The sequence below is a fragment of the Amycolatopsis cynarae genome (genome assembly GCF_026802195.1).
In the GTDB taxonomy this organism is placed as follows: Bacteria; Actinomycetota; Actinomycetes; order Mycobacteriales; family Pseudonocardiaceae; genus Amycolatopsis_E; species Amycolatopsis_E rhizosphaerae.
Genome location: NZ_CP113836.1, coordinates 4180466 through 4293749 on the forward strand (window position 1 = coordinate 4180466; position 113284 = coordinate 4293749).

General features: G+C 71.2%; 109 protein-coding genes, 1 pseudogene and 1 riboswitch (2 of these 111 cut by a window edge). Of the genes and pseudogenes, 39 read left to right on the forward strand and 71 right to left on the reverse strand.

Translation table 11 applies throughout. The annotated features are described in order from the left end of the window. On the forward strand, positions 1-100 hold the end of the coding sequence (locus ORV05_RS19975; protein ID WP_268441155.1) for an ABC transporter permease. The gene continues 1100 nt to the left of window position 1, outside the view; 100 of the gene's 1200 nt are visible here — the last part of the coding sequence; its start codon lies off the left edge, out of view; the stop codon is at positions 98-100. 28 nt (positions 101-128) lie between these two features. On the opposite strand, the gene ORV05_RS19980 is transcribed toward ORV05_RS19975, so the two are convergent. The 12 genes from ORV05_RS19980 to pafA form a co-directional block, all read right to left on the reverse strand. Beyond that, positions 129-1337 (reverse strand): GNAT family N-acetyltransferase, encoded by a 1209-nt coding sequence (locus ORV05_RS19980; protein WP_268441157.1) that lies wholly within the window; start codon positions 1335-1337, stop codon positions 129-131. 58 nt (positions 1338-1395) lie between these two features. Beyond that, positions 1396-1743, reverse strand: coding sequence for a DUF4333 domain-containing protein (locus ORV05_RS19985; protein WP_268441159.1), 348 nt, complete (start codon positions 1741-1743; stop codon positions 1396-1398). A 31-nt stretch (positions 1744-1774) separates the two neighbouring features. Further along, the gene (locus ORV05_RS19990) at positions 1775-2974 is read right to left on the reverse strand and encodes a GNAT family N-acetyltransferase (RefSeq protein WP_268441161.1); all 1200 of its coding nucleotides are present in this window, start codon (positions 2972-2974) and stop codon (positions 1775-1777) included. Positions 2975-3014: 40 nt separating this feature from the next. Continuing rightward, positions 3015-3575, reverse strand: coding sequence for a DUF4333 domain-containing protein (locus tag ORV05_RS19995; protein WP_268441163.1), 561 nt, complete (start codon positions 3573-3575; stop codon positions 3015-3017). A gap of 59 nt (positions 3576-3634) precedes the next feature. After that, on the reverse strand, positions 3635-6388 hold the full coding sequence (locus ORV05_RS20000) for a DEAD/DEAH box helicase (RefSeq protein WP_268441164.1): 2754 nt from the start codon (positions 6386-6388) through the stop codon (positions 3635-3637). A gap of 54 nt (positions 6389-6442) precedes the next feature. After that, positions 6443-7288 carry a diacylglycerol/lipid kinase family protein gene (locus ORV05_RS20005; RefSeq protein ID WP_268441165.1) on the reverse strand — a complete coding sequence of 282 codons (846 nt, stop codon included), beginning with the start codon at positions 7286-7288 and terminating at the stop codon, positions 6443-6445. 39 nt (positions 7289-7327) lie between these two features. Next, complete coding sequence (gene tatC, locus ORV05_RS20010) at positions 7328-8284, reverse strand: twin-arginine translocase subunit TatC (protein ID WP_268441167.1); 957 nt, start codon at positions 8282-8284, stop codon at positions 7328-7330. A 19-nt stretch (positions 8285-8303) separates the two neighbouring features. Further along, on the reverse strand, positions 8304-8597 hold the full coding sequence (tatA, locus tag ORV05_RS20015; RefSeq protein ID WP_268441169.1) for a Sec-independent protein translocase subunit TatA: 294 nt from the start codon (positions 8595-8597) through the stop codon (positions 8304-8306). A gap of 31 nt (positions 8598-8628) precedes the next feature. Then, positions 8629-8841 carry a bacteriophage holin gene (locus ORV05_RS20020; protein WP_268441171.1) on the reverse strand — a complete coding sequence of 71 codons (213 nt, stop codon included), beginning with the start codon at positions 8839-8841 and terminating at the stop codon, positions 8629-8631. Between the two features lie 9 nt (positions 8842-8850). After that, on the reverse strand, positions 8851-9828 hold the full coding sequence (locus tag ORV05_RS20025; RefSeq protein WP_268441173.1) for a helix-turn-helix transcriptional regulator: 978 nt from the start codon (positions 9826-9828) through the stop codon (positions 8851-8853). Next, entirely contained in the window at positions 9825-10811 is a 987-nt protein-coding gene (locus tag ORV05_RS20030) for a helix-turn-helix transcriptional regulator (RefSeq protein ID WP_268441175.1), read from the reverse strand. Before ORV05_RS20030 ends, ORV05_RS20025 begins: the two co-directional genes overlap by 4 nt. Positions 10812-10969: 158 nt before the next feature. Continuing rightward, positions 10970-12328 carry a Pup--protein ligase gene (gene pafA, locus ORV05_RS20035; protein WP_268441176.1) on the reverse strand — a complete coding sequence of 453 codons (1359 nt, stop codon included), beginning with the start codon at positions 12326-12328 and terminating at the stop codon, positions 10970-10972. Positions 12329-12459: 131 nt separating this feature from the next. Here pafA and ORV05_RS20040 point away from each other — a divergent pair, with 131 nt between their 5' ends. After that, positions 12460-13839 (forward strand): alpha/beta hydrolase, encoded by a 1380-nt coding sequence (locus ORV05_RS20040; RefSeq protein ID WP_268441178.1) that lies wholly within the window; start codon positions 12460-12462, stop codon positions 13837-13839. 99 nt (positions 13840-13938) lie between these two features. Here the strand turns inward: ORV05_RS20040 and prcA are convergent, their stop codons facing one another. From prcA to arc, 8 genes are all read right to left on the reverse strand, one after another. After that, positions 13939-14700 (reverse strand): proteasome subunit alpha, encoded by a 762-nt coding sequence (gene prcA / locus ORV05_RS20045; RefSeq protein WP_268441180.1) that lies wholly within the window; start codon positions 14698-14700, stop codon positions 13939-13941. A gap of 61 nt (positions 14701-14761) precedes the next feature. Further along, positions 14762-15619: a proteasome subunit beta gene (prcB, locus tag ORV05_RS20050; protein ID WP_268441182.1), complete on the reverse strand. Its 858-nt coding sequence runs from the start codon at positions 15617-15619 to the stop codon at positions 14762-14764. 80 nt (positions 15620-15699) lie between these two features. After that, a complete protein-coding gene (locus ORV05_RS20055; protein WP_144592203.1) occupies positions 15700-15894 on the reverse strand; it encodes a ubiquitin-like protein Pup in 195 nt (64 codons plus the stop codon). 71 nt (positions 15895-15965) lie between these two features. Beyond that, positions 15966-17468 carry a depupylase/deamidase Dop gene (gene dop, locus ORV05_RS20060; RefSeq protein WP_268441184.1) on the reverse strand — a complete coding sequence of 501 codons (1503 nt, stop codon included), beginning with the start codon at positions 17466-17468 and terminating at the stop codon, positions 15966-15968. A gap of 272 nt (positions 17469-17740) precedes the next feature. Beyond that, positions 17741-18349: a hypothetical protein gene (locus ORV05_RS20065; protein ID WP_268441186.1), complete on the reverse strand. Its 609-nt coding sequence runs from the start codon at positions 18347-18349 to the stop codon at positions 17741-17743. Positions 18350-18419: 70 nt separating this feature from the next. Next, the gene (locus ORV05_RS20070; RefSeq protein WP_268759827.1) at positions 18420-19319 is read right to left on the reverse strand and encodes an aldo/keto reductase; all 900 of its coding nucleotides are present in this window, start codon (positions 19317-19319) and stop codon (positions 18420-18422) included. Between the two features lie 96 nt (positions 19320-19415). Then, positions 19416-19754, reverse strand: a complete 339-nt coding sequence (locus ORV05_RS20075; RefSeq protein ID WP_268759828.1) for a hypothetical protein — start codon at positions 19752-19754, stop codon at positions 19416-19418. A gap of 122 nt (positions 19755-19876) precedes the next feature. Next, complete coding sequence (gene arc / locus ORV05_RS20080) at positions 19877-21685, reverse strand: proteasome ATPase (protein ID WP_268441188.1); 1809 nt, start codon at positions 21683-21685, stop codon at positions 19877-19879. 509 nt (positions 21686-22194) lie between these two features. Here arc and ORV05_RS20085 point away from each other — a divergent pair. Then, complete coding sequence (locus ORV05_RS20085) at positions 22195-22989, forward strand: flagellar basal body-associated FliL family protein (RefSeq protein ID WP_268441190.1); 795 nt, start codon at positions 22195-22197, stop codon at positions 22987-22989. A gap of 28 nt (positions 22990-23017) precedes the next feature. After that, positions 23018-23611, forward strand: coding sequence for a hypothetical protein (locus tag ORV05_RS20090; RefSeq protein WP_268441192.1), 594 nt, complete (start codon positions 23018-23020; stop codon positions 23609-23611). A 36-nt stretch (positions 23612-23647) separates the two neighbouring features. Here ORV05_RS20090 and ORV05_RS20095 read toward each other — a convergent pair whose 3' ends face one another. Both ORV05_RS20095 and ORV05_RS20100 read right to left on the reverse strand, forming a co-directional pair. Then, positions 23648-24472: a tRNA (adenine-N1)-methyltransferase gene (locus tag ORV05_RS20095; RefSeq protein ID WP_268441194.1), complete on the reverse strand. Its 825-nt coding sequence runs from the start codon at positions 24470-24472 to the stop codon at positions 23648-23650. Positions 24473-24535: 63 nt separating this feature from the next. Further along, complete coding sequence (locus tag ORV05_RS20100; RefSeq protein ID WP_268441196.1) at positions 24536-25690, reverse strand: site-2 protease family protein; 1155 nt, start codon at positions 25688-25690, stop codon at positions 24536-24538. A 93-nt stretch (positions 25691-25783) separates the two neighbouring features. On the opposite strand from ORV05_RS20100, the gene ORV05_RS20105 reads away from it, so the two are divergent. The 3 genes from ORV05_RS20105 to ORV05_RS20115 all read left to right on the forward strand — a co-directional run bounded on the left by ORV05_RS20105 (position 25784) and on the right by ORV05_RS20115 (position 28489). Then, complete coding sequence (locus tag ORV05_RS20105) at positions 25784-26671, forward strand: RecB family exonuclease (protein ID WP_268441198.1); 888 nt, start codon at positions 25784-25786, stop codon at positions 26669-26671. Position 26672: 1 nt separating this feature from the next. Further along, complete coding sequence (locus ORV05_RS20110; protein WP_268441200.1) at positions 26673-27452, forward strand: thioesterase family protein; 780 nt, start codon at positions 26673-26675, stop codon at positions 27450-27452. Positions 27453-27559: 107 nt separating this feature from the next. Further along, positions 27560-28489, forward strand: coding sequence for a ParA family protein (locus ORV05_RS20115; RefSeq protein ID WP_268441202.1), 930 nt, complete (start codon positions 27560-27562; stop codon positions 28487-28489). Positions 28490-28495: 6 nt separating this feature from the next. Here ORV05_RS20115 and hisG read toward each other — a convergent pair whose 3' ends face one another. From hisG to metH, 4 genes are all read right to left on the reverse strand, one after another. Continuing rightward, positions 28496-29338 (reverse strand): ATP phosphoribosyltransferase, encoded by an 843-nt coding sequence (hisG, locus tag ORV05_RS20120; protein WP_268441204.1) that lies wholly within the window; start codon positions 29336-29338, stop codon positions 28496-28498. A 17-nt stretch (positions 29339-29355) separates the two neighbouring features. After that, positions 29356-29619: a phosphoribosyl-ATP diphosphatase gene (locus tag ORV05_RS20125; RefSeq protein ID WP_144590259.1), complete on the reverse strand. Its 264-nt coding sequence runs from the start codon at positions 29617-29619 to the stop codon at positions 29356-29358. A 109-nt stretch (positions 29620-29728) separates the two neighbouring features. Continuing rightward, positions 29729-30364 (reverse strand): HAD family hydrolase, encoded by a 636-nt coding sequence (locus ORV05_RS20130; RefSeq protein WP_268759829.1) that lies wholly within the window; start codon positions 30362-30364, stop codon positions 29729-29731. Positions 30365-30426: 62 nt separating this feature from the next. Then, a complete protein-coding gene (gene metH, locus ORV05_RS20135) occupies positions 30427-33978 on the reverse strand; it encodes a methionine synthase (protein WP_268441206.1) in 3552 nt (1183 codons plus the stop codon). A 126-nt stretch (positions 33979-34104) separates the two neighbouring features. On the opposite strand from metH, the gene ORV05_RS20140 reads away from it, so the two are divergent. Both ORV05_RS20140 and ORV05_RS20145 read left to right on the forward strand, forming a co-directional pair. Next, entirely contained in the window at positions 34105-34944 is an 840-nt protein-coding gene (locus ORV05_RS20140; RefSeq protein WP_268759830.1) for a PAC2 family protein, read from the forward strand. Further along, positions 34941-36068, forward strand: coding sequence for an MFS transporter (locus tag ORV05_RS20145; RefSeq protein WP_326938071.1), 1128 nt, complete (start codon positions 34941-34943; stop codon positions 36066-36068). The genes ORV05_RS20140 and ORV05_RS20145 overlap by 4 nt, the downstream gene beginning before the upstream one ends. Here the strand turns inward: ORV05_RS20145 and ORV05_RS20150 are convergent. Continuing rightward, the gene (locus tag ORV05_RS20150; protein ID WP_268441208.1) at positions 36051-36875 is read right to left on the reverse strand and encodes a metallophosphoesterase family protein; all 825 of its coding nucleotides are present in this window, start codon (positions 36873-36875) and stop codon (positions 36051-36053) included. The two genes, ORV05_RS20145 and ORV05_RS20150, sit on opposite strands and share 18 nt — an antisense overlap. A 160-nt stretch (positions 36876-37035) precedes the next feature. Here ORV05_RS20150 and ORV05_RS20155 point away from each other — a divergent pair, with 160 nt between their 5' ends. After that, the gene (locus tag ORV05_RS20155) at positions 37036-38649 is read left to right on the forward strand and encodes an ABC-F family ATP-binding cassette domain-containing protein (RefSeq protein WP_268441210.1); all 1614 of its coding nucleotides are present in this window, start codon (positions 37036-37038) and stop codon (positions 38647-38649) included. Between the two features lie 44 nt (positions 38650-38693). On the opposite strand, the gene mshC is transcribed toward ORV05_RS20155, so the two are convergent. Further along, entirely contained in the window at positions 38694-39932 is a 1239-nt protein-coding gene (gene mshC, locus ORV05_RS20160; protein WP_268441212.1) for a cysteine--1-D-myo-inosityl 2-amino-2-deoxy-alpha-D-glucopyranoside ligase, read from the reverse strand. Between the two features lie 57 nt (positions 39933-39989). Then, positions 39990-40583, reverse strand: coding sequence for a TetR/AcrR family transcriptional regulator (locus tag ORV05_RS20165; RefSeq protein ID WP_268441214.1), 594 nt, complete (start codon positions 40581-40583; stop codon positions 39990-39992). Positions 40584-40703: 120 nt separating this feature from the next. Here ORV05_RS20165 and ORV05_RS20170 point away from each other — a divergent pair, with 120 nt between their 5' ends. Then, positions 40704-42032, forward strand: a complete 1329-nt coding sequence (locus ORV05_RS20170) for a cytochrome P450 (RefSeq protein ID WP_268441216.1) — start codon at positions 40704-40706, stop codon at positions 42030-42032. 22 nt (positions 42033-42054) lie between these two features. Here ORV05_RS20170 and ORV05_RS20175 read toward each other — a convergent pair whose 3' ends face one another. Together ORV05_RS20175 and ORV05_RS20180 are read right to left on the reverse strand one after the other, a co-directional pair. After that, positions 42055-44013 (reverse strand): vWA domain-containing protein, encoded by a 1959-nt coding sequence (locus tag ORV05_RS20175; RefSeq protein WP_268441218.1) that lies wholly within the window; start codon positions 44011-44013, stop codon positions 42055-42057. Continuing rightward, positions 44010-45407, reverse strand: coding sequence for a sigma 54-interacting transcriptional regulator (locus ORV05_RS20180; RefSeq protein ID WP_268441220.1), 1398 nt, complete (start codon positions 45405-45407; stop codon positions 44010-44012). Before ORV05_RS20180 ends, ORV05_RS20175 begins: the two co-directional genes overlap by 4 nt. A gap of 80 nt (positions 45408-45487) precedes the next feature. Here ORV05_RS20180 and ORV05_RS20185 point away from each other — a divergent pair, with 80 nt between their 5' ends. Beyond that, positions 45488-46285: a hypothetical protein gene (locus ORV05_RS20185; RefSeq protein WP_268441222.1), complete on the forward strand. Its 798-nt coding sequence runs from the start codon at positions 45488-45490 to the stop codon at positions 46283-46285. On the opposite strand, the gene ORV05_RS20190 is transcribed toward ORV05_RS20185, so the two are convergent. The 3 genes from ORV05_RS20190 to fabG all read right to left on the reverse strand — a co-directional run bounded on the left by ORV05_RS20190 (position 46257) and on the right by fabG (position 49001). Further along, positions 46257-47309, reverse strand: a complete 1053-nt coding sequence (locus ORV05_RS20190) for a ferrochelatase (protein ID WP_268441224.1) — start codon at positions 47307-47309, stop codon at positions 46257-46259. The genes ORV05_RS20185 and ORV05_RS20190 overlap by 29 nt on opposite strands. 147 nt (positions 47310-47456) lie before the next feature. Next, positions 47457-48224 (reverse strand): enoyl-ACP reductase FabI, encoded by a 768-nt coding sequence (gene fabI, locus ORV05_RS20195; protein WP_268441226.1) that lies wholly within the window; start codon positions 48222-48224, stop codon positions 47457-47459. A 72-nt stretch (positions 48225-48296) separates the two neighbouring features. Next, positions 48297-49001 (reverse strand): beta-ketoacyl-ACP reductase, encoded by a 705-nt coding sequence (fabG, locus tag ORV05_RS20200; protein ID WP_268441227.1) that lies wholly within the window; start codon positions 48999-49001, stop codon positions 48297-48299. A 194-nt stretch (positions 49002-49195) separates the two neighbouring features. Between fabG and ORV05_RS20205 the strand changes: the two genes are divergently transcribed. Genes ORV05_RS20205 through ORV05_RS20225 form a run of 5 tightly spaced genes read left to right on the forward strand, consistent with a single transcriptional unit; the run spans position 49196 to position 54050 of the window. Next, positions 49196-50509, forward strand: a complete 1314-nt coding sequence (locus ORV05_RS20205; protein WP_268441229.1) for an MFS transporter — start codon at positions 49196-49198, stop codon at positions 50507-50509. A 27-nt stretch (positions 50510-50536) separates the two neighbouring features. After that, positions 50537-51196, forward strand: coding sequence for a response regulator transcription factor (locus ORV05_RS20210; protein ID WP_268441230.1), 660 nt, complete (start codon positions 50537-50539; stop codon positions 51194-51196). After that, positions 51197-52588: a sensor histidine kinase gene (locus tag ORV05_RS20215; protein ID WP_268441232.1), complete on the forward strand. Its 1392-nt coding sequence runs from the start codon at positions 51197-51199 to the stop codon at positions 52586-52588. After that, positions 52585-53535: a TAXI family TRAP transporter solute-binding subunit gene (locus ORV05_RS20220; protein ID WP_268441233.1), complete on the forward strand. Its 951-nt coding sequence runs from the start codon at positions 52585-52587 to the stop codon at positions 53533-53535. The genes ORV05_RS20215 and ORV05_RS20220 overlap by 4 nt, the downstream gene beginning before the upstream one ends. 50 nt (positions 53536-53585) lie before the next feature. Next, positions 53586-54050 (forward strand): tRNA (cytidine(34)-2'-O)-methyltransferase, encoded by a 465-nt coding sequence (locus tag ORV05_RS20225; protein ID WP_268441234.1) that lies wholly within the window; start codon positions 53586-53588, stop codon positions 54048-54050. Between the two features lie 94 nt (positions 54051-54144). On the opposite strand, the gene ORV05_RS20230 is transcribed toward ORV05_RS20225, so the two are convergent. The 5 genes from ORV05_RS20230 to ORV05_RS20250 all read right to left on the reverse strand — a co-directional run bounded on the left by ORV05_RS20230 (position 54145) and on the right by ORV05_RS20250 (position 59221). Continuing rightward, positions 54145-55125 (reverse strand): VWA domain-containing protein, encoded by a 981-nt coding sequence (locus tag ORV05_RS20230; protein ID WP_268441236.1) that lies wholly within the window; start codon positions 55123-55125, stop codon positions 54145-54147. After that, entirely contained in the window at positions 55122-56063 is a 942-nt protein-coding gene (locus ORV05_RS20235) for a DUF58 domain-containing protein (RefSeq protein ID WP_268441238.1), read from the reverse strand. The genes ORV05_RS20230 and ORV05_RS20235 overlap by 4 nt, the downstream gene beginning before the upstream one ends. Continuing rightward, positions 56063-57130 (reverse strand): AAA family ATPase, encoded by a 1068-nt coding sequence (locus tag ORV05_RS20240; RefSeq protein ID WP_268441239.1) that lies wholly within the window; start codon positions 57128-57130, stop codon positions 56063-56065. The genes ORV05_RS20235 and ORV05_RS20240 overlap by 1 nt, the downstream gene beginning before the upstream one ends. A gap of 111 nt (positions 57131-57241) precedes the next feature. Further along, entirely contained in the window at positions 57242-57799 is a 558-nt protein-coding gene (mobA, locus tag ORV05_RS20245; RefSeq protein WP_268441241.1) for a molybdenum cofactor guanylyltransferase, read from the reverse strand. Positions 57800-57916: 117 nt separating this feature from the next. Continuing rightward, a complete protein-coding gene (locus ORV05_RS20250) occupies positions 57917-59221 on the reverse strand; it encodes an NlpC/P60 family protein (RefSeq protein WP_268759832.1) in 1305 nt (434 codons plus the stop codon). A 549-nt stretch (positions 59222-59770) separates the two neighbouring features. Between ORV05_RS20250 and acnA the strand changes: the two genes are divergently transcribed. Beyond that, positions 59771-62593, forward strand: coding sequence for an aconitate hydratase AcnA (gene acnA, locus ORV05_RS20255; RefSeq protein WP_268441243.1), 2823 nt, complete (start codon positions 59771-59773; stop codon positions 62591-62593). 120 nt (positions 62594-62713) lie between these two features. Here acnA and ORV05_RS20260 read toward each other — a convergent pair whose 3' ends face one another. Next, positions 62714-63622 carry a helix-turn-helix transcriptional regulator gene (locus tag ORV05_RS20260; RefSeq protein ID WP_268441244.1) on the reverse strand — a complete coding sequence of 303 codons (909 nt, stop codon included), beginning with the start codon at positions 63620-63622 and terminating at the stop codon, positions 62714-62716. Positions 63623-63722: 100 nt separating this feature from the next. Between ORV05_RS20260 and ORV05_RS20265 the strand changes: the two genes are divergently transcribed. Beyond that, complete coding sequence (locus ORV05_RS20265) at positions 63723-64487, forward strand: SDR family oxidoreductase (RefSeq protein ID WP_268441246.1); 765 nt, start codon at positions 63723-63725, stop codon at positions 64485-64487. Positions 64488-64549: 62 nt separating this feature from the next. On the opposite strand, the gene ORV05_RS20270 is transcribed toward ORV05_RS20265, so the two are convergent. The 6 genes from ORV05_RS20270 to egtA all read right to left on the reverse strand — a co-directional run bounded on the left by ORV05_RS20270 (position 64550) and on the right by egtA (position 71344). Next, positions 64550-66193, reverse strand: a complete 1644-nt coding sequence (locus ORV05_RS20270) for a phospholipase C (RefSeq protein WP_268441247.1) — start codon at positions 66191-66193, stop codon at positions 64550-64552. A gap of 277 nt (positions 66194-66470) precedes the next feature. Next, positions 66471-66941, reverse strand: a complete 471-nt coding sequence (locus ORV05_RS20275) for a nitroreductase family deazaflavin-dependent oxidoreductase (RefSeq protein WP_268759833.1) — start codon at positions 66939-66941, stop codon at positions 66471-66473. A 17-nt stretch (positions 66942-66958) separates the two neighbouring features. Next, positions 66959-67933 (reverse strand): L-histidine N(alpha)-methyltransferase, encoded by a 975-nt coding sequence (gene egtD, locus ORV05_RS20280; RefSeq protein WP_268441249.1) that lies wholly within the window; start codon positions 67931-67933, stop codon positions 66959-66961. A gap of 4 nt (positions 67934-67937) precedes the next feature. After that, a complete protein-coding gene (egtC, locus tag ORV05_RS20285) occupies positions 67938-68702 on the reverse strand; it encodes an ergothioneine biosynthesis protein EgtC (protein WP_268441252.1) in 765 nt (254 codons plus the stop codon). A gap of 30 nt (positions 68703-68732) precedes the next feature. Next, entirely contained in the window at positions 68733-70079 is a 1347-nt protein-coding gene (egtB, locus tag ORV05_RS20290) for an ergothioneine biosynthesis protein EgtB (RefSeq protein WP_268441254.1), read from the reverse strand. Further along, on the reverse strand, positions 70076-71344 hold the full coding sequence (gene egtA, locus ORV05_RS20295) for an ergothioneine biosynthesis glutamate--cysteine ligase EgtA (RefSeq protein WP_268441256.1): 1269 nt from the start codon (positions 71342-71344) through the stop codon (positions 70076-70078). The genes egtB and egtA overlap by 4 nt, the downstream gene beginning before the upstream one ends. Before the next feature lie 146 nt (positions 71345-71490). On the opposite strand from egtA, the gene ORV05_RS20300 reads away from it, so the two are divergent. Together ORV05_RS20300 and ORV05_RS20305 are read left to right on the forward strand one after the other, a co-directional pair. After that, a complete protein-coding gene (locus tag ORV05_RS20300; RefSeq protein ID WP_144587207.1) occupies positions 71491-72084 on the forward strand; it encodes a TetR/AcrR family transcriptional regulator in 594 nt (197 codons plus the stop codon). Beyond that, positions 72081-72647, forward strand: coding sequence for a TIGR03086 family metal-binding protein (locus ORV05_RS20305; RefSeq protein WP_268441258.1), 567 nt, complete (start codon positions 72081-72083; stop codon positions 72645-72647). The genes ORV05_RS20300 and ORV05_RS20305 overlap by 4 nt, the downstream gene beginning before the upstream one ends. Positions 72648-72746: 99 nt before the next feature. Here ORV05_RS20305 and ORV05_RS20310 read toward each other — a convergent pair whose 3' ends face one another. Next, entirely contained in the window at positions 72747-73334 is a 588-nt protein-coding gene (locus ORV05_RS20310; protein WP_268441260.1) for a TetR/AcrR family transcriptional regulator, read from the reverse strand. Positions 73335-73601: 267 nt separating this feature from the next. Here ORV05_RS20310 and ORV05_RS20315 point away from each other — a divergent pair, with 267 nt between their 5' ends. From ORV05_RS20315 to ORV05_RS20330, 4 genes are all read left to right on the forward strand, one after another. Next, positions 73602-74972, forward strand: coding sequence for a hemolysin family protein (locus tag ORV05_RS20315; RefSeq protein WP_268441262.1), 1371 nt, complete (start codon positions 73602-73604; stop codon positions 74970-74972). Further along, positions 74969-76012, forward strand: coding sequence for a hemolysin family protein (locus ORV05_RS20320; protein ID WP_268441264.1), 1044 nt, complete (start codon positions 74969-74971; stop codon positions 76010-76012). The genes ORV05_RS20315 and ORV05_RS20320 overlap by 4 nt, the downstream gene beginning before the upstream one ends. A gap of 25 nt (positions 76013-76037) precedes the next feature. Next, positions 76038-76910, forward strand: a complete 873-nt coding sequence (locus ORV05_RS20325) for a 3-methyladenine DNA glycosylase (protein WP_268441266.1) — start codon at positions 76038-76040, stop codon at positions 76908-76910. Between the two features lie 279 nt (positions 76911-77189). Beyond that, positions 77190-78380: a substrate-binding domain-containing protein gene (locus tag ORV05_RS20330; protein ID WP_268441268.1), complete on the forward strand. Its 1191-nt coding sequence runs from the start codon at positions 77190-77192 to the stop codon at positions 78378-78380. A gap of 41 nt (positions 78381-78421) precedes the next feature. On the opposite strand, the gene ORV05_RS20335 is transcribed toward ORV05_RS20330, so the two are convergent. Both ORV05_RS20335 and ORV05_RS20340 read right to left on the reverse strand, forming a co-directional pair. Beyond that, positions 78422-79252, reverse strand: coding sequence for an aldo/keto reductase (locus tag ORV05_RS20335; protein ID WP_268441270.1), 831 nt, complete (start codon positions 79250-79252; stop codon positions 78422-78424). Between the two features lie 348 nt (positions 79253-79600). After that, a riboswitch (glycine riboswitch) is annotated at positions 79601-79697 on the reverse strand. Between the two features lie 34 nt (positions 79698-79731). Then, on the reverse strand, positions 79732-80298 hold the full coding sequence (locus ORV05_RS20340) for a MerR family transcriptional regulator (RefSeq protein WP_268441272.1): 567 nt from the start codon (positions 80296-80298) through the stop codon (positions 79732-79734). 245 nt (positions 80299-80543) lie between these two features. Between ORV05_RS20340 and ORV05_RS20345 the strand changes: the two genes are divergently transcribed. Then, on the forward strand, positions 80544-81188 hold the full coding sequence (locus ORV05_RS20345) for a TetR/AcrR family transcriptional regulator (RefSeq protein ID WP_268441274.1): 645 nt from the start codon (positions 80544-80546) through the stop codon (positions 81186-81188). 98 nt (positions 81189-81286) lie between these two features. Here the strand turns inward: ORV05_RS20345 and ORV05_RS20350 are convergent, their stop codons facing one another. The 6 genes from ORV05_RS20350 to ORV05_RS20375 form a co-directional block, all read right to left on the reverse strand. Beyond that, positions 81287-81760, reverse strand: a complete 474-nt coding sequence (locus ORV05_RS20350; RefSeq protein ID WP_144592605.1) for a bifunctional nuclease family protein — start codon at positions 81758-81760, stop codon at positions 81287-81289. A gap of 230 nt (positions 81761-81990) precedes the next feature. Next, complete coding sequence (gene ftsR / locus ORV05_RS20355; protein ID WP_268441277.1) at positions 81991-82749, reverse strand: transcriptional regulator FtsR; 759 nt, start codon at positions 82747-82749, stop codon at positions 81991-81993. Continuing rightward, positions 82746-83210, reverse strand: a complete 465-nt coding sequence (gene garA, locus ORV05_RS20360; protein ID WP_144593396.1) for a glycogen accumulation regulator GarA — start codon at positions 83208-83210, stop codon at positions 82746-82748. The genes ftsR and garA overlap by 4 nt, the downstream gene beginning before the upstream one ends. A 137-nt stretch (positions 83211-83347) precedes the next feature. Then, the gene (gcvH, locus tag ORV05_RS20365) at positions 83348-83731 is read right to left on the reverse strand and encodes a glycine cleavage system protein GcvH (protein WP_268441279.1); all 384 of its coding nucleotides are present in this window, start codon (positions 83729-83731) and stop codon (positions 83348-83350) included. A gap of 60 nt (positions 83732-83791) precedes the next feature. Continuing rightward, entirely contained in the window at positions 83792-84400 is a 609-nt protein-coding gene (locus ORV05_RS20370; RefSeq protein ID WP_268759834.1) for a CDP-alcohol phosphatidyltransferase family protein, read from the reverse strand. A 135-nt stretch (positions 84401-84535) separates the two neighbouring features. Then, the gene (locus ORV05_RS20375) at positions 84536-84751 is read right to left on the reverse strand and encodes a hypothetical protein (protein WP_268441281.1); all 216 of its coding nucleotides are present in this window, start codon (positions 84749-84751) and stop codon (positions 84536-84538) included. 224 nt (positions 84752-84975) lie between these two features. Between ORV05_RS20375 and ORV05_RS20380 the strand changes: the two genes are divergently transcribed. After that, positions 84976-85449 (forward strand): hypothetical protein, encoded by a 474-nt coding sequence (locus ORV05_RS20380; protein ID WP_268441284.1) that lies wholly within the window; start codon positions 84976-84978, stop codon positions 85447-85449. Between the two features lie 204 nt (positions 85450-85653). Here the strand turns inward: ORV05_RS20380 and ORV05_RS20385 are convergent, their stop codons facing one another. Both ORV05_RS20385 and ORV05_RS20390 read right to left on the reverse strand, forming a co-directional pair. After that, the gene (locus ORV05_RS20385) at positions 85654-87348 is read right to left on the reverse strand and encodes an AMP-binding protein (RefSeq protein WP_268441286.1); all 1695 of its coding nucleotides are present in this window, start codon (positions 87346-87348) and stop codon (positions 85654-85656) included. 9 nt (positions 87349-87357) lie between these two features. After that, complete coding sequence (locus tag ORV05_RS20390) at positions 87358-88197, reverse strand: crotonase/enoyl-CoA hydratase family protein (RefSeq protein WP_268441289.1); 840 nt, start codon at positions 88195-88197, stop codon at positions 87358-87360. Positions 88198-88227: 30 nt separating this feature from the next. Between ORV05_RS20390 and ORV05_RS20395 the strand changes: the two genes are divergently transcribed. Beyond that, a complete protein-coding gene (locus tag ORV05_RS20395; protein ID WP_268441292.1) occupies positions 88228-89175 on the forward strand; it encodes an alpha/beta fold hydrolase in 948 nt (315 codons plus the stop codon). Here the strand turns inward: ORV05_RS20395 and cobA are convergent. The 8 genes from cobA to ORV05_RS20435 all read right to left on the reverse strand — a co-directional run bounded on the left by cobA (position 89126) and on the right by ORV05_RS20435 (position 98273). Beyond that, the gene (cobA, locus tag ORV05_RS20400; protein ID WP_268441294.1) at positions 89126-90352 is read right to left on the reverse strand and encodes a uroporphyrinogen-III C-methyltransferase; all 1227 of its coding nucleotides are present in this window, start codon (positions 90350-90352) and stop codon (positions 89126-89128) included. The genes ORV05_RS20395 and cobA overlap by 50 nt on opposite strands. A gap of 38 nt (positions 90353-90390) precedes the next feature. Beyond that, complete coding sequence (locus ORV05_RS20405; RefSeq protein ID WP_268441297.1) at positions 90391-90783, reverse strand: ankyrin repeat domain-containing protein; 393 nt, start codon at positions 90781-90783, stop codon at positions 90391-90393. A gap of 195 nt (positions 90784-90978) precedes the next feature. Continuing rightward, positions 90979-91185, reverse strand: a complete 207-nt coding sequence (locus ORV05_RS20410; RefSeq protein ID WP_268441299.1) for a TetR/AcrR family transcriptional regulator C-terminal ligand-binding domain-containing protein — start codon at positions 91183-91185, stop codon at positions 90979-90981. Between the two features lie 121 nt (positions 91186-91306). Beyond that, positions 91307-92707, reverse strand: coding sequence for a pyridoxal phosphate-dependent decarboxylase family protein (locus ORV05_RS20415; protein WP_268441302.1), 1401 nt, complete (start codon positions 92705-92707; stop codon positions 91307-91309). Next, positions 92704-94008, reverse strand: a complete 1305-nt coding sequence (locus ORV05_RS20420; RefSeq protein WP_268441304.1) for an MFS transporter — start codon at positions 94006-94008, stop codon at positions 92704-92706. Before ORV05_RS20420 ends, ORV05_RS20415 begins: the two co-directional genes overlap by 4 nt. A 90-nt stretch (positions 94009-94098) precedes the next feature. After that, a complete protein-coding gene (locus ORV05_RS20425; protein WP_268441306.1) occupies positions 94099-96141 on the reverse strand; it encodes a neutral/alkaline ceramidase in 2043 nt (680 codons plus the stop codon). Positions 96142-96336: 195 nt separating this feature from the next. Then, positions 96337-97362, reverse strand: coding sequence for an LLM class F420-dependent oxidoreductase (locus tag ORV05_RS20430; RefSeq protein WP_268441308.1), 1026 nt, complete (start codon positions 97360-97362; stop codon positions 96337-96339). Then, positions 97359-98273: an oxygenase MpaB family protein gene (locus tag ORV05_RS20435; protein WP_268441309.1), complete on the reverse strand. Its 915-nt coding sequence runs from the start codon at positions 98271-98273 to the stop codon at positions 97359-97361. Before ORV05_RS20435 ends, ORV05_RS20430 begins: the two co-directional genes overlap by 4 nt. A gap of 51 nt (positions 98274-98324) precedes the next feature. On the opposite strand from ORV05_RS20435, the gene ORV05_RS20440 reads away from it, so the two are divergent. Further along, positions 98325-98918 (forward strand): TetR/AcrR family transcriptional regulator, encoded by a 594-nt coding sequence (locus tag ORV05_RS20440; protein ID WP_268441311.1) that lies wholly within the window; start codon positions 98325-98327, stop codon positions 98916-98918. 5 nt (positions 98919-98923) lie between these two features. On the opposite strand, the gene dmpG is transcribed toward ORV05_RS20440, so the two are convergent. Further along, positions 98924-99958 carry a 4-hydroxy-2-oxovalerate aldolase gene (gene dmpG, locus ORV05_RS20445; RefSeq protein WP_268441314.1) on the reverse strand — a complete coding sequence of 345 codons (1035 nt, stop codon included), beginning with the start codon at positions 99956-99958 and terminating at the stop codon, positions 98924-98926. Next, entirely contained in the window at positions 99955-100872 is a 918-nt protein-coding gene (locus ORV05_RS20450) for an acetaldehyde dehydrogenase (acetylating) (RefSeq protein WP_268441316.1), read from the reverse strand. The genes dmpG and ORV05_RS20450 overlap by 4 nt, the downstream gene beginning before the upstream one ends. 40 nt (positions 100873-100912) lie before the next feature. Between ORV05_RS20450 and ORV05_RS20455 the strand changes: the two genes are divergently transcribed. After that, positions 100913-101662 (forward strand): IclR family transcriptional regulator, encoded by a 750-nt coding sequence (locus tag ORV05_RS20455; protein ID WP_268441318.1) that lies wholly within the window; start codon positions 100913-100915, stop codon positions 101660-101662. Positions 101663-101746: 84 nt separating this feature from the next. After that, positions 101747-102289: a hypothetical protein gene (locus ORV05_RS20460; protein ID WP_268441320.1), complete on the forward strand. Its 543-nt coding sequence runs from the start codon at positions 101747-101749 to the stop codon at positions 102287-102289. Between the two features lie 46 nt (positions 102290-102335). Here the strand turns inward: ORV05_RS20460 and folP are convergent, their stop codons facing one another. After that, positions 102336-103202, reverse strand: coding sequence for a dihydropteroate synthase (gene folP, locus ORV05_RS20465; protein ID WP_268759836.1), 867 nt, complete (start codon positions 103200-103202; stop codon positions 102336-102338). A gap of 110 nt (positions 103203-103312) precedes the next feature. Between folP and ORV05_RS20470 the strand changes: the two are divergent. Together ORV05_RS20470 and ORV05_RS20475 are read left to right on the forward strand one after the other, a co-directional pair. Beyond that, positions 103313-103447: pseudogene (locus ORV05_RS20470) on the forward strand (TetR/AcrR family transcriptional regulator); the annotation flags it as partial. Positions 103448-103619: 172 nt separating this feature from the next. Then, positions 103620-103937 (forward strand): TetR-like C-terminal domain-containing protein, encoded by a 318-nt coding sequence (locus ORV05_RS20475; protein WP_268759837.1) that lies wholly within the window; start codon positions 103620-103622, stop codon positions 103935-103937. A 247-nt stretch (positions 103938-104184) separates the two neighbouring features. Here ORV05_RS20475 and rpsA read toward each other — a convergent pair whose 3' ends face one another. Beyond that, positions 104185-105684, reverse strand: a complete 1500-nt coding sequence (gene rpsA / locus ORV05_RS20480; RefSeq protein ID WP_144587288.1) for a 30S ribosomal protein S1 — start codon at positions 105682-105684, stop codon at positions 104185-104187. A gap of 273 nt (positions 105685-105957) precedes the next feature. On the opposite strand from rpsA, the gene ORV05_RS20485 reads away from it, so the two are divergent. From ORV05_RS20485 to ORV05_RS20510, 6 genes are all read left to right on the forward strand, one after another. Beyond that, positions 105958-106824, forward strand: a complete 867-nt coding sequence (locus ORV05_RS20485) for a class I SAM-dependent methyltransferase (protein ID WP_268441323.1) — start codon at positions 105958-105960, stop codon at positions 106822-106824. Further along, a complete protein-coding gene (locus tag ORV05_RS20490; RefSeq protein WP_268441325.1) occupies positions 106821-107753 on the forward strand; it encodes a GNAT family N-acetyltransferase in 933 nt (310 codons plus the stop codon). Before ORV05_RS20485 ends, ORV05_RS20490 begins: the two co-directional genes overlap by 4 nt. 286 nt (positions 107754-108039) lie before the next feature. Next, complete coding sequence (locus tag ORV05_RS20495) at positions 108040-109263, forward strand: IS110 family RNA-guided transposase (RefSeq protein WP_268759824.1); 1224 nt, start codon at positions 108040-108042, stop codon at positions 109261-109263. A 137-nt stretch (positions 109264-109400) separates the two neighbouring features. Further along, entirely contained in the window at positions 109401-110027 is a 627-nt protein-coding gene (locus tag ORV05_RS20500; RefSeq protein ID WP_268441328.1) for a P-loop NTPase family protein, read from the forward strand. Further along, positions 110024-111904 (forward strand): YhgE/Pip family protein, encoded by a 1881-nt coding sequence (locus tag ORV05_RS20505; RefSeq protein ID WP_268441330.1) that lies wholly within the window; start codon positions 110024-110026, stop codon positions 111902-111904. The genes ORV05_RS20500 and ORV05_RS20505 overlap by 4 nt, the downstream gene beginning before the upstream one ends. Next, entirely contained in the window at positions 111901-112488 is a 588-nt protein-coding gene (locus ORV05_RS20510; protein ID WP_268441332.1) for a TetR/AcrR family transcriptional regulator, read from the forward strand. The genes ORV05_RS20505 and ORV05_RS20510 overlap by 4 nt, the downstream gene beginning before the upstream one ends. An 11-nt stretch (positions 112489-112499) precedes the next feature. Here ORV05_RS20510 and ORV05_RS20515 read toward each other — a convergent pair whose 3' ends face one another. Both ORV05_RS20515 and ORV05_RS20520 read right to left on the reverse strand, forming a co-directional pair. Beyond that, a complete protein-coding gene (locus tag ORV05_RS20515) occupies positions 112500-113114 on the reverse strand; it encodes a Rossmann-fold NAD(P)-binding domain-containing protein (protein WP_268441334.1) in 615 nt (204 codons plus the stop codon). A gap of 82 nt (positions 113115-113196) precedes the next feature. Next, a protein-coding gene (locus tag ORV05_RS20520) for a VOC family protein (RefSeq protein ID WP_268441336.1) crosses the window boundary here: on the reverse strand, positions 113197-113284 show its end. 356 nt of this gene lie beyond the right edge of the window; 88 of the gene's 444 nt are visible here — the last part of the coding sequence; the start codon falls outside the window, past its right edge; it ends in the stop codon at positions 113197-113199.

The following is a 113284-nucleotide window of genomic DNA, read 5'->3' on the forward strand; positions in this document are numbered from 1 at the left end:
CATCCCGGCACTGATCTGGCTGTCCGGCCGCGTCTACCGCAACGCGGTCCTGCGCACCGGCGCCAGGGTGAAGCTCCGCGAAGCCCTGTCCGCGGCGTAAGACCTGAAACCGTCCCTGGTGCGGCGCCTCAGAAGGGGGTGCCGCACCAGGGTGCGGTCGCGGTGGCGAAGAGGGCGTCGGCCTCGGGCAGGGCCGCGGGGTCGCGCACCTCGATCCGGTTCAGGGCGGCCAGCAGGCTCGGCGCCCGGTCCCCGAGGTAGATCATCGCCAGGGTGTCCACCCCGAGGGCCAGCCCGGCCGGCTCCTCGGTGCGGGTCGCGCCCTCCGGCGCGACCCGGTAGCGGCCGCTGTTGGCGGGCAGCAGCGGATCGGTCACCTCGAGCACCACCGGGGCGGCCGGACGGTAGGTGCGCGCGGCCAGCGCGGCGGGCACGTCCACCAGCCGAAGCCAGGTGCTGTCTTCCAGGCCGAGGACCTCGCAGGCGCGAGGATCGGTGAGCATCAGCCCGATGGGGTCGTCGAGCGGGCGGTCCGGCGCGCGGACCTCGCCGACCAGGTCGACCCGGCACAGGAACCGCCACAGCCCGGCCAGCGCCCCGGGGTTCGCGGCGTGCAGGTCGCGCACCACCAGCGCGGCACCGGCCTCCGGCTGCTCGAAACTCCGCCGGTCCTGCGGGTGGTAGAGCACAAAACCGTCGTCGCCGTCCGGTCCGGTGTGGACCGCCACGAAGTTCTCGCCGACGAGGCCGTCCCGTGCCCAGTTCCACCACACCGGCGGGCGGATCATCATGCCGGGCCGGTGCGGCGCGATGCGCTCGTAAAGCTCCGGAATCAGCTTCTTCGCGGCGTCGGTGCCGACGAGCCGCACCCGGCCGCCGGAGGGTGCGTCGTCCCGGAAACGGGCCCGTCCCTTGAGGATCCGCAGCGTCTTGCCGCGGGTGGCGACGGCATAGCCGAACCGGCCGTAGATCGTGGTTTCGCTCGCGTGCAGATGCGCCAGCACCTCCCCTCGGGCGGCGCAGTCGGCCAGTTGCTCGGCCATCAACGCGGTGAGCACGCCGCGCCGGGTGTGATCGGCCCGGACCCCGACCCCGTCCACAGCCGCCGACGGCAGGGTGGCTCCGCCGGGCACGGTGAGCCCGGTGGCGATCGAGCTGGTCACGCCGATCACCGTCCCGCCTTCGAAGGCACCGAACTTGCGCTCGGCGGGGAAGCCTTCGGCACGCTTGGCCCACCGCTCGTCGGTCGACACCGGGCCGTGCAGGGACTGGCTGAGGACGTCGAAGGCAGGCCGCTGTTCCCCCTCGGCCAGCGGGCGCACCGCGAATTCGCTCATGGCACCCGATACTGCCGTGCCCGCCCCGCCCGCCCAAGCGGTTTTCCGCCGGGCGGCTTCAGGGTTGCGGAGCCGAAACGGCGTAGGTCCCGTCCGCGTCCCGCACGGTCAGCGTGACGGTCCTGCGCGAGCCGTTCACCTCGACCACACAGGCGAACGAGATCCCGGCCTGCACCACCTGTCCCGAGGGGCAGCGCACCGTGCCGACCCCGGTGAGCCCGTAGGACTGGGTCAGCAGATGGCGGACCCCGGCCTGCACCGCGTCCGCGTCGAAGACGCGGACCGGCGGCGCGGCGGCCTCGGAGGAGCCGGACGAGAACCCCGGCGTGTGCCCGCCGTTCCCGCATCCGGTGAGCAACAGCGCGCCGGAAGCGAGCGCGACGCAGGTGCGGGCCCGCGGTAGCACCGCCTCACCCCCGGCAGTCCGTCCGATGTGGTCAGAAGTGTGTACCACACCAGGCCGGGGTTTCCGTGGCGAACAAGCGATCCGCCCGCGTGAGCGCGCTCTCGTCCGCGGCGCGGACGCGGCCCGCGGTGGCCAGCGCCGAGGCACGCCAGGCGCCCAGGTAGAGCATGGCCAGTGCGTCCACGTCCAGCCGCAGCTCGGCGGGCCGGTCGGTGCGCTCCACTCCGCCCGGCGAGATCCGGTAGCGGCCGGAGTTGTCCTCCAGTACCGGGTCGGCGACCTCGACCACCACCGGCTCGCCCTCGTAGGTGCGGGCCGCGAGCGCCGCGGGCACGTCGACGAGGCGGAGCCAGAGCCCGTCACCGCCCTCGGTCCGCGCGCACCGGCGCGGGTCGGTGAACAGCAGCGGCGCGAACTCGTCGAGGGGCCGTCCCGGCAGCTTGATCGTGTCGACCAGATCGACCCCCAGCAGGTACCGCCACAGGCCGCCGCAGGCCGCGTCACTCGCGGTCACCAGCTCCAGAACCTCCAAAGTGGACGGCTGGTTCCAGTGCTTGCGGTCCACCTGGTAGATCACGTACCCGTCCGGGCCGGACGGTCCATGGTGGACGACCATGACCACGGGGTTCTCGGTCCAGCGCCGGTGCAGTTCGGCCAGCGGCCACCAGTGGGACGGCCGGGTCATCATCCCCGGCCGTGACGGGGCGATCGCCGCGTACACCTGGGGCATCCGCTCGGCAAACGCGTCCGGCCCCACCAGCTCGAGCTCGCCACCGGCCGGTACTTCCGCCCGCAGCACCGCGCGGCGCCGGTCCACTTCGAAGCTCTGCTCGGTCGTGGCCGGGCCGTAGCCGAAGCGCCCGTAGATCACCGCCTCGCTGGCGTACAGGCCCGCCAGCGTCGTCCCCCGGTCGGCAAGATCGGTGAGCTGGGCCCGCATCAGCCTGCTGAGCACGCCGCGCCGCACCCGGTCGGACCGCACGCCCACGGCGGTCACCGCGCCCAGCGGCACCCGGCGCCCGCCCGGCACCACGAACTCGGCGTCGAACGAGCGGGCGGTGCCGATCAGCTCGGTGTCGAAGACCCCGAAGGTGCGCTCCGGCTGGTACAGCCGCTGCGCGACCGCCCAGTCCTCGTCCTTGATCGGCGGCAGGTGCATCGCGCCGCGGAAGACCAGGCTCGCCGCGCGGGTCTCTTCGGGCCGCAGGGTGCGTACGGTGTAGTCGCTCACGGCCCGATCGTGGCCGAGCCCCGCCCCGGAGTCGAACGCTTTATTGCCCGGCCATGCCGACCTGGTAGTTGCCGTCCTTGTCCTTGACGGTGACGAGCACCTTCTGCTGCTGGCCGCCGATGGTGGCGGTGCAGGTGAAGGTGGTGCCCGCCTTGACCGGCTGGTCCGGCGGGCAGGACACCGAGTCCGCGGGCGTCCCGTACTGGCTCAGCATGTCCTTGACGCCGTTCTGGACCGCGGTGGCGTCCAGGACGTGCGACACGAAGAAGGCGGGCGTGACGAACCCGGTGATCCCCAGTGTGGCGACCACCACCACGAGCGCCCCGATCACGATCCACAGCACGTTCCCGCCCTTGCGGGCGGGCTCCGGCTGCCCGAACGGGCCGGGCTGCTGCCCCGCGAACTGCTGCTGCGGATGCTGGCCGTACTGCTGCGGGTAGGGCTGCTGCTGAGTGGGCTGGCCGAATCCCGGCGGCTGCTGCCCGTATTGCTGGCCGTACTGCGGCGACGGCGGTGGCTGCTGCCCGTATCCCGGCGACTGCTGAGGCTGGGGCGCCTGCCCCCACTGGGGTGGCTCGTTACCGCCGTACGGCGTGCTCATGGCAATTCTCCTCCAGCCCGTCTCGCTGTGCGCGATCCAATCACAACCGCGCCGAAAGTTCACTCGACGCCGGCGGCCACCACCCCACGGCGCAGTGCCTGCACGGCCTTCGCGGCGGCCGCGCCCACCTGGTGCCCGCGGCCGAGCACGGTGCGGATCTGGTCCAGCAGGTCGATCACCTGCCGCGACCAGCGCACGAAGTCGCCCGCGGACAGTTCCTGCCCGTTGGCCTCCGCGGTGGTCAGCACCTGTTCCAGCGACTCGCCCCTGGCCCACCGGTACACCGGCCAGGCGAACCCGGCGTCGGGCTCGCGGGTGCGGTCGAGCCGGTGCCTGCGCTCGTCGTCGGCGAGGTCCGTCCACAGCCGGACGGTGTCCTGCCAGGCGCGCGGCACCGCGCCCGAGGGCAGCCTCGGCTCGCCCGCCGCGTCCCGGCGCGCCTCGAAGACCAGCGTCGACACGATCGCGGCGAGTTCGGCCGGGCTGAGCCCCTCCCAGACCCCGTGCCGGATGCATTCGGCCGCCAGCAGGTCCGACTCGCTGTAGATCCGCGAAAGCACCTCCCCGTGCTCGGTGACGCGGTTTTCACCCTTGCCGAGGTAACCGCGCTCGTCGAGCAGGTCCCGGATGCGGTCGAAGGCCCGGGCCAGCGAATGCGTCGTCGCCGCCACCTTGCGTTCCAGCTGGTCGGTCTCCGCCTTGAGCCGCTGGTACCGCTCCACCCAGCGCAGGTTCGCCTCCCGCTCGGCCAGGCCGTGGCACGGGTGCGCCCGCAACTCGCGCTGCAGCGCGATCAGCTCCGGATCGTCGTTGGCACCCGTGCGCCTGCGCTGCCGCGACGGCAGCGCGATCCCCGCGTTCCGCAGCGTGGACGCGATGTCGCGCCGGGTCTTCGGCGAGCGCAGCTCGACGTGCTTGGGCAGCCGGATGTGGCCCAGCGGCTCCACCGGGGCCGGGAAGTCCGACAGCGACAGCGGACCGGACCACCGGTCCTCGGTGACCACCACCGGCCGCGGTTCCCGGATCGGGTCGAGCCCGGGATCCACCACCACGGCCAGCCCCGCGCGGCGGCCCTGCGGCACCGCGATCACGTCGCCCTTGCGCAGCTTCTCCAGCGACTCGGCGGTGCTGGCCCGCCGCGAGGCGGTGTTCTGGCGCGCGAGCGCCTTCTCCCGGTCGGAGATCTGCCTGCGCAGCGCCACGTAGGACAGCATCTCGTCGAAGTCGCCGGTGATCGCCTCGGCGTAGCCCGCCAGCGCCTCCTTGTTCTTCTCGATCCGGCGGGCCAGGCCCACCACCGACCGGTCGGCCTGGAACTGCGCGAACGACTGCTCCAGCAGCTCGCGCGCCTGGTCCGGACCGAGCTGGGCGACGAGGTTGATGGCCATGTTGTAGCCGGGCCGGAAGGACGAGCGCAGCGGATAGGTCCGGGTCGAGGCCAGCCCGCCCACCTGCTTCGGGTCCACGCCCGGCTGCCAGACGACGACCGCGTGCCCCTCCACGTCGATCCCGCGCCGCCCGGCGCGCCCGGTCAGCTGGGTGTACTCCCCCGGGGTCAGGTCGACGTGCGCTTCGCCGTTGTACTTGACCAGCCGTTCCAGCACCACCGTGCGGGCAGGCATGTTGATCCCCAGCGCCAGTGTCTCGGTCGCGAACACGACCTTCACCAGACCGCGGACGAACAGGTCCTCGACCGTCTCCTTGAACGCGGGCAGCAGGCCCGCGTGGTGACTCGCGATGCCGCTTTCCAGTGCCTCCCGCCACTCCCAGTACCCGAGCACGCCGAGATCGCCCTCCGGGAGGTCGCCGGTGTGCTGGGCGATGATGCGCCGGACCTCCGCGCTCTCCTCGGGGGTGTTCAGACGCAGCCCCGCGCGGGTGCACTGGGAGACCGCCGCGTCGCATCCCGCGCGCGAGAAGATGAACACGATCGCGGGCAGCAGGCCGGCCGCGTCCAGCCGGGTGATCATGTCCACGCGGGACGGCGGCCGGAACCTCGGCCCCGAAGAACCCCGGTACTGGCTGCGGCTCCTCCCCCGCAGCCCGGCCGGTGCGTGCATCCGGCCGACCTCCTCGGCCCGCCGCAGCAGGCCCGGGTTGATCCGCGGCTCGGCATGACCGGGCTCGGTGGCGAACAGGTCGAGCAGCCGGTTGCCGACCAGCATGTGCTGCCACAACGGCACCGGGCGGTGCTCGTCCACCACCACGGTGGTGTCCCCGCGCACTTCGACCAGCCATTCGCCGAACTCTTCGGCGTTGCTCACGGTCGCGGACAGGCCCACCACGCGCACGTACTCCGGCAGGTGCAGGATGACCTCTTCCCACACCGCGCCCCGGAACCGGTCCGCCAGGTAGTGGATCTCGTCCATCACCACGTACCCGAGGTCGTTCAGCGCCGAAGACCCCGCGTAGAGCATGTTGCGCAGCACCTCGGTGGTCATCACCACGATCTGCGCGTTGCCGTTGATGGCGGTGTCGCCGGTGAGCAGACCGACGGCGGCGGGGCCGTAGCGGTCGATCAGGTCGTTGTACTTCTGGTTCGACAGCGCCTTGATCGGCGTGGTGTAGAAGCACTTGCGGCCCTCGGCGAGCGCCAGGTGCACGGCGAACTCGCCGACGACGGTCTTGCCCGCCCCGGTGGGGGCGCAGACCAGTACGCCGTGGCCGTCTTCCAGTGCCTCGCAGCCGCGCACCTGGAAGTCGTCGAACACGAACGACGCTTCCGCCGCGAACCGGGTCAGTTGTCGGTATTTCCCACGGCGCCGCGAAGCCTGGTAGGCCTCGGCCGGGGAGGGAGAAGGGCTAGCGGCCACCCCGCCAGGGTGTCACATCGCGGCCCGCCCGCGCATCGGGTGGGGTATCCCCGATCACAGCACGACCGTCAGCGCCCCGGGCACGCACCGCACGGACACCGGAACGGTCCCCGCGGGCTCCCCGTCGGCGACCACCGGCCAGTCGTTGCCCTCGATGAGGACCTCCCGCGCCCGGACGGTCCGGACGGCGGGATGCGCCAGGTGCGCCCCGGTGCGCAGCCTCGGCAGCAGGCGGATCAGGTCGGCCCGGCTCGCGCGGCCGACCACGGTGATGTCGAACAGGCCGTCACCGGGATTCGCCGCGGGGCAGACCGGGATCCCGCCACCGTAGTAGCCCGTGTTGCCCACCGCGACCAGCGTGGCCTCCAGTTCCCACCGGTCGCCGTCGAACGACAGGGCGACCGGCTTCGGCCGGAACCGCGCCAGCTCCCCCACCACCGCGACGTCGTAGCGGCGCGGCCCGGTGGGCCAGCGCAGCGCGGCCGCGAGACGGGCCACCGCGGCGTCGAACCCGGCACACAGCACGGTGGCGAACCAGCGCCCGTCGGCCCGGCCCAGGTCCAGCAGGCGGCGGCGCCCGGAGGCCAGCGCGTCGAGGAGCGTGTCGAGGGCACGCAGGGGATCCAGCGGAACGCCCAGCGCCCGGGCGAAGTCGTTGCCGCCCCCGGCAGGCAGCACCGCCAGCGCGGTGCCGGTGCCCGCACAGACCTGCACCGCCTGGTGGACGGCACCGTCACCGCCCAGCACGACCAGCAGATCCCCGCCCGCCGCACCGGCCGGGTCGCCGGTCCACAGCTCCAGCCGGTCCACCCGCTCACGCAGCCGGGCGGCCACCACGCCCTTGAGCCGCTCCGCGGCGCCCCCGCCGGAACCGTGGTGTACCGCCAACACCGCGCGCACGCTAACGCCTAAATGCTCCGCCGCTTCATGTCACGGTTTCTAGGTGATGTCGTCGGTGCTGGTCGTCGCGGCGGGCTGGTCGTCGACCCGGCTCGGCTCGTACTCGAACGGCGCGGGCTGGTCGTCGGGCAGGTCGGCCCAGCCCTCGTCCACCCGCTTCGCTTCCTTGCGCCGGTCGTGCACCCTGGCGATCTGGATGGCGATCTCGAACAGCACGGTGAGCGCCCCGGCCAGCCCGATCATCGAGAACGGGTCCGAGCCGGGCGTGGCGAACGCGGCGAAGACGAACAGCATGAAGATGATCCCGCGCCGCCACTTCTTCAGCTGCGCGTACTTCAGCACGCCCGCGAAGTTGAGCATCACCACCAGCAGCGGCAGTTCGAAGCTCACCCCGAAGATCACCAGCAGGGACAGCACGAACGAGATGTACTTGTCCGCCGTCAGTGCCGTGGTGAAGAAGTCGCCGCCGAAGTTCATCAGCATCTGGAACGCGTGCGGCACCAGCAGGTAGGCCAGCAGCGCGCCGGCCGCGAACAGGATGCTCGCGAACCCGACGAAGGTCAGCGCGTACCTGCGTTCCTTCGAGTACAGGCCGGGCGCGATGAAGGCCCAGATCTGGTACAGCCACAACGGCGAGGTGACCACGGCACCGGCGGCCAGCCCCACCTTGAGCTGGATCATGATGCCTTCGAACGGCGCCGTCTGCAGCAGGCGGCAGCTGCCGTCCGGGCCGATCGTGCCGGGCAGCAGCCGGTCCGCCGGGATACCGCAATACGGGCTGTTCATCAGCTGCCCGAGCGATTCGATCGGGCCCAGCCGCGTCTGGAACCAGATGAACCCGAAGATGCCCCCGGCGAGGAGCGCCAGGAGCGCATAGCCGAGACGCCGCCGGAACTCGTAGATGTGCTCGATCAGCGTCATCGTGCCGTCGGGATTGTGCCGACGGCTGCGCTTGCGCCGCCGGGTCCGGCGGTCTTGGGGGGCGGACTCCGCCACTAGTGGAATCCCGTCCGGCTCAGCTGGCGTGCTTCTGCGACTGCTCTTGCTGCTTCTTCAGCTCGTCCAGCTGACGCTGCAGCTCCGCGACCTGCTGGTCGGTGTTCTGCGGCTGGACGGTGGAGGCGGGCAGCTGCCTGGCGTCGTGGCTCTCGGCGGAGTCACCGTCCCGCAGATCCTTGGTCTCGGCCTTGAAGATCTTCATGGACTTGCCGATGGAGCGGGCGGCGTCGGGAAGCCGCTTGGCACCGAACAGCAGCACCACGATCAGCACCAAAACGATCAAGTGCCACGGCTGCAACCCGTTCAGCATGAGTGGCCTCCTATCTCTTTCCTGCCCAATACTACTGGTTCTCCGGCACTGGCCGGCGCTGCCGAACAGCCACGCGGACGGCCGCGCCGCGGGCCTTGAGCAGGCCCAGACGGTCGTTCGTCCCCGTTCTGACCATGCTTGCGGCCGAAAGGAATCGGCGCAAGCCCCTGACCGTCGCCAGAACCAGCGCGACCAGGATCACGATCGCGGCTACGACGAGCGCGATGCTCAGCGTGTACCACACGCCGTCACCCTACTGGCCCAAGGTGGACGGAAGGTGACGAGCCCGGGCCAGTGCGTCGGCCGCACGGCGACGAACGCTCTCCGCCAGGTGCGGCGGTGATTCCACCCTCGCGTCGCCGCCCAGGCTCAGCACCAGCCGCTCCATCCACCACTCGTCCCAGTAGCGCATCCGGATGCGCAGGCGGCCGCCCTCCAGCTCGTCGAGCTCCTCGCACGGGTAGTACTCGGCCACCCACCGCGCGTCCGGTTCGAGCACGAGTTCGGCCACGGACTGCCCCGGCCGGGCGGCGAACACGCCGTCGGACAGATCGGTGGGGCGTGCCGTGGGCGGCGGCGAGGCGGCCTCGTCGAGCACCCGTACGTCGTCGATGCGGTCGAGACGGAACAGCCGCACCCCTTCGGCGCGGCGGCACCACGCCTCCAGATAGCCCACGGCCTGCACGATGAGCAGCCGCATCGGGTCGACGGTGCGCTCGGTGATCTCGTCGCGGGACGCGGTGTAGTAGCGGATGCGCAGCGCTCGGCCGTCCCTCAGCGCCCGCTGCACCACCTCACGGGTGTGTGCGGTGGTCTTGCCCTCACGAACTCCGAGCCCCACCACCACGCCCGAGGGCTGGGCCTGCCCGGCGGCCGTCTCGATCTTGGCGATCGCGCGGCGCACGGCGTCGGTGTCGAGCACCCCGGGGGTTTCGGCCAGCGCCCGCAGCGCCACCAGCAGCGTGGTGGCCTCGGCACCGGTCAGCCGCAGCGGCCGGTTCATGCCCGCGTCGAAGGTCACCGTGACGGTCTCGCCCTCGAAGGACAGATCGATCAGATCGCCCGGCCCGTACCCCGGGAGGCCGCACATCCACAGCAGTTCCAGATCCCGGCGCAGCTGCTTGGGGGCCACGCCGAAGTCGCGAGCGGCGTCGTCGATCCTGATACCCGGCCGGGCCAGCAGATACGGCACCAGCGCCAGCAGGCGGGGCATGCGGTCCGCGGAGCTCATCGGCGGGCCTCCTCGCAGGCCACCGCCGACAGCCGTTCCCGGACCGCCTTGGCCAGCACGTCGGGCTCCAGCACCAGCACGTCGGGCCCGTGCCCGGCGATCCAGTCCGCCGCGCTCTCCGGGTAGTACAGCTCCAGTTCGGCGAGGTCCCCGGCCACGCCGTCGACGGTCAGCCTGCCGGTCAGGCGGGCGCGCCGCCGCACCCCGGCCGCGCGCCGGTCGGCGATCCACAGCTTCGCCGTGGCCACCGGTGACTGCTCCGCGTCCGACTGGCTGCTGCCCGCGACGAATTCCAGCAGATTGACCTCCTCGGGCCGCTCGACCTCGCCGGGACGGCCCACCGTGCGCACCTCCCCGACGATGCGCGAAAGCCGGAAGCAGCGGGTGGCCCGGCGGTCGCGGTCGTGCCCGACGACGTACCAGCGGGCCCGCCACGACACCACACCCCAGGGTTCGAGGATGCGGGTCAGCCGCTCCGCGGAACCGGAACGGCGGTAGTCGAACCGGACCGCCTGCCGTTGCTGGACCGCGGCCAGCAACGGGGAGAACGCCGGCTCGGTGCGGACGCGCGACTCGACCAGCGGCGGCGCTCCGTGATCAACCTCCACCCCGGCGGCCCGCAGTTTCACCAGTGCGCCCTGGGCCTGCCCGGTCAGTTCGGGCGAATCCCACAGCCGCACCGCCAGCCCGACCGCGGCCGCCTCGTCCGGCGCCAGCTCGATCTCGCCGAGTTCGTAGTCGCGCCGGGCGATGCGGTAGCCGTCGATGCCGTCGAAGACCGAATTGCGGCCGATTTCCAGCGGGATCCCCAGCTCCCGCAGTTCGGTCTTGTCCCGCTCGAACATCCGCGAGAACGCTTCGTCGCTGGCCGCGTCCGCATACCCGGGCACGATGCCGCGAATCCGGTCGGCGGTGAGGTACTGCCGGGTGGACAGCAGGGCGAGCACCAGGTTGACCAGGCGTTCGGCGCGGGCGGTGGACACGCGAACACCCTAGCCCGCCCCCGGCGCGCCGATGCGCGGGTGGCCGCAATACACGCCGGAAATTCGAACTCCTGACCGACTCCTCACCCGAAAGAGGTGAACCGGTGCCGGTCCGCGGACCGGGGCCGCACGCCGCCGGGCGGTGCGGCCCCGGCCCGTCACAGCGAACCGATCAGGCGGTCGACCCGCTCGTCGACGGCCCGGAACGGGTCCTTGCACAGCACGGTGCGCTGCGCCTGGTCGTTCAGCTTCAGGTGCACCCAGTCCACCGTGAAGTCACGGCCCGCGGCCTGGGCCGCCGCGATGAAGTCACCCCGCAGCTTCGCCCGGGTGGTCTGCGGCGGCGTGTCCTTGGCCAGCTCGATTTCGCCGTCGTCGGTGATCCGCCGGACCAGGCCCTTGCGCTGCAGCAGGTCGAAGATGCCTCGGCCCCGCCGGATGTCGTGGTAGGCGAGGTCGAGCTGGGCCACCCGAGGGCTGGACAGGTCGAGATTGTGCTTGGCCTTGTAGCGCTCGACCAGCCGGTGCTTGATCGCCCAGTCGATCTCGGTGTCGATCTTGCTGAAGTCCTGCTGCTCGACCGCGTCCAGGGCGCGGCCCCACAGCTCGATGACGCGCTGCGCGGTCGGGCCCGAATCGTTGGCCTTCACGTGCTGGACCGCCCGGCCGTAGTACTCGCGCTGGATGTCCAGCGCCGAGGCCTCGCGCCCGCCCGCCAGCCGCACCGGCCTGCGACCGGTCAGGTCGTGGCTGATCTCGCGGATCGCCCGGATCGGGTTGTCCAGGGTGAAGTCCCGGAACTGCACCCCCTGCTCGATCATCTCCAGCACCAGGTTCGCGGTGCCGATCTTGAGCAGGGTGGTGGGCTCGGCCATGTTCGAGTCCCCGACGATGACGTGCAGGCGCCGGTACCGCTCGGCGTCGGCGTGCGGCTCGTCCCGGGTGTTGATGATCGGCCGGGACCGGGTGGTCGCGCTGGAGACCCCTTCCCAGATGTGCTCGGCACGCTGCGACAGGCAGTACACCGCGCCGCGAGGGGTCTGCAGCACCTTGCCCGCGCCGCAGATCAGCTGACGGGTCACCAGGAACGGCAGCAGTACGTCGGCGATGCGGGAGAACTCGCCGGCGCGGGTCACCAGGTAGTTCTCGTGGCAGCCGTAGGAGTTGCCTGCCGAGTCGGTGTTGTTCTTGAACAGGAAGATATCGCCGCCTATGCCCTCGTCGGCCAGCCGGCGCTCCGCGTCCACGAGCAGGTCCTCGAGGATCCGCTCGCCCGCCTTGTCGTGCGTGACCAGCTGGACCAGGTCGTCGCACTCCGCGGTGGCGTACTCGGGATGGGAACCCACGTCCAGGTACAGGCGTGAGCCGTTGGAGAGGAACACGTTCGACGAGCGCCCCCACGACACCACCCGCCGGAACAGGTATCGGGCAACCTCGTCCGGGGAGAGCCGGCGCTGCCCGTGAAAGGTGCAGGTGACGCCGAACTCGGTCTCGATGCCAAAAATCCGCCGCTGCATCTCTCAATGCTAGGCGTTTTCGCGGGGTGTGCGGTGCGCCGTTCGGGCGGCGGCTCGACCCGGCTTCGCTCGCCCGGCGTGGTCAAAGCATCCTTGACCCGGCCATGGCGGTTTCTTGACGGTGTTGGATGATGACGGGAGTCCCTGCCACCTGGGGGTTCACGACGACAGGGGACGTGGTGTTCGAGGCTGCGCACAACTGCCTGCAGCAGGGCGCGTCGTGGTGCGGCGCGGCCCCTCTCGCACGTGTGGGTGACCCGGTCATCCCGGAAGACGTGGCCCGCCACGTGCGGGAACTCGGCCCGCTCGAGTCGCCGGTGATCTGGTGGACCTTCGCGGGCTGGTCGGTGGCGCTGCTGGCGGTGGCGGTGTTCTTCCGGCACCGGCGCAGGATCGGGCGCCGGGCCGGGATCGCCGCGCTCGTCTGCTTCCTGCTCGCCGCGGTGACCGGCGTCAACACCTACGTCGGCTACGTCCGCACGGCCCACGATCTGGGCCGCCTGCTCCAGCGGGCCTCCGGGCCGATCGCGGCGATGGGACGGCTGCTGGACGACGGGCGCAACGGGCCCGAGGAGGGCAGCGGGCCCCGGCAGGTCCACGACCGGGGCGGCGACCGTCCCGACGACCTGCACATCGAGCAGGTCGAACTGCCCGACCCGCCGCACGCCATCCCGTCCGGGCACACCTTCGTGCTGCTCCCGCCTGGCTACGCCCAGCCCGAGAACGCGCAACGGCGCTACCCCGTGGTGTATCTGATCCACGGCTACCCGTACGGCGGGCCGGAGGACTGGCTCACCTCGGGCGACGCGCCCACCACGCTGCGCATGCTCTACGCCGACCACGCCATCGCCCCGGCGATCGTGGTCAGCGTGGACATGACCGCGGGCCAGCCCAGCCGCGACTGGGAGTGCCTGAACGTGCCCGGCGGGCCACAGCTGGAGTCCTACCTCGCACAGACCGTGGTGCCCACGATCGACCAGCGCTACCGCACCGTGGCCGACCGCGGCGAGCGGGCGCTCGGCGGCATGTCCGGTGGCGGCTACTGCGCGCTCAACATCGGCCTGCACCACGTGGACCAGTTCGGTTCGCTGCTGATCGCCCTGCCCTACGACACGCTCGGCGACGACCAGGACCTGCTACACGGCGACCGGAACCTGATCGAGGCGAACACGCCGCACGACTACCTGCCGACCATGCCCTTCGCGCACCCGGTCGCGGTGATGCTGGCGGTGGGCACCGGTGCCCCGACCGACGTGGACACCGCCAAGACCATCGCGGCCGCCTTCGAGGCCCGCGGCCAGGAAGCCGTGGTACACATCGAGCACGGCTTCAACCACACCTGGCACACGGCCCGTGCCGCGCTGCCCTCCCTGCTGATGTTCGCCGACCAGCGCTTCACACCGCCCGCCGCCGGCCCCTCCGCCGGACCGCCCCCCACGGCGGGCCCCGGCGGCCCTGTCCCGCCGCCACCCGGCCGCCCTTCGCGCGGCCACCACCGCGACCGGCCGTGAGCGAGTCCGCAGTGCAGCCGTGAAGGGCCCCTTCACGGTCGTATCGACTGTGAAGGGGCCCTTCACGGCAAAGTCCGTCGCCGGGGCTGCGCGGGGCTGTCAGCTGTTCTGGGTGCCGGACCCTTCCTGGTCGGCCGGCTTCTCCCCGCCTTCGTCGGCGGGCTCCGGCTCGGGAGCGGGCAGCAACGCCTCCAGGGCTTCGCCGGTGATCCGGCGGAAGGCGCGACGCGGACGGGTGCGGTCCAGCACGGCGACTTCGAGCTTGACGGGCCCGCCGTCACCGTTGTGCGGCGAGGTCGAGCGCAGCGTCTTGACCGCCATCGGCAGCGCCTGCTCCAGCTCGAAATCCTCTTCGAACTCTTCCTTGAGCTTGTTCACGATCGGTTCGGTCTGGCCGCCCATCACCACGAACTGCGGCTCGTCGAAGATCGAACCGTCGTAGGTGAGCCGGTAGAGCTGGTCCTCGGCCGGGCTGGCCCCGACCTCGGCGACGCAGATCTCCACCTCGTAGGGCTTGAGCTGCTCGGTGAAGATGCTGCCCAGCGTGGCCGCGTAGGCGTTGGCCAGCGCCCGCGCGCTGACGTCGCGGCGGTCGTACTGGTAGCCCTTGAGGTCGGCGTGCCGGATACCGGCCACCCGCAGGTTTTCGAACTCGCTGTACCGGCCGACCGCGGCGAATCCGATCCGGTCGTAGATCTCGGAGAACTTGTGCAGCGTGGTCGACGGGTTCTCGGCGACGAACAGCACCCCGTTGCGGTACTTGAGCACGACCACACTGCGCCCGCGCGCGATGCCCTTGCGAGCGAGCTCCGAACGCTCGCGCATCAACTGCTCGGGTGAGGCGTACAGCGGCAACGTCACGGCTTGTGCTCCAAAGCGCTCGGTGGAACGTGGGACTGGGCGGTGGGATCGGTGGGGTCGGTCAGCTACGGCCCTGAGCGGCCCGCTCGGACCGGCCGGTCACCACGGCCTGGGCCACCGCGGAGGCCTGCTCCTCGGCCAGCGGCACCGCACCGTGCTCACCGGTGATGGTGATGACCGTCGGGAAGATCCGCCGGACCAGGTCGGGCCCGCCGGTGGCGGTGTCGTCGTCGGCCGCGTCGTAGAGCGCCTCGACGGCGGTGCGCACCGCGGCCTCGGCGTCCGCGTCGGGGTCGTACAGCTTCTTCAGCGAAGACTTGGCGAACAGCGAGCCGGAACCGATCGCGTGGTACCCCGCGCGCTCCTCGTACCGGCCCCCGGTGACGTCGTAGGACACGATCCGGCCCGCGCGCTTCGGGTCCTCCGCCTCGGTGTCGTAGCCGACGAACAGCGGCAGCACCGCCAGCCCCGCCATGGCCGCGTCGAGGTTGCCCTTGACCATGCCTGCGAGCTTGTTGGTCTTGCCGTCCAGCGAGAGCGGCACGCCCTCGATCTTCTCGTAGTGGGCCAGTTCGACGGTGTAGAGCCGGACGAGCTCGAGCGCGATGCCCGCGGTGCCGGCGATGCCCACCGCCGAATAGTCGTCGGTGACGTGGACCTTCTCCATGTCCCGCGACGCGATGAGGTTCCCCGAGGTCGCGCGGCGGTCGCCGGCGATCAGGACACCGCCGGCGAAGGTGACCGCGACGATCGTGGTGCCGTGCGGTGCGTCCACCTCACGGGATGGCGCACCGGCGGCAGAGCGGCCCGGAAGCAGGTCGGGGGCCTGCATCCGGAGGAACTCGGCGAAAGAGGAGGTCGTGGTCGAGAAATAGGCTGCGGGCAGCGAAGAACCCGAGGAGCCCGAGGTGCGTTCCATACGTGCTCGTGATTCCCATCAACGAAGGTGGGCGGGGGTCGGATTTCGGAGGTGGAGCCTAGTGGGCCGGACCCGCCGGGCTACTCGCCGCCCTTTTGCACGTACGCGCGGACGAAGTCCTCAGCGTTCTCCTCCAGCACGTCGTCGATTTCGTCCAGGATCGTGTCGACGTCCTCGCCGAGCTTCTCCCGGCGCTCCTGACCGGCTGGGGCCGCACCCTCGAGCTCTTCGTCGGAGTCGCCGCCGCCGTGCTTTTCGATCTTTTCCTGTGCCATCTCGCCTCCCGGTGAGCTGTTGGTTCTAGCCTACCCAGTGACCATGACAATCGGGATGGTCATGGACACGGTTAGTCGGCGGTGGTGAGCGCCTCCACCAGTTCCTCGGCCGTGTCCGCCTCGTCCAGCAGCTTGCCGACGTGGGCCTTCGTGCCGCGCAACGGCTCCAGGGTGGGGATGCGGACCAGCGATTCCTTGCCCACGTCGAAGATGACCGAATCCCAGGAGGCGGCGGCGATGGAGGTCGCGTACTTCTCCAGGGTGCGGCCGCGGAAGTAGGCCCTGGTGTCCAGCGGCGGGTTCGTGATGGCCGCCTGGACCTCCTCCTCGGTCACCAGGCGCTTCATCGACCCCCGGGTGACCAGGCGGTTGTAGAGGCCCTTGTCCAGCCGTACGTCGGAGTACTGCAGGTCGACCAGGTGCAGCCGGGGCGCCGCCCAGCCGAGCTGGTCACGGTTGCGGTAGCCCTCGAGCAGCCGCAGCTTGGCGGGCCAGTCGAGCCGGTCGGCGCATTCGGCGGGATCACGCGCCAGCGCGTCCAGGATCTCGCCCCACACCCGCAGGACCTCCTTGGACTGCGCGTCCCCGCCCTCGCGCTCGAGGAAGGCCGAGGCGAGTTCGTGGTAAGCGAACTGGAGGTCGAGGCCGGTGTACTTGCGCCCGTTGGCCAGCGCCACCTTGGTCTTCAGCGTCGGGTCGTGGCTGATCTGGTGCACCGCGCGCACCGGCTCGTCGAGCTTGAGGTCGTCGAACCGCTGCCCGGCCTCGATCATGTCGAGCACCAGCGCGGTGGAGCCGAGCTTGAGGTAGGTCGAGTACTCGGCGAGGTTCGCGTCCCCGACGATCACGTGCAGCCTGCGGTACTTGTCCGCGTCGGCGTGCGGCTCGTCGCGCGTGTTGATGATGCCGCGCTTGAGGGTGGTCTCCAGGCCGACCTCGACCTCGATGTAGTCGGCACGCTGGGACAGCTGGAAGCCGGCCTCCTCCCCCTGCGGGCCGATGCCCACCCGGCCCGAACCGGTGACCACCTGGCGGGAGACGAAGAACGGGGTGAGCCCGGCGATGACCGAGGTGAACGGGGTCGACCGGGACATCAGGTAGTTCTCGTGGGTGCCGTAGCTGGCACCCTTGCCGTCCACGTTGTTCTTGTACAGCTGCAGCTGCGGCTGCCCGGGCACGGTCGCGGCCTTGAGCGCGGCCTCCTCCATCACCCGCTCGCCCGCCTTGTCCCAGATCACCGCGTCGCGCGCGTTGGTGACCTCGGGCGCGGAGTACTCGGGGTGGGCGTGGTCGACGTAGAGCCGGGCGCCGTTGGTCAGGATGACGTTGGCCGCGCCGAGGTCCTCGACGTCGGGATCGTGGCCGGAGCCGCCGGGGCCCGCCAGGTCGAACCCGCGCGCGTCGCGCAGCGGCGATTCCACCTCGTAGTCCCATCTGGCGCGCCGTGCGCGCGGGATGTCGGCCGCAGCCGCGTAGGCCAGCACCACCTGTGTCGAGGTCAGCACCGGGTTCGCGGTCGCGTCGCCCGGCACCGCGATGCCGTACTCGACCTCGGTTCCCATGATCCGCCGCATACCCCAAGCCTACGGGTAGTCGGGCCGATTGCGCAGGAAGGGACCGGGGCAGGAAGATCACGGATGGGACACTCGAAGGAGCCATGAGAGGGCCGGGAACGACCGCGGAGACCACGTGACGCGCGTCACCACCAGAGATGACGAGGCGAGCACACGGCCACCGCGATCTGGTCCGTTCAGGTGACGGCGCCCGGGGCTACGGCGTCTCCCTTCCGGGAATGCGCTTACTCGGTCCGGGGCCGTGCCCTCAAGGTGGCCTTGAGGCTCCGGCTTCAGCCGGTGGGAAGTTTCTTCGCGGCCAGCGGGGTCACGCTCTTGACCGCGTCGGTGGCCCGGGCGGCGGTGCTCGCGGTGACCTGCAGCCCGGACAGCACATGCCCGGCGGCGAGCAACACAGTGCAGGTGGCGCCCTGGCACCAGGCGTGCACCGCGGTCGCCCCGGGGGGCAGCTGGATGTTCAGCTTCGTGCCGTCGCACTGCACCTGGGCGAGCACGTCGGTGGCGGGACGGTCGAGATAACCGGTGACCAGCTGGGTCAGGGAGGCGCCGCTGCCGTAGACCCAGGTCGACCCGCGCGGATCGCCGGCGGGCACCGCGTTGAAGCACGCGGCGTTGTCGGCGCGGCTGGCCGCCGCGTGCACGCCCTCCTTCGCGAGATCGTCCTTGGTCAGCACCGCGGAGGCGACCTCGTCGGCGATCGCCTCGCGGGCGGCGGCAGCGGGGTCCACGGCCGCCGCCGAGACCGGCGCGGACGACGAGGCGGCCGCCGAGGCATGCACCGAATCGGTGGCCGGCGCCGTACTGTCGTAGTAGGTCTCGAGGTTGTTGGGGCGATTGGCACAACCGGCGAGTCCGGTCAGCGCAACCGCAGCCAGGACCACGAACCTTCCCTGACGCACCGAATTTTCCCCTTCGTGATCCGACCTTGGGCGCCGAGACTAACCGAACCGTTCAGCGCCAATGCAATGAGGACCGCCGTCCCCAGTACTCGCCGGGCTGCTCGGCCAGCGTGGCCAGGGCGCGCAGTTCCCCTTCGAGGAGGTTCACCCTGGTCGCGGCCAGATTGGCGGCCAGTTGCGCGGGGCTGGCCGGGCCGGTGAGGACGCGGTCCGCCCAGGGGCGGGCCAGCACCGCGGCGATCGCCACCGCGTCGGGACCGACGCCGTGGCGGGCCGCGATGCGGGCCAGGATCGGGGGCGGGTTCACCACCAGCCTGCCATTGGCCAGCGTTTCCTTGACCAGCACCAGGTTCCCCGCGGCGTGGGCCTCGGCGAGCGCGCGGCCCGCCGAAGGTTCGAGCAGGTTCCAGGTGGACTGGACCGAGGTGAACACCGGTTTCCCGGCGACCTCCAGTTCGAACGCGCGGCGGATCACCGCCGCCTGGTGCGGGCCGGAGGTGGAGAAACCGACCCGCACGCCGTCGTCGGTCAGTGCGGCCAGCGCGCGCAGCAGCGGCTCGTCGGTGAACAGCGGGCTGTCCAGGGTCAGGGAATGCACCTGGTAGAGGTCGATCGCCGAACCCAGCAGCTGCCTGCTTTCCGACCACTGCCGGGAGAACCCGCCGGCGGAATGCTCCTTGACCTCGTGCATCGTGGCGTCGAGCCGCCAGCCGCCCACATAGGTGTAGCCCCACTTGCTGGAGATCACCAGGTCCCGGTGGCCGCGTTCGGCCAGCCACGCGGCGAGGAACTCCTCGGCCCGCCCGTAGGAACGCGCGACGTCGATCCAGCGGATCCCCGCCCGGTAGGCGGCGTCCAGCACGGCATGGGTGGCGCGCCGCATCGCGGCCACGTCGCGGTCCGCGGGCAGTTCCTCCACCCGGCCGAGGTTGATGTAGGCGGGCCGCCCCAGCGCGGCCAAGCCGAGTCCGATGCGCAGCGGAGTGGTCCCTTCTGTGCGGTGGCGTCTCCGTGAGACATAAGCATCGGCTATGTCTCACGGAGGACGTTATACGCCTTCCGCCCTCCGGCGCAGGATTTCCAGCCACTGCTGCGAGTCGAGCGCCTGGCGGTGCAGCTTTTCCAGCCGGGCCGCGGGCGCCCGGACATAGCCCTTGCCGAAGACGGGCGCGATCTGCCGCAGGCTCGCCCCCTGTTCACGGGCGGCCAGCAGGGCCCAGTCCGAGGCATCGGCACAGGCGGCGGAAGCCCGCCTCAGCTCACCCAGGACGGCGATGAGGCCGTCGGCGTCCACCCGGCCGGACTGCACGGCCCGCGCCGTCTCCTCCAGCCAGGCCAGGACGTCCGCTTCGGTGATCGGCGCCCGGGGGCGCAGCGGTTCGGGCATGAAGTCAGGCTCGCTCACACCGCGCAGTATAGGCCGTTATACACCTGCCGGTGACGGTTTTCCCGGCACACGAAAGGGCCGCCGGTCACCGCGGTGACCGGCGGCCCTGCTCCGCGGACGGCCTAGAGGTACTGGCCGGTGTTGGTCGCGGTGTCGATCACGCGGCCGGAATCCTGGTTCTTGCCGGTGACGAGCGTGCGGATGTAGACGATCCGTTCGCCCTTCTTGCCGGAGATCCGGGCCCAGTCGTCCGGGTTGGTGGTGTTGGGCAGGTCCTCGTTCTCCGCGAACTCGTCCACGATCGCGTCGAGCAGGTGCTGCACCCGCAGACCGGGCTGCTTGGTCTCCAGCACCGACTTGATCGCCGACTTCTTCGCCCGGTCCACGATGTTCTGGATCATCGCGCCCGAGTTGAAGTCCCGGAAGTAGAGGATCTCCTTGTCCCCGTTGGCGTAGGTGACCTCGAGGAAGCGGTTCTCGTCCGTCTCCTCGTACATGCGCTCGACGGTGTGCTGGATCATCGCGTCGATCGTGGCCTTGCTGTCCCCGCCGAACTCGGCGAGGTCGTCGGCGTGGATCGGCAGGCCGGAGGTGAGGTACTTGGAGAAGATGTCCTTGGCACCCTCGGCGTCCGGACGCTCGATCTTGATCTTCACGTCGAGCCGGCCCGGCCGCAGGATCGCCGGGTCGATCATGTCCTCCCGGTTGGAGGCACCGATCACGATGACGTTCTCGAGCCCCTCCACACCGTCGATCTCCGACAGCAACTGCGGCACGATCGTGGTTTCCACGTCCGAGGACACGCCGCTGCCCCGGGTGCGGAAGATCGACTCCATCTCGTCGAAGAAGACGATCACGGGCGTGCCGTCGGAGGCCTTCTCCCTGGCCCGCTGGAAGATCAGGCGGATGCTCCGCTCGGTCTCCCCGACGAACTTGTTCAGCAGCTCCGGGCCCTTGATGTTGAGGAAGTACGACTTCGCCTCGGCGGCGCCGGCGTCCCCGCGGGCCTCCGCCACCTTCTTGGCCAGCGAATTCGCCACCGCCTTGGCGATCAGCGTCTTCCCGCAGCCGGGCGGGCCGTAGAGCAGCACACCCTTCGGCGGCCGCAACTCGTACTCGCGGTAGAGGTCGGCGTGCAGGAACGGCAGTTCGACAGCGTCCCGGATCTGCTCGATCTGCCTGCTCAGGCCCCCGATGTCCTCGTAGCGGACGTCGGGCACCTCTTCCAGCACGAGATCCTCGACCTCGGCCTTGGGCACCCGCTCGTAGGCGTAGCCCGCCTTCGAGTCGACGAGCAGGGAGTCACCCGGCTTGAGGGGCTCCTCGGCCAGGGGATCCGACAGCCAGACCACCCGTTCCTCGTCGGCGTGCCCCACGACCAGCGCGCGGGCGGTGCCGCCCTCGGTGACCGGGGCGAGCACCTCGCGCAGGGCGCAGACCTCGCCCGTGCGCTCGAAGTCGCCGCCTTCCACCACGGTGAGGGCCTCGTTCAGCCGCAGCGCCTGGCCGCGCCGCAGCGACTCGATCTCCACCGCGGGGGACACCGAGACCCGCATCTTGCGGCCCGCGGTGAACACGTCGACCGTGTTGTCCTCGTAGGCCTGGACGAACACGCCGTACCCGCTGGGCGGCTGGGCGAGGCGGTCGACCTCCTCGCGGAGTGCGAGGAGCTGACCGCGGGCCTCCCGCAAGGTCTCGACCAGCTTGCTGTTCCGCTCGGTGAGCTGGGCAACCCGTTCGGACGCCTCCGCGAGACGCTGTTCCAGCACACGGTTCTGTCGGGGTGAATCGGTCAGTTTCCTCCGCAGCAGTGCGACTTCCTCCTCGAGGAAACGTAGCTGCCGCGCCTGCTCGTCGGACGTCGTTCCAGCTCCAGTCGTCTCTGAAGGGTCGGCTTCTTCATGCCGACCTCCGGGAAGGTCGTGTTGCATGTCGGCACCTCCTCGGAGTGCTTTTCATCCACGGTACCGGCGATCACCGACATGAAAAGGCCTATCCGCATCACAGGATTGGCGCGTCGCACCGGATGCACGAACGAACGCCGAACGCAAGCGCCCGTCACGGTGCCAGGTGAACCGGCGGGAAAGCTACGTTCCGTAAGTATCGGTGAACACAGCGCGGCCGAGCGGGTTGTGCGCTCTCCACCCATGTCACGACCACCCAACCGAGCCTTTACGGGACGTTCACGTACGGCTTCCCCCTCGGACCGTGCTCAAACCGGAGGGGAGCGGTGTCCGCCGGGAAGGTCGTATGGGTCTCTTCCCCGGACCGTGCCCGCGGGCACCGGAGATGCTGGACGATCAGCACCGGAGCGCGCCGCTACGATCCCTGGCGTCACCGCAACCGAAACAGGCCCTGAATTCTGCCTTCCCGCGAACCGGACTGCGTTCCCGTGCGTCAAAGGTGGGCATTTCACCGACCTCCGAGGGGGAACCCGCTCATGACGTACCCGCCGACCGGCCCGTACGGCCAGCCCGGACCGTACGGCCAACCTGGACAGCCCGGACAACCGGGACAACCCGGCCAGCCTGGACAACCCGGCCAGCCCTATCCCGGCGCGGGCTTTCCTCCCGGCGGCTCGCAGCCCCAGCCGGGCGCTTTCCCCGGCGGCCCCCAGCAGCAGGGTGGTTTCGGCCAGCAGCCCGGGCCGTACGGCCAGCCCGACCAGCAGTGGGGCGCCTACCCGGGCGGCACTCCCGACATGCCGCCGAAGAAGAAGAAAACCGGCCTGATCGTCGGGATCGCCATCGCCGCGGTGGTCCTGATCGGCGGCGGGGTCACCGCCCTGATCCTGCTGACCGGCAACTCGAAGAACAGCTCGGGCGGGACCGCCCAGGGCGCGCCCGGCGGCTCGACCTCCGCCCCCGCCGGCAGCACCCTGGCCGCCCCCGGCACCCCGGCCTCCTCCCCCAGGCGGAGCAGCACCCAGAGCTCCGGTGGCTCGGCCGCCGGCGCCAAGGGGGTCGCCCAGGCCTTCGCCGACGCGTTCAACGCGCGCGACATCGACAAGTTCGTGGGGCTGATGTGCACCCGTCCCACCGACGCGCAGATCGAAAACGGCAGGCAGAAGTGGAAGACCCTGCCGTCGGACTACCACGTCACCGTCACCGGAGACCCGACGATCACCGGCACGACGGCCACCGTCCCGATGACGGCGACCTCGAGCAAGGGGCCGGAAAACGACAACATCCAGCTCAAGCTGCAGAACTCGCAGTGGTGCCTCGACGTGTCGTGACCGTTTTGCGAGGGGAAGGGACGACCCCGTGAACCAGCCACCGCATCAGCCCGGGCCGTGGGGCGCGCCGGGTCCGTACGGCCACCCCGGGGGCGGGTTTCCCCCCGGGGGCGGATTTCCCCCCGGGGGCCCGGACGGCCCTGCACCCCAGCGGAAGAAGACTGGGCCGATCGCCGGGCTCGTCGTGGCCGGGGTGGTCCTGATCGGGGGTGGCGTCACCGCCACGGTGCTCCTCACCGGCGGCAAGGACGGCAACGGCACCCCGGTGACAGCCGCCTCGCAGGCCCCGCAGCCCGCACAGGGAGCATCGGCCACGCCGCCGTCCGGCGCACCGTCCTCGGCTGCGGCGGCGAGCGGCGCCCTCGACGTCGCCAAGGCCGTGGCCGATGCGTACAACAACGGCGACGCCTCCGCGTTGGAGACGCTGACCTGCCCGGAGGTGTCGCCCAAGCCGTCGCCCCACCAGGGGGTCACCATGGAGATCACCGGCTCGCCGCGGGCCCAGGGAGACCTGATGCTGGTCCCCGCGCGGGTCACCGGCCCCCGCGGCACCAAGGACTTCGCCTTCGCCCTCCGCCGCACGGCCGCTAGCTGGTGCTACGCCAGCGACGCCGAGAACTGACCCGGCCCCCACGGCCGGGCCGGGGCCGGGGGGTGGTCAGCCCTTGCTGGGGCGGCGTTGCGGGCGCGGCGGGGTCACGCCGTCGGCGAGCCTGCGGGTGGTCAGCAGGAAGGCCGTGTGCGCCACCATGCGGTGCTCCGGCCGCACCGCCAGGCCGACCACGTGCCAGGGCCGCATGAGCGTCTCCCACGACTCCGGCTCGGTCCACCCCTGCTGCTCCCGCAGCGCCTCGGTCACCCGGGACAGCTGGGTGACGGTCGCGACGTAGACCACCAGCACCCCGCCCGGCACCAGGTTCCGGTGCACGACGGGCAGCACGTCCCACGGGGCGAGCATGTCGAGGACCACCCGGTCGACCTCGCCGGTGTGCGTGGCGAGGTCGGCCACGGTCAGCGTCCAGTTCTCCGGCTTGCCGTGGAAGAACTTTTCGACGTTGCGCACCGCGTGCTCGGCGTGGTCCTCCCGGACCTCGTAGGAGGTGACCGTGCCCTGCGGCCCCACCGCGCGCAGCAGTGAGCAGGTGAGCGCACCCGAGCCCGCACCGGCCTCCAGCACCCGCGCCCCGGGGAAGATGTCGCCCCACATCACGATCTGGGCGGCGTCCTTCGGGTAGATCACCTGAGCGCCACGGGGCATCGACAGTACGTAGTCGGCCAGCAGCGGGCGCATCGCGAGGTACGAGGTCCCGCCCGCGGAAGCGATCACCGAGCCTTCGGGCCTGCCGATCAGGTCGTCGTGCTTGAGTGCCCCACGATGCGTGTGGTACTCCTCACCCTCGGTCAGCACGATGGTGTAGTGCCGGCCCTTCGGATCGGTCAACCGCACCCTGTCCCCGGGTCTGAACGGCCCGCTTACCGACACTGAACCTCCACGCTTTCGAAAAACCGGCAGCGACCGATCTTCGCAGATCACGAGCGGAGTCCTTCAGCGGGGACGGCGCGCGAGCGCGACGCGCAGGTCCTCCCGGCGCAGCACCCCCGAGGGGCGGCCCTCGTCGTCCACCACGAGGAACTGCCAGGCGGGTGTCTCGCGGACCCGTTCGGCGATGTCCTCGCCCGGCTCGGAGGCGATGAGCACGGTTTCGGCCCGGATCGGCTGGGCGGCCAGTTCCGCGGGCGCGTGCGGGGAGGTGGCCGCCAGCCGCTCGGCCTCGGTCTCGTCGAGCAGGCCCGCCGCCACCCCGTCGGCCCGGACCAGCACCACTCCGCGCCCGGCCGAAGCGGCCAGCGCGTCGGATACGGGGCTCTCCGCGGGAAGTTGCAGCACGGGCCGGACCAGATCGGCCAGGCGCAGCCCCTCCGGCCAGCTCCGGCTGGTTTCCGCGGCCAGTTCACCGCCCGCGCCCATCGCCACGAACCAGGCGGTGACCACGCACACGCCCAGCCGCAGCCACTTGTCCTGACTGCCGTCGGCCAGCCCGAAGATCGCCCAGACCAGCAGTCCCGCGGCGACCAGGCCGCCGCCGAACACCGCGGCCCTGGTACCCCCGGCCCGCCGTCCGGTCAGCGCCCACACGCCCGCGCGCAGCAGACGCCCGCCGTCGAGCGGCAGCCCCGGCAGGAGGTTGAACACGCCGACGGCGACGTTGGCCACCGCGCACTCGGCGACCAGCAGCCAGGCCGCGCTCTGCCCCGGCACGGCGAGCAGCAGCAGGCCGCACAGCGCGGCGAGCGCGAGCGAGACGACCGGTCCGGCGCCCGCGACCAGCCCCTCCTGGCGCGGCCGCTTCGGCGTTCTCGCCACTTCGGACAGTCCGCCGAGCAGGAACAGCCGCAGCCGCCGCACCGGGATGCCCAGCCGCAGCGCGACCACGCAGTGCCCGAGCTCGTGGGCCAGCACCGACAGGCCGAGCAGCACCGCGAAGGCCGCCGACAGCAGCCACGAGGTCAGCGTGCCCGCCTCGGGCAGCAGACGGCTGACCATCGGCTCGTAGAGCACGATCACCGCGAGCGAGCCGATCCACCACGAGGGCGCGAGCACGACCGGGACCTCCTGCACGCGGAACAGCAGGAGGCCGCCGTCGGCGGTGGTGACGTACCGCCTCGCCCGGCTGGGGTGGTGCTCGCTGGTCGCGGCCATACGAGCAAGGGTAGAGCGCGCGATGTGGGACGGACGTGACACCGGCGGCGCGGGGGCGGGGGAACTGTCGGTGCGCTGCCATAGGGTGCACGCATGGCAACCACGGCAGCGGCAGACGAGCAGGCCGGTAACCGGCGCGAGGTGCGGCGCCCGGCGCTGTCGCCGTCGCGGGCGAGCGATTTCAAGCAGTGCCCGCTGCTCTACCGCTTCCGCGCGGTGGACCGCTTGCCCGAAGTACCCACGAAGGCGCAGTTGCGCGGCACGCTGGTGCATTCCGTGCTGGAGCGGCTGTTCGCGCTTCCGGGGCCCGAACGGCTGCCCGCCCGTGCCAGGGAACTGCTTGCCCCGGCCTGGTCGCAGCTGTCGGACCAGCGCCCGGAATGGGCCGAGCTGTTCGCCGGGGAAGACGAGGAGCAGGTTCGGTCCTGGCTGTCCAGCGCGGAAAAACTGCTGGACAGCTACTTCGCGCTGGAAGACCCGCGGCGGCTGGAACCGGAGGCGTGCGAGCTGCACGTGGAAATCGAGCTCGGCTCCGGTGTGCTCCTGCGCGGCTACGTCGACCGGCTGGATGTCGCCCCCACCGGCGAAATCCGGGTGGTGGACTACAAGACCGGGGCCGCGCCGAGGGAGATCGGCGAGGCCAAGGCGATGTTCCAGATGAAGTTCTACGCGGTGGTGCTGTGGCGCCTGCGCGGCATCGTGCCCCGCCAGCTCAAGCTGATGTACCTCACCGACGGGCAGTCCCTGGCCTACACGCCGGACGAACCCGAACTGCGGCGCTTCGAGCGGACGCTGGAGGCGATCTGGGAAGCGATCCTGCGGGCCGGGCGGACGGGGGATTTCCGGCCCAATCCCGGCAGGTTGTGCGACTGGTGCGCCCACCAGGCGCTGTGCCCGTCCTTCGGCGGGACCCCGCCGCCCTACCCGGGCTGGCCGGAACCGGACGCAGGCGACGAAACCCCCTTGGACCGAGCGGACTGACATGACCGAAAGCGCTTTTTACCTTCCCCGCGGCGAGGACCGTTTCCTGGCCACGGAGCACACCGCCGGGCCGTGGTCGCCCAACGCCCAGCATTTCGGCCCGCCGTCGGCCCTGCTGGTCCGTGCACTGGAACGGCTTCCGCTCAGCTGGCCCGGCAGGCTGTCGCGGGTGACCGTGGAGATACTCGGACCGGCACCGCTGGCCGAGTTTTCCGTGCAGGCCAAGGTGGAACGACCGGGCCGGTCGGTCGAACTGGTCACCGCCGAACTCGTCACCGACGGGCGCGCGGTGGCCAGGGCCTCGGCGTGGCGGGTGATCGCCTCCGACACCGGCACACTGGCCACCCCCACCCCGGCGGACTGGCCTTCCCCACAGGAGTGCGGCCCCTCGGGATGGCCGGAAGGCTGGCATACCGGCTATCTGACCGCGATGGAGTGGCGCACCGTCTCCGGTTCGGTGACCGGTCCCGGCCCCGCCGCGGTGTGGGTGCGGCAGCGGGTACCACTGGTGGCCGGGGAGGAACCCAGTCCGCTGCAGCGGTTGTTCACCGTCGCCGATTCGGGCAGCGGGATCTCGAACTTCCTCGATCCGCGCCGGTGGTGGTTCATCAACAGCGAACTGACGGTGCACGTCCAGCGCGTGCCGGAGGGCGAGTGGATCGGGCTGGACGCCGCCACCGTGATCGGCCCTGACGGCGTCGGCGTGGCCACGAGTACCCTTCGCGATCTCGGCGGAGCGGTGGCGCGGGGTGCGCAGGCGCTGATGGTGCGGGAGCGCTGAAGCGCCGCCTGCCGTCCGGGTAGGGAAAACACGCAGGGGACCTCTCCCGCAGCCTGCCCGAGATCCACTAACCTTGGCCAGAACGACGGACACCTGGGAGCGCTCGAGTGCAGATCACCTCGGTGGTCAACCAGAAAGGCGGCGTCGGCAAGACCGCGCTGAGTGTGGGCACGGCGGCCGCGCTCGCCGAGCGCGGGCGCCGGGTGCTGCTCATCGATCTCGATCCACAGGGGCATGCCACGACCGAGATGCTCGGCCTCCCCGAACTGCCCGCGGAGGCGCCGAGCCTGGCCAAGGCGCTGACCAAGGCGTGGAAGGGGCCGGTCGAGGAGCTGGTCGTCCCCCATCCCCGCAGCAACATCGGGCCGGGCGGGGCGTTCGACGTGATCCCCACCGCCCCCGGCATGTTCGACCTGATCCGGCGTCTGGACAACTTCCGGGTCCCGGGCTGGCAGCTGGCGCGGGTGATCCAGTTCGCCAACTACGATCACGTGATCATCGACTGCCCGCCCGCCCTGGATTTACTGACCAACAACGCGCTGGCGGCCACGCACGGCATCCTGGTGCCGGTGCAGCCGGACCGCACCAGCATCCGCGCGTTGCGGCTGCTCAACGACCAGCTGGCCTTCGTGCAGCAGGCGGTGAACCGCGATCCCATCCCGTACTTCGGGGTGGTGCCGGGCCTGTACCGCAGGCCGATGTCGAGCTATGCGGCCGCCGCGCTCAACGAGTTGCAGAGCTTCGGCTACCCGCTGCTGCCGCACGTCCCGCTCGGGGTGGTGATGAACGAGGCGGCCGCGCACGGGGTGCCGGTGACCACGTTCGCGCCGGAAACCACGCAGGCGGTGGCGTTCCGGCAGATCGCCGCGGTCCTCGACGACTACAGCATCCAGCGGCCGGCACCGGCCGTGGTGCCGGTCGCGGACGAGTTCGTCTTCGAGGACTTCATCACCGAAGTGGCGCGCGCCCGCGACGCCAACGACACGGGCACCCGCAAACGCCTCTACGACCTGCTTCCCAAGAAACCGAAGCAGTAGGCAGACCTACAACCGGCAGGAGCGGATGTCGGAGGCCAGTACGGCCTTCGCGCCGATTTCGGCCAGCTCGTCCATGATGTGGTTGACCTTCTTGCGCGGCACCATGGCCCGCACCGCGACCCAGCCGGGGTCGGCGAGGGGGGCGACGGTGGGCGATTCGAGGCCCGGGGTGATCGCGACGGCCTTTTCGAGCAGCGTGCGGGGGCAGTCGTAGTCGAGCATCATGTACTGCTGCGCGAACACCACGCCCTGCAGGCGGGCGGTGAGCTGCGACTTCGCCTTGTCGGGCGCGGAACCGGCCCGCTGGACGAGAACCGCCTCCGACACGCAGATCGGGTCGCCGAAGGCCACCAGGTTGTGCTGGCGCAGCGAGCGGCCGGTCTCCACCACGTCCGCGATGGCGTCGGCCACACCGAGCTGCACCGAGATCTCCACCGCCCCGTCGAGCCGGATGACCTCGGCCTCCACGCCGTGGGTGGCGAGGTCGTCGGTGACCAGGTTCGGGAACGAGGTGGCCACCCGCCTGCCCGCCAGGTCGGCGGGCTTCCAGTCCTGCCCGGCGGGCGCTGCGTAGCGGAAGGTGGAGGCACCGAAGCCCAGCGCGAGGGTCTCCTCCACCTGGGCCCTCGAGTCGATCGCCAGATCGCGGCCGGTGATGCCCAGGTCGAGCTCGCCGTTGCCCACGTAGATCGGGATGTCCTTGGGCCGCAGGAAGAAGAACTCGACCTCGTTGACATGGTCGAGGACGGTCAGATCGCGGTCATGTCGCTGTCGGTACCCGGCCTCGCCGAGCATCTCCGCCGCCGGACCGGCCAGCGCTCCCTTGTTCGGCACCGCAACCCGCAGCATGCCCTTCACTCCCGTTCTTACAAGTAGCGGTAAACGTCCTCGGTGCTCAGCCCGCGGCCGAGCATGAGTACCTGTACCCGGTACAGCAGCTGGGAGATCTCCTCCGCGAGCCGCTCGTCCGATTCGTGCTCCGCCGCGATCCAGACCTCGCCGGCCTCCTCGAGCACCTTCTTGCCCTGTGCGTGCACGCCCGCGTCGAGCGCGGCGACGGTACCCGAGCCGGCGGGCCGGGTCTTCGCACGCTCGGTCAGCTCGGCGAACAGCTCATCGAAGGTCTTCACGGTCTGTAGATACTTCCATCCGCCACCGGGCGCCGTCGATCCGGCCCGCTCCCCGCCGCGTCCCGATCATCGGGCCGGGCGGGGAAAGTGCGCCGCGCCACACCGCCGGTCACCGCGCGAAGATCTCCGCGAGCGCGGAGGCGTCCAAGCCGATCAGCGAGGAGCGGAGGACGCGCCGCTCCCCCGGTTCGACCGGCACGTCGTTGGGCACCACCAGCACGACGCAGCCGGCCGCGACGGCCGAAGCGGTGCCGGGGTGGGAGTCCTCCACGGCCAGGCAGCGGGCCGGGTCGACTCCGAGCAGGCGCGCCGCCTTCAGGTAGGGCTCGGGATGCGGCTTGTTCAGCCCGTCCACCTCGTCGCCGCACACCTCGACGTCGAAGAACTCGCGGCCGATGGTGCGCAGCGCCAGTTCGGTCAGCGAGCGTTCCGTCGAGGTGACCAGCGCGGTGGGCAGGCCCGCCGAACGGACCGCCTCCAGCGCCTCGCGCGCCCCGGGACGCCAGGGCAGCGTGTCGGCGAACAGCCGCGCGGTCCGGTCCCGGATCCAGTCGCCGGTGGCGGCGATCCCCTCCGGCGTCACCGGCCGCCCGGTGACCTCGAGCAGATAGCTCGCGGTGGCGGTCATGTTCGACCCCACCAGGGTCAGCCGCTGCTGTTCGGTGAGCCTGCCGCCGAGCCATTCCGCCGCCTCGTACAGCGCGACGTCCCACAGTTTTTCCGAATCGACCAGCGTGCCGTCCATGTCCCAGAGCACGGCCGCCAATCCGTCCTGTGTGGACGGTCCAGTCAAGGTGTTCCCTTCCCTCACGTGTTGAAGTACTTGGCTTCGGGGTGGTGGCAGACGATGGCGTCGGTGGACTGCTCGGGATGGAGCTGGTACTCCTCGGAAAGCTTGACCCCGATGCGGCCCGGTTCGAGCAGTTCGACGATCTTGGTGCGGTCCTCGATGTCGGGACAGGCGCCGTAGCCCAGGGAGAAGCGGGCGCCGCGGTAGCCCAGCTTGAAGTACTCCTCGATCGCCTGGGGATCCTCGTCGGCCAGCGAGTTCCCGGAGGCGAAGTGGAGTTCCTGGCGTACCCGGCGGTGCCAGTACTCGGCGAGCGCCTCGGTCAGCTGCACGCCGAGGCCGTGCACCTCCAGGTAGTCGCGGTAGGCGTTGGCGGCGAACAGTTCGTTCGCGTAGTCGGCGATCGGCGCACCCATGGTGACCAGGGTCAGCGGCAGCACGTCCACCTCACCGGCTTCGAGCGCCGCCTCGCGGGGCCGGTAGAAGTCGGCAAGGCACAGGTGCCGGTCGCGTTTCTGGCGGGGGAAGGTGAACCGGCAGTGCTCCGGGGCGCCGGGGCGGGGTTCGGAGAGCACCACGAGGTCGTTTCCCTCGGCCACACAGGGGAAGTAGCCGTAGACGACGGCGGCGTGCTGCAGCACGCCGTCGGTGGCCAGCCGCTCCAGCCAGTAGCGCAGGCGCGGCCGCCCCTCGGTCTCGACAAGTTCCTCGTAGGTGGGTCCCTGGCCGCCCTTGGCGCCGCGCAGGCCCCACTGGCCGAGGAAGGTGGCGCGCTCGTCGAGATAGGCCGAATACTCGGCGACCGGAATGCCCTTGACCACCCGGGTTCCCCAGAACGGCGGCGTGGGCAGGGGCACGTCGGTGGCCACGTCGGAACGGGCCGGGATCTCCTCGGGCTCCTGGCGGGCCTTGCGCGCCTCGGCGATGCGCAGCGACCGCTCCCGGCGCGCCTTGCGCTCGGCGCGCTTGGCCTCGGCCTCCGGGTCCGCCGCGGGGGCCTCCCCGCGGCGGGCGGCCATGATCTGGTCCATCAGGTGCAGGCCCTCGAACGCGTCCCGCGCGTAGTGCACCTCGCCCTGGTAGATGTCGGACAGGTCGTTCTCCACGTAGGTGCGCGTCAGCGCGGCCCCGCCGAGCAGCACCGGCCACCGCTGCGCGACCCCGCGGGAGTTCATCTCCTCGAGGTTCTCCTTCATGATCACCGTGGACTTCACCAGCAGGCCGGACATGCCGATCGCGTCGGCCCCGGTCTCTCCGGCCGCGTCCAGGATCGCGGTGACCGGCTGCTTGATCCCGAGGTTGACCACCTCGTAGCCGTTGTTGGACAGGATGATGTCCACCAGGTTCTTGCCGATGTCGTGCACGTCGCCCTTCACGGTGGCGAGCACGATCCGGCCCTTTCCGCCCGAGGAATCCTTTTCCATGTGCGGTTCCAGGTAGGCGACGGCGGTTTTCATCACTTCGGCCGACTGCAGCACGAACGGCAGCTGCATCTGGCCGGAACCGAACAGCTCACCGACGGTCTTCATGCCCGCCAGCAGGGTTTCGTTGATGATCTCCAGCGGCGGCCGCTGCGTCATCGCCTCGTCCAGATCGGCTTCCAGTCCGTTGCGCTCGCCGTCCACGATCCGGCGTTCCAGCCGCTCGAACAGCGGCAGTCCGGCCAGTTCCTCGGCGCGGGAAGCCTTGCTGGAGGCCGCGGAAACGCCTTCGAAGAGCTCCATCAGCTTCTGCAGCGGGTCATAGCCCTCCCGCCGCCGGTCGTAGACCAGGTCGAGGGCGACCTGGCGCTGCTCCTCGGGGATGCGCGCCATCGGCAGGATCTTCGAGGCGTGCACGATCGCGGTGGACAGCCCCGCCTGGACGCATTCGTGCAGGAACACCGAGTTCAGCACCTGGCGGGCCGCCGCGTTCAGCCCGAAGGACACATTGGACACCCCGAGCGTGGTCTGGACCTCGGGATAGCGCCGCTTGAGCTCGCGGATCGCCTCGATGGTCTCCAGCGCGTCGCGCCGGACCTCCTCCTGCCCGGTGGAGACCGGGAAGGTCAGGCAGTCCACGATGATGTCCGAAACGGACATGCCCCAGTTGGTGGTCAGGTCCTCGATCAGCCGCGTGGCGACCCGGACCTTCCACTCCGCCGTGCGGGCCTGGCCCTCCTCGTCGATACACAGCGCGACCACGGCGGCGCCGTGCTCGCGCACCAGCCGCATCACCTTCTGGAACCGCGAATCCGGGCCCGCGCCGTCCTCGTAGTTCACCGAGTTGACCGCGCACCGCCCGCCCAGGTGCTCCAGGCCCGCCCGCAGCACCTCGGGTTCGGTCGAGTCCAGCATGATCGGCAGGGTGGACGCGGTGGCCAGCCGCCCGGCCAGCTCCGCCATGTCGCGGGCCCCGTCGCGGCCCACGTAGTCCACGCACAGGTCGAGCAAGTGCGCGCCGTCGCGGGTCTGCTCCCGGGCGATCTCCACGCAGTCCTCGTAACGGCCTTCGAGCATCGCCTCGCGGAACTTCTTCGACCCGTTGGCGTTGGTGCGCTCACCGATCATCAGCACCGACGCGTCCTGTTCGAACGGCACCGCCTGGTACAGCGAGGACAGCCCGGGCTCCGGGCGCGGGCTCCGCTCGGCGCGCGAGGTCTCGCGCACCGCCTCGGCGAGTTGCCGGATGTGCTCGTCGGTGGTTCCGCAGCAGCCGCCGACCAGGCCCACCCCGAACTCGCGCACGAAGCCCGACAGCGCCTCGGCCAGGCCCTCCGGGGACAGCGGGTACACCGCCCCGTCCGGCCCCAGTTCGGGCAGGCCGGCGTTCGGCATGACCGACAGCGGCACCCTCGCCGAACGCGACAGCGTGCGCAGGTGCTCGCTCATCTCGGCGGGACCGGTCGCGCAGTTGAGGCCGATCAGGTCGATGCCCAGCGGCTCCAGCGCCGCCAGCGCCGCCCCCACCTCGGTCCCCAGCAGCATCGTGCCGGTGGTCTCCACGGTCAGGGACGCGATCACCGGGACCCGGCGGCCCTCGCGTTCCATCGCCCGGTGCGCCGCCACGACGGCCGCCTTGGTCTGCAGGATGTCCTGGGTGGTTTCCACGATCACCGCGTCGGCACCGCCCGCCAGCAGGCCCCGGACCTGCTCGAAATACGCGTCCCGCAGCCGGGCGTAGGGCGCGTGCCCCAGCGTCGGCAGCTTGGTGCCCGGGCCCACCGAACCCAGCACGAACCGGGGCCGCCCGGCCGCCGAGAACTCGTCCGCGGTCTCCCGCGCCAGCCGCGCCCCCGCCTCGGACAGTTCGAAGATCCGGTCCTCGATGCCGTACTCGGCCAGGTTCGCCCAATTGGCGCCGAAGGTGTTGGTCTCCACCGCGTCCGCACCGGCCTCCAGGTAGCCGCGGTGGATGCCCCGGACCACGTCCGGCCGGGTCACGTTGAGAATCTCGTTGCACCCCTCCAACCCGGCGAAATCGTCCAGGGAGAGGTCATGGGCCTGCAGTGCGGTCCCCATCGCTCCGTCGGCCACGACGACACGGGTGGCGAGGGCATCCAGCAGTGGCGACGAAAGGTGATCCGGCATGTCGTCCAGGCTACGGTCTCCCCGCTCGTGCCCGGGTCGTAGGCTGGTCGGGTGAGTGACCCAGCCGACGCGATCGAGCAGTCCCATGGTCCGTCCGATGACTCTGCGGAGTCGTCGCGACCGGTCATGGTCGTGGCATTCGAGGGGTGGAACGACGCAGGTGACGCCGCCAGTACGGCGCTGGAGCACCTCCAGCTGAGCTGGGACGCGAAGCCGCTGGCGGAGCTGAACCCCGACGACTACTACGACTTTCAGGTGAGCCGTCCGACCGTCCGCATGGTGGACGGGGTCACGCGGCGCGTCGAATGGCCGACCACGCGGCTGTCCGTCTGCCGTCCTCCCGGCTACGACCGGGACGTGGTGCTGATGCAGGGCCCGGAGCCCAACATGCGGTGGCGCGCCTTCTGCGAGGAGATCCTCGAACACATCGAAGCCCTCGACGTGGAAACCGTGGTCACGCTGGGCGCACTGCTCGCCGACACTCCGCACACGCGGCCGGTGCCGGTCACCGGCACCGCCTACGACGCGGAGGCGGCCGCCCGGTTCGGTCTGGAGCGCAGCCGCTACCAGGGCCCGACCGGCATCGTGGGCATCCTGCAGGACCTCTGCGTGCAGTCGGGCATCCCGGCGATCTCGATCTGGGCCGCGGTGCCCCACTACGTCTCGCAGCCGCCGTCGCCCAAGGCGACCCTGGCGCTGCTGCACAAGCTCGAGGACGTGCTCGACGTGGAGGTGCCGCTGGGCGCCCTGCCCGAGCAGGCCGAGGAGTGGCAGCGCACGGTCAGCGAGATGGCCGAGGAGGACGAGGAGATCAGCGAGTACGTGCGGACCCTCGAAGAGCGGGGCGACGCCGAAGAGGAGATCTCCGTCGACGAGTCCAGCGGCGACAAGATCGCCGCGGAGTTCGAGCGCTACCTCCGGCGGCGCCGTCCCGGACAGGAAGGCCCCGGGTCGGCGCCTCGGTGAGATCCCGTGGTGCACTGGCCGCGCTCTACATCGGCGGCCTGCTCGGCCCGTTCGGGGGCGGTGTGGTGTCCTCGATGCTGCCCGAACTCAGCGCCGCCTTCGGGGTCACCCAGGGCACGGCCGCCACGTCGCTGACCGCCTACCTGCTGCCGTTCGCGGTGGTGATGCTGGTGTCCGGGACGCTGGGCGCCCGCTGGGGCCCGGTCCGCACGATCCGGCTCGCCTACCTCGGCTACGTGCTGGTGGCGGCGCTCGCCGCCCTCGCCCCCTGGTTCTGGCTGTTCCAGGCGAGCCGGGGCCTGCAGGGCGTGGCGAACGCGTTCACCACGCCGCTGCTGCTGACCAAGCTCGCCGAGATCACCCCCAGGCAGCGGCTGGGGCGGTCGCTGGGCACCTTCGGCGCGATGCAGGCCATCGGGCAGACCTCGGCGCCGCTGGTCGGCGGGATCGCGGCGGAGAGCTCCTGGCGCTGGGCTTTCGCCGGCATCGCCGCGGTGGCGGCGGTCCTGGCGGCGAGCCCGCTGCCCCCCGACCACGGCCGGTCGGCCGAGGTGGCCCGGCTGCGGGACGCCTGGCGGCGCGACGTGCTGTGGTACGGCCTCGTGGTGTTCCTGGCCTGGGCCTGCCTGGCGGGACTGCCGTTCCTGGTGGCGTTCCGGCTGGAGGACCTGTTCGCGCTCAGCCCCGGCATGCGGGGCCTGGTGCTCACCGCCTTCGGTTTCGCCGGGTTCACCACCGCTCGCCTGGTGGGCGCGGCTTCCGACCGGTTCGGCCCGCGCCTGGCGGTCACGGCCGGGCTGCTGCTCGGCGCGGTCGCGATCGGCTCGATCGGGCTGACCGCGTCGCTGCCCGTGGTGGCCGCGGCGTGGGCGCTGGCCGGGGTGTGCGGGCAGCTGATCCTGGTCGGGATCAACACCCTCGTGCTCGGGGGCGGCACGCAGGGCCGAAGCGGCGCCATCTCCGTGGTGACGGCGCTGCGGTTCCTCGGCATGTCGGCCTCCCCGGCCGTGTTCACCGGCCTCTACCACGCCGGGCCGAGCCTGGCCTTCCTGGTCGCCGCGGCGGTGCTGGTGCCGCCCGTCGCGCTTGCCGTGATCCGGCCCCCGTCACAGGATCCTGCGTAGCGCCACCGGTCCGCGGGCCCGCTTGCGCCACTCACGCGGGTAACCCAGCGAGACCTCCTCGAAGCGCACGCCGTCCGCGTACGTGGTCCTGGGGATGTGCAGGTGGCCGAACACGGCGGCCTCGGCCCGGTACCGCACGTGCCAGTCCTCGGTGCGGGTCGTGCCGCACCACAGCGCGAATTCGGGCCAGTACAGCGGGGCGGTCGGATGCCGGTGCAGCGGCCAGTGCGACAGCAGGACGGTCCCGTGGTCCTCCGGGATCGCCGCGAGCCTCTCCTCGGTGTACTTCAGGCGCTGGGCGCACCAGTCCTGCCTGCTCGGATGCGGGTCGGGGTGCAGGAAGTACTCGTCGGTGCACACCACGCCCGCCTCCCGCGCCTGCGCCAGCGCCTGGGCCAGCGGCACGTCCTCGGCCTCCGGCGTGCGCCAGCTGTAGTCGTAGAGCACGAACAGCGGGGCCACCGTCAACGGCCGCTCACCGTGCTCCCACACCGGGTACGGGTCCTCGGGGGTGAGCACGTCGATCTCGCGGCAGCGGTCGACGAGGTGGAGGTAGCGGTCCTGCCCGCGGAGCGCGACGGTGTCCCGTCCGGTGGTCCACAGGTCGTGGTTGCCCGGCACCCAGGCGACTTTGGCGAACCGCTCCCGCAGCATCGCCAGCGTGTCCCTGATCGAACCGACCTGGTCCGCGACGTCCCCGGCGACCAGTAGCCAGTCGTCGGGCGATTCGGGCCGGATCGTCTCGACGATCTCGGGATTGCCCCGGTGGGTCACGTGGAGGTCGCTGGTGGCGAAGAGACTGGGCACCGTTCCACCGTAACGACTCGGCGGCCGGAAAAACGATTGCGGCGCTGGAGAAGGCCGCTAACCTGGTCGCATCATGAAGAACTGACGCGCACTCCCTCCCCGCGTCCGCGGCGCACCGCCCGGCGGGGCTCACTTCTCTTCCACGAGTGGGTGCGTCTTCATGCGAGTAACCGATCTCGTCTTCTCCTACGGCGATCGCGTCGTCTTCGACGGCCTGTCGCTGACCGCGAGTCCCGGTCGGCGGCTGGGCCTGGTCGGGGAGAACGGCGCGGGCAAATCCACCCTGCTGCGGCTGCTCGCCGGGCTCGAAGAGCCACTGGCCGGCACGGTCGAGCGCGGGGAGGACCTGGGTTTCCTGGCGCAGGAACTGCCCTTCCCCGGTTCGGCCACGCTCGCCGGGGTGCTCGACGACGCCCTCGCCGGGATCCGGGCCGTGGCGCGGCGGCTGGACGAACTCGCCGGGCGGCTGGAGAGCGACCCGGCGGCGGCCGACGAGTACGGCCGGGCGCTCGAGTGGGCCCAGGCCCACGACCTGTGGGACGCCGATCGCCGTGCCGCGCTCGTCCTGGCCGGGCTGGGCCTCGGTGGCCTCGATCCGGGCCGGAGGCTCGGCACGCTGTCCGGCGGGCAGCGGTCGCGGCTCGGGCTGGCCGCCCTGCTGATCCGGCAGCCGGGCACGCTGCTGCTCGACGAGCCGACCAACCACCTGGACGACTCCGGCCTGGAATTCCTCGAACGGCACCTCGCGCGGCTGAACGGGATCGTCGTGTTGTCCTCGCACGACCGCGTGTTCCTCGACGCGGTGTGCACCGACATCGTCGACCTCGACCCGGCGCTGGGCGGACCCACCCGCTACGGCGGCGCCTACACCGAGTACCTGCGGCACAAGCGTGCCGAGCGGGCCCGCTGGGAGCAGCGGTACGCCGCCGAACAGGCGGAACTGAAGCAGCTGGCCCAATCCGTCGAGGTGACCGCCCGCCGGGTGGCGCACGACCGGGCACCCCGGGACAACGCGAAGATGCTCTACGACTTCAAGAGCGGACGGGTCCAGAAGCAGATCTCCCGCCGGGTGCGCAACGCGCAGCAGCGCCTCGACGAGCTGACCCGGTCGCAGGTCCCGCGACCGCCCGCCCCGCTGCGGTTTTCCGCACCGGCACTGACGCGGGCGGCGGGCGAAGACGAACCCGCACTGACGCTCCGCGACGTGCGCGTGCCCGGGAGACTCCACATCGGACGCCTGGAGCTGACCGGCTCGGGGCGGTTGCTGGTGGCCGGCGGCAACGGCGCGGGCAAGTCGACGCTGCTGTCGGTCCTCGCCGGGCGGCTCGAACCGGCGGGCGGCGCGGTGCACCGCCGCCGCGGCCTGCGCGCCGGACTGCTGGAACAGGACGTCACCCTGCCCGACCCGGGTAAGAGCCCCCGCCTGCTCTACGCCGAAGCCGCCGGGCCCGGGGCCGTGCCGCTGGACAGCCTCGGCCTGCTTCCGCCCGCCGAACTGGACCGGCCCGCCGGACTCCTTTCGGTCGGCCAGCGGCGGCGGCTCGCCCTCGCGATCCTGGTGGCGCGGCCACCGGACGTGCTCCTGCTCGACGAGCCGACGAACCACCTCTCGCTGACCCTCGCCGAGGAGTTGTTCGACGCCCTCGACAGCGCACCGGGCGCCGTCGTCGTCGCCTCGCACGACCGCTGGCTGCGCCGCGGATGGGATCACCCCGTCCTCCGCCTGCACCGGGGAGAAGTGGTGCGGGCGGAGACCCGAGGCCTCGGTGGGTGATCATGGCGCAGCCACCCACCGAGGCCCGGTGGCGGTGGCGCGGGTCAGAGCTCGATGCCGAGGAGGGCGTCGACGGCGGTGCGGACGAGCTCGGGTGCCGCGATGTCGGTGCCGTGCCCCTGAAGGGCCTCCGACGCCCAGGCGTCGATGGCGCGCAGCGCATTGGGCGTGTCGAGGTCGTCGGCGAGGTGGTCCCGCAGGCGGGCCACGGTGTCTTCCGCCGCGGGAGCCGACGGCAGCGCCACCGCCGCCCGCCAGCGGGCCAGCCGCGCCTGCGCCTCGGTCAGCAGATCCGGCGTCCACGCCCGGTCGCTGCGGTAGTGCCCGGCGAACAGCGCGAGCCGGATCGCGCCCGGATCCACGCCGTCGGCGCGCAGCCGCGAGACGAACACGAGGTTCCCGCGCGACTTCGACATCTTCTCGCCGTCGAGGGCGATCATCCCGGCGTGCACGTAGTGCCGTGCGAACGGGTGCGTGCCGGAAAGCGCCTCGGCGTGCGCGGCGCTGTACTCGTGGTGCGGGAAGATCAGGTCCGACCCGCCGCCCTGCACGTCGAAGGCCATGCCGAGCCGGTTGACCGCGATCGCGCTGCATTCGATGTGCCAGCCGGGCCGCCCCGCGCCGAGCTCGGATTCCCACGAGGGCTCACCGGGCCGCGCGCAGCGCCACAGCAGCGCGTCCAGCGGATCGCGCTTGCCCGGCCGGTCCGGGTCGCCGCCCCGCTCGGCGAAGAACCGCATCATGGTCGCCTCGTCGTAGTTCGACTCGTAGCCGAAGCGGCCGGTGGCACCGCGAGCGAAGTAGATGTCGGGGTAGGCCGGGTCGTCGGCCCGGTAGGCGGCCCCGTCGCCCAGCAGCTTCGCGATCACCTCGACGATTTCGGGAATGCTCTCCACCGCGCCGACGAACTCGCGCGGCGGCAGCACCCGCAGCGCCTCCATGTCCTCGCGGAACAGCGCGGTTTCGCGCAGGGCGAGCACGACCCAGTCGTCGTGGTCGCGTTCGGCGCGCTCCAGCAGCGGTTCGTCGATGTCGGTCACGTTCTGCACGTAGTGCACGTCGTGCCCGTTGTCCCGCCACAACCGGTTCACCAGGTCGAATGCCAGGTAGGTGGCGGCGTGGCCGAGGTGGGTGGCGTCGTAGGGGGTGATCCCGCAGACGTACATCCGCGCCGTGCGGCCCGGTGCGGTCGGGCGGACCTGCCCGGTGGACGTGTCGAACAATCGCGGGGCCCGCGGAATCCCCGACACGCGGGGCAGGGCGACCGATGACCAAGTCTGCATACCCCCAACCCTAAGCGGCGCGGCCACCATTGCTCCCGCCCGGTGGGACGGGGCAGGTCAGGAAGCGGTCCCGGGGAAGGAGGCCGACCACATCGCGGCGAGCCCCTCGGACAGCTCGGCGGAGGTGGGGGCGCCGCCGGGATCGAGCAGCCACTGCACCGAGAGGCCGTCGCAGATGGCGATCACGAAGCTGGCCACCGCCTGGCAGCGCGGATCCTCCGGCGAAGTGCCGTCGCCGAGCGATTCCGCGACCAGGGCCGCGACCCTGCGGCGGCAGCGGCGGTACTGCTCGGCGAACTGCTCCCGCAGTGAAACGGTGCGTTCGGCCTGCGCAAGAGCCTCCACATAGGACAGCAGGAGTTCACGGGTCGAAGGCAGGCTGTCGAGCATCGCCGCCCAGGCGCGGCGCCCGCGCTCGACCGGGGTGGCGGCCGGGTCGGCCATCGCGATCTGCGCCAGCTTTTCGGTCCACTCCTCGAAGACCTCGCCGATCGCGGCGTTGAGCAGCCCCGCCTTGGAACCGAAGTGGTAGCCGATGGAGTGCAGGTTGGTCCCCGACGCGGCGACCAGATCGCGCGCCGTGATGTGCGCGTAGCCCTTGTCCTCGAGCAGACGCCGGGCGGCCGCGAGCAACTGTTCCCGATGGCCCACCCCCTCAGCGTAAGGGCCAGGGCCCCGGCAAGGGGGCTGCGGGAGTCCCGGAGTGGACAGGCGACTTATACGCGCGTATAAAAAGAGACGTTGCTCTCACGGTCGAGGAGGGGTCGCCGCATGTCCACCGGTACCGCGCCCGTCGCCGCACCGCGCCGAACCGCACCCCTGCCGCCCGGTCCCCGGCTGCCCAGCGGCGTGCAGACCGTGCTGTTCGGCAACTTCCGCCACGTCCTGCTGCCCCTGCTGCGCCGCCGCTACGGCGACGTGATCCGGCTGAACCTCTACCCCGAACGCTCGGTGGTGCAACTGGCCGACGTCGAGCACATCAGGACCGTGTTCAGCGGCCCGGCCACCACCTTCCACGCCGGCGAGGGCAACGTCATCCTCAAGCCGATCATGGGCGAGCATTCGGTCCTGCTCACCGACGAAGACGTGCACCTGCGTGCCCGCAAGCTGCTCATGCCCGCCTTCCACGGCGCCGCGTTGCGCGGTTACCGGGACATGATCACCGGACTGGCGGAGCGGGAGGTGGACCGCTGGCCCACCGGCCGCGTGTTCCGCCTGCACGACCGGATGCAGGCCCTCACCCTGGAGATCATCCTCCGGGTCGTGTTCGGGGTCGCCGAAGGACCCCGCCTCGACGAGCTGCGCCGCCTGCTCACCGATCTGGTCGACATCGGCGTGCTCGACCTGTTCGGCTGGCACAACGAGAAACTCCAGCGGTTCGGCCCGTGGCGGCGGTCGATGCTCAGGCAGCGCCGCGTCGACGAACTGCTGTTCGCCGAAATCGCCGAGCGCCGCACCGCGACCGACCTCCCCGAGCGCACGGACGTGCTGTCGCGCCTGCTGACCGTGCCCGCCGAGGACGACCGCCTCTCCGACGCCGAGCTGCGCGACCAGCTGATCACCCTGCTGCTGGCCGGGCACGAGACCACCGCGACCACGCTGGCGTGGTCCTGCCACGAACTGGCCCGCGACCCGGTGCGGCTGGCTCGCGCGAGCCAGGCGGCCGACAGCGGCGACGAGAAGTACCTCGAAGCCGTCGCGAAGGAGGCGATGCGGCTGCACCCGGTGATTTCCGAGGTCGCCCGCAGGCTCACCCGTGACGTCGAGATCGGCGGTTACCGCATCCCGGCCGGATTCACCGTGATGCCCTCGATCGCGCTGGTGCACGGGGATCCGGCGCACCACCCCGATCCGCAGGCGTTCCGGCCGGAACGGTTCCTCGGCAGCGGACCGGCCACCGGCACCTGGTTTCCGTTCGGCGGGGGCGTCCGGCGCTGTCTTGGCGCGGGTTTCTCCTTGCTGGAAGCCACGATCGTGCTCCAGGCGATCCTGTCGCGGTACCGGCTCTCCCCCGACCGCGCCCGCCCGGAACCCGCCCGGCCGCGGCACATCACCCTGGTTCCCGGCCGGGGCGCCCGGATCTCGGTCACCCCGCGCTGACCCGGCGCGCCCCGCCGCCGGTTCAGCGGCGGCGGGTGCGGAGGTAGTCGCCCACCACGGCGGCGCCGAGACCGTCGAGACCGGGGGCGACGACGCGCCCGCCGGACCGCCGGGCGATGAGGTCCACGAAGGCCTCCAGGCGCGGATCGTCACCGAGCCGGAACACCGTCACCGAAGCACCCAGCTTCGCCAGGCGGTCCACTTCGGACACCGTGCGGTACAGGGTCCGCGGCTGCGGCGGGTAGTCGAACACCGCTTCGCCGTCCGGTTCCAGGTGCGCGGTCGGCTCGCCGTCGGTCACCATCAGCACCACCGGCTGCGCGTCGGGGTGGCGGCGCAGGTGCCGCCCCGCGAGCAGCAGGGCGTGATGCGCGTTCGTGCCCTGTTCCCAGACGCCTTCGAGGCCGACCAGTTCCTCCAGTTCCACCGCCGCCGCGTAGCGGCCGAAGGTGATCAGTTGCAGCGCGTCGTTGCGGAAGCGCGTCGAAATCAGCTGGTGCAGGGCGAGCGCGGTGCGTTTCATGGGCAGCCAGCGGCCCTCCTGCACCATCGACCACGACGTGTCGACCAGCAGCGCCACCGCGGCCCGGGACCGGTGCTCGGTCTCCACGACCTCCACATCGGACACATCGAGCCGGACCCGGCCCCCGCCGGCCGAGGCGGTGCGCAGCACGGCGTTGCGGACCGTGCGGGAGACCTCCCACGGCTGCATGTCCCCGAACTGCCAGGGCCTGCTGGCCCCGGTCGGTTCGCCCGCCGCGCCCGCCGACTCCTGCTCGCGCTGCCCCGACCTACCGCGCAGCGCGTGCACCACGTCCGCGAGCGCCGTCTCGCCCAGACGCCGCAAGGCCTTGGGGGACAGGCGAAGCGACCCGTCCGGCGCCCGCTCGAACAGGCCCTGGCGGCGCAGTTCCCGCTCCAGCTCGGCCAGTCTGCGGGCGTCCACCCCGGCGTCGTCGCCGAGCTGGCGCTGCAGTGCCTCCAGGTCGATGTCCTCCAGCCGCGCGCCCGGATAGGACTGCGCGAGCTGTTCGGCCAGCGCGTCCAGCTCCGCCAGATCGGCCATCGCCTGGGCGCCTTCGCCCAGCCCGAGCGGATCCTGGCCCCGGAAGCGGGCCGAGGAGGTCCAGTCCTCGCCCGGCCGCATCGCGCGCAGCCGCGCGTCCAGGCCCGCCAGCTGTTCGGCGATGCGGGGATCACCGAACGCCTGCTGCGCGAGGCCGGCCAGCTCCGCCCGCTGCTGTTCGCTCATCGAGTTCAGCATCCGCTGGGCGGCGGCGGACCGGGCGGCCAATGCGTCGATCAGTTCCTCGACGTTGCGCGGGTTTTCCGGGAAGAACTCCCCGTGGCGGCGCATGAACTCGTCGAACCGCTCACCGATGTCGGAGGCCCCGCGGGCGTGCGCGTCGAGCAGCGCGTTGAGGTCGGAGAGCATCCGGTTGATCCGCTCGACGTCCTCGGGACCGGTGTTCTGCAACGCCTGTTTCATGCCCTGGAAGCGGGCCTCGAGCATCTCCCGGCCGAGCAGGTCCCGGATCTTCTCGTAGTTCTCCCGCCCCTGCCCCGAGCGCCACTCGTAGTCCGCCAGCTCGCGCACGGCCGCCGCGGTCCCGGGCGGCAGGGCGTCCAGCTCCGCCTCCTGCAGGCGCGCCTCGTCCGACGGGTCCGGGAACAGCGCCCGCCGCTCGGCGTCCAGCGCCTCGTCCAGCAGGCGCCGGACCTCCTGCAGCGTGCCGTCGAGCCGGTGCCTGCGCTGGATCTCGGACCGGCGCTGCCACACCCGCCGGGTCAGCTCGTCCAGACCGGCCGTGTCCGGCGTCCCGCGCCGCAGCAGCTCCTCCAGCGCGGAGCGCGGCGACGACCCGCCCATCACGTCCCGGCCGATCTCTTCCAGCGCGTCCCGCAGGTCGATCGGCGGCGCCAGCGGATCCGGCCCGTCGTGCCACGGCCCGTAGGAATACCCCTCGGGAACGGCGGTCACGGCCCGTACACCGTCGTCGCGTCGTCGGAATCCTTGGCCAGCTGGCGGGCCAGGTAGAGCGACTCCAGCGCCAGCTCCACCGCGGCCGCGATCCGGCCCGGCGGGTCACCGGCGGAAACGTCGGCACGGGCGGCGACCTCGTGCAGGACCGGCAGTTCCGGCAGCGCGGACAGCACCTCCGCGCCCGGCACCTTCTCCCCGGTGGCGACCAGGTGCCCGTCGGCCACGGCCTCCACCAGCGGACGCAGGTTCAGGCCGCCGAAGCGGTCCCGCGCGGTTTCGGCCACCGCGCGCCGAAGCAGGTGCACCAGGTGCTCGTTCTCCCGGCCCTCCTCCCCCGGCTCGAACTCGACCTTGCCGCGCAGCACCGCGGGCACCGCGTCCAGGTCGACCGGGCGGGCGACCGGCGGATCCTCACCGGTGATCGCGGCACGGCGCAGCGCCGCGGCCGCCACCGTCTCCGCCGCGGCCACCGCGAACCGGGCCGAAACCCCGGAGCGCTGGTCGATGACCGTGGATTCCCGCAGGTTGCGCACGAACCGGGCCAGCACCTCCAGCAGCGGCTCGCCGACCTCGGCCACCAGATGCGCCTCCTGGCGCACCACGTCGACCTCGGCGGCCACGTCCAGCGGGTAGTGCGTGCGGATCTCCGCGCCGAAACGGTCCTTGAGCGGGGTGATGATCCGGCCGCGGTTCGTGTAGTCCTCGGGGTTGGCGGTGGCCACCATCAGCACGTCCAGCGGCAGCCGCAGGGTGTAGCCGCGGACCTGGATGTCGCGCTCCTCCATCACGTTGAGCAGCGCCACCTGGATCCGCTCGGCCAGGTCGGGCAGTTCGTTGATCGCCACGATGCCGCGGTGCGCCCGCGGCACGAGTCCGAAGTGGATGGTCTCGGGGTCGCCGAGGCTGCGTCCCTCGGCGACCTTCACCGGGTCGACGTCGCCGATCAGATCGCCGACCGAGGTGTCCGGCGTGGCCAGCTTCTCGGTGTAGCGGCGGCTGCGGTGCAGCCAGGCGACCGGCAGTTCGTCGCCCAGTTCGGCGGCACGGCGGATCGAGGCCGGGGTGATCGGGTCCAGCGGGTGCTCGGCGAGTTCGGCGCCCTCGATGACCGGCGTCCATTCGTCGAGCAGCCCGGCCAGGGTGCGCAGCAGGCGCGTCTTGCCCTGGCCGCGCTCGCCCAGCAGCACCACGTCGTGCCCGGCGAGGAGCGCGCGCTCGAGCTGCGGCAGCACCGTCCGAGAGAACCCGACGATGCCCGGCCACGGGTCCCGCCCGGACCGCAGTGCGGCGAGCAGGTTGTCGTGGATCTCGGTTTTGATGCCGCGGGAGGTGTATCCTGCCGCGCGCAACTCCCCCACGGTGCGGGGAAGGTGTTCGGGTACGGGGTTCACCTCTACGACGCTAGCCCCGGATCGGGCGCGCCGTCCACGTGGAGCAACTCCAGGCCCGCCTTGCCGTATTCTGAATCTTCGTGTGCTGTCCCAGTGCGACCCTGACCGTATGGACCTCGGCGTGGCTTTCCGGCGCCGCGGCGCCCGACGACGTGCTCGACGCCCTGCTCGCCTGGGGCGAGGCCCATGAGGTGGTCGCGGCCGACGCCGATTCGGCGGTGGCACTCGATCTCCCGCTCACCGGGGATTTCCCCGCCACGCTGGTGCGGCTGCTCGCCGCGCTGCGCGCGAAGAACGCCGGAAGCGCCCGCCTGGTGCTGCCGGTGCCCGGTGACGTCCGCGGGCTCGGCGGGGGCGGCCCGTTCACCGCGGCCGCACTGCGCGCCGGTGAGGCGGTGGTGCTGCCGGGCATCGGGTTCGGCCTGGTGCCCCAGGCGATCGCGGAGGGCCTGATGCGCTGGCATGTGTACAAAGTGGACCTTCCCGGCGCCCCGGAGTACATCGGCCTCGCCGACGCCGAACACGGCCTGACCGATGCGATCCGGGATTCCGCCGGCGCGCTGAAGGCGCTGGACGTGGCCAGGGACCGGCCCGGGGTGCGCGCCGAGTTGTCGGCGTGGCTGCGGGCACGGCCGAAACTGTCCTGGCCCGCGGGCACTTCCGGCCGCAGCCTTCGCGTGCTCCAGCGCGCCGAGGAAATCGGCGGGATCCTCGCACTCGCCCACACCGACGACCCCGGCGGCGCGGTGTCGGCCTCGGCGGCCGTGCTGCGGGCCGACGCGCTGCGTCCCCTCGGCGACGCGGTGCGGATCGCCCGCTATGCGGCGATCAACGAGGCGGTGCGGCTGTTCACCGACCAGGCCGAGCGGCCCCAGTAGGCCGGCGCACCGGTTCGCAGCAGCCGGTCGCGCACGGTGCCCCGTTGACCGTGCAACCGGCCGCGGTGAACGTCGAAAGCTTGCGGACGGGGGCACCGGACAGGTGCTCGCGCACCAGTTCCACGACCAGTTCCGCGAACCGCGGATCGCCGTTGGGCGTGGCCACCCTGGCAAAGCCCATGCCCAGTTCGGCGGCCCGTTCGGCGGCCTCGTTGTCCAGGTCCCACACCACTTCGAGATGGTCGGACACGAACCCGACCGGGCACACCACGACCCCGCGCTCCCCCCGGGCGTGCAGGGCGTCGATGTGGTCGACGATGTCGGGTTCGAGCCACGGGATCTGCGGCGGGCCCGAGCGGGACTGCCACACCAGGTCGTACTCGGTCACCCCGGCCTCGGCGGCGACCAGGCGGGCCGCCTCGGCGATCTGCCGCGAGTAGCGGCGGCCGCCCTCCCCGGGCGGGCCCGCCGCGAGGTCGGCGCTGTCGGGCACCGAATGCGCGGTGAACACGACACGGGCTTCGGGCAGCCCGGCGCGCGCGGCGCGCAGCGCGTCGGCGAAGGCCCCGATGAACAGCGGGTGGTCGAAGAACTGGCGCAGCTTGGTCAGCTCCGGCGCCCCCTCGCCGACGGCCGCCCTGGCGCGCAGGATGTCCTCGTCGTACTGGCGGCAGGCCGAATACCCGCCGTAGGCGCTGGTCGGGAACACCAGGGCGCGGCGCACCCCGTCGGCGGCCATCCGGGCGAGGGTGTCCTCCACCATCGGATGCCAGTTGCGGTTGCCGAAGTACACCGGTAGCGCGATGCCCTGCGCGGCGAGTTCCTTCTCCACCGCGGCGATCGCCGCGCGGTTGAGGCCGTTGATCGGCGAGACGCCCCCGAAGTGCCGGTAGTGCTCGGCGACCTCGGCCAGCCGCTCCGGCGGCACGCCCCGCCCCCGGGTCACGTTCTCCAGGAACGGCATGACCTCGTCCGGCCCCTCGGGCCCGCCGAAGGACAACCACAGCAGCGCGTCGTAGCTCACGGCCCTCATCTTGCCGCTATGACCCAGCCCACGCCCTCCGGGGCCGCGGGCACTCCCGCGCCGCCCTCGTGGTGCGCCGGGACGGGTACGGAGCGGGGGACGTTTGCTCCGAATGATTCGGAGCAAACGTCCCCCGCTGCGAACCAGCTACATGCCCAGGGCGTGGACGCCGCCGTCGACCCAGATCATCGAGCCGGTGGTGGCGGGCATCCAGTCCGAGAGCGCCGCGCAGATGGTCTTGGCGACCGGCGTGGGGTCGGTGGCGTCCCAGCCGAGCGGCGCGCGGTCGCCCCAGCCGCTCTCGAGTTCCCCGAAACCGGGGATCGACTTCGCGGCCATGGTCTTGACCGGGCCCGCCGCCACCAGGTTCACCCGGATGCCGTGCGGGCCGAGTTCCCGTGCCAGGTACCGGTTGACCGACTCCAGCGCCGCCTTCGCCACGCCCATCCAGTTGTACGCGGGCCAGGCCACGCGCGCGTCGAAGTCCATGCCTACCACCGAAGCGCCCGGCGCCAGCAGCGGCAGCACCGCCGTGGCGAGCGACTTGAACGAGTAGGCCGAGATCTCCACCGCGGTGGAGACGTCCTCCTTCGGCGCGTCCAGGAACGGCGCGCCCAGGCAGGTCTGCGGCGCGAACGCGATCGAGTGCAGCACCCCGTCCAGCCCGTCGACGTGCTCGCGCACGCGGTCGGCCAGGGTGTCGAGGTGCTCGGGGTTCTGCACGTCGAGCTCGATCACCGGGGCCGGTTCGGGCAGCCGCTGGGCGATGCGCTCCACCAGCGACATCCGGCCGAAGCCGGTGAGCACCACCTTGGCGCCCTGCTCCTGCGCCAGCTTGGCCGCGTGGAACGCGATGGAGGCGTCGGTGATGACGCCGGTGATCAGCAACCGCTTACCTTCGAGCAGTCCGGGCAAAACCAGTCCTTTCTCGCCGAACGGGGAAACCTGGAGGGTGGTGCGCAGGCGGCGCAACGCCGGGGAACGGTGTCAGTGGCCCATGCCGAGGCCGCCGTCGACCGGCAGCACGGCGCCGTTGATGTAGCCCGCCTCGTCGGAAGCCAGGAACCGCACGGCGGCGGCGATGTCGGCCGGATCGCCGTAGCGGCCCGCGGGGATCTGGGCCAGCGCGGCGGCCCGCTGCTCCTCGGTGAGCGCGTTGGTCATGTCGGTGACCACGAAACCGGGGGCGACGACGTTGGCCGTGATGTTGCGCGAACCGAGTTCGCGGGTCAGGGAGCGCGCCATGCCGACCAGCCCGGCCTTGCTGGCCGCGTAGTTGACCTGACCGGCGCCGCCCGAGAGCCCGACCACCGAGGAGATGAAGACGAACCGGCCCCACTTGGCGCGCAGCATGCCGCGCGAGGCGCGCTTGGCGACCCGGTAGGCCCCGGTGAGGTTCGCGTCGATCACCCGGGTGAACTGCTCCTCGCTCATCCGCATCAGGAGCGTGTCGTCGGTGATCCCGGCGTTGGACACCAGCACCTCGACCGGCCCCTGGTGCTCCTCGACCTGCTTGAAGGCGGCGTCGATCTGCTCACTGTCGGTGACGTCGGCCTCGACGCCGAACAGGCCTTCCGGCGCCCCGGAACCCCGGTGCGTCACGGCGACGCTGTGCCCCTGCGCCGCGAGGTCACGGGCGATCGCCAGGCCGATGCCCCGATTGCCCCCGGTGACCAGAACGGACCGTCCCACGTAGCGTTCCTCGCCTTCGTCTTCGCTTCGATGCTGCCGCGCTGAGGTTAACCGCCGACCGCACCGCCTGCCGCACCGACACCACTACGCGGAAGTAACCGTCCTAAGGGACTGTTAGGTCTGCGCCGCCGCCCTTGCCGCGGACCGGGTCGGGACCGGAGGTTGTTTCCCGTCACGGACAAGGGAGTTTTCGAATGACAGCGCAGTTGTCAGGGCGGACAGCGACGCAGGCGCGCAACCGGGTGGTCGGCAACATCCTGCGCGGCTCGGTGGGCAACCTGATCGAGTGGTACGACTGGTACGCCTACACCGCGTTCAGTGTCTACTTCGCCGCCACGTTCTTCCCCAAGGGCGACGCGACCGCCCAGTTGCTCAACACCGCGGGCGTGTTCGCGGTCGGCTTCCTGATGCGCCCGCTGGGCGGCTGGCTGCTGGGCCGCTACGCCGACCGGTACGGCAGGCGCGCCGCCCTGACGCTGTCGGTCTCGCTGATGGCGTGCGGCTCGCTGCTGATCGCGCTCACCCCCGGTTACCGCAGCATCGGCGTCGCGGCGCCGATCCTGCTGGTGCTGGCGCGCCTGCTGCAGGGCATCTCCGTCGGCGGTGAGTACTCGACCTCGGCGACCTATATGTCCGAAGTGGCCACTGAAGGCAAGCGCGGCTACTACTCGAGCTACCAGTACGTCACCCTCATCGCGGGCCAGCTCGTCGCGCTCGCCGTGCAGATCGTGCTCCAGCAGGTGCTCACCACCGCGCAGCTGGACAGCTGGGGCTGGCGGATCGCCTTCGCGATCGGCGCGCTGGGCGCGCTCGTCGTGCTGTACCTGCGGCGCGGCATGGACGAATCGGCCAGCTTCGAAGCGGCGAAGGCGGCCGAGACGCGCGCCGCCAACGGCACGTTGCGCGAGCTGATGCGCCACCCGCGCGAGATCGCGCTGGTGATCGGGCTGACCATGGGCGGCACGCTGTTCTTCTACACCTACACCACCTACCTGCAGAAGTTCATGGTCAACACCAGCGGGATCAGCAAGCCGACCGCGGCCTGGATCAACTTCTTCGCCCTGCTGGTGTTCGTGGTGCTGCAGCCGGTGCTGGGCGCGCTGTCGGACCGGGTGGGCCGCCGCCCGATGCTGATCGCCTTCGGCGTGCTCGGCACGCTGATCACGGTGCCTTCGCTGACGCTGCTGGCGCACACGAAGAACCCGGCCTTCGCGTTCCTGCTGATGACGGTGCCGCTGGGGGTCAGCGCCGCGTACACCTCGATCAGCGCGGTGGTGAAGGCCGAGCTGTTCCCGACCAACATCCGCGCGCTCGGCGTGGGCCTGCCGTACTCGGTGGCGGTGGCGGTCTTCGGCGGCACGGCCGAGTACCTGGCGCTGTGGGCCAAGCAGGCCGGGCACGAGTCGTGGTTCTTCTACTACGTGACCGTGTGCGTGTTCGTCTCGCTGATCGTCTACGTCCGCATGCGGGACACCGCCAAGGACTCGGCCATGGTGCCCGAGGACTGACCGGTCCGCGCTGTTTAGGCTGTGGCCGTGCGGGTGCTGCTGGTCGAGGACGACGACGGGGTGGCCGACGCGCTTCTCGACTCGCTGGGCTCGCACGGCCACACGCCGTCCAGGGTGCGCCGCGGCGCCGATGCCCTGCTCGCCCACCGCGACGCCGAACTGGTGCTGCTCGACCTGGGCCTGCCCGATCTCGACGGCCTCGAGGTGCTGCGCAAGCTGCGGGCGGTGACCGCGCTGCCGGTCATCGTGCTCACCGCCCGCGGTGACGAACGGTCGGTGGTGCGGGGCCTGCGCCTCGGCGCCGACGACTACCTGGTCAAACCGGTGCGGCTGAGCGAACTCCTGGCCCGCATCGACGCCGTGACCCGGCGCGCCGCCCAGGCCTCCAGGCCCGCGGCGCGGACCGTGGTCGTGGGTGACGTGGAGGTGGATCTCGACGCGCGGCGGGTCTTCGCCGGCGGGCAGGAGGTCGAACTGACCCCCAAGGAGTTCGCCGTGCTCGCCGTGCTGGCCGCCCGCGCGGGTACCGCGGTGAGCCGTCAGCAGCTGATGGACGAGGTGTGGGGCGACGCCTATCTCGCCATCTCCCGCTCGCTCGACGTGCACCTCACCCAGTTGCGGGCGAAGCTGCGCCGCCCGGAACTGCTGACCACGATCCGCGGCTTCGGCTACCGGCTGGGTGCGTGAGTGCGCACCCGGGTCCTGACCGTGCTGCTGGCGTTCGTGGTGCTCGCGACGGCTTCGTTCACCTTCCCGCTGCTGGCGGTCACCGCCACCGAACGCACCCAGCAGCTGCTGCTGGCGCGCGGGTCCGATCTGGAGCGGTTCGCCGTCCTGACCGACCAGGCCGTCACGACCGGGGAACCGGGCACCCTGGCCGCGGAGATCCGGCGGTACACCGAGCTCTACGGCGAACCGGTCGTGGTGGTCACCGCCCGCCGGGTGCCGATGGTCGAAACCGGTGAAATGAGCGTTTCGGATCCCGCGGTGGCGTCACTGGTGGACGTGGTGCTGCGCAACCAGCCCGGCCCAGCGGCCGGGGTGGTGCGGCCGTGGTCGTCGGCGCCGGTGCTGCTCGCGCGCCCGGCGGGTACGGGCACGCGGGTGTCCGGCGCGGTGGTGATGCGGGCTTCGGTGCACGCCGCGGCGGCGGACGTGGCCCGCACCTGGATGCTCGTGCTCACCGGGGCCGCGCTGGTCGCGCTGGCCTGCGTGGCGCTCGCGCTGGTGGCCACGCGGTGGCTGCTGGGGCCGATGCGGCGCCTGGACCGCGCCGTGGGCCGGCTCACCGCGGGGCTGCCGCCCGAGCATCCCGCGCTGGCGGGCCCGCCGGAGCTGCGCAAACTGATCGCCGGGTTCAACCGCATGTCCGACACCGTGACCTCGGCGCTGGACCAGCAGCGCCGCCTGCTCGCCGACACCTCGCACCAGATGCGCAATCCGATGACCGCGCTGCGACTGCGGATCGACGCGCTGGGCCCGCACCTGCCCGCAACGGCGCAGCGCACCTACTCCGGCGCGGTCGGCGAACTGGACCGCATCGAGCATCTCCTCGACGACCTGCTGACGCTGGCCAGCGCCGAGCACCGCGCGGGCGAACTCGCGGTGGGCGGCCCCGGCGAGGTGTCCTGCGAGGTGGGCGCGGTGGCCGCGGCGCAGGTGCACCTGTGGGAGCCGGTGGCCGGGCGCGCCGGTGTGGAGCTGGGGTGCGCGGCCGGGCCCGGGCGGGCGGCCTGCACGGAGGCCGAGCTCGCCCAGATCCTGGACGTGCTGCTGGACAACGCGATCAAGTACACCGGGCCGGGAACCCGGGTGCGGGTGCGCACCCGCGGCCCCGTGCTGGAGGTCCGCGACGACGGTCCCGGACTCTCCGGGACCGAGCTGTCACGGGCGCAGGACCGGTTCTGGCGTGCCGAACGGCACCGGGGCCTGCCGGGCACCGGCCTGGGGCTGGCGATCGCCGAGCGGCTGGTGGCGGGCCGGGGCGGACGGCTGGAGCTGGAGGCGGCCGCCCCGCACGGCCTCGTCGTGCGCGTCACGCTGCCGTCCCCGGGCGCCCCGGAAGGGACTCCGGCGTGATCACGAGGCGAACGCTGCTGCGCACCGGGGTCGTACTCGCCGCCACGGGGGCGGGCCTGACCGCGGCGGCGCCACCGGCCGCGAGCGGCCCGTCCGGCCGGATGCGCATCGCGACCGGCGAGGAATCCGGTTTCTACCTCGCGTTCGGGCAGTTGCTGGCCGCCGAACTGCACACGGCGTACCCGGGCCTGGACTGCGTCGCGATGCCCACGCCGGCCAGCGTGGCGAACCTGATCCTGCTCGAAGCGGGGCAGGCGGAGCTGGCGATCACGTTGTCCGACATCGCCGAGGACGCCCTCGCCGGCCGTGACCCGTTCCCCCGCCCGGTCCCGCTGCGGGCGCTGGGCCGGGTGTACGAGAACTACCTGCAGCTGGCGGTGCGGGCGGATTCCCCGGTCACCGCGCTCCCCGAACTGGCCGGGCGCTCGGTTTCGCTCGGCGCGAGCGGCTCCGGCGGCGCGGTGTTCGGCGAGCGGCTGGTGCGGGGACTGCGCGACGTCTCGGTGCGGCACCTGTCCATGACCGACGCCGCCCGGGCGCTGGCGGCCCGCGAGCTCGACGCGATGCTCGTCTCCGGCGGCGTCCCGCTGCCCGTACTGTCCGATTTGGACAACCAGATCGGGATCAGGCTGCTGCCGCTGACCCCGTTCCTGCCCGCGCTGCGCACCACCGTGCCCGGCTCCGAGGTCGTCCGGCTGCCCGCGGGTGCGTACCGCCACGGCGGCGAGGTGGACACGATCGGGATGGCGAACCTGCTGGTGTGCCGTCCCGACCTGCCGGCGGAGGTGGCTTCCGACGTCACACAGCTGCTCGTGCGGCGCGCCGGGCAGCTGGTGCCCGCCCAGGCCGTCGGCACCCAGTTCCTCGACGTCCGCACCCTGATCGGCACCGGTGACGTGCCGCTGCACCCGGGCGCGGCGAACGCCTACCGCGCACTGCACGGCTGAGCGCCAACCTCGGCACCGGCCGCGCCCGGGACGCCCGTACCGTGGTGCCCATGTTCCGGGTCCTGTTCTTCCACCCCGAAATCCCGCCCAACACCGGCAACGCGATCCGGCTCGCCGCCAACACCGGGATCGAGCTGCACCTCGTCGAACCGCTCGGTTTCGTCCTGGAGGACAAGCAGTTGAAGCGCGCGGGCCTGGACTACCACGATCTGGCGCACGTGCGGGTGCATCCGGACCTGGACGCGGCGTGGAAGGCCCTGCTGCCCGCGAACGTGTACGCCTTCAGCGCGCGAGCGCAGCGGCGCTACACCGACGTCGCCTACCAGCCCGGGGACGTCCTGCTGTTCGGCCCGGAATCGGTGGGGCTGCCCGAGGAGGTGCTCTCCGCACCGCAGATCACCGACCAGGTGCGGCTGCCGATGCGCCCCGGCTCCCGTTCGCTGAACCTGGCCAACACCGCCTCGATCGCGATCTACGAAGCCTGGCGCCAGCACGACTTCGCCTCCGGCGCCTGACCCTTCGGGCGTTTATGCCGTGAAGGGTCCCTTCACAGTCATATCGACCGTGAGGGGACCCCTCGCGGTCACGGCACCGGCAAACCGGCAACCGTCAGGGGAGGCGCTGGCCGAGGACGAGGGCGGTCCCGGCGGACACGATCAGCGCCAGTGTGCCGAGCATGACCCACGGCCTGCTCGCGTCGGCTTCCTTGAGCTCGTACCCGATCTGCTCGCCGAGATCCTGGTAGACCTGCTTGAGCTGCTCGGCGGACCCGGCCTGGTAGAAGTCGCCACCCGACAGGCGCGCCACCTCCTGCAGCGAGCCGTCGTCGACGTCCACGGGCACCTGGCGGCCGTCGATCTCCACCGTCCCGTGGTCGGTGCCGAACGAGATGGTCGAGATCGGCACCTGCTCCTTCTTGGCCTCCTGCGCGGCGGTGAACGCGCCCCTCGGGGCGTACAGGTCCTCGGGCACGGTCTGCTTGCCGTCGCTCATCAGCACGATCCGGGCGGGCGGCGGCCCCTCGGCCCCGCCCACCATGGCGGAAAAGCCCTGCACGGCCTGCAGGGCGGCGTAGATGCCCTCCCCGGTCGCGGTGGACTGCGCGAGCTTGAGACCGCCGATCGCGGTGACCACGTTCTGCCGTTCCGTGGTGGGCGCCACCAGGACGGTCGCCGTACCGGCGAAGGACACCAGCCCGAGGTTGATCCCCGGGGTGAGTCCCTGGGCGAAGGCGGTGGCCGCGTCCTGGGCCGCCCGGATCCGGGTGGGCTTGACGTCGGTGGCCTCCATCGACAGCGATACGTCGATGACCAGCATCACGGTGGCCCGGTTGCGGGGCACCCTCTGCTCGGCGGTGGGGCCCGCCAGACCCACGGTCAGCAGGATCAGCGACACGATCAGCAGCGCGGCGGGCAGGTGCCGGGGCCAGCCCTGCGCCTTGGGTGCGACCCGTTCGAGCAGCTCCAGATTGGAAAAACGCAGGGTGCGCCGCCTGCGCATCCGCTGCGCCACGACATAGCCCGCGGCCACCGCCGCCACCACGATCAGCAGCAGGAACCACCACGGCGCACTGAACCCGCTCAGACTCACGCGGCTCCCCCAGACCAGCGTCGTTTGCGCGCGACCACGAACCGGACGGTGTCGGCGATCCAGTCCGAATCCGTGCGCAGGACCAGATGGGCGGCTCCGCACTGGCGCAGGGTCCTCGCCACCAGATCCCGGTGGGCCTGCGCGGCGGCGGCGAACTCGCGCCGCAGCAGCGCCGAAGCGTGCACCTCGCGCTGCCGTCCGGTCTCCGGGTCGGCGAGCACGATCGTGCCGACCTCCGGCAGGTCGACGTCGCGCGGGTCGATCACCTCGACGGCGATCAGATCGTGCCGGGCGGCCAGCGCCCGCAGCGGGCGCTGCCAGGCGGTGTCGCCCAAGAAGTCCGAGACCACCACGACCAGTCCCCGCCGCCGCGGCGGACGGCGCAACTGTTCGACGATCGAGGTGAGGTCCCCGCGGGTGCCCTCGGCGGCGCGCGGCAGTTCGGCGAGCTTGCGCAGCACGCTCCGCGCGTGCGCGCGCCCGCCGCGGGCGGGCACCCGCACCGTTTCCACCCCGTTGGACATCACCGCGCCCAGCCGGTTCCCGCCGCCCCCGGTCAGATGCGCGATCGCCGCGACCGCGCACACCGCCAGGTCGCGCTTCTCGCACAGGGCGGTGCCGAAGTCGAGGCTGGCGGACAGGTCCGCGGCCACCCACGTCTCCAGTTCCCGGTCCGCCACCGTCTCCCGGATGTGCGGCACCGTGGTGCGGGCGGTGACCGCCCAGTCCATCCGGCGGACGTCGTCACCGGGCTGGTAGGGCCGGGCCTCCCCCGGCTCGGAGCCCGGCCCGGGCACCAGCCCGAGGTGATTGCCCTGCAGCAACCCGTCCAGCCGCCGCCGGACGTCGAGTTCGAGCGTGCGCAGCCCCGCATCGAGGCGCTCCCCCCGCAGGACCGGCGGCGCCCACGAAGGACGGTTCTCGTTCTCGGTCTCCACTAGCGCCCCGGTGCCCCCATCGGGACCGGCTGCCCCGGGCCGCCCTGCGGCCGGGCGGAAACCTGCGGCAGCGGCACCGTCTGCAGCACCCGGTTGACGATGTGGTCCAGCGGCACCGCGTCCGCCAGCGCGTCGTAGGACAGCACCAGGCGGTGCCGCAGCACGTCCGGCACCACGTCCACCACGTCCTGCGGCAGCACGTAGTCGCGCCCGCGGACGAGCGCGAGTGCCCGCGCGGCGGCGATGATGCCTAGGCTCGCCCGGGGCGAGGCGCCGTAGGACACCCAGCCCGCGACGTCGGTCAGCCCGTGTTCGGCCGGGGTGCGGGTGGCCAGGACGAGGCGCACCACGTAGTCGACCAGCGCGTGGTGCACGAACACCTTCGACGCCACTCCCTGCAGCCGGACGAGCTCGCCGGGGCTGAGGATCTCGTCCGGCTCGGGCGGTGTGACGCCCATCCGGTAGATGATCTCGCGTTCTTCCTCGGCCGTCGGGTAGTCGACCACGATCTTGAACAGGAACCGGTCGCGCTGCGCCTCCGGCAGCGGGTACACGCCCTCGTTCTCGATCGGGTTCTGGGTGGCCAGCACGAGGAACGGGTCGGGCATCGGGAAGGTCTTGCCGCCGAGGGACACGTGCCGCTCGGCCATCACCTCGAGCATCGCCGACTGCACCTTGGCGGGCGCCCGGTTGATCTCGTCGGCGAGCACGAAGTTCGCCACGACCGGGCCGAGCTCGACGTCGAAGCGCTCGCTGCCCTGCCGGTAGATCCGGGTGCCGAGGATGTCGGCCGGGACGAGGTCGGGGGTGAACTGGACGCGGGAGAACGTGCCGCCGACCACGCGCGCGAAGGTCTCCACGGCCAGCGTCTTGGCGACGCCGGGCACGCCCTCCAGCAGCAGGTGCCCCTTGGCCAGCAGGCCGACCAGCAACCGCTCGACCAGCCGGTCCTGCCCGACGATGACCCGCTTGACCTCGAACACGGTGCGTTCCAGCAACTGGCCGTCGCGGGCCGGGGTCGTGGTCTGCTGCCCGTTCGTGCCCTCCGGGTAGCCGGGCTCGGTCACGGTTCCCTCCTCGCTCACGTTCGCCTCTGCCGTGCGACCGTATCGGTAGTCAATCTCACGCCCGGTGAGAGGGCTGTGAGCTTCGGGACGAGCTTCGGGCCGGGATTCTGTTCACCCGGCGCGGGTGGCTCGCAGGTCCTCGGGAGTATCGATATCGGCGCTCTCGCCGGGTTTCTCCGGCACGCCGACGATGTCGAGCGCGCCGAGGACCCCGCGCAGCGACGCGTTCTCCGGCCGGGCGGGAAGAACCGCCCTCAGCCTGACGGCCCGCCACACCCCGATCAGCCACTGCCGCCGGCCTTCGCCGTCCACCAGCACGGCGCCAGCGGAGCCGTCGCCCACCGCCGCCACCAGGCGGTCCACTGTGGACGCCGTGATCGCGGCGAGGTCACCGGCGAGCACCGCCACGAGTTCCGTCTCCGGCAGCACGGCCAGCCCGGCCGCGAGCGCGGCGAGCGGTCCGCCGCCGGGCGGTTCCTCCCGGGCCCAGCGCACCGCGGGCAGTCCCGGCCGCCGGGGGCCGACCACGACCACCGGGGAGGCGGCCGCGAGGGCCTCCACCGCGCGGTGCAGCAGCGGGAGTCCGCCCACCTCGAGCATGGGTTTGTCCACCCCGGACAGACGGCGGGCGGCACCGCCGGCGAGCACGATTCCGGCAAGGGCGGGCATGCCCACCAGGCTAACGCGTGCATTACCGGTCGGTGGCCCCGGCAACGTCGCGCGGGTGGTGGCCGTGCAGGGTCCCTTCACAGTCGATTCGACCGGGACCCTTCACGGCTCGCCCGCTCAGTCGATCAGGCGGGTGGCATAGGGGACGATGTCGCCGTAGCGGACGCGGGTCACGCGCACCACCATCCCGGACTGCGGCGCCTCGATCATCATCCCGCTGCCCAGGTAGAGCGCCACGTGGTGGATGTCGCTGCCCCAGAACAGCAGGTCACCCCGCCGCATCTGCGACAGCGGCACCCTGCGCCCGGCCTCGGCCTGGTAGCCGCTGTAATGCGGCAGCGAGACGACACCGGCGAAGGCGTAGATCATCAGGCCGGAGCAGTCGAAGCCGATCTTGCGGTAGTCGCCGTAGGCGTCGGCGACCCCGCCGTCGCGGATGCCGAGCGTGGGTCCGTAGGCGTTGCCGCCGCCCCACGAGTAGGGCACACCGAGCTGCGCCATCGCCCGGGCGATCACCCGCTCGATGACCGAGCCCACCGGGCTTCCCGAATCCGCCGGGCCTGCCGGCCCCGGCGCCGCGTGCCCCGGGCCTCGGCCCGCGTTCAGCGCGGCCTGGCGCGCCTGCTCCTCTTCCTCACGCTGCTTCTGGGCGAGCCACTCCTCGTAGCGCTGACGCTGGCCCTGCAATCCCGCAACCCGCTGCTGCGCATGGTAGAGCTGCTGTTCGACGACGTCCTTGTCGGCCTGCAGCCCGACAGCGCTGGCCGCCTGGTCCTGCTGCGCCCGTACCGCGGCCGCCTGCGCGGCGTCGGCGGCCCGCTGGGCCTGCTCGGCCTCGGCCTGCCGTTGCCGGGCCAGCCGCAGCGCGGCCCGCGCCGCGGCATCCTTGTTGGCCTTGCCGGTCTGGGCCTGGCGCATCAGGTCGAGGGCGTTGAGCTGGCTGTCGGTGACCGAGGACAGCAACTGCGCGCGGGCGAGCAGGTCCTTCGGATCGGTCGAGCCGAGGTAGGCCGAGATCGAGCCCATCGTGCTGCCCTGCTGGAAGCTGCCCGCGATGAAGGCGTCGAGCCGCGCCCGGGCGGCGTCGATGTCCCTGGCCGCCGCGTCCGCCTCCCTGCCCGCGGCGTCGGCGTCGGCTTGTGCCTGCGCCGAGGCGTCCTGGGCCCTCCGCTGGTCGACCAGGGCCTTGTTGGCCAGTTCCCGCTTGAGCTCGACCTCGTCCTGCAACGCGGAAAGCCTGCTCTCCGCGGCGGCGAGCCGATTGGTCAGCTGCCCGACCTCGCCCGCCTTGGCGTTCGCGTCGGCCTGCCCGGCACTGATCTCCGCGTCGCTCGGGTTCGGCGGCGGGGGCGGGGCGGCGGCGGAAACTCCGGTCCCGGCCAGTACGGCGGCGACCACGACCGCGCTCACGGTGCCGGCCATGACCGTCCCGGCGAAGCCGCCCCGCGTCACCCGTTCGCCTCTCGACTTCCGCACGTTCTCCGCCCCTCTTGCCGCCTCATGTGCCTCAGACGTATCACAAGCATCACGTGAAACTTGCGTCTCGCCTGCAACAACACCCCGTTCGAGGGACTCTTTCGCCGCCCGCCCTCGTCCCGGCGGTGGATCACGGCCAGGAGGGGCAGGGCGCTCACCGCGGCGGTCCTCGCGTGATTACCGGGCGGGTGAACGGGAAGTACTACCTCGGCCCGATCCGCACCGCCGTCGAACAGGGCATGAGGGTGCTGCGGAGCCTCGAGCCGGGCGACATCACACGCCGGTGGGTTCGCCGGAGGAGGTCACACCGAACGCGGGCGTGTCGCTCTTGAAGCCAAAAAAGGACAAGCGTACTGTTTGCTGTCAGGGAGCCTGCGCGCCGTCCCCGCGTCCGCGGACGCCACAGCGTGCGCAAGACTCGCTCCGGTAACCCGAAAACCGAACTGACCGGGACGGCCCTCGCGTGCACGGATCACGTGAGGCGCCTGGCAAGCCATGGAGTTGGACGTGACCGCACCAGCCAGCAAGGACAGCTTCGGCGCCCGCGACACCCTGAAGGTGGGTGACGCCTCCTACGAGGTGTTCCGCCTGAACAAGGTGGAGGGGGCCCAGCGCCTGCCGTACAGCCTCAAGATCCTGCTCGAGAACCTGCTGCGCACCGAAGACGGCGCGAACATCACCGCCGGGCACATCCGCGCGCTGGCGGACTGGGACGCCACCGCGGACCCCTCGATCGAGATCCAGTTCACCCCGGCCCGCGTGGTCATGCAGGACTTCACCGGCGTGCCCTGCGTCGTGGACCTGGCCACCATGCGCGAGGCGGTCACCGACCTGGGCGGCGACCCGGACAAGGTGAACCCGCTGGCCCCGGCCGAACTGGTCATCGACCACTCGGTGATCATCGACGTGTTCGGCCGCGCCGACGCCTTCGAGCGCAACGTCGAGATCGAGTACGAGCGCAACCGCGAGCGCTACCAGTTCCTGCGCTGGGGCCAGAACGCCTTCGAGGAGTTCAAGGTCGTCCCGCCGGGCACCGGCATCGTGCACCAGGTCAACATCGAGTACCTGGCGCGCACCGTCATGGCCCGCGGCGGCCAGGCCTACCCGGACACCGTGGTCGGCACCGACTCGCACACCACCATGGTCAACGGCCTCGGCGTGCTGGGCTGGGGCGTCGGCGGCATCGAGGCCGAGGCCGCGATGCTCGGCCAGCCCGTGTCGATGCTCATCCCGCGCGTCGTCGGCTTCAAGCTCACCGGTGAGATCCCGGCCGGGGTCACCGCCACCGACGTCGTGCTCACCATCACCGAGATGCTGCGCAAGCACGGTGTGGTCGGCAAGTTCGTCGAGTTCTACGGCGAGAGCGTGGGCGCGGTGCCGCTGGCCAACCGCGCCACCATCGGCAACATGAGCCCCGAGTTCGGCTCCACCGCGGCGATCTTCCCGATCGACGAGGAGACCCTGCGCTACCTGAAGCTGACCGGCCGCTCGGCCGAGCAGCTCGCGCTGGTCGAGGCCTACGCCAAGGAGCAGGGCCTCTGGCACGACCCGTCGCACGAGGCCGTCTACTCCGAGTACCTCGAACTGGACCTGTCCACCGTGGTCCCGTCGATCGCCGGCCCGAAGCGCCCGCAGGACCGCATCGCGCTCTCCGACGCCAAGCCCGCGTTCCGCAAGTCGGTGCACGACTACGTCGAGGAGCAGCATCCGGCTCCGCACACCAAGGTGGACGAGAAGGTCGAGGAGAGCTTCCCCGCCAGCGACGCCCCCTCGCTGTCCTTCGCCGAGGAAGACAGCGTGGACATCGAGTCCGCGGCCAACGGTTCCACCGGGCGCCCGAGCAAGCCGGTCCTGGTCTCCTCCGAAGAGCGCGGCGAGTTCGTGCTCGACCACGGTGCCGTGGTGATCGCCTCGATCACCTCCTGCACCAACACCTCCAACCCGTCGGTCATGCTGGGCGCGGCGCTGCTGGCCCGCAACGCGGTGGAGAAGGGCCTGTCGGTCAAGCCGTGGGTCAAGACCTCCATGGCCCCGGGTTCGCAGGTCGTCACCGACTACTACGAGAAGGCCGGCCTCTGGCCGTACCTGGAGAAGCTGGGCTACCACCTGGTCGGCTACGGCTGCACCACCTGCATCGGCAACTCCGGCCCGCTGCCCGAGGAGATCTCGGCCGCGGTCCAGGAGAACGACCTGACCGTCGTGTCGGTGCTGTCGGGCAACCGGAACTTCGAGGGCCGGATCAACCCCGACGTCAAGATGAACTACCTGGCCTCGCCGCCGCTGGTGATCGCCTACGCGCTGGCGGGCACGATGGACTTCGACTTCGAGGCCCAGCCGCTCGGCCAGGACACCGAAGGCAACGACGTGTTCCTGCGCGACATCTGGCCGACGTCGCAGGAGATCCAGCAGACCATCGACTCGGCGATCACCCAGGAGATGTTCGCCAAGGACTACGCCGACGTCTTCGACGGCGGCGAGCGCTGGAAGTCCCTGCCCACCCCGGAGGGCAAGACCTTCGACTGGGACGGCGAGTCCACCTACGTCCGCAAGCCCCCGTACTTCGAGGGCATGCAGGCCGAGCCGTCGCCGGTGGAGGACATCGCCGGGGCGCGGGTGCTGGCGAAGCTGGGCGACTCGGTCACCACCGACCACATCTCCCCGGCCGGTGCGATCAAGGCCGACTCCCCCGCCGGCCGCTACCTGGCCGAGCACGGCGTGGAGCGCAAGGACTTCAACTCCTACGGTTCCCGTCGCGGCAACCACGAGGTGATGATCCGCGGCACCTTCGCCAACATCCGGCTGCGCAACCAGCTGCTGGACGACGTGCAGGGTGGCTACACCCGCGACTTCACCCAGGACGGCGGCCCGCAGGCGTTCATCTACGACGCGGCGCAGAACTACGCGGCGGCGGGCATCCCGCTGGTCGTGCTGGGCGGCAAGGAGTACGGCTCGGGCTCCTCCCGTGACTGGGCCGCCAAGGGCACCAGCCTGCTGGGCGTGCGCGCGGTGATCGCGGAGTCCTTCGAGCGCATCCACCGCTCGAACCTGATCGGCATGGGCGTCATCCCGCTGCAGTTCCCGGCGGGCGAGTCGGCCTCGTCGCTGGGCCTGGACGGCACGGAGACCTTCGACATCGCGGGCATCACCACCCTGAACCAGGGTGAGACCCCGCGGACGGTGAAGGTCACCGCCACCAAGGCCGACGGCACGAAGGTCGAGTTCGACGCGGTCGTCCGCATCGACACCCCCGGTGAGGCGGACTACTACCGCAACGGCGGCATCCTGCAGTACGTGCTGCGCAAGATGACCCGCGCCTGATCCCCGGATCGGCCGAAGGCGCCGTGGGCCCGCTTCCGGGCTCACGGCGCCTTTCGTTTGCCGTGAGGGGCCCGACGGTGTCGGGTGCCCTGAAGGTCGCCTTCAGGGTCATAAACGCCCTCAAGGTCGCCTTGAGGGCACGCCCCTGCTCTCACGGCCACGTTCCGGTCCGCCCGTTCCCGGTCCGCCGGCGTCGGCGAAGCGCTCCCGCCCGAGCGCGGCGAGCAGCCGCAGCTTCTCGTGGCCCTCGGTGCGCGGGGGCGCGGTGAGCACGAGCAGCATCTGCGACTGGTCCTCGGTGAACAGCACCTGGCAGTCGACCTCGATCGCCCCGAGCTCGGGATGCAGAAGCGTCTTGTGGTCCTCGAAGCGCCGCACGACTTCGTGCCGCTCCCACAGTGCGGCGAACTCCGGACTCGCCTTCTGCAGTGCTCGGACCAGTTCCCCCGCGCGGGAACGCGCGCCCATCGCCCCGTAGGCGGCACGGAGGTTCGCCACCTGCGCCCGGCTGTGCCGATCGCGGTCCTCCTCGGGATAGCACAGCCGTTCGGCCGGATCAGTGAACCAGCGGTAGATCTCGCTGCGGGCGAGGCCCGTGTAATGGGACTTGTCGCCGAACAGGGCGCCGGCCAGCTCGTTCTGCACCAGGGTTTCGCCCAGGTTGGACAGGATCAGCGCCGGGGTGTCGGAGAGGCGGTCCAGCACGCGCAACAGCGCGGGAGCGACGTGCGTGGCGGCCGGGACGGACGCCGGAACGGCGTGCCCCGCCGTCTGGAACAGGTAGTCCCGCTCGTCCTTCGTCAGTCGCAGCGCCCGCGCCAGCGACGCGAGCATCTGCTCGCTCGGCCGCGGACCGCGTTGCTGCTCCAGCCGGGTGTAGTAGTCGGTCGACATCCCGGCGAGCGCCGCGACCTCCTCACGGCGCAGTCCGGCGGCCCGGCGCCGAGCGCCCTCCGGGAGCCCCAGGTCCTCGGGGCGGAGCGCCTCCCTGCGGTGGCGCAGGAACTCCGCCAATGCGACACGGTCCATGACACCGATTATCCGGCCGCGCCCGGCCGGAACCAGGGATCGCGGATCCCCCGATAAACCTTCTCTGCCCGGCCCGTCTCCCGCCGACGATGCTGGGGGCATGGACATCAGCGGAAACACGATCTTCATCCCCGGCTCCACCAGCGGCATCGGTCTGGCCTTGGCCCTCGCGCTGAAGGACAGGGGCAACACCGTCATCATCGGCGGCAGGCGCACGGAACTGCTGGAGCGGATCGCCGCCGAACACCCCGGCCTCGGCACCGTGCGGATCGACACGGCGGACGCGGCGAGCATCGGCGCGGCCGCGAAGGAGGTCCTGACCCGGTACCCGGACCTCAACGTCCTGATCACGATGGCCGGCGTGATGCGCGTCGAGGACTGGCACCAGCCCGAGACCTTCCTCGCCTCGGCCGAATCGGTCGTGACGACGAACCTGCTCGGCCCGATCCGCCTGATCGCCGCCTTCGTCGAGCACCTGCGGGCCCGGCCGGACGCCACGATCGTCACCGTCTCCTCGGGACTGGCGTTCACGCCGCTCAAGATCACCCCGAGCTACAACGCGTCGAAGGCCGCGATCCACATGCTCAGCGAGTCACTCCGGCTGCAACTGGCCGACACGACGGTGAAGGTCGTGGAACTCGTGCCGCCCGCGGTGCGCACGGCGCTGCTGCCCGGCCAGGAGGAGAGCGAATTCGCGATGCCGCTGGAGGAGTTCGTGTCCGAGGTGGTCACCCTGCTCGAGACCCGGCCCGACGCGAAGGAGATCCAGGTGGAACAGGTGAAGTTCCTGCGCTACGGCGAGGCGCGGGGCGACTACGACCAGGTGGTCCAGACCCTCAACGCGGCCGATCCGCACGGGAAGTAGGGAAAGGGAAAGGGAGCCCTGCCGGGGCAGGACTCCCTTTCCCTTGGTGCGAAGGGAAAACGTCAGCGCACGACGGCGCCGGTCTTCGGGTCCAGCGTGACCGCCGGGGCCCGGTGGTCACCGTGCTCACCGTGCTCACCGTGGCCGTCGAAGTCCAGCATGTGCTCGAGGCTGCCCGCCCGCTCGTCGAACGAGGCGTCCCCGATCCGGCCGGTGTGCCAGTTGTCCTCGATGAACCGCAGGACCGAGGACTGGTCGGTGCGGGTGTGGTCGACGTAGTTCGTCCGCGAGTACGGCGAGATCACCAGCAGCGGCAGGCGCGGGCCGTAACCGCAGCGGTCGGCGTAGCCGCCGGTCTCCGACTTCTTGTCCTGGCACAGCGCGGTGTCGTTCGCCGCGTCGTGCGAGCCGTTGACGATGGTCGAGGCGGCGTGGTCGTACCAGCCGTCGGAGTCGTCGTAGGCCAGCACGATCGCCGTGGAGTCCCAGTCCTTCGAGTGCTGGATCTTGTTGACCTCGTCGACCACGAACTGCTGCTCGTCCAGCGGGTCCGAATAGCCGGCGTGGCCGTCCTGGTACATCGGCGCCTTCAAGAAGCTCACCGCGGGCATGTTCCCGGCCTGCAGCGCGGCGTCGAAGTCGCTGATGTCGTACTGGTGGTTGGCCTGGTCGGTGCGGCCGATCGCGGCCACCGAGCTCGGCGGCAGGTGCTTCTCGTTCGCCGTCGACCTGTAGTACTGGAACGGCTCGTGGTGCGGGCTGTAGTCGGTCACCTTCGCGCCGCCGACGTTGGTGTGGCTCTGGCCGCACACCGCCATCCCGTTGGCGGTGCCGGTCGGGCGGAAGCCGCCCTGGAACCAGCCCCAGGTGACGTTGCGCTCGTTGAGCAGGTCACCGATGTTGCGGCCCTGCACCGCCGCCAGGTTGTGGCTGTTGGTGTGGTTGTTGTCCGAGCAGTCGTCCCAGGCCGGGTCCGGGTCGTTGATGACGGTGCCGATGCCGTTCGCGTCGGGCGAGGCCACCACGTAGGAGTCGGTGGTGGGCTGGTGCGTGACGGGGGTGACCGCCTGCGCGCCGTGGGTCTGGCCGGAGACCAGGTTGAGCGCACCGGGGGTGGACGGGCCGAACGTCGTGTTGTACGAGTTGTCGCTCATCGCGTAGTGCTGCGCGTAGTTCCACAGCCCGGTGACGGTGTTGCCGTCGTAGTAGTCCATGACCAGACCGGGCTCGGCGAACAGGCCCGCCGCGCACTTGTCCGTCTCGGTGTACTCGACGAACTTGTCCATCTTGCCGCCGTCGAAGGCCTTCTGCTCGGCGCCGTAGTTGTGGTCCTGGTCGCAGGTCATCGCCTGCGCCGGGCCGAGCCGCTTCGGGTTGTAGGCGTTGGGGTTGTTCTTCAGCAGCTCCGGCGTCAGCCCGTCGACCTTCGGCGTGCCCTTCGCCGCCGTGAACGGCGTGCCGTCGTTGTTGGCGGCGTTCGGGTAGGTGCCGAAGTAGTGGTCGAACGAGACGTTCTCGCCGAAGATCACCACGACGTGCTTGATCGGGGTCTGGGTGTGCACCCCTTCGGCGTGCTGCGGCAGCGGCTGCGCCTCGGCGCCGCCGACGGCGGTGGTCACGGCCACGGCGACCCCGGCCGCGGTCAGCAGCGCACCGGCACCGAGCAGTACGGGCTTACGGCGCAGGCGGCCGAAAGCTCTGTCCACTGTTGTCCTCCTGTTGTACTGGGAGTGGGCAGCAGTGGTCCGTACGGGGCGACGATCAGTCGCATGTGGACGGTGGACCGTGAGTGCGGCGGCATGGGACCGGCACCCGCTCTTCCGCGCGACACCGTGCTCCTATCGCTCGAACGGATGACCACTGCGAGCGGAGCGTAAGCGCCGGAGGCGCAAAACGGCGTGTTCCAGACCACGTGCCGCAGAGTTTCAGCGAATGTTCACGCCGATTTCCTCCCATCCGGGAGGAAATCGGATATTCGTGGCGTCAGCGGCGGGTGAGCAGGAAGATGGGCAGCTCCCGGCAGGCCGCTTCCTGTTCCATCGCGTAGCCCGGCCAGAACCGGAGCAGCTCCCCCCACAGCTCGTCGTACCGCTCCCCCTTGACCGGCGTCGCGCGCACCGGGATCCGCCGGCCCCTCACCTCGATCTCCGCCTCCGGATGCGCCCGGAGGTTGAAGGTCCAGCCCGGATCCCGGGTGCGGCCCCAGTTCGACCCGACCAGCACGTAACCGTCCTCGTGCGGGAAGTAGAGAAGGTTCGTGCTGCGGGGCTGCCCGCTCTTGCGGCCCACCGTGGTGAGCCGCAGCGAGGGCAGCCCCGCGATGCCGACCAGGGTCACGCGGCCGCCGAACACGCGGTACAGCCGCTTGTCCACCCAGATGATGGCCCTCGCGAGCTTCATCAGCCAGGGCTTCCTGCCCAGGACGCGAGCCAGTGCCGAAAGCGGGTTCACCACCCTATTCGACCACTTGCTCACCGGCCGGCTTCGGCCAGGGACACCCCGAACCGTCCCTGCGCGTCGGTCCACCACTTCCGCAGGGTGAAACCGCTCTCCGCCAGTTCGGCGGCGACCCCTTCCTGCCGGAACTTCGCGGAGATCTCGGTGCGGATGTCCTCGCCCTCGGCGAAGCGCACCACCATGTCCGCACCCGGGATCGTCACGGTCATGGCTTCGCGCGCCCGCAGCCGCATTTCGATCCACTCGTTGCCGTCGTCCCAGTACGACTCGTGCGCGAAGCGGTCGGGATCGAAGTCGGCACCGAGCCGCTCGTTGACCACGCGCAGGACGTTCCGGTTGAACTCGGCGGTCACCCCGGCGGCGTCGTCGTAGGCGCGCTCCAGCGTTTCCCGGTCCTTCACCAGATCCGTGCCGAGCAGCAGCCACTCCCCCTCGGTGAGCACGTCCCGCACCGACCGCAGGAACTTGGCCCGCTCCCCGGGCAGGAAGTTGCCGATGGTGCCGCCGAGGAAGGCCACCAGGCGCGGCGGTTCCCCCGGCAGCAGGCCGAGATGTTCGGTGAAGTCCCCCACCACACCCCGCACGTCCAGTCCCGGGTACTCGGCCCGGATCGCGCCGACCGCGCCGGCCAGCGCGGCCTCGGACACGTCCAGCGGCACGAAGGAGTGCAGCGTGCCGTGCTCACGGAGGGCATCGAGGAGCAGGCGGGTCTTCTCGCTCGACCCCGAGCCCAGCTCGACCAGCGTCCGCGCGCCGGTGACCCGCGCGATCTCCGCGGCTTCCCGGCCCAGCACCTCACGTTCGGCCCGCGTCGGGTAGTACTCCGGCAGGCCGGTGATCTCCTCGAACAGCGCGCTGCCCCGCGCGTCGTAGAACCACTTGGAGGGCAGCCATTTCCGCGATGCGGACAGGCCCGTGCGCACGTCGTCGCGCAGGGCACCGGTGACGTCGACCGGGTCGCGGTGCACGTCAAGGTCCGGCTTGCTCATGGGGTCAGGCTCCGATCTCGAGAGGGGGAAGGTCGAGCGGGACGAGATCCACCCGGCCACGCCGGGCGATCACCGCATGCCCGTCGGGCACCGGACGCCATTCCGGTCCCGGGTCGGGCGGTTCCGAGGCGATGACGACCGCCTCGCCGGACTGCCGGACCGACAGGGCGTGGGTCCACGCGGTGGCCACCACGACCTCGCCGTCGGTCAGCAGGAGGTTCAGCCGGGCGCCGGGCGCCTCGGCCGCGACGCGGGCGGTCAGCCCGGCCGTGGCCGCGAGCGGATCCTCACCCGCGCGCAGGCGGGCCCGCAGCCAGGCCCACAGCAGGGCGGAATCGGTCGGCGCTTCCAGGGTCATCAGTTCGGTGAGCGGCACCTCAGCGGCGATCCCGGTGAGCGCATGGGGCCAGCCGGGCACCACTCCGTTGTGGCTGAAGGCCCAGGGCCCGTCCACGAACGGCGCGCAGGCCGCCTCGGCGACCGGCATGCCGATCGACCCGTTGCGCACCGCGGCGACGAACGCCCCGGCCCGCAGCGTGCGCGCCAGCACCGGCAGATCGTGATCACTCCACAAGGGACTCACCCGCCGGTAGCGCACCGGCGTGCCGTCCCCGGCGTACCACACCAGGCCGAAACCGTCCGCGTTCACCGTGCCCCCGCCGCGCATGTCGGCGGGGGCGTAGGACTGGTGCCGCAGCGAATGCGGCGCGTCGAACAGCAGTTCCGCGGGCGAGCGGGGCGGCCCGAGATAGGCGAGATGCCTACACACGGCACCGCTCCCCCACGCCGGAAACCGCGCTCACCCGCGCACCTGGGCGTCTCGTGCGCACCGGAACCCCGAGAAGATCTGCCGCCGGATCGGGTAGTCCCAGTTCCGGAAGGTGCCGCGGATCGCCGAAGGGTCGGTGCCGAAGGAACCGCCGCGCAGCACCTTGTACTCCGGCCCGAAGAAGACCTCGCTGTACTCCCGGTACGGGAAGGCCGCGAACCCCGGATACCCGTGGAAGTCGGTGCTGGTCCACTCCCACACATCGCCGATGAGCTGGTGCACGCCCAGAGCCGAAGCCCCCGCCGGGTACGCGCCGACCGCGGCGGGGCCGAGGTGCCGCTGCCCCAGGTTGGCGTGTTCGGCGGTCGGTTCCTCGTTGCCCCAGGGATAGCGGCGGGACTGGCCGGTGGCCGGATCGAAGCGGGCGGCCTTCTCCCACTCCGCTTCGGTGGGAAGGCGTTTCCCGGCCCACGCCGCGTAGGCCTGCGCCTCGTGGAACGACACGTGCACCACCGGCTGGTCCGCGGGCACCGGTTCGCGCACCCCGAACCGCGTGCGCCACCAGCCGCCGGACTCCCGGTACCAGAAGCGCGGCGCGGTGATGTCGTGCGCGGTGCGGTACTCCCAGCCCGCCTCGCTCCACCAGCGGCGCTCGTCGTAACCGCCGGATTCCAGGAACTCCAGATAAGCCCCGTTGGTGACCGGGGTGGTGTCGAGGTAGAAGGCGTCCACGTGGACCTCGTGCGCCGGGCGCTCGTTGTCCAGCGCCCACGGCTCCACGCTCGTGCCCATCACGAACGGTCCGGCGGGCACGAACACCTCGGCCGGCAGCGCCCCGGCCCGGCGGGACGGGGCCGGCGGCGCGTGCAGGACCGCTTCGCCCTGCCGCAACTGGTGCGTGGCGAGCATGGTCTCGTCGTGCTGCTGCTCGTGCTGGGTGATCATGCCGAAGGCGAAGGCCGCCTCGGTCAGGCGGCGTCCTTCCATCGGCTCGCGCGCCAGCACGTCCAGTGCCTTGTCCCGCACCTGCGCCACGTAGGCGCGGGCCTCGGACGGCCCGAGCAGCGGCAGCGACGGCCGATCCGCCCTCGGATGCCGGAAGGCGTCGTAGAGGTCGTCGATGTCCGGCCGCAGCGGCTCGCGGCCGCCGACATCGCGGACCAGCCACAGCTCTTCCTGACTGCCGATATGGGCCAGATCCCACACCAGCGGCGACATCAGCTTCGAATGCTGGCGGACGAGATCCTCGTCGTCCACCGCGTCGGTCAGCGCGGTACTGCGCCGTCGCGCCCGCGTGAGCGCCTCCGCGGCGTATGCCCGCAGCCTTTCCCCGCCGAGTTCCCGCAGCGGGCTCGGCGCCTCGCTCAATCCGTTCACCACTTCTCCCCTCTCGTCCGTGCCAACCCCTGCAGGCTTTCGCCGATTTCGCCGATACGACCGGGCGGAAGCCCGGTGTGCCCCAGTTCCGCGCAGCCCAGCTCCACCACCCTCCGCGCCGCCGAGGCGAGCGCGGGATCGGCGAGGCCACGGCGGGCCGCTTCCTCCCAGCGATCCGCCACCGGCTCGCAGATCTCCCGCACGCTGTCCACTGTGGATGGACGGGCGAGCAGCGCGGACAGCAGCGCCACCGGCTCCAGCCACCGGTGCGCCGGTTGCGCGTCGAGGTAGCGCACCTCGAGGTAGCCGTGCGCCCGGACCGGCGGGAACAGCGTGGTCAGGTGGTAGTCCAGATCGGCCGCCGTGGGCGGGCCGGGCAGCCCGTCCACCCCGCGCCCGGCCGCCCAGTCGGCGAAGGTGACGTCCTCGGGCACGTCCCAGGGCCCGTCCGGACGGCGGACGAGCAGCAGCGGCGTGTCCATCACCCGGCGGGCCCAGGTGGTGACCGGGTCGTCCGACAGCGGGGTCGGGAAGGTCCGGGCGCGCTCGGTCTCCCGCACGGCGAGCCACCGCGCCGAAGCCGTCCCGGTGTCCCGCCCGGCATGCCACCGGGAATTGGCGAACAGGGCCAGCAGCGGCGGGCCGAGCACGTGCACCGCGGCCCAGCGCTGCGCGAGGGCGGAGCGCTCGCCGCTGTCCACGCAGATCTGGAGCCCCGCGGTGCTGCACATCATGGTCAGCCCCGCGGGCCCTCGCGGGCGGAAACGGCGCTCCATGGTGGCGTAACGGGGGGTGTCGAGCACCCGAGCCGGACGCCGGAAGGCATCGATGCCCGTTTCACCGAGAGCGAACCCGGCGCGGGCGAGCAGCTCGGTCAGCTGGGCGAGATCAGTGGAAACGGCTTCGGCCAGATCGGCGAGCCGGGCCTGGGGCAGGGGCGAGATCTCCACCTGGCCGCCGGGTTCGACGGTGAGCGGCGAACCGGCGGGCAGCGGCTGCCCCGGGCTGCCGGGATCGAGCGAGCGGGGAGCGTGTGCCCCCAGCGCACGGGCCAGATCCCGGGGATCGAGAGGTCTTGACGGGTCTTCGGCGTAGTGGACGGTGTACTCGAGCTCCACTCCAAGCAGCCGGGGCGGGCCGTGCTTGAAACACACCGAGGCCACGTACGCCTCGCCGGCGGCTCGATCGGAGATGACCTTCGCGGCCAGCTCGGCGACCCCGCCCGCACCGTCAGGAGACTCGGAAAAAGGACGAACCGCAGTCATTCGCACCTCCCCAATCGGTGGGAACATCTGGCTTCGGACGCTACACGCGCGGTACGACATTTTCAGGCGCCGATCGGGGCCGGGGAACCGTCACAATACGTACGTACGGATTGCGTAGGCACTACCACGGGTGACAGGATCTGGGAATGCCACGGGTCAGTCAGGATCACCTCGACGCGCGACGGCGCCAGATCCTCGACGGGTCGCGGGTGTGTTTCGCCCGCTACGGCTACGAGGGTGCCACGGTGCGCAGGCTGGAGGAAGCGACCGGCCTGTCGCGCGGCGCGATCTTCCACCACTTCCGCGACAAGGAGTCCTTGTTCCTCGCCCTCGCGGAGGAGGACGCCGCCCGGATGGCCGACGTGGTCGCCGCGCAGGGGCTCGTGCAGGTCATGCGCGATCTGCTGTCCGGGGCCGGTGAGCAGCCGGCGGAATGGCTCGCGACCCGGCTGGAGGTGTCGCGGAGGCTGCGTACCGACCCGGAGTTCCGCGCCCGCTGGGCCGAACGGTCCCAGCTGCTCACCCAGGCCACCAAACTGCGCCTGCAGCGGAAGCTCGAAGCGGGCAACCTCCGCGACGACGTGGACGTCGACGTGCTCACCTCCTACCTCGAACTGGTCCTCGAAGGCCTGGTGTCCCACCTGGCCATGGGCCTGCCCGCCGACGATCTGGGCCCGGTGCTCGATCTGGTCGAGGAGAGCGTGCGCCATCAGCGGGTTCGTGCTTCATTGGAGGCATGAAGCTCCTCGACGCGCACGGTGAGGCGCTGGGCGGGTTCGACCGCGCGGTGCGCCGGATCGGGCCGGACCAGTGGGGGAACGCGACCCCCTGCACCGAGTGGAGCATCCGGGACCTGGTCAACCACCTGGTGTCCGAGCAACTCTGGGCCCCGCACCTGCTCGCCGGGCAGACCCTGGCCGAGGTCGGGGACCGCTACGACGGTGACGTGCTCGGCGACGATCCCGTCGCGGTGTGGGAACGGGCCTCCTCGGCCGCGCGGGCGGCCTGGACCGCCCCGGGAGCGCTGGAGAAGCGGGTGCAGCTTTCCTACGGGGAGGCGGACGCCGCCGACTACGGCTGGCAGATGACACTCGACCTGGCCGTGCACGGCTGGGACCTGTCCACCGCGCTCGGCGCGCCGGAACCGATCCCCGGCGAGGTGGCCCGGCAGTTGCTGGAGACGCTGGAGCCGCAGGTGGAGCAGTGGCAGGGTATCGGCATCTTCGCGCCGCCCGTCCCGGTCCCCGCGGACGCCTCCCCCTCGGACCGCCTGATCGCCCTCCTCGGCCGCAAACCCCGCTGAGCTCCTCCCGAGCCGTGCCGTGAGGGGTCCCCTCACGGCCCTGAAGGTCGCCTTAAGGGTCATCAACGCCCTCGGCTCTGGCGGTTCCCGCGCCCGGGGTCAGGCCCGCGCCTGGAGCTGGGCGATCAGCAGGTTCAGGCGGGCCTCCTGGTGCTCGGGCGGCAGTCGGCCATCGCGGTAGAGGGTGATCAGGCCGTGCACCGCGCTCCACGCGACCTCGGTGAACATGCCCGGGTCCCATTCACCGGCGACCGGGCCAAGCACGTCGAGCAGCGCGGCGAAGCCCGCGCGCAGGGGCTCCGGGGTGTCGGGACGGCCGAAGGACAGGCCGGTGGCGCGCGCGAACATGGCGTCGTATAGCACCGGGTTGGCGGCGGCGAACCGGGCGTACGCGCGCAGCACGGCAGCCAGCGCCGCCCCCTCGCCCTCGGCGCCGTCCACTCCTGCCCGCGCCGCGCGAAGGGCGGCCGCGAGCTCCTCGAACCCCTGCAGGGCCACCGCCTCGATAATGGCGTCCTTGCCCTTGAAGTGGCTGTAGAGGACCGGCTGGCTGTACTCGATGCGCTCCGCGAGGCGGCGTGTGGTGACGGCTTCCCAGCCTTCGGTCTCGGCGAGCTCCCGGGCGGTGTCGATGATCAGCCGATGCCGCTGGGCACGCTCGCGTTCTCGGCGCTCCTGAACCGACATGACGGGATTCTAGCCTTGCTAGGCTTTCGAGCGCAGTCAGCCGACCGGCTGGACCGGCCGTTCGCCGAGGACAGCCTCAGCTACCCTGGCCTGCCGGTATCATGGGAGCCACCGCAGCCACCCTTACCAAGGAGTGACACCTTTCGTGCGCGACGCGCAGTCACCTGGTGACAGTATCGAGCCGGGTGACGAACCCGGCCTTTCCCCTCATCGGAGACCTCGTCCTGGCGCCGTTCCGCGCCGGACAGCGGCGGGCGGTGCCCGGCCATGAACGTACTGCTCGCCGTCGGCGGGATCCTGCTGTTCCTGCTGCTGACCGCCGGGACCGGTCTCGCCGTGGCCGCGGAGTTCTCGCTGACCACGCTCGAACGCAGCACCATCGACGCCAACGTGCGCCAGGTCGGTGACCGCCGCTCGAAGACGGTCCGCAAGGCCCACGCCACGCTCTCCTTCCAGCTTTCCGGCGCCCAGGTCGCGATCACGCTGACCACGCTGGTCACCGGTTATCTCGCCGAACCCCTGATCGGCAGGCTGGTGCGCCCGCTGCTGACCCTCGCGGGCCTCGGCCCGTCGGCCGCCGAAGGCGCCTCGGTGGCCGCCGCACTGGTGCTGGCCACGGCGGTGTCGATGGTGCTCGGCGAGATGGTGCCGAAGAACCTCGCCGTCGCCCGCCCGCTGGCCACCGCCCGCGCCGTGATGGGTTACCACTCGCGCTTTTCGGCCCTGTTCCGCTGGCTGATCACCCTGCTCAACAACAGTGCCAACTGGCTGGTGCGCAAGTTCGGCGTCGAGCCCCAGGAGGAGTTGCGCTCAGCGCGCTCCCCGCAGGAGCTCGGCTCGATCGTGCGGACCAGCGCGGAGAGCGGCACACTCGACACCTCGACCGCGGAACTGCTCGGCAAGTCGCTGCGTTTCGGCGACCGCACCGCCGAAGAGCTGATGACCCCCCGCGTGCAGATCGAGGCGCTCGACGAGGACGACACGGTCGCCGACCTGGTTCTGATCTCCCGCCGCACCGGGTTTTCCCGGTTCCCGGTCTGCCGTGGCGACCTCGACGACGTGCGGGGCGCCGTGCACGTCAAGCAGGTCTTCACGGTGGCAGGCCATGAGCGGGACGCCGTCCGCGTGGGTTCGCTGATGAGGCCGGTGCCGACCGTCCCCGAATCCCTGCCCGGCGACGCACTGCTGGCGCGGCTGCGGGACTCCCGGTTCCAGGTCGCCATGGTGGTCGACGAGTACGGCGGCACGGCGGGCCTGGTGACGCTCGAAGACGTGGTCGAGGAGATCATCGGCGACGTCCGCGACGAGCACGACCAGGCCGAGGCGCCGGCTTCCCAGCGCCTGGACAGCTACACCTGGATGGTGTCCGGTCAGCTGCGCGCGGACGAGGTCCGCGAGCTCACCGGGTTCCGGATGCCGGAAGGCGACTACGAAACGATCGCCGGCCTGGTGCTGGAACGGCTGGGCCGGATCCCGGTCGGCGGCGAGACGGTCGACGTGGCGGACTGGCGGCTGAAGGTGCTGACCATGGACCGGCACCGGATCGCCGAACTGAGCCTGCACCGGCTGGCCGGCGAAGAAGCGGCAGAACCCGAAGCCACCGAAACGGGCAGCGGGCAGGAGGAGGTGCGGCGGTGAACGACTGGCTGGCCCTCTTCCTCGTGGTACTGCTCCTGCTGACCAACGCGTTCTTCGTGGGCGCGGAGTTCACCCTCATCTCCTCCCGGCGCGACCGGCTGGAGGCACTGCTCGACCAGGGCAAGACGCGCGCCAGGATCGTGATCAACGCGAGCAGGCACGTGTCGCTCATGCTGGCGGGGGCGCAGCTCGGCATCACCATCTGCTCGCTGCTGCTGGGCCGCCTCGGCGAACCCGCGGTAGCGCACCTGCTCGGCGCCTTCTTCGCGCTGGCGCACATTCCCGAGGCGCTGGTGCACCCGATCTCGTTCGCCATCGCGCTCGCCTTCATCACGATCCTGCACGTGCTGATGGGCGAGATGGTGCCGAAGAACCTCGCCATCGCCGCACCGGAACGGCTCGCGCTGTGGCTGGTCCCGGTGCACGTCGCCTGGGTGAAGCTCGCGCGGCCGTTCATCTGGCTGCTGAACTTCGTGGCGAACTCGTTGCTGCGCCTGGCCCGGGTGCAGCCGAAGGACGAGCTGGAGACCGCCTACACCTCGGCCGAACTGGCCGAACTGCTGAGCGAGTCCCGCCAGGAGGGGCTGCTCGAACGGTCCGAGCACGAGCGGCTGAGCCAGACACTGTCCTCGGCGAGGAAAACCGTGGGGGATGTCTTCGTGCCGCTGGACCGGCTCACCACGCTGCCGTCGGAACCCACCATGGGCGATGTCGAACGAGCGGTCTCGCGGACCGGCTTCTCCCGTTATCCCCTGTGCTCCCCAGCCGGGGAGCTCGCGGGCTACCTGCACGTCAAGGACGTACTGGACCAGATCGGCGACCGGCCCTCCGCCACCGTCCCCAGGGCGAAGATCCGCCCGTTCACCGATCTGACGCTGCGGGCCCGGCTGGACGAGGCCCTGTCCGCGATGCGCCGGGAAGGCTCGCACATGGCGCGGGTGCTCGGCGCCGACGGCCGCCCTATCGGCGTGATCGCGCTGGAGGACCTGGTCGAGGAGTACGTGGGCACGGTCCGCGACGGCACCCATGTCATCGCCTGATCCGCCCGTCGCCCATCATGACCGGATGCGGGTACTGACCGAACCGGAGTGGTGTGCGCGGGAACGGGCGCACGCCGGGCGGATGCGCCGGTGGACCGGGCCCTACCTCCGGCGGCGGGCACGCGGGGAGAAGCATCCGGTGCACGACTTCCTGTTCCAGTACTACTCGTACCGGCCGTCCCAGCTCGAACGCTGGCATCCGGGCCCCGGTGTGGTCCTCGCGGGCGAGGCGGCCCGCCGGTTCCTGGAGCGCCCCGAATACCACGAGGTGCCGGGCGGGGTGGCGCTCGACCTCGCCGCCTTCGACGGAAAGCGCGTGGAGACGGCACGGCAGTTGCTGACCCTGCTCACCGCGACGGCCGCCCGCGCGCCGAGGCTGAACTGTTTCGGGCTGCACGAGTGGGCCATGGTGTACCGGCAGGACGCGGATCAGGTGCGGCACAACCAGGTGCCGCTGCGCCTGGGGCCTGCGGGGACGGACGCGGTGGTCGAGTCGCTTCCCCTGCGCTGCGGGCATTACGACGCCTTCCGCTTCTTCACCCCGCCCGCGCGGCCGCTCAACGATCCGAAGCCCACTCGGGCCACTCAGCCGGAACTGGAACAGCCGGGATGCCTGCACGCGAACATGGACCTCTACAAGGCCGCATTCCGCTTGTCACCGTTCGTCCCCGCGGAACTCGTGGCCGATTGTTTCGAACTGGCTGTGGAGATCCGTGAACTGGATATGCGCGCCAGTCCCTACGATCTCCGCCCCTTCGGTTATGCGCCGATTCCGGTCGAAACACCGTCGGGACGGGCGGAGTACGCACGGCAGCAGGCCGAGTTCGCCCGCCGCGCCGCACCCCTGCGCCACGAACTGATCGCGAGGTGCCATGATCTTCCGACACTCGGCGGTTGACTTTTCTTGATCCTCTTGCCGGTGACCGTAAGTTTCGGGAAGTTCGATAAAACATCACGTTTCCCTAACGGCTTACCCCTGTTAGGGTGATGCCGCCGAGATAGTGCACACGCAGAGTCGAAGGGACACCCCATGGGGCGTCACAGCCGGGACGAAGAGGATCCCGCTCCTGCCCGCCCTGAGAGACCGTTCGAGCCCCACCGCCCGGTGAACAGGCCGCAAACGTCTCGCCCAGGGCCCCGCGATCACGGCCGGCCTGGTTCGCCCAGCAGGCCTCCCGTGAGCGCACCTCCGCTTCCGCCTGCCGTCCGGCCTGCCGCGTCGAGGCCGGTCGAAGGCCCCCGGCCTCCCGTCGGCGGCGACCCCGATCGCCCACCCTTCGACGACCGGCGCTCGCCCACCGGCGGCTATCCCGTCCCGCCTCCTCCCCCGTTCGAGGACCGGCGCGCCACCCCCGGAGGTCCTCGCACCCCCGATCCCACCTCCGGTCGGCCCGCCGCCGTACCGGACCGGCCCGCGGCTCCCCCGCCCGGGCGCGGCACGACCACCGGCAGCTTCCGCGCCGCCGAACCGCCCGCCGCCGGGCGCAGCACCACCACCGGCAGCTTCCGCGCCGCCGAACCGCCCGTCGCCGGGCGCAGCACCACCACCGGCAGCTTCCGCGCCGCCGAACCGCCCGCCGCCGGGCGCAGCACCACCACCGGCAGCTTCCGCGCCGCCGAACCGCCCGTCGAACGCTCCCGCACCGATCTTCCGGACGGCCGCACCTCCACCGGCAGCCACCGCCCCGTCCGCCAGGCCGACGAGCGCAGCACCACGACCGGAAGTCACCGGGTTGTCGACAAACCCGCCGAAGACTCGTCGGCCACCCTCACCGGCACCCACCGCGCGGTCGGCAAGGCCGCGGGCCGCCGCCGCATCGCCGCCTGGCCCATCGTGCTGGGCGGGTTCATCGTGCTGATCGTGGTCGGCCTGCTCGGCTGGGGCTGGGCCAACAGCGTGCTCAACAGCCGTGCCGAGGCGCAGGCGAACTCCTGCACGGACGGCGACTCGTCGATGCGGGTGCTGGTCACCCCCAGCATCCAGCGGGCGGTGACCGAAGCCGCGGCGAAGTGGAACGACGCCAAGACCGTCGTGCACTCGCACTGCGTCCACATCGACGTGCAGGCCGCGCCTTCGGATCGCGTGCTCGACGCCCTGACCGGCAAGGCGAGCCTCGACTCGATCGGCGGGTTGCCCGCGGCCTGGGTTCCGGAGAACTCGTACTGGATCGCCCAGCTGCAGACCACCAAGCCCGGCATGATCGGCTCACCCGCCGAATCGATCGCTTCGGCCAGTTCGGCCGACTACCCGTTCCTCGGCCTGGCCGGAGCCACCGTGGACGAGGTGCAGGCCCGCGCCGCGCAGGTGTTCCGCGACTTCCTCCGGGAACCGGCCCAGCAGTCCGCGTTCGCCAAGCCCGCAGGCTGAGCGCGGATACGAAACGGCGCCGGCCGCCCGCTCCGGCCGGCTCAGGCGAGGTTGAAGGTGTCCGGGTCGGGGCCGATGCGGGCACCGGTGTCCAGCTTGCCGATGGCCGCCATGTCCTCGTCCGTCAGTGCGAAGTCGAACAGGGCGAAGTTCTCGGCGATCCGGGACGGCGTGACCGATTTGGGGATCACCACGTTGCCCAGCTGCAGATGCCAGCGGAGCACGATCTGCGCCGGGCTCCTGCCGTGGCGGGAGGCCAGCCCGGTGATCGTCTCGTCCGAGAGCAGCGCGCCCTGCGCGAGGGGGCTCCAGGCCTCGGTGACGATGCCGTGGTCGGCGTGGAAGGCGCGCAACTCGGCCTGTGCCAGGTTCGGGTGCAGCTCGACCTGGTTGACCGCGGGGACCACACCGGTCTCGTCGATGAGCCGGTTCAGGTGGGGGACCTGGAAGTTCGACACCCCGATGGCGCGGACACGGCCCTCGGAGAGGAGTTTCCCGAAAGCCCGCCACGTCTCGACGTAGGTGTCACGTGCGGGCAGCGGCCAGTGGATCAGGTACAGATCGAGGTAGTCCAGCCCGAGCCGCTCCATGCCGGCGTCGAAGGCCCGCAGCGCCGAGTCGTAGCCCTGGTCGGAGTTCCACAGCTTCGTGGTGACGAACAGTTCCCCCCGGGGCAGGCCGCACTCCCGGATCGCGGCGCCCACACCGGTTTCGTTCCGGTAGGCCGCCGCGGTGTCGATGCTGCGGTAGCCGGTCCGCAGCGCGGTCCGGACCACTTCCGCGGTGTCCTCGGCGGGGACCTGGAACACGCCGAAACCGAGCTGCGGGATCGTGACGCCGTTGTTCAGTTCGAGGTCGGGAACTACAGCCATGCGAATGCGTTCCTTACGTCGTCGCGGTCTTGAACGATCCGCCCCCGATCCTGCCACTCACCGCGCGCGGCCGCCGAAGGTACTCCCCCGTCCGCGGCCCCCTGCCGCAAGTGCGGTGAGCGGGTCCCCTCACCGCAACGCGCAAGCCGACCGGGGATGAGAGCGCTTTCGATTCCACCTGGCCCGGTAACGGCAGCGGCCCCGGACACGTGAGCGTGTCCGGGGCCTCCCCACTCTGTCCGACCCTCAAAGGGCGCCTGAGAGGTTCACCCGGGTGTTTTGTCGGGCTTGCACCGTCGGCGGGGTCACCACGCCGGGTTCTGGCCGGGACCCACTTTCCAGAGGCGTCTCGTCCGCGCGGTCCGGGTGCCTGTGAGGTTCCGGGGAAGAGTTGCTCCTTCGGCGCCGGCCCGGGGTGGGGGCCGGTCTCTCCCGCGCAGCTTCGGCGACTGCGGGATTCACCCTACCGTCAGCGCGATTCAGCCCGTACGCCGGGCATTGCGCCGCTGGCTCAACTCGTCCGACACCACGGATTCGACCTGGCCACCGTCGGCCCGTTCGGCGGGGAACTCGTGGATGGTGCCGCTGATCTCCGCCATCGGCACCTTGACCGCGATGCCGAAGACACCCTGGCCGCCCTGCAGGAGATCGACGATCTCCTCGGCCGAGGTGCACTCGTAGACGGTGGTGCCGTCGGACACCAGCGTCACCTTGGCGAGATCGTTCATCCCGCGGGCACGCAGATGATCGACGGCCACCCTGATGTTCTGCAGCGAGACCCCGGTGTCCAGTAACCTCTTGACGATCTTCAGCGCGAGGATGTCCTTGAAGGAGTAGAGGCGCTGCGAGCCGGACCCGTGCGCGGTGCGGATGCTCGGGGCGACCAGTTGCGTGCGGGCCCAGTAGTCGAGCTGCCGGTAGGTGATCCCGGCGATCTGGCAGGCCGCGGGCCCCCGGTATCCGACCAGCTCGTCGGGCAGGGACGCATCAGGGAAGAGTTCACCCTGCTCCCCGTCGACCGCCTTGACCGGCCTTTCGTCGACCACGCAAGCCTCCCCTCGCCCGGCTGGCAGGCCGGTCGAAACAACAACCAGGGCACCGGAGCGGAACCCCGCACGGCGAAACCGATCAGGTTGCGCCGAGCCGGACGAATCACACCTGGAACGATTTCCCGCCTTCGACGGTAAGCGTGGGGGCCCCGCTGGTCAACGCGACGCGCGGCAGACCTCGACCGGTTCATGAGCCTTCCGCCCGAGGTGCAGTTTTTACCTGTCCATGTTAATATTTACTCATGCAGATAACGGCCGAGATGCAGCCCGAGATCGGGCTGAGCGTGACCGAGGCGGCACGGCGGGCCCAGATCCTCACCGCCACCATCGACGTGCTCGCCGAGCACGGCTACTCCGCCACCACCTTCGAGAGCATCCGTGCCCGTGCCGGGCTGAGCAGCACCCGCATGATCAGCTACCACTTCGGCACCAAGGCCGATCTGATGAACGCCGTCCTCGGCATCCTGCTCCACGCCAAGGAGCAGTTCGTGCTGGAACGCGCCGGGCAGGCCACCGGCCGCACCGCACTGCTGCGCGCACACCTGCGCGCGGAGACGGACTTCGTGCGCGCACACCCGGACGCCGTCCGGGCACTGGACGAGGTGCGGCGCAACGCCGGACAGGATCCGATCATGGACGCGCTGCAGGCGGAGATGCGCTACGGGCGCCTGGAACGCCAACTGCGCCAGGGGCAGCAGGAAGGAGAGTTCGGGGAGTTCGCGCCCGCGGTGATGGCGAGGACGATCGCACACTCCGTGGACGGTGCGGCGGCGGCACTGGCGGCCGACCCGGCGACCGACCTCGAGGCCTACGGCGACGAACTGGCCGATCTGTTCGAGCGGGCGACCCGGCCCGCCGGTGCGGCGACGCCGGATCAGGCCCATTAGCTGACGCCGGAGCCGGTTCCGACCGAACCGGCTCCGAACCCGGGGTGCCGCGCTTGGGTGCCGCGCTCGCGACACGGGGAGACGGAACCCGGCCGTGCTCAGGTGTCGGCGCCGCGGAAGTCCTCCGGCGACACCGAGTCGAGGAACTCGCGGAACTTCTCGACCTCGTCCTCCTGCTCGTCCGGGATGATCAGCCCGGCCTCCTCGAGCACGGAATCGACCGCGTGGATCGGCACGCCGACGCGCAGCGCCAGGGCGACCGAGTCGCTCGGCCGGGCCGAAACCCGGACGTCTCCGTCGAAGACGAGTTCGGCGAAGAAGGTGCCCTCGCGCAGATCAGTGATCACCACCTGCTCGAGTTCGCGGCCGAGTGCCCCGATGACCTCCTTGAGCAGGTCGTGCGTCAACGGGCGGGCGGGACGGACACCCTGCTGCTCCAGGGCTATGGCCGTGGCTTCCACGGATCCGATCCAGATCGGGAGGTACCGCTCGCCCTCCGTCTCCCGCAGCAACAAGATCGGCTGATTCGCGGGCAATTCGACCCGCACGCCGACGACGCGCATCTCGCTCATCGGGCTTCGCCTCCCTCTCCTGTGCGCGGGCTGCAGCGCTGTTTCGAGGATCCCGCATCGACAAGGTCGACGCTACCCGTCATCTGGGCGCTGTGCTCGCAATTGTCCTTGTGCTGAGTCCGCATATCCGGTTTCCGGCAACCCATAACCAACCGTACGGCATGTCGGGCGCGCGCAAGAGTGTCGAAACTGTGTCATTACCGACCAGGCGCATCCGGCGTGACCAGTCGTCAGCCGCCGGTCACACCTCGGATACCGGCCTTGACCAGCAAAGTGTGCAGGGTGACCGACAGCGCGGCCAGCTCCCGCACCATTTCGTCCGCGCGGGCCTTCGCGTCGGCGTCCCGATGACGATAGACCGGGGCGACGATCTGCTCCAGCAGACCCACTTCCCGGTCCGCCGACGCGCGGAAGGCACGCAGATGCCGCGGCTCGATGCCGAACTCGGTCATCGCGCGGATCGTCCGGGCGATCTGGACGGAATCCGGATCGTAGAACCCGGCGGCCCCGGGACGAAGTAGGCCGTACTGCTCGAGTTCGGCCAGGGTGCGCACGTCGATGCCCGCCTCGGCGAGCAGTTCCTCCTGGGTCAGGCGGACCTGTCTGCCCGGTGCGAAATCCTCCGCACCGGGCAGGCCTTCGCCCGGGGTTTCACCGTCGCCCGCCGGGAGCGGCACGAGCTTGCGGGGCAGCCTGCCCACGCCGGGATCGACGCCACCGGCACCGCGGTCGGCGGCGTCGAGCTGTTCCTTGATCACTTTCAGGGGCAGGTAGTGATCCCGCTGGGCGGCCAGCACGAACCGCAGGCGCTCCACGTCCGCCGGGGCGAACTGCCGGTAGCCCGAGGGAGTCCGGCCGGGCTGGACCAGGCCTTCCGACTCGAGGAACCGGATCTTGGAGATGGTCACATCGGGGAAGTCGGCGCGAAGCTGCGCCAGCACGGCCCCGATGCTCAACGCATCGCGCTGTGGCCGCCCCGCAGCCGTCACTGTGCCCCCTGACCCCCGTGCCCCGGGCCGGTCAGGAAGACCAGGCGGAACTTGCCGATCTGGACCTCGTCACCGCCGGCGAGCACGGCCTGGTCCACCGGCTCGCGGTTGACGTAGGTGCCGTTGAGGCTGCCCACGTCGATGACGACGAATTCGCCGCCCTCCCGCCGGAACTCCGCGTGCCGCCGGGAAACCGTGACGTCGTCGAGGAAGATGTCGCTGTCCGGGTGCCTGCCCGCGCTGGTGGTGTCCCGGTCCAGCAGGAACCGGGACCCCGCGTTCGGGCCGCGCTTGACGACCAGCAGGGCCGAGCCTGCCGGAAGCGCGTCGACACCGGCGACCGAGGGCTCCGGCGCCGCCGACTCCTGCGCCTCCGCGTCCGCCAGGAAGTCGGCCCGGAAGATCGAAGTCCGCTCCGGAGACTGCTCCGGGGGAACGCCGGGCCCGTCGTTCGTGCTCACCTGAGCTCTCCTCACCACTGAAGTGTTTTGCCTAGCAACGTGTGCTGTCAACGTACCGTGCCTGATCGCGAAGGGGCTGCCGGGGCTCCCTCCCGGCCCCCGCGCGCCCGGCCCGGATCAGCCCGGATCGGCCCGGCTCAGCCCGCCGTCAGGGCCTGGTAGGCCTCCGAATCGAGCAGCGCCTCCACCGCCGACGGGTCCCCGGCCCTGATCTCGATGAGCCAGCCCTCGCCGTAGGGATCGCTGTTGATCAGCTCCGGGGAGTCGACCACGGCGCCGTTGACGGCCACCACCTCGCCGTCCACCGGAGCGAACAGTTCGGACACGCTCTTGGTCGACTCGACCTCGCCGAACACGTCGCCCGCCGACAGCTGCTTGCCCACCTCGGGCAGCTCGACGAAGACCACGTCGCCGAGCTGGTCCTGCGCGTACTCGGTGATGCCGACCCGGACCGAGTCACCGGAGCCGGTGGCCACCCACTCGTGCTCTTCGGTGTAGCGCAATTCTTCTGGTGCGGACACCCGCCGTCCCCTTTCTTCGCCGGTCCGCCGCCTGGCGGCGCGGACCTTCCGGCGGAAGTCTTACATCCGGCCGGTCCGGGCGGCACCCCGGATGGCCCGGACGGTCTGCAGGACGTACAACGCCCCGGACCACAGGTACAGCACACCGCCCCAGGTCATGAAGGCGTAGGCGATCGGGCGGGCGATCGCGGCCACCGTGGAATCGGCCGCGGCGCCCTGGGTCAGCAGCAGGAACGGGAAGGCGTACATCAGCACGAAGGTCGCCCCCTTGCCGATGTAGGTCACCTCGGGCGGGGCGAATCCGTTGCGCCGCAACACCAGGATCGCCACGCCGACGACCAGCTCGCGCACCACCAGCGCGGCCACCACCCACCAGGGCAGGATGCCCCGGAGGAGGAACGCGGCCAGGGTCGCGACGATGTAGAGCCGGTCGGCGGCGGGGTCGAGCAGCTGGCCGAGCCTGCTCGTCTGGTCGAGCCATCGGGCGAGTTTGCCGTCGAGCCAGTCGGTCAGCGCGCTGAACACCAGCAGCGCCAGCGCCCAGCCGTCGGCCTTCGGGCCCAGCAGCAGCCACAGGAAGACCGGCACCCCGGCCAGGCGGAGCAGGGACAGGAGATTGGGCACGGTGAGTGCCTGCCGGAGCAGCGGGGGCTGCTCCGGTCCGGCCACCGGGCCGTCCGGTGCAGAGGCAAGGGCACCGGCGGGACTGCTGTCGACGGGGCGCCCGGTCTCCGTGCCCTGACCGCGGGCGCGGGTGGTGTCCTCGGGCGCCCTGTCCGGGCGGGGCTCGATCACCCCGTCACCCTAGCTCGCCCGGTGAAGGCTCCAGCCGCGACGGCGCAGGTCGGCGCCGGTCAGCTTGAGCGGGCGGCCACGGTTGTCGGTGCCGACCCAGCGGGGGTTGCCGTCGCCCGGTTCGAGGACGTACGGGCGCCCCTGGCTCCACACCACGGTGCAGGGGGTGGTCGGCGGTTCGGCGTTTTCCGGGGACTGGGTTCCGTTTGTGCTTTCGGTGTTCATCGCTCTCTGAAGGGAAAGAGGGACAGGATTGGCTCACCGGGCAGGTACACCGCCAACGTCGGCGGCGGAACCGGCAACGTTAGCCCGCCCGAGGAGATTCACCCGCCCAGTGGAGGGGCCAACCCTACGCGGCGGTCCACTGTGGACCATCCATGGCCCGGTGCGCGGCGGCCCCCGCCCAGCGGTAGCCTCGCCCTGCCGGATCATGTCCGAGGGAGGAAACGATGATCGTCAGGCGGCTCGGCCCGCTGCTCGCCGGGGGCGCCACCGCGCTCCTCACCGCGTGCTCGGTGCCCGCCCCGCAGACCGCCGCGCCCGCCCTCACCGGAACCTCCGCGGGCCCGGCCTCCGGTTCCGCGACGGGCGCCGCCCCGGCCGGGCGCGCCGCGGCCACCGTGACGAGCGTGCCTGCCCTGGCGTCGGCCGACGGCAGTTGCGGCTCCGTCACCGCGGCCAGCGGCCTGACCCTGAGCGTGCTCGACAGCACCGCGACCGGCATCGGCTGCCCGCAGGCCCACCAGCTCGTGGCGAAGTTCCAGGCCGGGATCGCCGGGCAGCAGCCCGCGGGCTCCGGCCGCCCGGTGAGCGCCACCGTCGACGGCTGGTTGTGCGTGTCCGGCCCGCCCAGCTCCCAGGGCGGCACCACCTGCAGCCTCGACGACAAGACCGTGTACGCCCGCGTGGTCGCCGCCGAGTGACCCCGGACCGCCCGCGGAACCGCTTTGGCCCGCGGCCCGCTTTCCCCGCCGCCCCGGCCCGGTGATCGTGCGGAACGGGACCGTCGACTGCGGACCGGCGAACCGGCCGCGACATGCTCCACAGAGGACGGGCGCGAACTGAGCGCGCGAAGGGGCCCCGCACGCCACCCGTGCGGGGCCCCGTCGGCGCGCAGTGCGTCCGCTTCAGGACTTGAGCGAGGGGAAGTCCTCCTCGCGGAACTCACCGGGCGGCCTGCCGTCCGGAACGGACTGTTCCCGGCCGCGCAGTTCGACCCGCCGGATCTTGCCCGAGATCGTCTTGGGCAGTTCGGTGAACTCCAGCCGCCGGATCCGCTTGTAGGGCGCCAGGTGCTCGCGGCCGAAGGCCAGGATGCTCTCGGCCGTCGCCGCGTCCGCGGCGTGGCCCGCGGCCAGCACGACGTAGGCCTTCGGCACCGCCAGCCGGATCGGGTCCGGCGACGGCACGACGGCCGCCTCGGCCACCGCTTCGTGTTCCAGGAGCACGCTCTCCAGTTCGAACGGCGAAATCCGGTAGTCCGACGCCTTGAACACGTCGTCGGTGCGGCCCACGTAGGTGATGTAGCCGTCCTCGTCGATCGAGCCGACGTCACCGGTGTGGTAGTAGCCGCCCTCGAACGCCGTCGCGGTGCGCTCGTCGTCGTCGGCGTAGCCCGCCATCAGCCCGACCGGGCGGTGCGCGAGGTCGAGGCAGATCTCGCCCTCGGTGCTGCGCTGCCCGGTGACCGGGTCGAGAAGCGCCACCGTGAACCCGGGCAGCGGCCGCCCCATCGAACCGGACTTGACCGGCTGTCCCGGGGTGTTGGCGATCTGCACACTGCTCTCGGTCTGGCCGAAGCCGTCCCGGATGGTCACGCCCCAGGCCCTGCGGACCTGGTCGATCACCTCCGGGTTGAGCGGCTCACCCGCCCCGACCACCTTGCGGGGCGGGTTCTTCAGTTCCGTCAGGTCGGCCTGGATGAGCATCCGCCACACCGTCGGCGGCGCGCAGAAACTGGTGATCCCGCACCGGTCCATCTGCGCCATCAGCCGGGTGGCGTCGAACCGGTCGTAGTTGTACAGGAACACCGTCGCCTCGGCGTTCCACGGCGCGAACACGTTGCTCCAGGCGTGCTTGGCCCAGCCCGGCGAGGAGATGTTCAGGTGCACGTCGCCCGGTTCCAGGCCGATCCAGTACATAGTGGACAAATGGCCCACCGGGTAGGAGACGTGCGTGTGCTGCACCAGCTTCGGCTTGGCCGTGGTGCCCGAGGTGAAGTACAGCAGGAGCGGGTCGGCGGCCGCGGTGGCACCGTCCGGAGTGAACTCCGTGGCGCCGGTGGCGGTGTCGGCGAAGGACAGCCAGCCGGGCACCTCCTCGCCCACCGCGATCCGCGTGTAATCACCCGTCACCCCGGCGAACTTCGGTGCGTCGGCCGAGCGCACCACGACATGGCGTGCCGCGCCGCGCTCGACCCGGTCACGCAGGTCGTCCGGACCGAGCAGGGTGGACGCCGGGATGATCACGGCGCCGAGCTTGATCGAGGCGAGGATGGTCTCCCACAGCTCCACCTGGTTGCCCAGCATGAGGATCAGCCGGTCGCCGCGGCGCACGCCGTGCCCGCGTAGCCAGTTCGCCACGCGGTTCGACCGTTCCGAAAGTTCGGGGAAGGTCCATCGCCCCTCCGACCCGTCCTCCTCGACGATCCACAGCGCGTACCGCTGGGCGTTCTCCGGGGCGCGCGCGATCACGTCGAACCAGTCGAGCGCCCAGTTGAACTCCTCCGGCATCGGCCAGGCGAATTCCCGGTACGCGGTGTCGTAGTCCTCGCGGTGTGCCAGCAGGTAGTCGCGGGCCTGGCGGAAAGCGTCGTTGCTCACCTGTTCTCCTCACTCACCCTTGAATTCGGGCTTCCTGCGCTCCATGAAGGCCTGCACGGCCTCCCCCAGATCCTTGCTGGGCAGGAACGCGGCGTTCCAAGTCGAGACGTAGCGCAGCCCGTCGGCGACCTGGCGTTCGGTGTTGAGCGAGAGCACCTCCTTGATGCCCTGCACGACCAGCGGCGGGTTCTCGGCGATCTCCGCCGCCATCGCGCGGGCCGCGGCGAGCACCGCCTCCTGATCCGGGTAGACGTCGTTGACCAGGCCGATCCGTTCGGCGCGGGCGGCGTCGATGTCCTTACCGGTCAGGGCCAGCTCCCGCAGGTGCCCCTCGCCGATCACGCCCGCGAGGCGCTGGAGGCTGCCGATGTCGGCCACGATGGCCACCTTCGCCTCGCGCACGCTGAACTTCGCCTCGGCGCTGGCCAGCCGGACGTCCGCGGCGGCGATCAGGTCCACCCCGCCGCCGATGCACCAGCCGGAGATGGCGGCGATCACCGGGGTGCGGCACTCGGCCACCGCGGTGACGCTGGCCTGGAGACTGCGGACCTCCTTGAGGAAGGCGGTGCGCGGGCCCGCCAGCGAGTCCGGGCCGAGCAGCGGGCCCCACGCACCCATCATCGCGGGCAGGTCGAGGCCGTAGGAGAAGTTGCGCCCGCTGCCGGTCAGCACGATCGCGCGGACCTCCGGGTCGGCGTCGAGTGCGCGGAACACAATCGGCAGCTCACGCCAGAAATCGGGGCCCATGGCGTTGCCCTTGGACGGCCCCAGCAGGGTCACCTCGGCCACCGGGCCGGAGCGGTCGACCGTGAAGGCGACCAGGTCAGCGGTTTCATTCATGGCTGTCATCTTGAACCATCCTCATGGTTTGCTGGGTACATGGCCCCGCACCTTCTGGAGCTGGCCGGATCGTTCACCTTCGAAGGACACCGGCTCGCCTACACCGAGTACGGTCACGGTGACCGGATCGTCGTGCTCACGCACGGACTGATGCTCACCCGCCGCATGCACGCCCCGCTCGCACGCGCCCTCGCCCACGAGGGCTTCCACGTGATCACGCTCGACCTGCTCGGGCACGGCGAGTCCGACCGGCCCACCGAGTCGTGGCGCTATTCCATGCCCGCCTTCGGGCTGCAGGTGATGGCGCTGCTGGATCACCTCGGCATCGAGCGGGCGGTGGTCGGGGGCACCTCGCTCGGGGCCAACGTGGCACTCGAAGTGGCCGTCGCCGCACCCGAACGGCTGCACGGCATGATCGTGGAGATGCCGGTGCTCGACAACGCGATCGTGGCGGGCCTGCTCACCTTCGCCCCCCTGCTGTTCGCCGCCCGGTTCGTCCCGGTGAGCGTCTCCGGGGTGGCCACGATGGCCCGCCTGGTGCCGCACGGCAACCAGTGGGTCGATGTGGTCACCGACACGCTGAGCCAGCGCCCGGCGTCGATGGCCGGGCTGCTGCACGGTGTCCTGTTCGGCCGGATCGCCCCGCCGAAGGCGGTACGCAGGCAGATCAGTGTGCCGGCGCTGGTGATCGGGCACCAGCGCGATCCGATCCACCCGTTCGGCGACGCCGACACGCTCGCCGCGGACCTGCCGCACGCCGAGTTCGTCGAGGCTCGCAGCCCGGTGGAACTGCGACTCGACCCTCAGCGGCTGACCGAGGCGATCATCGGGTTCGCGCGGCGGTGCTACGACTCCGGCGGCTCCGGAGACTCCGGAGACTCCGGCGATACGGAAACGGACGCCGTCACGCCGGGGAGACTGGTCGAAGGCCGACGGGCTAGGCACGCGGATCCGGGTCGAGCGCGGCCACCGGGCCGATCACGGTGACCGCGGGCGGGCGTACCCCGGCCGCCCTGGCGTCCTCCGCCACGGAATCCAAGGTGGAACGGGTGATCCGCTGGGCCGGCATGGTGCCGTCCTGCACGATGGCGACCGGGGTGTCCCCGGGGCGTCCGGCCTCGAGCAGGGCGGCGGCGAACTCCCCGAGCCGCTCCACGCCCATCATGAGCACGATGGTGCCGCGCAGGCGCCCGAGCGCGGTCCAGTCGACCAGCGAGCTCGGATGGCCGGGGGCCACGTGGCCGGAGACCACGACCACCTCGTGCGCGACGCCACGGTGGGTCACCGGCACGCCTGCCGCCGCCGGGACGGCGAAGGCACTGGTGATGCCGGGGACCACGGTGACCGGGACCCCGGCCTCCGCGCAGGCGAGGAGCTCCTCGAAGCCGCGGCCGAACAGGTACGGGTCACCGCCCTTGAGCCGCACCACGAACTTGCCCGCCTTCGCGTTCTCGATCAACGTCGAGTTGATGAACTCCTGGCTGGCGGCACGGCCGTAGGGGATCTTGGCGGCGTCCACGATCTCGACGTCGGGGGCGAGCTCGTCGAGCAGTTCGCGCGGGCCAAGGCGGTCGGCCACCACCACGTCGGCGCGCGCCAGCAGCCGGCGGCCCTTGACCGTGATCAGCTCGGGGTCGCCGGGGCCGCCGCCGACCAGCGCCACCCCGGGCAGTTCCCCGATCCCGGGGCGCACCGCACCGTCGTCGACCAGGCCGGTGCGCAGTGCCTCGACGAGGTTGTCCCGGACCGCGGCCGACCGCAGCGGCTCACCGCCGGACAACACGCCGACGACCATGCCTTCGTGCCGTCCGACGGCGGCGGTCACCGCTGAGCCCCGCGTGCCCGCGTCGGCCCGGACACAGAACACGCGACGGCGCTCGGCCTCGGCGCAGATCTCCGCGTTGACCGCGGGATCGTCGGTGCAGGCGAGCGCGTACCACGCGCCTTCGAGGTCGCCCTCGGCGTAGCGGCGCTGATGCCAGACCAGCTCCCCCGCCTCCGCCATGGCGCCGACCGCGGGCGTCACGTGCGGGGAGATCAGCTCGACGGCGGCACCCGCACCGATCAGGCGAGGCAGGCGGCGCTGGGCGACCGTGCCGCCCCCGACCAGGACGACGCGCCGGCCGGCCAGGTCCAGGCCGACGAGGTAGTGGTCTTCGGGCATGCCGGTAAGCATGCCGGTCTCGGGGCCGGACCGCCGCGTCAGGGTTGCAGGAGTGTGAGCAACTCGCTATTGCCGAACATGCGGGCGGTGTCCACCGCGGAGGGCCTGCCCGCCTCGGGGTCGGCACCGGCGGCGAGGAGCGCCTTCACCACCTCGGGCTCGTCCTTGAACACCGCGCCCGCCAGCGGACTCTGTCCCCGGTCGTTGAGGCGGTTGGGATCGGCTCCCCGGGCGAGCAGGGCGGCCACCGTCTCCGCATGGCCGTGGTAGGCGGCGAGCATGAGCAGCGTGTCGCCCTTGTCGTTGCCGAGGTTCACCGGGATCCCGGCGTCGACGTAGGCCATCAGGGTCCCGGTCTGCCCGCTCCTGGCGAAACCGAAGACCCTGGCCGCCATCTCCAGCAGTGCCGGATCGGGCTCGGGTCCGCTCATGGCCCCAACCTATGCCGGTTCGCCATGGTTCGCGTGGCGGCGCCGCCTTCTTGCCGCCATGACAGTAGAACGTCACGGCGGAATTCACCCGCGAGGCCGCCCTGACCGGCGTCATACCGCATTCCGGTGCGGCTGCACAAGGACAGAAAATGGCATGCGGAATCGCGATCGCGATTCCGCATTAATGCCAATGCGTCACCAAGCGCGCCCCGTGCCGGCGCGGGCGAGGATGGGGGCGACGAGCAGTTCGCCGACGAACTCGATGTCGGGGCGGATCTCTCCCGCGGCGATTCCCCGCCGCAGGATCCGGTAGACGGCCGCGCGGCAGGGAGCGATGATCTCGTCGAAGTAGCGGCGTCGATGGCGGTGACGGGCTGCTGCTCGGCAGCCCGTATCACGCACGCAACAAGGCACTGGCGGAGCGCATCCCGCACTCCCTTCTGACCACCCTCCCAGGAGTCAGCCACGCGATGCCGCTCGAAGACCCGGCACTCGTCGCGCAGACCATCGCTCGCGCCCGCGCTCAGTTCTGGTAGAGCCCGCCGAGGAATTCCAGCAGCAGCCGTTCGCGCAGGGCGGGCCGCGCCTCGGCGAGCAGCGCGTTGATCCCGGCCATGCGCGCGGGCAGCCCCGATCCGCCGGTCAGGCCGGCGGCGGCCAGCAGCCCGGCGAACTGCCCGGCGGTCAGCGTGTCCGGATCCAGCGCGGCGACGAAGGCGGCGACTTCCGGGTCCACCGTGACGGGGCCCGCGGCGCGGGCGGCCGCCACCGCGTCCCGCAGGTCGCCCAGGAACTCCGCCTCGCTGCCCCGGTTGGCCGCCGTGACGGTCAGGTGCAGGTTCACCGGCGAGGACTCGTAGGCGAACTGCGGCTGCACGTACCAGCCTCGCTCCTTCATCTCGTCCGCCACGGTGAACAGGTCGAACTCGTCGCTCACCGCACCCACCGCGATCAGGGTCGAATCCGGGTCGCCGAGCACCTCCAGCCCGTCCACCTCCCCGATGCCCTCGCGGATGCGGGTGACCGCTTCCAGGGTGTCCCCGGCGAGCCGGAGGTACCCGTCGTCGCCGATTTCGCGCAGCACGGCCCAGGCGGCGGCCAGCGGACCGCCGGAGCGGGTGGACTGGAGCGTGGTGTTGAGCATCGTGTACCCGGGCCAGCGGGCACTGGAGAAGTAGTGGCCCCGCCGCGACTCGGCGTCGGCGTGCAGCAGCACCGAGACGCCCTTCGGGCAGTAGGCGTACTTGTGCAGGTCCACCGAGATGCTCGTGACACCTTCGACGGCGAACCCGAACTCGGGCACCGGCCGGCCGAGGCGCCGGAGGTAGGGCAGCACCCAGCCGCCGATGCAGGCGTCGACGTGCATGCGCACCCCGCGGGCCGCCGCGGCGGCCGCGATCTCCGCGATCGGGTCGATCACTCCGTGCGCGTAGGACGGCGCGCTCGCCACCACCAGGACGGTGTCATCGTCGATCGCCGCCGCCATCGCCCCGGGATCGGCGCGGAAGGTCTTCGCGTCCACCGGTACGGTCTTCGCCCGGACCCGGAACAGGTGTGCCGCCTTCTGGAACGCGGCATGGGCGGTGGAGGGCAGCACCATGTTCGGGTTCGCGACCTCGGGCCGTCCTTCCCGGGCGGCGAGCACGGCGAGCAGGCAGGACTCGGTGCCCCCGGAGGTCACCGTGCCCACGCCGCCGCCGAGCAGCCGGGCCGCCGCGGCGACGAGGTCGTTCTCCATGCGCAGCAGGCTCGGGAAGGCCGTGGGGTCCAGGCCGTTCGCCGACGACGCCAGTGCGTGCGCGGCGGCCGCCAGCTCGTCGAGCCCGGCAAGACCGCTGTCGTAGACGTAGGCGAGCGTCCGGCCGCCGTGGGTGGGCAGGTCCTGCGCCCGCAGGGCGCGCAACTCGTCGAGGATGCCGGTCATGACACGCCTTCCAGTACCGTCCGCCGCAACAGCGGAATGCCCAGAGCCACGAGGATCCCGGGCAGCAGGGAGAATCCGAGCAGGATCGCGGTCACCGCGCTGCCGGGCTGTGTCGCCGAAGAGTCCACAGTGGACACGTAGTCGCCCGCGCTGAGCAGCAGGCCGAACAGCCCCGGCCCGAGCGCCAGCCCGAGCGTCTCCGAAGCCGTCCAGACCCCGGCCGCGATCCCGGCGCGCGTGGCTCCGGTGCGCTCCTCCTCCTGGCCGATCAGATCGGGCAGGATCGCCAGCGGGAACACCTGGATGCCGGCGTAGCCGACCCCGGCCAGCGCCACGAACACGAACGACACCGCCAGCGGCAGCACCGTGGCGGCACACAGGCCCAGCGATCCCAGGCCGAAGACGATGCTGGCGAACCGGAAGCCCCACAGCTTGCCCCACCGGGCCCCCAGCCGCGGCCACACCGGCATCATCACCAGCGCGGGACCGACGAACCCCACGAACAGGTAGGTCTGCAGGTCCGCGTCGCCGAACACGTACCGGGCCGCGTAGTTCACCCCGGCCAGCAGCGTGCCCAGCCCGAGCGACTGCACGAAGTAGACACCCAGCAGCCAGCGGAAGGAGCGCCACTGCTTCATGGTGGCCAGCAGATCCCGCCAGCCGGGCGTGTTGGGCCGCAGGGAACCCACCGGGGCTCCCCGTGTGCCGAGGTAGACGCCGAAGGTGCCGAACAGGATCACCAGGCCGATCACCACACCCATCACGCGGTACCCGGTCACCCCGCCGATGGCACTGGTGATCTTCGGGGCGCCCCCGCCCGCGATCAGGATCGCTATTGCGAGGATCCCGATCCGCCAGCTGGTCAGCTTCGTGCGCTCGTGGTAGTTGTCGGTGATCTCCGCGGGCAGCGCGTTGTAGGGCACCTGGAAGATGCCGAAGGCGGTGGCGCACAACAGGAACGCCAGCACCACGTAGCTCGCGTCCGCGGCCGTGCTGCCGAATCCGGGATGCGCGAACACCGCCGCGAACAGCACCGCCACCCCGATCCCGCCGACCAGCAGGAAGCGGCGGCGGCTGCCGCGCCGGGCCAGGCTCGCGTCGGACAGGCGCCCCGCGAACGGATTGAACACCACGTCCCACGCCTTGGGCACCAGCACGATGATCCCGGCCACCGCGCCGGGCACCGCCATGGTGTCGGTCAGGTAGGGCAGCAGCAGCAGGCCGGGAACCGTACCGAAGGAACCGGTGGCGAAGGACCCGAGGGAGTAACCGAATCTCGTCGAAGCCGACAGGGCGGCCATGATCCTCCTCGTGGTCGTGCACCCGCGATGGCCGGGGGAATCGTGACACCGCCGTCCGGCACGGACGTGACCGGGGCCACCGAAAGGCGGTCAGGACACCACGAACGCCCGCGAAGTACCGGTGAACGGGGTGATCGTGCCCGCCAGGCTCTTCCAGTCGCCGTGGTGGACCACACGGTACTTCCCGACCGGGGTGGCGGGCGGGATGTCCCAGGTGATGGTCGCCTTCGACTCGGCGAGCACCGTCCGGGTCCAGTGGAACTTCGTGTCCCAGTCGCCGTCGTCGGCGTGGCGCACCCACGTCCCGTCCACCAGCCGCTGGATCTCCAGGAAGGTTCCGTTGCGGTGCAGGTCGTTCTTCGGGTGCCCCGTGACGAACTCGACGAGCACCTGCTCCCCGCGCTGGTAGCTCGCCTTGGCTTCGGTGAGCACGTCGCCGAACTTCTTCAGCAGCGGCGCGCTGTCCATCACCACGCCGGGCTGGAAGTTGAGCTGATCCTGGGAAAGATCGCGCGGCACGGGGCCGTGGTCGACGGCCGCCCCGGTCCGCATCGCCGCCGCGAGGCCGGCGAACTCCTGCTGGTAGGCGGGCAGCGTGTAGCGGCCGAAGAGGGTGGACGCGCCCTCGTACTGCTGCGAGTCGTACTCCTCCGGCGTGGTCACGTACTGGCTGTAAGCGTTCGCATACCCCTGCATGATCACGTTCTCCAGTGGAACGCCGAGTTCGGCGGCCACCGTGCGCCGGATCCGCAGGCCCGCGACGATGGTGTACTCCGCGGGCCCGCCCACGAGGTAGAGCTGCCCGAGCCGGATGATCTGCAGTGGCAGCACCTCCGGTGCCCACGGATAGGGCTTCATCTGCCCGAAGGGCACCGCGATCACCTTGGGCGCCTGCGCGTCGGCCAGTTCCTTCCCGACCGGTGAGTCGACTCCGCCAAGCGCGTCGATGAACGGGTTGCTCACGCCTTCCGGCAGCGGCAGGCCGGGCCCGTCCTCGGTGCTGCCGGCGAGCATGGACACGCCGATGGCGGCGCTCGCCGTGGTGTGCTGCTGCCCGTCGGGGGTGTACCGGCCGTCCACGGTCACCTTCGACATGTCGACATAGTGCAGGCGGTAGTCCAGCGGGCCGCCGATCGTTTCGTCCGCCGCGTCGTAGGCGCGCTTGGCGGCGAGGAACTGGCGCTCGCCGATGATCCGGGTGTTTTCGAACTCGTCCTCGGTCGGGCCGGAGCCGGGCTTGAGGTTGAGGTTCGGGGACATGTCGCCGGAGTTGGTCTGCGGGAAGCAGGCCACGAACCCGGGGGTGCCGTCGAGATAGCGCACCCCGGCCTGGTCGTGCTCCCACGCGTAGGCCGCGTATCCCTTGTTGTCGCCGCTGATCAGTTTGTTGGCGTTGGTCATGGACGTGCCGTGGGTGGCGAACCAGGCGATCGCCCCGATGTCCCGGCCGCCCTGCGAGAAGCGCAGGACGGTGACCGCGGGATCGATGGACAGCGGGAAGTGGTCCTTGTCCGCCTGCGGGTTCAGTTCGAACGCGACCCGGGACCGGTTCACGCTCGCGTCGGTCAGTTCGGTGCGGCCCAGGGTGATCCGGCCGGGGGCGAGGTTGTCGTGCGCGCGCTCGATCGCCTCGACGATGCCGTCCACCTGGGCGTCGTAGGTCTGCTGCTGGAAGCCGAGGATGGACAGGTTGTAGGCGGCGTACCAGGAGGAGCCGCCGCAGCCCGCGTGCGTGTGGGTGGCGTTGAGGAGGGTGTTCTGCTCGGTGTACAGCCCGCCGTAGCGGGCTTGGAGCCGGGCGATCACGCCCTGGTGCACGGACTGGAACAGCGCGCCGACGTCGGCGTTGACGTAGCAGACGCGGCGGCCGGAGGCGTCGGCCACGATGTAGGCGCGGGCGCGGGTGCGCTGGTGGATGCCGGCGGTCTGCTGCTGCGGCATCGAGTACCCCATCATGCCGCATTCCGCGGCGGGCCCGGTCACGTCCGAGACACCGGCCCCGACGAGGTAGTCCCCCTGCGGGGCATCGTTTGCCGCGCTGGCGGCAACGGCCTGCGCGCCGCCGCCGAACACGCCCATGGCCAGCGGGGCGATCGCCGCGCCCGCCAGCATTCTCCGCCGGCTCACTGTCACCGCACTACCTCCTTGGAGCACTGGACATGAAACACGTTCACGTTCCGCCGGAGAGTACGGCAAAAACCGCGAGCCGTGAAGGGCCTGCGGTTGGGCCCGCACAGCCCGGTGGCCGGGGCTGGGGCAAGCCGTGAAGGGTCCCTTCACAGTCGAATCGACTGTGAAGGGACCCTTCACGGCACCGGCGAATCCGGCTCAGCCGAGGATGGGAGCGACCCTCCGCAGGGTGGCCGCGTCGCCCCGCAGCAGCAGCGTGGTGACCACGGTTTCCTCCCAGCGCGCCAGTTCGTCGCGGATCTTCTCCGGCGGGCCGATCAGCGAGGTGTCCTCGACCAGGCTGGTCGGGATCGCCGCGGTCGCCTCAGCCTTGCGCCCGGCCAGATAGAGGTCCTGCACCTTGTCGGCGACGTCCTCGTAGCCCATGCGCGCGAACACGTCGTGGTGGAAGTTCACCGTTTTCGCACCCATACCGCCGATGTAGAGCGCCAGCGAGGGCTTGATGAGATCGGCCGCCGCCTCCACGTCCTCGTGCACGATCACCGGCACCGAGGCCGCCACCTCGAACTCGCCGGGGGTGCGCCGGGCGCCGGGACGGGCGAAGCCCTCGGCCAGCGCCGCGCGGTAGAACCCGTCGCTCTTGGGCGAGAAGAACAGCGGCAGCCAGCCATCGCAGATTTCCGCGGACAGCGCCACGTTCTTCGGCCCCTCCGCCGCCAGGTAGATCGGGATCTCCTCGCGCAGCGGGTGCAAAGTGGACTTCAGCGGCTTGCCCAGCCCGGTCCCGCCGTGCAGCGGCAACTGGAAGAAGTCGCCGTCGTAGGTCACGGATTCCTTGCGCGCCACCACTTTTCGCACGATGTCGATGTACTCGCGGGTCCGCGCCAGCGGGCGCGGATACGGCTGCCCGTACCAGCCCTCGACGACCTGGGGCCCGGAGGCGCCCAGCCCGAGGATGAACCGGCCGCCGGAAAGGTGGTCCAGCGTCTGCGCCGTCATGCCGACCGCGGTCGGGGTGCGCGCGGACATCTGGACGATGTTGGTGCCCAGTTTGACGCGGCTCGTCGAAGCGCCCCACCAGGCCAGCGGGGTCAGCGCGTCCGAGCCGTAGCCCTCGGCGGTCCAGACCGAATCGAACCCGAGCTCTTCGGCGGTCCGGATGACCTCCAGCGCGTCCGCGGGCGGCCCCGAGGACCAGTAGCCGAGGTGGTAGCCGAGCTTCACGTCGCCTCCATTGGTGAGTAGTGCGCCGGACTGTTCCGCTCCGCGAGCGGGGGCAGGTTGCGGGCCGGCGTTTCGACGATCGGGGCGTCCTCGCCCCGGGCCCGCCGCCAGCCCGCCCTGGCGCGGGGATGGTAGCGGAGATCGTGCGGCACAAGCGCGAAGGCGAACTGGAACAGCCGTCCCACCAGGCGGTGCAGCCGTTCGCTCCGGCCGGACCAGGTGAAGCCGAGCCGTTCCCGGACCGGCTCCGGGTAGAGCCCGACCGTCCACCACACGAAACTGCGGGCGATGACCACCCGCAGCGGCCGCCACAGCGGGCCGGGCAGCCACGACAGCAGCGGGGGTTTGTCGAGCCCGCCGAGATCGAGCACGTCCCTGGTGGCCTTGTTGTCCTCGAGCACGTTCGCGCACATGTGGTCCCAGTACTCCTGGAACTCCTCCCAGGAACCGGGTACGGGCCGCAGGCTCATCCCGTACAACCGGTACCACTGCACGTGCTCGTCGAACAGTTGCCGCTTCTGCTGCTCCGTGAGCCCTCCGCACATCCGGTCGGCGGTGATCAGCGTGAGCATGAAGAATGTCGAGTGTGCCCAGTAGTAGGTGTCGGGGTTGAGCGCGTGATAGCGCCGTCCGTGCTTGTCCACGCCCTTGATGGTGTCGTGGTAGCCCCGCACCGTGCGGGCGGTTTCGGCCGCCCGCGGCCCGTCGTAGACGACGCCGCCGATCGGGTACAGCGAACGGAAAAGCCGCTGCCAGCGTTCTTCGAAGAAGCGCGAGTGCTCTTCCACGCCGGCCCCGAGTTCGGGGTGCATGTTCTGCATCGATCCGGCCCACAACGCCATCAGCAGCGTGCGCCAGTCGCCGAAGTACTTCCACGTCAGCGAATCGGGTCCGAGAGGCTGTGGTGACATGAGGCACACGCTACGATTGACAACGCCCGTAGTCAACATTGGGGACCAAGCATGACCAAACGCAGCTGGGCCGGCACGACGCTGACCGACCGCAAGGCCGCCCGCCGGGAGCAGTTGCTGGCCGCCGCACTGGAACTGCTCGGCACGGGGGGCAGCGCGGCGGTCAGCGTGCGGGCCGTCTGCCGCGAGGCCAAGCTCACCGAGCGGTACTTCTACGAAAACTTCACCGACCGGGAGGAGCTCGTCCTCGCCGTGTACGAGCGGGTCGCGGGCGAGGCCCACCAGGCCCTCGTCGACGCCGTCCCCGATCCGCACGGCGACCCGGCCGTCCGGGCCGCCGCCGCGGTCGGCGCCTTCGTCGAGCTGATCGTGGACGACCCCCGCAAGGGCCGGGTACTGCTGCTCGCCCCGACCACCGATCCGGCGCTGTCCGCGCGCGGCGTGGCCCTGCTGCCCGCCTTCGCCGCGCTGGTCCGCGAACAGCTGCCGGAGCGGATGAGCCCGGCCGAGCGCGAACTCACCGCGACCGGGCTGGTCGGCGCGCTGGCCAACCTGTTCACCGGCTACCTTGGCGGCACACTGAACGTGAGCCGCGAGGAGCTGACCGGCCACTGCGTCCATCTCCTCGCCCGCGCCGGATACTGATCGTCCTAAACGGACTCGCGCTCGGCGGCCAGTCGCAGCGCGATGTCGATGATCATGTCCTCCTGCCCGCCCACGTACCGGGCCTCGCCCACGCGGTACAGGATTTCGTGGGCGGGCACGCCGTAGCGTTCGGCGGCCCGTTCGGCATGCAGCAGGAAGCTCGAGTACACCCCGGCGAAACCCTGCACGATCGACGAGCGGTCCATCACCGGCAGGCGCGTGATGTAGGGCTTGACCACGTTCTCCGCGGCGTCCATCAGGATGTCCTTGTCCACCCCGGTCCGCACGCCCAGCCGCTCGAACACCGCCGCCAGCACCTCGGTCGGCGAGTTGCCCGCCCCCGCGCCCAGCGCCACCAGCGAACCGTCGATCTGCCGTGCGCCCGCACGGTAGGCCAGTACCGAGTTCGCCACCCCGAAACTGAGGTTCTGGTGCCCGTGGTAGCCGACCTGGGCCTCGCCGCCGAACTCGGCGACCAGCGCGGCCACCCGTTCCGAGGCGTCCTCGAGGATCAGCGCGCCCGCGGAGTCCACAATGTACACACACTGGCAACCGGCATCGACCATGATCCGGCCCTGCCGGGCCAGCGCCTCCGGGGTGGACATGTGTGACAGCATCAGGAAACCCACGGTCTCCAGGCCGAGATCGCGTGCCGCGTTGAAGTGCTGGATGGACACGTCCGCCTCGGTGCAGTGCGTCGCGATGCGCACCGCACCCGCGCCCAGATCGGCGGCCGCCTTGAGGTCGCTGACCGTGCCCAGCCCGGGCAGCAGCAGCACGGCGATCTTCGCCCGCTTCGCCTCGTCCACCGCCGCCGCGATCAGCTTCCGTTCGTCCACAAGGGAGAATCCGTAGTTGAAGGTGGACCCGCCGAGGCCGTCGCCGTGGGTGACCTCGATCAGCGACACCCCGGCCGCGTCCAGCGCCCGCACCGTGTCGCGCACGTTCTCCTCGGTGAACTGGTGCGCCATCGCGTGGCTGCCGTCCCGCAGGCTCGTGTCGACGATGCGGACTTCCCGCTCAACAGCATCCCAGCTCATGCCTTCACCCTTTTCACGATTCGTTCGGCCAGCAGTTCGCCCACCCGCGCGGCGGCGGCGGTCATGATGTCGAGATTCCCGGCGTAGGCGGGCAGGTAGTCACCGTTGCCCGCGACCTCCAGGAACACCGCGACGCGGGCCTGGCCGTTCCAGCCGGGCCGCGGCTCGTCGTACTGCGGCGCGGCCTTGAGCGTGTACCCGGGGACGTAGCGCTGGACCTCGGCCACCATGCGCTCGATGGAACCGGTGATCGCGTCGCGGTCGGCGCCGGGATCGATCGCGCAGAACACGGTGTCCCGCATGATCATCGGCGGTTCGACCGGGTTGATGATGATGATCGCCTTGCCGCGGGCCGCGCCGCCCACCGACTCGATCGCGTGTGCGGTGGTCTCGGTGAACTCGTCGATGTTGGCCCGCGTGCCCGGCCCCGCCGACCGCGACGACACCGAGGCCACGATCTCGGCGTAGGGCACCGGCGTGACCCGGGAAACCGCGTGCACGATCGGGATGGTGGCCTGGCCGCCGCAGGTGATCATGTTGAGGTTGGGCGCGTCCAGGTGCTCGGGCAGGTTCACCGCGGGACAGGTGAACGGGCCGATCGCCGCCGGGGTCAGGTCGATCGCCTGGATGCCCGCCTCGGCGTAGCGCGGCGCGTTGGCCTGGTGTGCCTTCGCCGAGGTCGCTTCGAACACCAGGTCGGGCAGCTCCTCACGGGACAGCAGCCAGTCGACGCCCTCGGCCGAGGTCTCCAGGCCGAGCGCGGCGGCCCTGGCCAGACCGTCGGAGGCGGGATCGACGCCGACCATGTACCGCACGTCGACGAACTCGCTGCGACGCAACTTGGCCAGCAGGTCCGTGCCGATGTTGCCGGGGCCGACGATCGCGGCGGTCGCCTTGTCACTGACTTTTCCCATGCCCCTTACGATGCTCGCCGGGATGAGGCACACTCAACCCATGTGTGCCGCTGAGCGGGACGACGGCGGGATGACCGCCGCGCGCCTGACCGCCCTGTTCACCGCCTTCCGTCCCGGTGACGGCTTCCTCGGCACCTCGGAACTCGCCCGGCGCACCGGCATGCCCAAATCCTCCGCGCACCGGCTGCTCGGGCACCTGGTGCGGCAGGGACTGCTCGAACGGCGCGACGGTTCGGTCCGGCTCGGACTGAAACTGTTCGAGGTCGGCCAGGTCGCCATCGGCCAGCGCGGACTGGCCGACGCCGCGAGGCCGTACCTCGCCGATCTGCGCGAGGCCACCCGCAACACCGTGCACCTGGCCATCCTGGAGGGCACCGAGGTGGTCTACCTGGACATCACGCGCGGACCGGACGCACCGGCCCTGCCCTCCCGCATCGGCGGGCGCTTTCCGGCACACGCCACGGCTGTGGGGAAGGCAATCCTGGCGCACTCTCCCGAGGACGTGGTGGAGACGGTAATCTCTGCTGGCCTGCCCCGGATCGGGCCGCGGACGCTCACCGCACCCGGCCTGCTGCGGAGGCAGCTCGCGAAGGTGTATGAGGAGGGAACGGCCTACGACCGAGAGGAATCAGGGCCCGGCGTCGTGTGCGTCGCGAGCCCGGTGCTCGACAATTCGGGTCTCGCCCGTGCGGCCATCTCGATCTCCGGGTGGAGCACCCGGGTCCGGGTGGAGCGGGTTGCCCCCGCGGTCCGGACCACTGCCCTTACGCTGTCCCGCACACTCCCCTGACCCCAGTGCACGCGTCGGTCGCAAGGATCGGCAAGATACGGGCACTCGGTTGAGGCCTGCGCCCGGTGAAACGGAGGACCACCCGTGATCGCCCAGACCACCCAGGTCGACGACCTGCGGCTCGTCGCGCTCCCCAGTGCCGTGAGCTGTGCCGAGATGTTCGTGCGCTTCACGCTCGCGGAATGGTCGCTGCGGCCGCTGATCGGGGAGGCCACGCGCATCGTGCGCCACCTGGTCGACGCGTCGGTCGTGAACGGTCCCACGCACCGTTCGCCCCGGTTCCTCACCGTCCGGCTGCGCCTGCACGGCGACGTACTGGTGCTGGAGGTGGACGACGACCTGCCGGGCGAGCCGCCGGAACTGGACGGGGCGCGGATCAACGCCGTCACGCTGCCGGGCGGGCGCCGTAACATGTGGACGGAACTGGCCCTGCCCAGCGGGATGTCGGCGGCGGCGGTCCCCCTGCCGCAGCGTGCCCGCAACCGCACTCCGGCCCCGCCGCCGGTGCACTTCCAGTACACCGTGCCGGACTACCCGGTGGACGAGCCGTCGGTCCCGCTCATGGACGCCGACTCCCAGATCCTGCAGCGTGTCCTTTACGGACTCAACCGCGGCAACCAGTCCTGAGCCCCGGCCACGGCACCCGCCGTGGCCGCTTCCGTACCGGGCGCGCTCAGGCGAGGCCGCGGATGGCGCGGGCGGGGGGCCGGTCCCCGCGGATGGCGGCCACCATTTCGAGCACGCGCCGGGTCTGTTCGACCTCGTGCACGCGGAACACCTTCGCCCCGTCGGCGGCGGCGAGCGCGGTGGCCGCGAGCGTGCCGTCGAGCCGCTCCTCCAGCGCGACGCCGAGGGTCTCCCCGATGAAATCCTTATTGGACAGAGCCATCAGCACGGGCCAGCCGGTGGCCACGAGCGCATCCGCGTGCCGGAGCAGGGCCAGGCTGTGCCAGGAGTTCTTGCCGAAGTCGTGCGTCGGATCGATCAGCACCCCGGCCCGCGGCACGCCCAGCGCCACCACGGCCTCGGCGCGGCGGGTGAGCTCCTCCACCACCTGCGGCAGCAGATCGTCATAGCGCACCCGGAAGGGACGGGTGCGGGGCGCGGCGCCGCCGGTGTGCGAACAGACGTAACCCGCGCCGAACTCCGCGGCCACCTCCGCCAGTTCCGGATCCGCCCCGGCCCAGGTGTCGTTGAGCAGATCGGCCCCCGCCTCGCAGGCCAGGCGCCCAACCTCGTGCCGCCAGGTGTCGACGCTGATCACGATGCCCGGATGGCGGCCGCGGATCTCGGCCACGAACGGCACCACGCGGCGGATCTCCTCGGCCACCGTGACCTCGCTGCCGGGGCCGGCCTTCACGCCGCCCACGTCGACGATGTCGGCACCCTCCGCGACCACCCGGTCCACCGCGGCCAGCGCCTTGACGTCGTCGAAGGAAGCACCGCGATCGTAGAAGGAATCCGGGGTGCGGTTGACGATCGCCATCACCAGCGCCCGGTCCCGGAGCACGCGGCGCCCGCGGAACTCCAGATCGACCAGCCTCGTTTCCGCCTGCTCCCTCGTCACGCCTCCATCATGCCTGGCGCGGCGGAGCGGCACGGCGCGGCCTCATGCCCTAAGTTCTCTGCAGGACCCGAAGGGGGTGCGGGATGGCCACCCGGCACGGCGATATCACACCCACCGAGCTCCACAGCCGAGAGCGGCTTCTGCAGGCCGCGCTCACGGTCCTGCTCGAACAGGGCGTCGCGGGCCTGACGGTTCGCGGGCTCGCCGAGGCCGCCGGCAGTTCGGCGATCGGCGTCTACACCCGTTTCGGCGGCCGGACCGGCGTTCTGGACGCCCTGTACGAGCGAACGTTCGAGCTGCTGCGGGACGAGCTCGCGAAGCTCCCCCCCGCCCTCCGGCGATCCGCTCGCCGACCTGCTCGCCTTCGGCGCCGCGTATCGGGCGTTCGCACTGGAAAGCCCCGCCCGGTACGCGTTCATGTTCGAACGCGCGGTGCCCGGCTACGAGCCCGACAAGGATCTGCGCTTCCAGGCACGGTGCGCCAGTTACGACCTGCTGGCCCGGCGCGTCCGGCCGGCGGTCCCGCCGGGCACGGCCGCCCGGGGCGCCTATCTGGTGTGGACCACCATGCATGGCCTGATCAGCCTCGAGCTGACCCATCGCGCCCGTACGCCACCGCCCGGATGGTTCCTCCAGCCCGGCGACGACTCCTACGACCGCATCTTCCGCGACGGCATCACCGCGATCCTCGCCGGCCTGCGCGCCTGAGAAAGCCCTGGAGCCTGGAGCCCGTTTTGGCAGTGGTTTGCGTGGCGGTGCGGGTAGCGGAACCTGATGCTGTTCTTGCGAGGAACCACGTCAGAACCCGCGCCGGTGCAAGCTGACAGCCCACCGCAAGCGGCTCCCGCCGCTTTGAAACACCGCCTTGCCGCCCGCCCGCTGAACGTCGGACACGCCGGATGCGAAACGGCCCCTGGTTCCGGGGAACCAGGGGCCGTTCGGTCAGGCTAGCGGATCACGCACCGCCGGAGAGCTTCTCGCGCAGAGCCGCGAGCTGCTCGTCGCTGGCGAGGGTGCCACCGCTCTTCTGGCCCGCGTCGGACTGCGAGGAGCTGTAGCTGCTCTGCTCGCCGCCCTCGACACCGGTCGCGGCGTCCGCCGCGGCGGCGGCGTCGGCTTCGGCGGCCTTGGCGACCTGCCGCATGTGGGCCTCGTAACGAGCGTGCGCCTCGGCGTACTGGCGCTCCCACTCCTCACGCTGCTTGTCGAAGCCTTCCTGCCACTCCTGAGTGTCGGGGTCGAAGCCCTCGGGGTAGATGTAGTTGCCCTGCTCGTCGTACTCGGCCGCCATGCCGTACTGGGTCGGGTCGAACTCGGTGTCGGGGGTGACACCCTCGTTCGCCTGCTTCAGCGACAGCGAGATCCGGCGACGCTCGAGGTCGATGTCGATGACCTTGACCATCACCTCGCCACCGACCTGGACGACCTGCTCCGGGATCTCCACGTGGCGCTCGGCCAGTTCGGAGATGTGCACCAGGCCCTCGATGCCCTCCTCGACGCGGACGAACGCGCCGAAGGGAACGAGCTTGGTGACCTTGCCCGGCACGATCTGGCCGATCGCGTGGGTGCGGGCGAACTGGCGCCACGGGTCTTCCTGGGTGGCCTTCAGCGACAGGGACACGCGCTCGCGGTCCATGTCCACGTCGAGCACCTCGACGGTGACCTCCTGGCCGACCTCGACGACCTCGCTCGGGTGGTCGATGTGCTTCCAGGACAGCTCCGACACGTGCACCAGACCGTCGACACCGCCGAGGTCCACGAACGCACCGAAGTTGACGATGGAGGAGACGACACCCTTGCGGACCTGGCCCTTGGCCAGCGCGTTGAGGAACTCGCTGCGCACCTCGGACTGGGTCTGCTCCAGGTAGGCACGGCGGGACAGCACCACGTTGTTGCGGTTCTTGTCCAGCTCGATGATCTTGGCCTCGAGCTCGCGGCCCACGTAGGGCTGCAGGTCGCGCACGCGGCGCATCTCCACCAGCGAGGCGGGCAGGAAGCCGCGCAGGCCGATGTCCAGGATCAGGCCGCCCTTGACGACCTCGATGACGGTGCCGCGGACCGGCTCGTCCTTCTCCTTGAGCTCCTCGATCGTGCCCCAGGCGCGCTCGTACTGGGCGCGCTTCTTGGACAGGATCAGGCGGCCCTCCTTGTCCTCCTTCTGGAGGACCAGGGCCTCGACCTCGTCACCGACGCTGACAACCTCGCCGGGGTCGACATCGTGCTTGATGGACAGTTCACGCGAGGGGATCACGCCCTCGGTCTTGTACCCGATGTCGAGCAGCACCTCATCGCGGTCGACCTTGACGATGGTGCCCTCAACGATATCGCCGTCGTTGAAGTACTTGATCGTCTTGTCGATCGCGGCGAGGAAGTCTTCCTCCGACCCGATGTCGTTGATGGCGACCTGCTGGGCCTGAGCATCGGCCGTCGGGACGGTGGTGGTGTCGGTGGTCATTAGGTGGGTTGCTCCGGTAACGGCTTGGATTCAGGGGGTGTGCAGTTTGTTGCGCGTGGCGGGAAGGTAACGGCAGAACCGAGCTTTCGTTCCCAAAGAACGGCCGCGAGCGTCCCACCGAAGAGTGCGCGACCCCGCACCCGGCGCAACTCCACCGAGCTGAAGGTAGCGCGAAACCCACTGCGCTAGAGATATCGTACGCGCGTGCCACCCGGGGACACAATCAGGGTCGCCGGTCGGAAACCCGGCACCGGCCTGCGGAACAATACGACCGTGACAGTGCAGGACGGATCGCAGGACGGATCGCAGGACCGGCATGTCTCCGCCGAGCTCAGACTGGGCACGGTGGGCATCGCCCACCGGCCGGTGGGCAGGCGTGAAGCCACCGCGGCCAACCTGGCCTGGTGGGACGCCGATGCCGACGATTACCAGGCCACCCACGGGCAGTTCCTCGGCGACGCCGACTTCGTCTGGTGCCCCGAAGGCCTGCGGGAAGCCGACGCCGCCCTGCTGGGCGACGTGCGGGGGCTGCGGGTCGTGGAGATCGGCTGCGGCCAGGCCGCCTGCTCGCGCTGGCTCGCGCGCTCCGGGGCGCACCCGGTGGCGGTGGATCTCTCCTGGGGAATGCTGGCTCATGCGAGAGAGGGCAACGCCCGCACCGGGCCCGCTGTTCCCCTCGTGCAGGCGACGGCCGAAGAGCTGCCCCTGGCGACCGGCAGCATGGACGCGGCCTGCTCGGCGTTCGGGGCGATCCCGTTCGTCGCCTCCGTCGAGGCCGTCTTCCACGAACTGCACCGCGTGCTGCGGCCGGGCGCCCGCTGGGTGTTCTCGGTGACCCACCCGATGCGGTGGATCTTCCCCGACGATCCGGGGCCCAACGGGCTGACCGCCACCCAGCCGTACTTCGACCGCACGCCCTACACGGAGGTCGACGCGGAGGGCCGGGCCACCTACGTCGAATACCACCGCACCATCGGTGACTACGTCCGGGCGCTGACGAAGACCGGTTTCCTCCTCGAAGACCTGGTCGAACCGGAGTGGCCCGAGGGGCACACCCGCGTCTGGGGGCAGTGGAGCCCCTTGCGGGGCAAGCTGTTCCCCGGCACGGCGATCTTCTCCACCCGGCGGGACGATCGGTGACCATCGCCGCCGGACTCCTCGCCGCGCAGCAGGCGCGGTTCGCCGCGGCCGATCCGGTGCTGCCGGCCCCGGCCGGCGTGCCGGAGGGGGAGACACTGGTGGCGGCCACCGCGCGGGGCGGCCGGGTGGCCGCCGTTCTGCAGACCCACCACCACGACCCCGGCGCGCTCGACCTGTTGTGGTCCGCGGAAAGGGTGTGGCAGCTCTTCCCGTTCCCCGGTGAGACCGGCACCGAGGGCATGGACGCACTGCTGCGCGCCTGGCGGCACCGGATGGACGCGGAGTCGCCGGGCGCCGACTCCGCGTGCACCGTGACCTGGCCCAGCCGGGACGCGCCCGCCGTCCGGGCCTTCCTCGCCCACGGCATGGTCCCGATCTCCGTGCTGGCCCTGCGCAAGGCTCCTCCCCCACCGCCACCGCCGTCGTCGCCGCCGTCCGGGCTGACGCTCCGGCAGGCCGGGCCGGAGGATTTCGAGGAGGTGCTGGCGCTGGTCGCGCTGACCTTCGACTACACCGCCCTGGTCACGCACCGCGCCCGGCCGGGGGCGAGCGGCCTGGTCACGCCGCAGCTCAAGCGGAACCTCGCCGCGGGCGCACCGATCTGGCTCGCCGAATGCGACGGCGTGGCCGTGGCGATCGCCGACTGCGGCTGGATCGAGTCGACGCCCGGTTCCTGGGCGGCCGAGCTGCTGCCGCCCGGCCGCTGGGGGTATGTCAACACCGTGGCGACGCGGCCCGAATTCCGCGGGCGCGGCGTCGGGCAGGCGCTGATGGCGGCGGTGCACCACCACTTCCACCAGCGGGGCGCGACGGGGACCTATCTCTACTACAACCCGACGAACCCGCTGTCCTCGGTGTTCTGGCCCCGCCAGGGCTACCGTCCACTCTGGACCTACTGGGAGGTCCAGCCCGCCTCCGCGCTGCGCTGACCGCGGCTGCGGCGAGCCGTGAAGGGTCCCTAATGGGGTGTGTTCGGGCTGGTTTGGCAGGCTCGGATGTGGTGGCTGCTGGTGGGTGAGCACTTGTGGGTCCCGGGTTTGTTGAGATCTTCGTGAAGACCGTGCCCCTGCTGGTGGTGGAAGAGGTTGATCACTGAAGGGATGTCGTGCCGACCTGTGTGGTGTGAGCACTTGACCATTAGGCCGTTGATCTTCTTCCACGTGGCTGCCGGTGACTCGTTCGATACGGACTGGTGGTTGGAGGGTTGAGGGCGTGGTGTTGTTCGTGGGTGATGACTGGGCGTGTGATCACCATGATGTGGAGATCCAGGATGCGTCCGGGCGGCGGCTGGTCAGGGCCCGGTTGCCGGAAGGAGTGCAGGGGGTAGCGCGGCTGCATGAGTTGCTGGCGCGGTGGTTGCCCGCCGATGCCGAGCCGGACCAGGTGTTGATCGGGATCGAGACCGATCGGGGGCCGTGGGTGGCGGCGCTGGTCGCGGCGGGGTATCGGGTGTTCGCGGTCAATCCGCGGCAGGCGGCGCGTTCGCGGGAGCGGTTGGGGGTGTCGGGTGCGAAAAGCGACGCCGGGGATGCGCATGTGCTGGCGGATCTGGTGCGCACTGACGGGCACCAGTTGCGTGAGGTTGCCGGGGACAGTGACCTGGCCGAGGGGGTGCAGCAGCTGGCCCGGGCGCATCAGTCCCTGATCTGGGACAGGACCCGGCATCTGCTGCGGTTGCAGGCGGTGTTGCGGGAGTATTTCCCGGCCGCGCTCGAAGCGTTTGCCGACCTGGGGGCGCCCGAGGCGCTGGCCTTGCTGGCCAAAGCCCCGGATCCCGCGCGGGCGGCCAGGCTGTCCCGCGCGCAGATCACCAGTGCGCTGAGCAGGGCGGGCCGTCGTGACGTCACGGGCAAGGCCGAGGCGATCCGGGCGGCGCTACGCGCCCAGCATCTGGGGCGTGGCCCGGTCCTGACCGCCGCTTCCGCGGCGGTCACCCGCTCGCTGATCTCGGTGATCACGACCCTGACCAGCGAGATCAGTGAGCTGGAGGGCGAGGTGAAGACCCATTTTGGGAGGCACCCTGACGCCGAGATCTACCTGTCCCAGCCCGGTCTCGGACAGATCCTCGGCGCCAGGGTGCTCTCCGAGTTCGGCGACGACCCCGACCGCTACCGCCACGCCAAGGCCCGTAAGAACTACGCCGGCACCAGCCCCCTGACCATCGCCTCCGGCCGCAAAACCACCGTACGGGCCCGCTACGTCCGCAACGACCGCCTCATCGACGCCCTGATGCGCCAAGCCCAGTCAGCGTTGAAAGCCTCCCCCGGAGCCCGCACCTACTACGACCAACTCCGCACCCGCGGCCTCACCCACTACGCCGCCCTACGCCAACTCGCCAACCGACTCGTGGGCATCCTCCACGGATGCCTCAAAACCCACACCCCCTACAACGAAACCACCGCCTGGACACACCACCAACACGAGCAGACCGCCGCTTGACAAACAAAACCCAGGGATGTCTTCACGGTCGAATCGGCTGTGAAGGGACCTTCACGGCGGCGCCCCGGATTGCGAGTGGATCAAGCACGCGCTATCTTTTGCACTGACCAGTCAGTTCAAATTCAGGGGGGTGCGGGGTGCTGGTGCGAGCCGACCGGGTCACCGTGCAGGGCCACCACGGCACGGTGCTGCCACCGACATCGCTGACCGTCGAGGACGGCGAGCTCAGATTCGTGCACGGCGAGCCCGGTGCCGGTGTCACGGCCTTCGGCCTGGCGCTGACCGGCCGGATGCGGCCCACGACGGGCCTGGTGAGCCTCGATGGCAGTCCTGGCGCCGCCGCACTGCGCCGGGTCACCGCGGTCGTGGACGCGCCCGGGATCAGTGAGCCGGACGGGGCGCTGCCGCTGCGGGTCGTGGCCGGGGAGGAACTCGCCCTCGGCGGGCAGCCCGCCCGCAAGGCCGACGTGGCCCGCTGGCTCGCCGCGCACGACGTCGCGGGACTGGCGAACGCCCGCTTCGACACGCTGCCGCCCTCGCTGCGCATCCGCCTGCTCAGCACGCTCGCGGCGCAGCGCCGCGGGGTGCGGATGCTCGTCCTCGACACCCCGGACCGCCACACCAGCGACGTCGCCACCTGGGCGGAACCGGCCAGGGAGCTGGCCGAAGGCGGCCTGGCCGTGGTCGTGCTGACCGCGACCGCCGCCGCGGACACCCTGCCCGCCGCCCCTACCCGTCTCGGCCACGAAGGAGACCAGCAGTGACCAGCCTCCGGATCGCCGCCAACGAGCTGCGCCGGCTCACCGCGGGCAAGCTGCCCAAACTCGCGGTCGCCGCGCTGGTCCTGGTGCCCCTGCTCTACGCCTCGTTCTACCTCTACGCGAACTACGACCCCTACGGCAGGCTGAGCAAGCTGCCCGCGGCGATCGTCAACGAGGACGCCGGCAGCGGCGGCCGCAACGTCGGCCGGGAGGTGACCGACGAGGTGGTCAAGTCCGGGACGTTCGGCTGGCACGAGGTGAGTGCGGACCAGGCGCAGCAAGGCGTGCGGGACGGCACCTACTCGTTCGCGATCACCATCCCCGCGGACTTCTCCACCGCCCTGCTCTCCACCGGGAACTTCAACCCCCAGCAGGCCACCATCCGGCTGACCACCAACGACGCCAACAACTACCTGTCCCACACGATCGCCAACCAGGTCGCCCAGCAGATCCGCACCACGATCGCGGAGAAGGTGGGGGCCGAGGCGGCGAACCGGTTCCTGATGGGCTTTTCCACCATCTACGGCAAGACGCAGGAGGCGGCCAACGGCGCGAGCAAGCTCGCCGACGGCGCGGGCCAGCTCCTCAACGGCCAGCGGCAGCTCGCCGACGGCTCCGCACAGCTGGCCACCGGCAGCACCCAGCTGTCCTCGGGCCTGGCCACGCTGAAGGCGGGCACGGCGAGCCTGCCGCAGGACACCCGGCGGCTCTCCGACGGCGCCGCCCAGGTCGCCGCGGGCAACGCCCAGCTCGCGGCCGCCGCGAACGTCCTCGCGAGCAGCTCCGCGGACCTGCGCCGCAACCTGGACAGCGCCAACAACCAGCTCACGCAGCAGTTGCACGACGACGGGTTCACCGACGCCCAGGTGCAGCAGGTCCTGGGCGCCCTCGGACAACTCCGCGCGCCACTGGACAACGCGGACAACCGCATCCAGCAGACCGCGGGCCAGGTCAACCAGCTCGCCGACGGCTCGCGGCAGGTCGCCACCGGGACGGCCGCCCTCGCCGCGGCCGCGCCCTCGCTGTCGGGCGGCATCGCGCAGGCTTCCGACGGGGCGAACGCGCTCTCCGCAGGCGCGGCGAAACTCGACGACGGGGAGAAGAGCGCGGTGACCGGCGCGAGCCAGCTGGCCACCGGGGCCGCCCAGCTCCGCGACGGGCTCAACGCCGGGCTGCGCGAGATCCCGAACCCGAACGACCCGACCCGCACCGCGACCGCCGACACCATCGCCGACCCGGTGGCCGTCCAGTCCGCCGGGGTCGCCAACGCGGGCACCTACGGCGCCGGGCTCGCCCCGTTCTTCATCTCGCTCGCCACCTGGATCGGTGCGTTCGTGCTGTTCCTGCTGCTGCGGCCGCTGTCCACCCGGGCACTGGCCGCCGGGACCGCCCCGCTGCGCGTGGCCGTCGGCGGCTGGCTGGCCTCGGCGCTGCTGGGCACCGCCCAGGTGCTGGTGCTGTTCGGCGCGGTGACCTGGCTGGTCGGCATCCACGTCGCGCACCCGGTGGCCGCGATCGGGTTCGCGATCCTCGCCTCGCTCACCTTCACCGCGATCGTGCACGCGCTCAACGCGCTGTTCGGCGCGGTCGGCAAGTTCCTCGGCCTGGTTCTGCTGGTGCTGCAGCTGGTCAGCGCGGGCGGCACCTTTCCGTGGCAGACCCTGCCCGACGTGCTGTACCCGCTGCACGTCGTGCTGCCGATGGGCTATGTGGTCGACGGGCTGAGGCACCTGTTCTACACCGGGGCGTCGCTGCAGAGCCTGCTCGACGTCGGCGTACTGTGCGCCTACCTGGCCGGCGCGATCGCGGTGTCCACACTGGCCGCCCGCAAACGTCGCGTGTGGACGGTGTCGGCCCTGCAACCGGAGCTGAGCCTGTGACCTCCCGCGCCGAGACGACGAAGCAACGGCTGTTCGAAGCGACGCTGCGGCTCGCGGGCACGCGTGGCCTGGTCGGGCTCACCGTCGACGACATCGCCGCCGAGGCCGGGGTCGCCAAGGGCACGGTGTACTACAACTTCCGCAGCAAGGACGGCCTGATCGACGCGCTGCTGCGGTACGGGGTCGGGCAGCTGGCCGACGGGCTGCGCAGGCACGTGGACGAGCCGGACCCGGTACTGGCGCTGGAGTCCATGGTGGACACCGCGCTGACCTTCGTCGTGGAGTACCGGGGCTTTTCCCAGATCCTCGTCAGCGAGCTGTGGCGGACTCCCGGGCAGTGGCACGAAACGCTGACACTGCTGCGGGAGGAGGTCATCTCCATCGTGAAACAGCAGCTCCAGCGCATCGACGACGCCGGACGGCTGCCGGAGGGCGTGCAGATCCCCACCGCGGCCGCCGGGCTGTTCGGCACCCTGCTCGTGGTGGCGCTGGACTGGCAGGTCTTCCAGCCGCAGCGCGAACGCTCCGACATCCGGGATTCGGTGATGTACCTGGTCCGCGGCGTCGCCGGGCGTCCTGGCTGAGGCGGTGCCGCTCAGCGGACCAGAGGACGCGTCTGCCCGATCCGGTGCAGTGAGGGTGGCCGCCCGTCGACGGCACGGCGGACGGCCCCCAGCACGCCGCCGGCGATCTCGCTGTGGGACAGCGGCCGGTCCCCGCCGTGTTCCGAGACCGACCCGATCAGCACCAGCTGGGTCGGGTGCTGATCCAGCGCGGGACGCGGGTCGCTCAGTTCGGCGGGCACCGCGGCCGCACCGGTCGTGCCGCGCACCTCCACCACCGGGCATCCCGGCGCCAGTAGCCGGGTCACCTGAGCGAGCACCGGGCCCCGGAACTCCTCGTGCACCCAGGCGACCAGGAGATCCGCCGGGCCGCCGAGCACCGAACCGGCCTTCTCGGCCAGCTCACGGGGCTGGTCCCAGTGCGCCTCGACCCAGATCGCCCGGCCGCCGGAACCGTCGCCGGTGATCCGGTGACCCGGCGGGCGAAGCGCGGCACGTGCCGCCAGCCCCTGTCTCGGTTCGGGGACCGCGATCGGGTGGTAGCGCCGGCACGGCAGCACCACCGTCCACCCGTCCCGTACCAGGGCTTGCGCCACTGAAGCCAGCATTCCGGTGCCCGCGAGGATCAGCGCTTTCCTGCCGGTCATGCCCCCACGCTACCTCGCCATCAGGTCATTGGCAGGAGGCCAGCCGGGGTGTTTCGTCCCCGAAACACCCCGTTCACACCGTTCAGCCCCAGGGCTTGGCCAGATCCATCTCGTGCCGTTCGGTGAGGCTGAACCAGTTCCCGGAGTCGTCCCGGAACATGGCCTCGACC

What these genes read in the sequence shown, in the direction of transcription:
- egtA (WP_268441256.1), bottom strand. Translation starts at nt 71,344, where the DNA reads ATGACTGCGGTTCGTCCTTTTTCCGAGTCTCCTGACGGTGCGGGCGGG.
- ORV05_RS20375 (WP_268441281.1), bottom strand. Translation starts at nt 84,751, where the DNA reads ATGAACACCGAAAGCACAAACGGAACCCAGTCCCCGGAAAACGCCGAA.
- ORV05_RS20390 (WP_268441289.1), bottom strand. Translation starts at nt 88,197, where the DNA reads ATGACAGCCATGAATGAAACCGCTGACCTGGTCGCCTTCACGGTCGAC.
- tatA (WP_268441169.1), bottom strand. Translation starts at nt 8,597, where the DNA reads ATGCTGAACGGGTTGCAGCCGTGGCACTTGATCGTTTTGGTGCTGATC.
- ORV05_RS20380 (WP_268441284.1), top strand. Translation starts at nt 84,976, where the DNA reads ATGATCGTCAGGCGGCTCGGCCCGCTGCTCGCCGGGGGCGCCACCGCG.
- ORV05_RS20435 (WP_268441309.1), bottom strand. Translation starts at nt 98,273, where the DNA reads ATGTCACCACAGCCTCTCGGACCCGATTCGCTGACGTGGAAGTACTTC.
- ORV05_RS20315 (WP_268441262.1), top strand. Translation starts at nt 73,602, where the DNA reads ATGAACGTACTGCTCGCCGTCGGCGGGATCCTGCTGTTCCTGCTGCTG.
- ORV05_RS20260 (WP_268441244.1), bottom strand. Translation starts at nt 63,622, where the DNA reads ATGGACCGTGTCGCATTGGCGGAGTTCCTGCGCCACCGCAGGGAGGCG.
- ORV05_RS20085 (WP_268441190.1), top strand. Translation starts at nt 22,195, where the DNA reads ATGACGTACCCGCCGACCGGCCCGTACGGCCAGCCCGGACCGTACGGC.
- dop (WP_268441184.1), bottom strand. Translation starts at nt 17,468, where the DNA reads ATGCGGCGGATCATGGGAACCGAGGTCGAGTACGGCATCGCGGTGCCG.
- ORV05_RS20170 (WP_268441216.1), top strand. Translation starts at nt 40,704, where the DNA reads ATGTCCACCGGTACCGCGCCCGTCGCCGCACCGCGCCGAACCGCACCC.
- ORV05_RS20405 (WP_268441297.1), bottom strand. Translation starts at nt 90,783, where the DNA reads ATGAGCGGACCCGAGCCCGATCCGGCACTGCTGGAGATGGCGGCCAGG.
- ORV05_RS20075 (WP_268759828.1), bottom strand. Translation starts at nt 19,754, where the DNA reads ATGCCCGAACCGCTGCGCCCCCGGGCGCCGATCACCGAAGCGGACGTC.
- ORV05_RS20040 (WP_268441178.1), top strand. Translation starts at nt 12,460, where the DNA reads ATGACGGGAGTCCCTGCCACCTGGGGGTTCACGACGACAGGGGACGTG.
- ORV05_RS20305 (WP_268441258.1), top strand. Translation starts at nt 72,081, where the DNA reads ATGAAGCTCCTCGACGCGCACGGTGAGGCGCTGGGCGGGTTCGACCGC.
- mshC (WP_268441212.1), bottom strand. Translation starts at nt 39,932, where the DNA reads ATGCAGACTTGGTCATCGGTCGCCCTGCCCCGCGTGTCGGGGATTCCG.
- cobA (WP_268441294.1), bottom strand. Translation starts at nt 90,352, where the DNA reads ATGCCCGAAGACCACTACCTCGTCGGCCTGGACCTGGCCGGCCGGCGC.
- ORV05_RS20415 (WP_268441302.1), bottom strand. Translation starts at nt 92,707, where the DNA reads ATGACCGGCATCCTCGACGAGTTGCGCGCCCTGCGGGCGCAGGACCTG.
- ORV05_RS20025 (WP_268441173.1), bottom strand. Translation starts at nt 9,828, where the DNA reads ATGAGCTCCGCGGACCGCATGCCCCGCCTGCTGGCGCTGGTGCCGTAT.
- ORV05_RS20205 (WP_268441229.1), top strand. Translation starts at nt 49,196, where the DNA reads ATGACAGCGCAGTTGTCAGGGCGGACAGCGACGCAGGCGCGCAACCGG.
- ORV05_RS20455 (WP_268441318.1), top strand. Translation starts at nt 100,913, where the DNA reads ATGTGTGCCGCTGAGCGGGACGACGGCGGGATGACCGCCGCGCGCCTG.
- ORV05_RS20265 (WP_268441246.1), top strand. Translation starts at nt 63,723, where the DNA reads ATGGACATCAGCGGAAACACGATCTTCATCCCCGGCTCCACCAGCGGC.
- ORV05_RS19980 (WP_268441157.1), bottom strand. Translation starts at nt 1,337, where the DNA reads ATGAGCGAATTCGCGGTGCGCCCGCTGGCCGAGGGGGAACAGCGGCCT.
- ORV05_RS20225 (WP_268441234.1), top strand. Translation starts at nt 53,586, where the DNA reads ATGTTCCGGGTCCTGTTCTTCCACCCCGAAATCCCGCCCAACACCGGC.
- ORV05_RS20105 (WP_268441198.1), top strand. Translation starts at nt 25,784, where the DNA reads ATGGCAACCACGGCAGCGGCAGACGAGCAGGCCGGTAACCGGCGCGAG.
- acnA (WP_268441243.1), top strand. Translation starts at nt 59,771, where the DNA reads ATGGAGTTGGACGTGACCGCACCAGCCAGCAAGGACAGCTTCGGCGCC.
- prcB (WP_268441182.1), bottom strand. Translation starts at nt 15,619, where the DNA reads ATGGAACGCACCTCGGGCTCCTCGGGTTCTTCGCTGCCCGCAGCCTAT.
- ORV05_RS20335 (WP_268441270.1), bottom strand. Translation starts at nt 79,252, where the DNA reads ATGGCTGTAGTTCCCGACCTCGAACTGAACAACGGCGTCACGATCCCG.
- rpsA (WP_144587288.1), bottom strand. Translation starts at nt 105,684, where the DNA reads ATGACCACCGACACCACCACCGTCCCGACGGCCGATGCTCAGGCCCAG.
- ORV05_RS20055 (WP_144592203.1), bottom strand. Translation starts at nt 15,894, where the DNA reads ATGGCACAGGAAAAGATCGAAAAGCACGGCGGCGGCGACTCCGACGAA.
- ORV05_RS20350 (WP_144592605.1), bottom strand. Translation starts at nt 81,760, where the DNA reads ATGAGCGAGATGCGCGTCGTCGGCGTGCGGGTCGAATTGCCCGCGAAT.
- ORV05_RS19995 (WP_268441163.1), bottom strand. Translation starts at nt 3,575, where the DNA reads ATGAGCACGCCGTACGGCGGTAACGAGCCACCCCAGTGGGGGCAGGCG.
- arc (WP_268441188.1), bottom strand. Translation starts at nt 21,685, where the DNA reads ATGCAACACGACCTTCCCGGAGGTCGGCATGAAGAAGCCGACCCTTCA.
- ORV05_RS20515 (WP_268441334.1), bottom strand. Translation starts at nt 113,114, where the DNA reads ATGACCGGCAGGAAAGCGCTGATCCTCGCGGGCACCGGAATGCTGGCT.
- ORV05_RS20250 (WP_268759832.1), bottom strand. Translation starts at nt 59,221, where the DNA reads ATGGCCGGCACCGTGAGCGCGGTCGTGGTCGCCGCCGTACTGGCCGGG.
- hisG (WP_268441204.1), bottom strand. Translation starts at nt 29,338, where the DNA reads ATGCTGCGGGTTGCGGTGCCGAACAAGGGAGCGCTGGCCGGTCCGGCG.
- mobA (WP_268441241.1), bottom strand. Translation starts at nt 57,799, where the DNA reads ATGCCCGCCCTTGCCGGAATCGTGCTCGCCGGCGGTGCCGCCCGCCGT.
- ORV05_RS20325 (WP_268441266.1), top strand. Translation starts at nt 76,038, where the DNA reads ATGCGGGTACTGACCGAACCGGAGTGGTGTGCGCGGGAACGGGCGCAC.
- ORV05_RS20140 (WP_268759830.1), top strand. Translation starts at nt 34,105, where the DNA reads ATGGTCGTGGCATTCGAGGGGTGGAACGACGCAGGTGACGCCGCCAGT.
- ORV05_RS20420 (WP_268441304.1), bottom strand. Translation starts at nt 94,008, where the DNA reads ATGGCCGCCCTGTCGGCTTCGACGAGATTCGGTTACTCCCTCGGGTCC.
- ORV05_RS20440 (WP_268441311.1), top strand. Translation starts at nt 98,325, where the DNA reads ATGACCAAACGCAGCTGGGCCGGCACGACGCTGACCGACCGCAAGGCC.
- ORV05_RS20300 (WP_144587207.1), top strand. Translation starts at nt 71,491, where the DNA reads ATGCCACGGGTCAGTCAGGATCACCTCGACGCGCGACGGCGCCAGATC.
- ORV05_RS20100 (WP_268441196.1), bottom strand. Translation starts at nt 25,690, where the DNA reads ATGGCCGCGACCAGCGAGCACCACCCCAGCCGGGCGAGGCGGTACGTC.
- pafA (WP_268441176.1), bottom strand. Translation starts at nt 12,328, where the DNA reads ATGCAGCGGCGGATTTTTGGCATCGAGACCGAGTTCGGCGTCACCTGC.
- ORV05_RS20345 (WP_268441274.1), top strand. Translation starts at nt 80,544, where the DNA reads ATGCAGATAACGGCCGAGATGCAGCCCGAGATCGGGCTGAGCGTGACC.
- ORV05_RS20450 (WP_268441316.1), bottom strand. Translation starts at nt 100,872, where the DNA reads ATGGGAAAAGTCAGTGACAAGGCGACCGCCGCGATCGTCGGCCCCGGC.
- ORV05_RS20395 (WP_268441292.1), top strand. Translation starts at nt 88,228, where the DNA reads ATGGCCCCGCACCTTCTGGAGCTGGCCGGATCGTTCACCTTCGAAGGA.
- ORV05_RS20155 (WP_268441210.1), top strand. Translation starts at nt 37,036, where the DNA reads ATGCGAGTAACCGATCTCGTCTTCTCCTACGGCGATCGCGTCGTCTTC.
- metH (WP_268441206.1), bottom strand. Translation starts at nt 33,978, where the DNA reads ATGCCGGATCACCTTTCGTCGCCACTGCTGGATGCCCTCGCCACCCGT.
- ORV05_RS20130 (WP_268759829.1), bottom strand. Translation starts at nt 30,364, where the DNA reads ATGGACGGCACGCTGGTCGATTCGGAAAAACTGTGGGACGTCGCGCTG.
- dmpG (WP_268441314.1), bottom strand. Translation starts at nt 99,958, where the DNA reads ATGAGCTGGGATGCTGTTGAGCGGGAAGTCCGCATCGTCGACACGAGC.
- egtD (WP_268441249.1), bottom strand. Translation starts at nt 67,933, where the DNA reads ATGAGCAAGCCGGACCTTGACGTGCACCGCGACCCGGTCGACGTCACC.
- ORV05_RS20310 (WP_268441260.1), bottom strand. Translation starts at nt 73,334, where the DNA reads ATGTCGGTTCAGGAGCGCCGAGAACGCGAGCGTGCCCAGCGGCATCGG.
- ORV05_RS20110 (WP_268441200.1), top strand. Translation starts at nt 26,673, where the DNA reads ATGACCGAAAGCGCTTTTTACCTTCCCCGCGGCGAGGACCGTTTCCTG.